Here is a 115343-nt window from a genome sequence, read left to right on the forward strand (position 1 = left end):
AGAATCGTAACGAGAGACGATATCAAGGGCCTGACTGAGCTGCATAAAAAAATCCGGAAACGAAGCGTTTCCGGATTCTTACACAGCCACTGGATCGTTCAACTGATCCTTAACTGATCGGCATTAGCCCTTGTGGCTGCTTTTTTGCTTTCTGAAGGTGCCGTTACGCTTTATCACGCTGCGCCAGCCATTCGTCACGCGTCAGTTCCCAGGTGCCCGCCGGTAACTCGCCCTCAACAAAAGTTTTGCGATAGGTATCCACTAACCGCATGCCAGTGCGTTCCGAGATGCGACGAGAAGCCAGATTATCCATCGCCTTGGGCACACGCAGACGCGTCTGATCGAGATGGATAAACCAGAATTCGGTGACTGCTGCGCAGGCTTCACTCATCAATCCCTGCTTCTGCCATTCAGGCACCAACCAGAATCCCCGGTTATCTTCCGGCCCCAGGCGTAGTGAGATTAAACCAATCAGACTGTTAGGATCAGATCGATGGCGAAGGCTCCAGTGCCACGCCTGCCCTGCTTTCATTGCAGGCAGCGCCATACCCTCAATATATTGACGGGCGCCATCAGCGGGATAAGGCCAGGGCACAGAACCGATCAGATGCCGCACGATTTCCCAGCGCGGGAAAACCTGCTGTACCTGAATCGCATCTTCGCTTCGCAGCGGTTGCAGCAGTAAACGGGGCGTTTCCAGACGCGGTATTTCCATAACAACCTCCTTGGTTAACCCATTAAGTATTATCGTAAAACGGCCTGAGTGGGAAATCTTCTCGGAAATAATCAGTCAGTTACCGAAAGCAATCAAAGCGGAGCGGGATCACATTTTTCGTCAAATATGACAGCATTTCATCTGATTGAAACAAAACTGTCATACAGTTTAATTACTCTTATCCTTCCTGTTTTTCGATGGACACTTATTATGGTCATCAAAGCTAAAAACCTGCAGGACGCGGAAGAACTCCTGCACTCAGGTATCAGTAAAGTTGAACTGGCTTACGATATCGGCAGCGACGATTTTTTCCGCCTGGCTTCGCGGTGGTGTGACCGCGGTGCGCGTATAACCAAAGGCAACGAGCACTTTGTGGTACAGATCAAAGGCATGTCGATTCCGCCTAATCACTAAACGTGGGTGAGCCGCTTTGGCTTGCTCTTTTCACGGCTGACGGGTAAAAATAGCGTTTTAACCGTCAGCCGTGATGCTTCATGTTTGCTTCTGAAATTCCCCTGGCACTGCCCCCCTCTCCGTTTATCACCGCTGCGGCTATGACAAGCTCTCCGCTCCCTATTGCGTGGTGTGAATTTAATCAGCAGGCATGGCACAGCGATCTGCATCAACACTGGCAGCTCCCGCTACCACTGGCGCTACACAGTGCCGTCACCAAGCGTAAAGCTGAGCATTTAGCCAGTCGCTGGCTGGCGCAGCAGATGCTGGCGCGCTACGCGATGCCTGACTTTATCCTGCGTAATGCGCCTGATCGCTCGCCTGTATGGCCGGTGGGGATCCAGGCCTCACTCTCGCATTCGCAGCAAATGGCCGTCATCGCGGCAACACAGGCGCCCCTGTGCATAGGCGTTGATGTCGAGCAAGTGATGGCAGAACAGACCGCAGAGGAAACGGCGGAGATGCTGATGAGCCGTGCAGAGCGTCAACGGTTAACCGCCGCTGCACTGCCGTTTGCAGCGGCGGCCACTTTGCTGTTTTCACTGAAAGAGAGTGTCTATAAAGCGTTGTGGCCACGGTTGCATCAGCCGATGGATTTTCTGCAAGCGGAGTTGCTGGCGTGGGATTTGACGCAAGGCCGCGCCACGCTCACGTTGACGCAGGACTTTTCACGCGAGTTTAACGCCAACACACGGCTGCAGGCGCATTTCTGGCAACGTGGCGACCGCGTTATCACACTGATCGCTCATCCACTGAGCAACCCATAAAAAAACCGGCTCAGAATCAATCTAAGCCGGTGACAACACAAGACGACAGAAGTGTTCCAGGGAGACAGAGACGAGGAATCTCTGTTGAAACTCAGCTTACTCGCCTGGCAACACCTTGCCCAATAAGGCTTTTTGCTAAGCTTTCCCGACAGATGTTAATGGCCGGTGTCGGTGCGCTTCACCGCATCCAGCGTAGCCATCTCACGTTCGTTACCGGTGAGTTCACTGAGCTGGCCTTCGCGCATCTCCAGCAAGCGGTCGGCATGAATGAAGTAGTGATCATCATGGCTAATAGCAAACACGGTTTTGCCCGACGCCTGCAGCCATGGCAGCAGTTCGCGGTAGAAGATGCGGCGGAAATGCGGGTCCTGATCGGCAGCCCACTCGTCCAGCAGCAAGATGTCGCGTTCCTCTGCCGCTGCCAGCAGCAGCGCCAGTCGCTTACTTTGCCCTTTAGAGAGCTGCAGATTCAGCACCTTATTGCCCTGTAGCTTCAGTTTGTCCTGCATCTTCAGGCGTTCCAGCCACTGCTGCACCAGCCCAGGATTGGCTGGCTGACCGCCGTGACCGATCAGGCGATCAAACAAATGCACATCGGTAAACACCGCCGAGAAGTGTTTACGATAAGCATCGAGGTTGTGCCAGTCGACCACTTTGCCATCCAGCAGCAAACTGCCCGATTGTGGCTGATAAAGCCCGGTCAGCAACATCGCCAGCGTTGACTTGCCACTGCCGTTACCCCCAATCAGAAACACTAACTCGCCACGATGCAGCGTAAGATTAATCGGGCCAACCTGGAAACCGTGCTCGCCATAATGGAAGCAGACATCGCGCAGTTCCAGCGTTTGCCAGCTACTCACCTGTGGCAGTGCTTTGAACTGTGCATCATAAGGTGCGAGATCGAAGCTGTTGATTTTACGGAAGGCGACCTGCGCACTGAGCAAGGTCGGCAAGGCTCCCACTGCCGCCAGTAACGGCGTGCGCAGGAACAGCAGCGTCAGTGAATAGGTGGCGGCCACCGCCGTGTTCGCCCAACCCAGACCGTTAGCCATAAAGAACACAATGCCAATTGCGCCCAGCATCATGATATTTGACCAGTTAACCGCGCTGAGATGGAAGGTATCGGCACGAACGATATGATGACGATAGCTTGTGGCGTTTTCCTGATAGACGCTGTCGTAAATCAGTTGAGCGCGCTCGCGGTTGAGCTGTAGCTCTTTGCGTCCTTCAATAATGGTCTGGAAATCACGATAGAGATCGTCTTCGATTTCACGCAGCTTCGCCATGTGTTGATAAACGCGTGACACCAGCAGCCAGCCGCCGACCAGCGTGATTACTAACCACAGCGAGGTGATCAGCAGCATTTTAGGTGACAGCCACGCCAGATAGAGCGCGGAACCCAGGGTAATAATGATGCCCTGAATCAGTTCCGGCAGGCGGACAAAGGCGATGGTGATGGCACGCACATCACTGGTGAGTCCCGCCAGCAGTTGCGCGTTACCTATCTGCTCAATGCGTTCGACGCGTGTATCGAGGATACGTTTGATGAATTCGCCGCGCAGGCGCCAGACAAAGTGATGACCAAGCTGAGTCAACGCCAGTTGCGATCCCAGCGTCACCGCCATCAGCAGAAACAGCTGCCCCAGAAAACTCGGCAGCACAGAAATCGAGGTATTCACCGCGACGATCAGCTCGTTATTGATATAGGCGATTAAGCCGATGCCGAGCGCGGCGCTTAACAGCGTAAGCAGAATGACGCCAATAAAAGGCCAGCGATACTGGCGATAAACCACATGCAGCAATGCCATTAACAGATTCCGGAGGTCAACCAAGCAGCCTGCAGTTTAATGGCGCTCCGGATGATAGCAAGATTAATTCTCATTCACCGCGCCGTTAGTGGGCGCGGCGGAAAGTGAGATTAAAGCGAAAGGCGCCCGCTGCCGGGTGAATACCGGGTTTGAGCGGCAGAATGCCGTGATAACGCAGGCGTGAGGGGCCGCCCCACACTACGATATCACCGTGCTCCAGCAGCACCCGCTGCGTGGCATCACCGCGCTCAAAACCACCAAACTGGAACACCGCTGGCAGGCCTAATGATACCGAAACAATCGGCTGACGCAGATCCTTCTCGTCTTTATCCTGATGCAGCGTGAGTTTGGCACCGGGTTCATAGCGGTTGATTAAGCAGGCATCCGGGTTAAAGCCGGGGAATCCCGCTTCCTGCGCGGTTTGTTGCGCCAGCGTGCGAAACAGCGCAGGCATCGGCGGCCATTTGTGCCCACTGGCATTATCCTGCTCCGTGTATTGGTAGCCGCGCGAGTCCGTCGACCAGCCCAAATCGCCACAGTTGGTCATCGCCACCGACATGCGATGCCCGCCCGGCGTGATGCGGTGAGCAAAGGGATTTTGCCCGGCAATCTCCTGTATCGCCGCCAGCAATGCGTCCGCTTCATCGCGCGCGCGGCGGCGTAAAATCACCGCGCCTTCCGCTAACGGTTCCTGCCATGGAGCTTCTTCACTAAACAGATCCAACATCTGCGCCTCCTGCCGTTATTTGCTTTCCTGATCGATCAGGAAGGATTTGAACTGCGGTGACATCCAGTGTGTAAAGCCGTCACCCTGTTTGCTGATCAAATAAACCGCCAAATGTTCCTTGATTGCCAACGCTTGTGCCCGTTCGCTGCCCAGCACCATCAACCCGGTATCCCAGCCATCGGCTTCCAGCGCGGTAGTCGCAATCACGGTGGCCGACACCAGTTTATGTTCGATGGGGCGTCCGGTCGCGGGATCGATCACGTGCGAAATGCGTTTGCCGTCCAGTTCATAATAGTTGCGATAGCTGCCTGAGGTGCTGATACCGTGCCCCTGTAAGTCAACGCGCGCTTCGACGGCGTTTTCACGATCGGTGGGTTTCTGGATCGCCACACGCCAGGGTTGATTGCTGGCATTCTGCCCACGGGTTAGTACTGCGCCCCCCACCGACACCAGATAGTCGGTAATGCCCTGCTGCTCCATCAATCGTGCCAGATGATCGGTAGCGTACCCTTCCCCCATGGTCGAAAGATCGACATCCAGCGCGGGCAGATCTTTCTGCAACCACTGCCCCTCCACGCTCTGGATCACATGCAAATGTTGTAAGCCGGTTTGCGCTTTCGCTGCATCAATCTGCGCCTGGCTCGGGGTGTGCGCAGGTTGTTTCGTGGGCCCGAACCCCCACAAATTGACCAGCGGGCCGACGGTGATATCCATCGCACCCTCGGTTTTATGACCGATGCGCAGGGCTTCAACCACGATATCCGCCATATCCGCGCTCACCGGCTGCGGCTGATCACCCTGATACTGGTTGAAGCGCGACAAAACTGAATCCTGCTTCCAGGTGGAGAGTTCATGATCATCACGATCAAGCTGCTGCTGAATAGCCTGCTGCAAAGCGGCCTGCCGTTGGGGATCGACGCCCGCCAGGCTGACGCGCCACTGGGTGCCCATGGTTTTCCCTTCCAGCACCAGTGCGCTACGGGAGGCCTGCTGGTCGCAGCCGAACAACGCGCTGGTCATAACACCAATTAGCAGAATATTCTTAATACCCATCACTTCCTCATCTGTAACTCATTAATTCATCCTGTTTCAAAGCATAAACCGCTTGTAAAACAGGCTAAAGCTGCTTGAAGTTCATACCTGACTTGCACAGGATTGAGCGTTCAAGCCCCCCAACCGCACAGGAGCGACAGATGATTTTTATGATTCTCGCTGTATCCGCCGTTCTGTTCATCTTCGGGACTTTCCGCTGCTGGCAACACTATCGCCATCGCCTGATTCAGCATTACCCCTCGCGCAAACGTTAAATTTTTGCACCATGGATTAATGATATGCACCGCTTCAGCGCTGCCGGAGTGTAGCAAATCAGATTGAGGCCGCGTGGCGCTGAGAGCGGTGACCTGGCATGAATTCTGCACCGTTGAGACTGAGTTGAACATCAGCGAGGTGCAAAATGGATAAGACAAAAACCCAACAAACCTGGCAACACTGGTTGCGCTTCTCCGCGTTTACGCTGGCAGGCGTCGCAATGGAAGGCAGCACACCCACGCCCCATACGTCGGGAGTGCCCGCGCCAAAAGCCAAAAAATGGCGCCCTGTATCGTAATCTCATCACTCCGCTCGCCCAGGCCCGGATGGTCATCCGGGCGTCTTCCTGCCTTACAGTGAAACAGAGACTCTTCTGCCGCTATCGGTCAGCCGTTAAAAAAGAAAATCCCTGAGAAGTTGCCAGCATAAAGGCAGTTTAAGGCTGCACAGATAATGTTGCTGGTCGACGGTGCCATTGTGCGAATACAGAGGAGGAAACAGGCAGAGGAGATCGTGGAGATATGACAAAGTGCGTTAATGCAACAGATGCAGTAGCGGCGGCCCGAAGGCCGCTGAGGGCGCACCGTGGCGCGCCCTACCAAGCTGCAACTTAGAACTGGTAAACCAGGCCCAGTGCCACAATGTCGTCGGTGTTGATGCCGGCTGCATTGGTGAAGTTGTTGTCGTCCAGCAGGTTGATCTGGTAATCAACATAGGTCGACATATTTTTGTTGAAGTAGTAAGTCGCACCCACATCAACATATTTTTTCAGGTTCTGATCGCCGTAGTTCTGCACGTTGCCGCGAGAAGAAACGAACGCCAGGGATGGGCGCAGACCGAAGTCGAACTGGTACTGTGCCACCAATTCCCAGTTATCCGCAGTATCCGCGTAACCGTAAGAAGTTGCGCTGCTGGAACCGAAGCGCGTTGCGTTGTACGAACGAGTGTACATCGCGGCCAGATACACGTTGTTGGCGTCATATTTCAGGCCACCGGTGTAAGCAGAAGCTTTATCACCACGACCCAGGATAGCGCCGGTGTTCTGGTTGTTAGTACGGTCAGACTGGAACATCGCTGCACCGATACCGAAACCGGAGCCGATGTCATAAGTGGTGCTCAGGCCGTAACCATCACCGTTCTCACCCAGCACATCACGGCCGCTAGAGGATTCAGTTGGGTTGTCATTTTTGCCCTGATACTGGACTGCAAAGTTCCAGCCATCCACCAGGCCAAAGAAGTTGGTGTTGCGGTAGGTCGCCATGCCGTTACCGCGCTGGAACATGTAGTTGTCCGCGCCGTAGGTATCGCCACCGAACTCTGGCAATACGTCAGTCCAGCCCGAAACATCATAGATCACGCCATAGTTACGACCGTAGTCGAATGAACCGGCATCACCGAATTTCACACCGGCAAAGCCGACACGCGTAAAGCTGTTGGCGGTGCCTTCGTTTTCAGAGGTGTTAAGGGCAGCCTGGTATTCCCACTGGCCGTAACCGGTCAGTTGGTCTGTGACCTGAGTTTCACCTTTGAAACCGAAACGCAGGTAAGACTGATCACCGTCTGAACCTGAGTTGTCGGAGAAATAGTGCAGACCATCGACTTTACCGTAGAGGTCTAATTTGTTGCCATCTTTGTTGTAAATTTCAGCTGCGCTTGCTGAACCTGCAACCAGCAATGCAGGGATCATCAGGGAGAGAACGCGACGTTTCATTTTATTACCCTCTTTAATGTGCCTTTATTTATGCCACTGCAAACTGAACGATTAAAAATTCAGCCGGCAAGCCATTGTTATTTTATACGGGGCAATAATCTATCACGAAAATGATACTAAATTTCCAAAAGTGTTTCATTGTATTTAATAGTTATTTCCAAATGTAAATATCGTGGAACTAATAATCAGCACGGATCAACAAAGAATACAGCACATATTGGTAATCGATTATTTATCCATTTAATAACAACAACTTAAATTGACTCACCCTGCCGCACTGAATGATAAAACTAAAGTCACTTCAGCGCATACAATTACTCCCGCTATCATCATTTATTTCATTATTCCCTTCATTCACCCCGAATGAGTTGTTTTACCCTAATTCCCGCCGGACATGTTTGTCCGGCATTTTTTTGCCAAAATCACTCATCCCCGCGTAATTTTAAGTAAAGTTAGTTGATTGGGTTAAATTAACGCAATCTCTCCGGCGCATTATTAGCTATTTTTCGCACTTTTTGTTCAATCGATAGCCATCATTCTGCAATGTTAATTTCTGTGCGTAATGAAGAATACTGGAATATGCACTGGCCCAGACTCTCTCCTATTAGCCTAAATGAGTCTTCTCTTATTCAATTGGTTAAGGCAAAGTGCAGCGCTGATTTATTACCGATGATGATTTTATATTCATCCTTTTCCATCATGAAATTTCAATTTGCGACCGATTGTTCGCGGCAGGAAGGCCGTGAAAGTGCCAGGAAAGTTCTGGAAAAGCGTCACGCCACGCCAAAACTCGGTAATATGCCTGTTTCTGGCGCTCATCTTTTCTGAACTCATCGGTTCTGAACTGCGGTGAGACGTCAGCTTTAATGCTAAACTTCGTCGCTTTGACGGCTATTGAAAAAGACTTTTATGACAGCACTGGACGCCGCACAGCACAATCATTTGCATCAGCGTGTCAACATGGGTACACGCATCGTCTTTCTGATCGCCGGACTTTGCATGTCGGCATGGGCGCCACTGGTTCCCTTTGCCAGCCAGCGTCTGGCACTGAGCGGCGCATCGTTAGGTGGGCTGCTGCTGTGCCTCGGAATGGGATCGCTAGCAGCGATGCCGATTACCGGTGCGCTGATTGCCCGCGTGGGCGGCCGTCGGGTGATGTTATGTTCCACGTTAGTGGTGCTGGCGATCCTGCCACTACTCACTCTGCTAAATGTGATGTGGTTGATGGCTGCGGCACTGATGATCTTCGGTGCCGGGTTAGGCATGCTGGATGTCGCCATGAATGTGCAGGCCGTTGAAGTGGAGAAAGCGGCACGCAAGCCGATGATGTCGGGTTTCCATGGTTTCTTCAGCCTGGGTGGGATTATTGGTGCCGGTAGCGTCAGTTTGTTGCTGGCCAGTGGTCTCTCGCCCCTGCATGCTGTCGGGGTGGTGATGGTGTTAATCGTGGTGCTGCTGGTGATCAGCCTGCCAACGTTAATGACTGAACGGTTGCATCAGCCCGATCAACCCTGGCTGGTGATCCCACGCGGTTGGGTCGCTTTCCTGGGGTTACTGTGCTTCATTCTGTTTTTGGCAGAAGGCGCGGTGCTTGACTGGAGCGCACTGCTGTTACTGCAAAACACAGAGATGGACGTAGCACATGCGGGATTGGGCTATGCCATCTTCTCGGTGGCGATGACAATCGGCCGTCTCACCGGTGATAAAGTCATTCAACGTTTTGGCCGCTATCCCGTCATGGTCACGGGTGCGTTAGCCGCTGCAGCGGGTATGACGCTGGCGGTGTTACTGCCGTGGCCACAGGTTGCACTGCTGGCTTTCCTGCTGGTGGGATTCGGCTTAGCCAACACCGTGCCAATGCTGTTTAATGCGGCCGGGAATCAACACGATATGCCGTCGAATCTGGCGATTTCTGCCATGACAACATTAGGCTATGCAGGTATTCTTTCAGGTCCGGCTCTAATCGGATTTATTTCCCAGTGGCTCAGTTTGAGTGGCGCATTTTTATTGATCGCCCTGCTGCTGCTGGCCGTTGCCGCCAGTGCTCGCCTGGTGGCGCGCTAATCGCAGGATCCTGAGACACTATGCTGCCTTACAAATTTCCGCTGACCTCGGGTAACGTCACCCGTTTCTTCGTGGTGTTCAACCTGGTGCTGTTTCTGGCCCTGGGAGCTATGGTGCACAACAGTGTTAACGCCTGGCTTACTGAGAAGCGTTACGCGATGACCGATTTAGCGCGTGCCGTACAAAAACGCATCGACGCTTCGCGTTTCGCGACCTGGCAGATTTATGAAAATCTCGCCACCAGTGCGGCCGGATCTGCACCCAACACCAATCTTCTGGAAACCCGCCTGCGCCCGGATGTTTACTACCTGGAAAAGACGCGCCGTAAAACGGAAGCGCTGATCTTTGGCTCCCACGACAGCAGCACGCTGGATATGACGATGCGCATGTCCAACTACCTCGATACGCTGTGGGGTGCAGAGAATCCCACCTGGTCGATGTATTTCCTCAATGGCCAGGACAACAGCCTGATCATGATCTCGACGCTGCCATTAAAAGATATGGCAACGCGTTATAAAGAGAGCGCCATCAATACGCTGGTCGACAGCCGCCGTGCCGAGATGCTGCAACAGGCCAATGCGCTCGACGAACGTGAAAGCTTCTCACCGCTGCGCCATTTCGCCTGGCAGAACGATCACTACTTTACCCTGCGCACCACCTTCAACCAGCCTGGTCACCTCGCCACGGTGGTCGCTTTTGATCTGCCGATCAACGATTTGATCCCGCACAGCATGCCGCTGGAAAATTTCCAGTTGATTCAGGATGCCACGCAATCTTCCAGCACCAGCAGCGACGATGCCACTAGCGAAACGACATCTGTTTCACTGGCGAATCCTAATCTCGTCATTGCGGCGTCACTGCCCAGCACCTCGTTACAGTTAGTATATCGCGTGCCGCTCACCAGCCTCGCTTTGGATACCCTGCATAATCTGATGTGGCCGCTGTTGATCAATCTGGTGCTGTTACTGCTCTCGATTGCCGGCATCACCTTATTGCGTCAGCAGTCATTGCGCCCGAACGAGAACCAAAGCGCCGAGTTAGATTCGCTGCGCATGCTGAATGAAGAGATTGTCGCGAGCCTGCCGGTGGGTTTGCTGGTGTATGACTTCGCTACCAATCGCACGCTGTTGAGCAACAAGATTGCCGAGCATCTGTTACCCCATCTGAACCTGCAGAAAATCATCAATATGTCCGATCAGCATCAAGGCGTGCTGCAGGCCACCATCAACAACGAGGTGTATGAGATCCGCCACGCCCGTAGCGTGCTGTCACCACATACTCAGCTGTTTATGATGCGCGATCAGGACCGTGAATTGCTGGTGAATAAAAAACTGCAGAAGGCACAGCAGGTGTTGGATCGTAATCATCAGATGCGTCAGCAGCTGATGCAAAATCTCGGTCACGCCCTCAACCGTCCGCTGGAGAGTATGGTGGCGCAACTGGTGCAACTCAGCCAGCGTGATGAAGACGAAAGCGTGCTGGATTTGCTTGATGAAAGTCAGGGCCTGTCTCGTTTGGTTGATGACATTGTATTGCTGAACCGCCTGGAAGCACACGACTGGTCGCCGGATGCTAGCGTGTTCAATTTGCAGGAGTTGCTGGATGACATCGCGCTGGAGAGCCTACCGCTGATGCGCCGTAAAGGGTTGGCGCTGGTGGTCAACAACCATCTGGCCAACGACGAGATGCGCTTTGGCGATCGCCGTGCACTGCGCAAAGTCCTGACCACCCTGATGCACTATGCGCTCACCACCACGCAGTGGGGCAAAATTACGCTGGAGATTAAGGCCAGCGAGAATAAGCCCAACTCGGTGCTGCTACAGTTGGTGGATACCGGCTCCGGCCTGAGCGTCGATGAGCTGGCGAATGTTGATTTCCCGTATCTGGGCGAAACCACTCAGGATCGTTACGGTCAGGCCTCTGGCATGGCATTTTTCCTCTGCAAGCAGCTGTGCAAGCAGATGGGTGGCCAGCTGGAGATCATCGCCAAACCCGATATCGGCACACGCTATAATATTCAACTGCCCCTCGCGCTGGAACTACAAGGCGAGCAGGAAGAGAAGCTGCTGGAAGGTGTAACCGCACTGGTCGATATCGCCGTCGAGGATGTGCACAAAATTGTTTGCCGCCAGTTAGAAAACTGGGGAGCGAATTGCCTGACCTCTGACGAACGTTTATCCGGTCAGGATCATGATGTGCTGATCACTGACGATCCCGCCCGCCTCAATGGCTGGGCTCTGCTATTAGCCGGTGACGAAATGGGTCACCACGCATTGAACGATCAGCAATACCGGGTCAATTTCAATCTCAGCAATGCGCTGCTTGACGCGCTGCTGGCACTGATTGAAAAGCAAATGGCTCATGATTTGATGGAGGAAAGTAGTGAAGATGAGGCTGCCACGCCGCTGATGAGCGGAGGCTATTTCCAGCTGTTTACCGAGACAGTACCGCCTGATGTGAAGAGACTGTATACTGAGGCAGCGGAGAAGGATTATCCCTCGCTTGCTCAGACTGCACATCGCCTGAAAGGCGTGTTCGCCATGCTAAATCTGGTTCCAGGTAAACAGCTTTGTGAAGAGTTAGAACATCACATAAAACTATGTGAAGATTTAACCATTATAAATACCACCAGTGAAATTGACGCATACGTCAACCAACTGCTGCAGCAAGGTAACCCATAAGATGAATAACCTGAATGTAATTATTGCCGATGACCATCCGATTGTTCTGTTCGGTATCCGTAAGTCTCTGGAACAGATCGAATGGGTCAACGTTGTAGGTGAGTTTGAAGACTCAACAGCACTGATTAACAGCTTGTCCAAACTGGATGCTAACGTTCTGATTACCGATCTCTCCATGCCTGGCGAGAAATACGGTGATGGCATCACACTGATTAAGTACATCAAACGTCACTATCCGGATCTCTCAATTATCGTTCTGACCATGAACAATAACCCAGCGATCCTGAGCGCCGTATTGGATCTGGATATCGAAGGGATTGTACTGAAGCAAGGTGCACCGACCGATCTGCCAAAAGCGCTGGCAGCCCTGCAGAAAGGCAAAAAATATACGCCTGAAAGCGTGGCGAAACTGCTGGAGAAAATCAGTGCTGGCGGTTACGGTGACAAACGTCTGTCGCCGAAAGAGAGTGAAGTTCTGCGCCTGTTTGCCGAAGGTTTCCTGGTCACGGAAATCGCTAAGAAACTGAACCGCAGTATCAAAACCATCAGTAGCCAGAAGAAATCGGCGATGATGAAGCTCGGGGTGGAAAATGATATCGCCCTGCTGAATTACCTCTCTTCCGTGAGCGCGACTCAGGTTGAAAGAGATTAAGATGTAAAAAAGGCGCACTTCGGTGCGCCTGTTCTTCTGTACTACCCTTTCCTGCTTTTTCTTACCCGCTCGGCATAGATTGCCAACGTGGATTTCAACACATCAAGCGTAACAGGCTTGGATAGGCAATTATCCATCCCGGCATCCATACAGCGCTGCTTCTCTTCTGCCAACGCATTGGCCGTCACCCCAATCACCGGGAAGGCATGGCCCAGCTGACGCAGGCGCTGCGTCAGGCGATAACCATCCATATTCGGCATATTGACGTCACTCAGCACAATATCAATGTGATTACGGCTTAGCACGTTCAGCGCATCGACCCCATCCTGTGCGGTTTTGGTTTGATAGCCCAGTGTGCCGAGTTGCTCGGAGAGCAACATACGGTTAATCGGGTGATCATCAACAATCAGTACCATAATGTCATCGTAACGGTTGGCCTCTTGCGGTGCGGCCAACTGCAACGGCGTGCTGGTTTCGCTATCAATATTGAGGCGATAGATGCGGCCAAGTAATGAAGGCAGATCGTGCAGCATCGCACTGCTCTGCACCCACTGACCCGGCGCGGTTTCCTGCGGCATGTCGATGTGCTGACCGCAGATGTGAATCTGTGCGCGCACGGCCTGTGACACCGTATCCTGATGGTCGCTAATAATCACATCGTCGCTACCGGCATTACCCTGATAATGCGCGATCGCAATACCCTGTTGCTGCAACAGACGCAGCAGGAAGACCGCAAGATAATCATTGCGCATATCCAGCCAGATGGCTTTTTCCTGCAAGCCATCCAGCAGCGGCGGCGCAGGCTGTTGTCCAGCGTAAATGGGGATACGGATGATAAACTGGCTACCCATGCCCGGCTCAGAGTCGACCTCAATATCACCGTCCATCATGTTGATCAGCTTTTCACAGATCGCCAGACCCAGCCCGGTGCCCTGGAAGTTGCGCTGCACGCCAGAGCCCACCTGGAAGAAGGGATCGAACAGACGCGTCACTTCTTTCGCTGGAATACCGACGCCGGTATCGCGCACGCGGAAGGCTAAATACCCATCTTTGACATAAGCATGCAGAATAATGCAGCCGGTATGGGTGAACTTGATCGCGTTATTCAGCAGGTTAGAAATGACCTGCTGCAGACGCATTGGATCGCCATCCATCGTCAGCGGCACATCATTTTCGATCATCACATATAACGTTAGACGTTTACGCACCACCAGCGACAGATAGTTGCTGGCGATGTGATTGACCACCTCACGCGGCGAGAACGGGCGCGGCTCAATCTTCAGCTGCTCCGACTCAATTTTCGAGAAGTCGAGAATATCACTGATGATTTTCAGCAGCAGGCTCGATGAGTTGTTCATCGCCGTCACCAGCGATTCCACACCTTTTGGCAACGACTTAGTTTGCAGCAGGTCGAGATTACCGATGATGCCGTACAGCGGGGTGCGCAGTTCGTGACTGACGGTGGCAAGGAACATGGATTTGGACTGGCTGGCCTGCTCTGCCGCATGCGCCATCTCCTGCAACGACTGCTCCATGCGCACACGAGCTGAGACGTCTACCAGCACGCAAATCGCTACGTTTTCATTGCGATAGCGTGAATGCACAAAGCTGATTTGCAGGTTGGTATTGGTACCGGTGAGCACATCGACAAAGTTGACCTGCTGGCCCCCGATGATCTCATTGAGGCGCTGACGATCTTCCTGCGTCAGCAGCGTCAGATAGTTGTGCGCCAGTTCGTTACTCAGAATATTGGTGCCGTCGCTGGTGCGCAAAATACAGATGCCGACCGGCGCCGAAGCGACAATTTTGCGGTTGAACTGCTCGTGCTCTTCCAGCCGATGTGCGTTATCTTCCGCTGGCAGGAACATACGGCGTTCGAATATCCATGCCAGCGTGAACAGGATCAATGCGCTGAAGATATTCAGCAACAGCGCGTTAATCAGCATCAGCTTGAGCTGATCCACCAGCACGTCAGTAGAGAGTGACCACACCACGTTAAGATTGGACGGCGGCAGCGGTTTCTTCAGGACTAACTGGCGATAGCTATCAAGATAACCAAACCAGGTGCTGTCATCCGGCAGATCGTCAAAAGAGTAGCCGGGGCCACCGCGACGCGAACTCAGCAACGGACGGTAGTTCTCATCAGTAATGGTGGCAACCAGCGGCAAGCCGCCCGGCTGAATAAACTCATCAAGACGGATATTTTGTTCCACGCCCAGCAACGCCTGTAGCTTGTTGGCCACATACACCGGCATCACCATATAGAAATTACCGACACCAGGCTGGCTGCTCGGCGTAATCCAGTACATCGGATTACGCCGCTCTTCTTCGTTGCCGCTGCGATAGTGCAGCACCCGCTCGCGCAGGGCTTTCAGGCTCCGTTCACGATCGACTGAATTGTTGTTACCAATGGCGAAATCGGCCAGACACTGATTTTCACCCCCAATAAAGAACACACGGTTGAGTTCGTAAGCGGAGGTGAAGTTACTTTTCCAGTAGTTGATGAAGTAACCGAGCGAATCGAGCGAGTTACGCCAGGTGTTACTCATTGAAGTGCAATCACCATCAGAAAACAGCGGCGTGAACTGTGGCAAGGTACTTTTACTGGCAGGCAGGCCATTCAGCACGTCCAAACCGTTGCTACTGTTACTTAAGCGGTTTTCGGTGATGTATTTCAGTTCACGCATGACGTCGGCCGAGTGGCGGACATACCATTCCGCCTGGCCATAATTGGTGTCAAATTCCTGGCGAACCGCGTTCTCTTTTTCGTGCAGTACGTTGATGATGAAGAAGGTAGTCAGCAACGCACCCAACGTCCAAAGCAGCAGCGCCAGCGCACGGAACAGATAGCGCGAGATGCGAAGCGTAGTGCGAAAGGAGACGAGATATTTCAAAAGAGACTCACTGGCGGTAAGGGGTTGTCAGGAAGTTGAAAAACCCTCATACACTAGCTTTATCGGCCCGAAAAAGCCAGTTGGTGCGCGACTTTGGGAGTAAAACTCAGATAAAAAAACGGCAGGTCGGTTGCCCTGACCTGCCGCTGTTGTTCACCGCTGCGGATTACTCTTCTTCATCCGCTTCAGGTGCATCGTCGTCGTTGTCGACTTCCGGCGCGATATCTTCTTCGCCTTCTGCAACACTGCCGTCGATGGCGTCGAGTTCTTCCTCTTCCACCGGCTCAGCGACACGTTGCAGACCCACCACGTTTTCGTCTTCCGCGGTACGAATCAGAATCACGCCCTGGGTGTTACGGCCGACCACGCTGACTTCCGATACGCGTGTACGCACCAGCGTACCGGCATCGGTAATCATCATGATCTGATCGCCATCCACCACCTGCACCGCACCGATGACCGGTCCGTTACGTTCGGTGACTTTAATCGAGATCACACCCTGGGTTGCACGCGACTTGGTTGGGTATTCGCTATTCGCTGTACGCTTACCATAACCGTTTTGCGTCACGGTGAGGATGGCGCCCTCTTCACGTGGCACGATCAGGGAGACCACTTTATCGCCTTCGGCCAGCTTGATACCACGCACGCCCGAGGCCGAACGGCCCATGGCACGCACTGCCGTCTCAGCGAAGCGCACCACTTTACCCGCAGCAGAGAACAGCATGGCCTCATCGCTACCGTTGGTCAGCGCAACACCGATCAATTCATCATCTTCTCGCAGGTTGATGGCGATAATACCGGCGCTACGTGGACGGCTGAATTCCTGCAGGGCAGTTTTCTTCACGGTACCGTCAGCGGTCGCCATGAAGATATTGAAGCCTTCGGTGTATTCACGCACCGGCAGAATGGCGGTGATACGTTCGTTGGCTTCCAGCGGCAGCAGGTTAACAATTGGGCGACCACGTGCGCCACGACTCGCTTCTGGCAGCTGGTAAACTTTCATCCAGTAGAGACGGCCACGGCTGGAGAAGCACAGAATGGTATCATGGGTGTTGGCCACCAGCAGACGATCAATAAAGTCTTCTTCTTTAATACGTGCTGCGGATTTGCCTTTGCCACCACGACGCTGCGCTTCATAGTCAGTCAGCGGCTGATATTTGACATAACCCTGATGCGACAGCGTGACCACCACATCTTCCTGATTAATCAAATCTTCAATGTTGATGTCGGCGCTGTTGGCGGTAATTTCAGTACGACGTTCATCACCAAACTGGTCGCGCATTGCCACCAGCTCTTCGCGGATGACTTCCATCAAACGCTCGGCGCTCTGCAGGATGTGGATCAGTTCTGCGATCTGGTCCAGCAGCTCTTTGTATTCGTCGAGCAGCTTTTCGTGCTCAAGGCCGGTCAGTTTCTGCAGACGCAGATCCAGAATTGCCTGAGCTTGCTGTTCAGTCAGGTAGTACTGACCGTCACGAATACCGAACTGCGCTTCCAGCCACTCTGGACGTGCTGCGTCATCGCCCGCACGCTCCAGCATGGTGGCTACGTTGCCCAGATCCCATGGCTGTGCCAACAGGCCCGCTTTCGCTTCAGCTGGCGTTGGTGCGCGACGAATCAGTTCGATAATCGGATCGATGTTGGCCAGCGCAATGGCCAGACCTTCAAGGATATGTGCACGGTCACGCGCTTTGCGCAGTTCGAAAATGGTACGGCGCGTCACCACTTCACGGCGGTGGCGCACGAAGGCTTCAATGATGCCTTTCAGCGTCATGATCTTCGGCTGGCCCTGATGGAGTGCCACCATGTTGATGCCGAAGGAGACTTGCAGTTGCGTCAGGGAATAGAGGTTGTTGAGCACCACTTCACCGACCGCATCGCGTTTGATCTCGATAACGATACGCATACCGTCTTTATCGGATTCATCACGCAGGCCGCTAATGCCTTCCACACGCTTCTCTTTCACCAGCTCGGCAATTTTCTCGATCAGGCGCGCTTTGTTTACCTGATACGGGATTTCATTGACGATGATGGTTTCGCGGCCGGTTTTTGCGTCGGTTTCAATCTCACCGCGTGCGCGGATATAAATCTTACCGCGACCGGTGCGATAGGCTTCTTCGATACCACGACGACCGTTGATAAACGCCGCAGTCGGGAAGTCAGGGCCGGTGATGTGTTCCATCAGGCCTTCAACGGTGATGTCTTCGTCTTCGATAAAGGCGAGGCAGCCGTTGATCACTTCCGTCAGGTTGTGCGGTGGAATGTTGGTCGCCATACCTACGGCGATACCGGACGAACCGTTCACCAGCAGGTTAGGAATTTTGGTCGGCAGCACTTCAGGAATCTGCTCGGTGCCATCGTAGTTCGGCACAAAATCGACGGTCTCTTTTTCGAGATCCGCCAGCAGTTCAGATGAGATCTTCGCCATGCGCACTTCGGTATAACGCATCGCTGCGGCGGAGTCGCCATCAACGGAACCGAAGTTACCCTGACCATCTACCAGCATGTAGCGCAGGGAGAACGGCTGGGCCATACGAACGATACTTTCGTAAACCGCGGAATCACCGTGTGGGTGATATTTACCGATCACGTCACCGACCACACGGGCCGATTTCTTATAAGGTTTGTTCCAGTCGTTACCCAGTTCGCTCATGGCAAAAAGCACACGGCGGTGCACTGGCTTCAAGCCATCACGCACATCGGGTAAAGCTCGGCCAACGATGACCGACATGGCGTAATCGAGGTAGGAGTTTTTTAACTCTTCTTCGATATTGACCGGTGTAATTTCTCTCGCAAGGTCGCTCATGGAGCCGCTATCCCTCTACATAATGCCGGTTTTTAATGGTGCGAAAGTATATCACAGTGGTTGCTTTCGGTGAACGTAAAGCAGGGTTTAATGCCGCTTTTCCTTGCAGGTGAGAGATGCGCTAGCAAGAGTTAAGCGTTTATACTGAGGGAATATTTTGTCAGGAGTCGTGATTCAATGAGTGAACAACCGCAGGAAAGCCGCCAAAACGTCGACCATGCTGAGATTGCCAAGTTTGAAGCGGTCGCATCGCGCTGGTGGGATTTAGAGGGTGAGTTTAAGCCGTTACACCGCATCAATCCCCTGCGTCTTGGCTGGATTGCCCAGCACAGCAATGGTTTGTTTGGTAAGAAGGTGCTGGATGTCGGCTGCGGCGGCGGTATTTTAGCGGAAAGCATGGCGCGTGAAGGAGCCAACGTGACCGGGTTGGATATGGGTGCGGAGCCGCTGGAAGTAGCACGGTTGCATGCGCTGGAGAGCGGTGTGAGCGTGAATTATGTACAGCAGACGGTGGAAGATCATGCGATCAGCCATGCGGGGGCCTATGACGTGGTGACTTGCATGGAGATGCTGGAGCACGTACCGGATCCGCGTTCTGTGGTGCTGGCATGTGCGCAGTTGGTAAAGCCGGGCGGCGAAGTGTTCTTCTCGACCATTAACCGTAATCCCAAGGCGTGGTTGCTGGCGGTGTTTGGTGCCGAATATGTGATGCGCATGGTGCCGCGCGGAACGCATGATGTGAAAAAATTTATCCGTCCGGCGGAGTTGCTGAATTGGGTTGATGAGACGCCATTGCGTGAGAGAGGCATGATTGGCCTGCACTACAATCCGCTGACCAATCAGTTCCGTCTGGGGCGTGGTGTGGATGTGAATTATATGGTGCATACGCATCGTCAGGATTGAGTGTTTGCGTGGTGGCTGCGGGGACGATGCATGGTTGCTGTAGGGACTTGTGCATGGTTGCTGCGGGGACGGTGCGTCGGCCAGTAAAGCCCCGCCCGATCGCAAAGGAAACACGCATCCATGCAGATCGGCCGCCGCATCCCTGCGGCGGACGCTTTGCTCTTCGGGCGGGGCTTTACTGGCCCTGAACGTTGGTCATTGCTTTGAGTCGCGCTGCGTTGTGGATTGAGCTTCATTAAGTTGCCCTCGCAGCCGCTTTCGATATCATAATGCAGCGACTGCTGCGCAAATTATTGAGCTATCCGTCGCTTAAACCCACCTCTACGAACACCTAATCATGCTGGGATTGTGCGAAGAATTCTGCGTCGCCTCCATATTGAACATTATACGGTTGCAGTACATATCATTGCGCTTTCGGTTGTTTCAATACTCCTTTAAAAACCTCGAATGATGGTGCTTCGCCCTTGTACGGAGAATGACTTGGCGTCACTGCGGAAATATCCCCTTAAACGCGGTTTTCTTTCTCGGTTCGCTCATTAACGCTTCCAACGCCTCAACGCACGCCAGGTAGTGTGCCGTTTTCTTGTGCGCCAGCACGGCGGCCTCATCGGTGTAAGCTTCATAAATAAAGAAGCGCGTTGGCACATGGCTGTCCTGCAACACATCAAAGCGCAGGTTGCCAGGCTCCTTTAACGCTCCCAAATGATTCAGCTTAAATACCCGCAAAAATTCGTCGATACAGTCGGGTTTGACGTTGATCTCGACCAGCGTGACTTCCATTGGCTTGTCCTTTTTATCGCGATTGGCAAAGTGGCAATCCTGGTAAAGCTTGTTTAATAAAACTCTCGCAGCGATCACAGTTCAAACTTTCAGCGGTGGGCTAAGCCGTTCATCTGGAGGTGAAAACCCTCGCGCACAGCTATCTTTGCAGTAACACCCGTTGGGCCGTCGGCGTGGAGCACTTTTCCGTTTCAACAGGAGTTTTGCGATGTCACACGCCCCGCATTTGATGGCGCTCGACGCCGGCACCGGTAGTATTCGCGCCGTGATTTTCAATCTTCAGGGTGAGCAGGTCGCTGTGGCGCAGGCTGAATGGCGTCATCTCGCCCTGCCCGATGTGCCGGGATCGATGGAGTTTGATCTGAGCCACAATTGGTCACTCGCCTGTCAGTGTATTCAGCAGGTGCTGCAACAGTCGCAGTTGCCAGCCAGCGCGATTCGCAGCGTGGCCTGCTGCTCGATGCGCGAAGGGATCGTGCTCTATAACAAAGCCGGCGAAGCAATTTGGGCCTGCGCCAACGTGGATGCCCGCGCCAGCCGCGAAGTGAGTGAGCTGAAAGAGATTCATCACGGCGAGTTTGAGCGTGAAATCTATCAGTGCTCAGGACAAACCCTGGCACTTGGGGCAATGCCACGCCTGTTATGGCTGGCGCATCATCGACCCGATATTTATCGTCAGGCGGCAACGCTGTCGATGATCAGCGACTGGCTGGCAAAATGCCTGAGTGGCGAACTGGCAGTGGATCCCTCCAACGCGGGCACTACCGGCCTGCTGGATTTACGCACCCGAAACTGGCGGCCTGATTTGCTGGAGATGGCGGGTTTGCGCGGCGATATATTGTCTCCGGTGGCCGAAACCGGTACGCAACTGGGAACCGTGACAGCCGAAGCCGCTCATCAGTGTGGGCTGGCGCAAGGCACAGTGGTTGGTATGGGCGGCGGTGATGTGCAGCTTGGCACACTAGGGTTAGGCGTGGTGAAGGCGGGCGAAACCGCGGTGCTTGGCGGCACTTTCTGGCAGCAGGTGGTGAGTCTGCCGCAGCCGCAGGTTGATCCTCAAATGAACATTCGCGTTAACCCACATGTGATCCCAGGCATGGTGCAGGCGGAAGCGATCAGTTTCTTTACCGGCCTGACCATGCGCTGGTTCCGCGATGCGTTTTGCGGCGAAGAGAAACTGCTGGCAGAACGCCTGGGTGTGGATTGTTACAGCCTGCTGGAAGAGATGGCGGCACGCGTACCCGCCGGTTCGTGGGGCGTGATGCCGGTGTTCTCAGATGCAATGCACTTCAACAAGTGGTATCACGCTGCGCCCTCCTTTATTAATCTTTCCATCGACCCCGAACGCTGCAATAAACAGACGCTCTTCCGTGCGCTGGAAGAGAATGCCGCGATTGTTTCGGCCTGCAATCTGGATCAGGTGGCCGCCTTTTCCGGTGTCCAAACCTCACAGATAGTGTTTGCCGGAGGCGGTGCGAAGGGCAAATTGTGGAGCCAGATTTTGAGCGATGTCACGGGGCTGACGGTCAAAGTGCCGCAGGTGAAAGAAGCCACCGCCCTGGGCTGCGCGATTGCGGCTGGCGTCGCCGCTGGGGTTTACCGCAGTTTGCAGGAAACCGGGCAAGCATTAGTACGCTGGGAGCGCGAATTTCACCCCAACGCAGAACACCACCAACTCTATCAACAGCAAAAAGCCAACTGGCAGAAAGTCTATGCCGACCAACTCACCCTGGTGGACAGTGGGTTAACCACCTCGATGTGGAAAGCGCCAGGTTTGTAACTCACTGCTATCCAGATCAATTTCCTTTTAGACGCATGCCACGCATTTTTGTAGGCTGGATTGGTCACAAAAAATTCATAAGCAATTTTAGATAAGTTCGCTACTGGCGGCCTTGTCAGGGCTTTTTTGACTTCAGAAATTTCCGTGATGAGAACCTTTGAGCAATAAACACGCGCTCGATCAAAAAGTGAAAAAAAAGTCGCTGGCAGTTGACACCATTGGCAGGCCTTATGGAATGGGGATCCAGGAATTTCGCTACCCCCCTGGACGGATTTTTTCGCGAAAATCAACTCTTGTGATGATCAGAATGCTGACTAGAATACTCACCATATTGTTGTTCAAACTTCCCGCACCCCCTATATATAGTGTTTATCCACAGGCTTACTCACAACGAGCGGCTTGTGCATAGACCTTGTGAATAGATGGGGGATAACTCACTCTTTCATGGACAGGTAAACACGCGACATGAACCAAAGTCTGCTCGTTACTAAACGCGATGGCCGCCAGGAGCGCATTGATCTCGATAAGATTCACCGGGTACTGGATTGGGCCGCTGAAGGCCTGAATAACGTCTCCGTGTCTCAGGTTGAGTTGCGCTCCCACATTCAGTTCTACGATGGAATTCGTACTTCTGATATCCATGAGACCATCATCAAGGCCGCTGCAGACCTGATCTCCCGTGATGCGCCGGATTACCAGTACCTGGCTGCTCGCCTCGCCATCTTCCACCTGCGTAAAAAAGCGTACGGCCAGTTTGAGCCGCCGAAGCTGTACGATCAGGTCGTGAAAATGGTTGAGATGGGCAAATACGACCGTCACCTGCTGGAAGATTACAGCGTAGAAGAGTTCGAGCAGATGGACGGCTTCATCGACCACTGGCGCGACATGAACTTCTCTTACGCTGCGGTGAAGCAGCTGGAAGGTAAATACCTGGCGCAGAACCGTGTGAGCGGTGAAATCTACGAGAGTGCCCAGTTCCTGTATATTCTGGTTGCTGCATGCCTGTTCTCCGGTTATCCGCGTGAGACGCGTATGGATTACGTGCGTCGCTTCTATGATGCCGTGTCCACCTTCAAGATCTCACTGCCGACGCCAATCATGTCTGGCGTGCGTACCCCAACGCGTCAGTTCAGCTCTTGCGTCTTGATCGAATGCGGTGACAGCCTTGATTCCATCAATGCCACCTCCAGCGCTATCGTAAAATACGTGTCGCAGCGTGCGGGTATCGGTATCAACGCTGGTCGCATTCGTGCGCTGGGTAGCCCAATCCGTGGCGGCGAAGCCTTCCATACCGGTTGCATCCCGTTCTATAAACATTTCCAGACGGCAGTGAAGTCGTGCTCACAAGGCGGCGTGCGTGGCGGTGCAGCCACCCTGTTCTACCCAATGTGGCATCTGGAAGTGGAAAGCCTGCTGGTGCTGAAAAACAACCGTGGCGTTGAAGGCAACCGCGTACGTCACATGGACTACGGCGTACAGATCAACAAGCTGATGTATACCCGTCTGTTGAAAGGTGAAGAGATCACCCTGTTCAGCCCGTCTGACGTGCCAGGTCTGTACGATGCGTTCTTCGCCGATCAGGACGAGTTTGAGCGTCTGTACACCAAATACGAGAAAGACGACAGCATCCGCAAACAGCGCGTGAAAGCAGTTGAACTGTTCTCACTGATGATGCAGGAACGTGCTTCTACTGGCCGTATCTACATCCAGAACGTCGATCACTGCAACACCCACAGCCCGTTTGATCCGGCTATCGCGCCCGTCCGCCAGTCTAACCTGTGCCTGGAAATCGCGCTGCCGACCAAACCGCTGAACGATGTGAATGACGAAAGCGGTGAAATCGCGTTGTGTACGCTGTCTGCCTTTAACCTCGGAGCGATTGACAGCCTCGACGATCTGGAAGAGCTGGCGACCCTCGCGGTACGTGCACTGGATGCCCTGCTGGATTACCAGGATTACCCCATCCCGGCGGCAAAACGCGGCGCAATGGGTCGTCGTACTCTGGGTATTGGCGTGATCAACTACGCTTACTATCTGGCGAAAAACGGCGTGCGTTATTCTGATGGCAGCGCCAACAACCTGACGCATAAAACCTTTGAAGCGATCCAGTACTACTTGCTGAAAGCCTCGAACGAGCTGGCAAAAGAGCAAGGTGCCTGTACGTGGTTCAAAGAGACCACCTACTCACAGGGCATTCTGCCGATCGACACCTATAAAAAGGATCTCGACGCCGTTTGCAGCGAGCCGTTGCACCTGGATTGGGAAGGTCTGCGTGAGTCGATCGTTACGCACGGTCTGCGTAACTCCACGCTCTCTGCCCTGATGCCGTCTGAAACCTCTTCGCAGATTTCAAACGCCACCAACGGTATTGAGCCACCGCGCGGTCACATCAGCATCAAAGCATCCAAAGACGGTATTCTGCGTCAGGTGGTGCCAGAGTATGAGCGTCTGAAAGATCAGTACGAACTGCTGTGGGAAATGCCCTCTAACGACGGTTACTTACAGTTGGTTGGTGTGATGCAGAAATTTATCGATCAGGCGATTTCGTCGAACACCAACTATGATCCAAGCCGTTTTGCCAATGGCAAAGTGCCGATGAAACAGCTGCTGAAAGATCTGCTGACCGCGTATAAATTTGGCGTGAAAACCCTGTACTACCAAAACACCCGTGATGGTGCGGAAGATGCGCAGGACGACCTGGCTCCTTCCATTCAGGATGACGGCTGCGAAAGCGGCGCTTGTAAGATTTAATTAGTCAGACGCCCTATCTTGTCAGGGCCGGCAATGGTCGGCCCTCATCACTTTTGGACTTAGCCATGGCTTACACCACATTTTCGCAGAACAAAAACGACCAGCTGTTAGAACCGATGTTCTTCGGCCAGTCAGTGAACGTTGCCCGTTTCGACCAGCAGAAATATGACATCTTTGAAAAGCTGATCGAAAAACAGCTCTCCTTCTTCTGGCGTCCGGAAGAAGTGGACGTCTCACGCGATCGTATCGATTATCAGGCGCTGCCAGATCACGAAAAGCACATCTTTATCAGCAACCTGAAATACCAGACGCTGCTGGATTCCATTCAGGGTCGCAGCCCTAACGTGGCCCTGCTGCCGTTGATTTCGATTCCAGAACTCGAAACCTGGATCGAAACCTGGGCGTTCTCTGAGACCATCCACTCGCGCTCTTACACCCATATCATCCGTAACATCGTCAACGATCCTTCACTGGTGTTTGACGACATCGTCACTAACGAGCAGATTCTGGCGCGTGCACAGGACATCTCGAAGTATTACGACGATCTGATCGAGATGACCAGCTACTGGCATCTGCTGGGAGAAGGCACGCACGAAGTGGCGGGTAAAACCGTGACCGTGAATCTGCGTGCGCTGAAAAAGCAGCTGTATATCTGCCTGATGAGCGTTAACGCACTGGAAGCGATTCGCTTCTACGTCAGCTTCGCCTGTTCATTCGCCTTCGCCGAGCGCGAGCTGATGGAAGGTAACGCCAAAATCATCAAACTGATTGCGCGCGATGAAGCTCTGCACCTGACCGGCACTCAGCACATGCTGAACCTGCTGCGCACCGGTGAAGATGATCCTGAAATGAAAGAGATCGCCGCCGAGTGCCGTGATGAGTGTTTTGACCTGTTCAAGAAAGCCGCCGAGCAAGAGAAAGAGTGGGCAGATTATCTGTTCAGCGGTGGCTCGATGATCGGTCTGAATAAAGACATTCTGTGCCAGTACATTGAGTACATCACCAACATCCGCATGCAAGCGGTTGGCCTCGATCTGCCGTTCCAGACGCGTTCTAACCCGATTCCATGGATCAACTCCTGGTTGGTATCAGATAACGTGCAGGTGGCACCGCAGGAAGTGGAAGTCAGTTCTTACCTGGTGGGTCAGATTGATGCCGAAGTCGGCGAAGACGACTTCAACGACTTCCAGCTGTAAGCATGAGCCGTTCTGTTGTTATTCTGCGCAGTTCCGGCTCCCGGCTGGAGTGCGCAGAAGATCATCCCAATCTGCTGACGGCACTGGAAGCGCACAATGTTTGCGTAGAGTTTCAGTGCCGTGAAGGCTACTGCGGTTCATGCCGCATGCGCTTGCTAAAAGGCGAAGTGGCTTACGCGGAAACCCCATTGGCGTTTATTCAGAAGGGTGAGATTTTGCCCTGCTGCTGTCGCGCCAAAGGGGAGATTGAGATCGAGATTTAAACACCGGGTCGCCATCAATGGCGCCCCGGTGAAATTCATGGCAACGTCTGCCCACGCAGTTACTGTTTCACGGCTTCCAGCACATCAATCCAGCCATGCCCGGTACTGACTTCACTGCCGTGCAGCCAGCGGCGCAGCATGTTCATCGCCATCATCGCCACGACTTTCTGCCGGATTTCAACATTGTGACGCCCATGGGTGAACTTCACGCGCTGGCCCCAGCTGGCTTCCGGCGTATGCAGCGCAATCGCCACTTCGCCCTCTTCCAGATTGCCCACCGACAGCGCCAATACCGTGCCGTGATGTGCGGCCAGATTGCGCGTGCGCTCGACCTGGGATTCCAGCGGTTCATCATGAGGAGGCAGAATCTCTGCTGCGCTGAGCGGTACGTCTGCTGATGCCAGCTGCCAGTTGAGCAATCCCGCCGTATATTGCTCGCTTAGCGCCAGCCGGAAACCACGCTGTTGCAACTCAAGCGCTAACAAAGCAGGCAAACCTTCAGTGCCTTCGAAGATAGTGCATTCCGCCAGCAGCAGCTTAACCTGCTGCCACGCCTGCTCCATCGCCACGCGCTGGCTGGCCGGTCCGGTGAGTTTGATTTCAATGATTGGCATTGATGAGCGATAGCCCATTACCACACCTTCCGGCAACGGTAACGGCTCCAGTTCGGCAGCAATGTCACTCTCGCCACGACCAAAGGTAGTCAGACGCAAACACAGCGGCGGCTCAGGTAAATCAAAACGCGCTTTCAAACGCGGAATGATCTCCTGCTCGACCATCACTTTAAATTCGGACGGCACGCCCGGCGTGAAGAATATCCAGCAGCGATTGAGCTGAAGTGCAAAGCCACACGCGGTACCCACCGGATTATCAATCAGCTCGGCATTCGCCGGAATTTCCGCCTGCTTGCGGTTGCTCGGCGCCATGATGCGTCCACGGCTGGCAAACCAGGCTTCCATCTTCTCCAGCCATTCCTGCTGGATCACCAATTCGGTGCCACACGCGGTGGCAGCGGCCAGCGCACTGAGATCGTCGCTGGTTGGACCAAGGCCACCGTTCACAATCAGCACATCAGCAATCTGGCTGCGACTCTGCAGCGTCTCCACCAGCGAGGACATCGCATCGCCAACGGTACTGCGGCTGGTCATAGGCAAACCGTGCTGGAACAGCACATCCGCCAGCCATGCGGCATTCGTATCGACAATCTGCCCATGCAACACTTCATCGCCCGTTGAGAGCATTTCAACACGTATCACGTTATTTTCTCCTTATCCCTGTCGCTTTACTGTAGAAAGCGCGCACGCGAAACACAATCGCCGTTGATGCGAAACAAGGATTCGAGACAAATGAGAGGGATAACGCGGTAAAAAAGAGGAATCGGGCGTAACCGGCGTTACGCCCCGACAATTTAGCGGCGGGCCAACAGTAAACCGACAAACAGGCCAGCGGCGGCGCCAATGCCGATCCCCTGCCACGGTTTTTCATGCACATAATCGTCGGCACGGTAGGCCGCTTTTTTGGCACGGTAATAATAGCTGTCAGAAGCCTGGCTAACGCGATTCTTCACGTCTTCCAGCGCTTGTTCCGCTTTAAGTTTCAATTCGATGTACTTTTGATCGGCCGGATCACCCGACGATTTCAGTACTTCTTCCAAAGTTTCTGTCAGTAGCGCCAGGTCGTCATCAAGGCGAGTTTCAAATTGATCTGAAGATGACACGTTATACTTCCTCCATGCTCGTCACTTATCGTCGTTTAACTATAGTCATAAATTCGGTATTTGCTGCGCGCAAGGGATTCGGATTACGCTGGTTTTTGCTCGACTCAATGCAAAGTTGCGTAATCCGCGCTGTTGCAGCGTGAAATCTGCTTCGCTTATTTGATTAATCTGATAAATTTTTGTCAGACTGAATTTTTTAATTTCGCGACTGTCGTATCCCCTTGTAGCCAGACGCAATGCGTCTTACGACAGTCACAACACACCAGAGCAGCTAAGGATTAGATTTCCGGCATGAATCGTAGAAAATTTATGAAAGCGTCCATGGCCCTCTCTGCCGCAAGCGGCATGACCGGGCTCTCCTCGCTGTTTGCGCAGTCCGCCTGGGCCGATGATGGCATCGCCGACGGCACCGCAGTGCGCTTCGATTTCGACTCACTGAAAAAGAAAGCTTCCGCGCTGGCGAAACAGCCCTGGGGCGGCGCACCCGGCCCGCTTCCTGACACCCTGGCCAATCTAACACCGCAGGCTTACAACGAAATTCAGTACGATGCCAACCATTCGCTGTGGAACAACATTCCCGATCGCGAGTTAGATGTGCAGTTCTTCCACGTGGGGATGGGCTTTAAACGCCGTATCCGCATGTTCTCCGTGGATGCCGATAGCCGTGAAGCGCGCGAAATCCACTTCCGCCCCGAACTGTTTAACTATCACAACGCTAACGTCGATACCCAGCAGCTGGTCGGCAAAACCGATTTGGGCTTCGCCGGTTTCCGCGCGTTTAAAAAACCAGAACTGGCGCGTCGCGATATCGTCTCGTTCCTCGGCGCGAGCTACTTCCGTGCGGTTGATGAAACTTTCCAGTACGGCTTGTCAGCGCGCGGTGTGGCAGTCAACACCTTTAGCAACGGCCACGAAGAGTTCCCGGACTTTACCGCCTTCTGGTTTGAAACACCGAAAGCCGACGATACCACCTTTGTGGTTTATGCGCTGCTGGACGGCGCCAGCGTCACCGGTGCGTACAAGTTCACTATCCACTGCGAAGAGAAACGCGTGGTGATGGAGGTGGAAAACCACCTGTTTGCTCGTAACGACATTCGTCAGCTCGGCATATCGCCGATGACCAGTATGTTTAGCTGCGGCACCAACGAGCGTCGCATGTGTAATACCTATCATCCACAAATCCATGACTCCGATCGTCTGGCAATGTGGACCGGAAAAGGGGAATGGATTGCACGTCCGCTGAACAACCCGCAACGCTTACAGTTCAATGCTTATGAAGATGAAAACCCGCGTGGTTTTGGTCTGCTGCAGCTCAATCACGACTTCAAAGATTATCAGGATGTCATTGGCTGGTATGACAAACGTCCTAGCCTGTGGGTCGAACCAATTGGCAAATGGGGTAAAGGCGCCATCAATCTGATGGAGATCCCGACCACTGGTGAAACATTGGATAACGTGGTGTGCTTCTGGCAGCCAACCGAGCCGGTCAAAGCGGGCAGCGAATTCAGCTTCCAGTACAAACTCTACTGGAGCCAGTTACCGCCTGTGCGCAGCGGTCTGGCGCGCGTGGATGCCACACGTACCGGTATTGGTGGCTTCCCAGAAGGTTGGGCGCCAGGCGAACACTTCCCTGATCAGTGGTGCCGTCGCTTTGCGATTGATTTCGTCGGTGGCGACCTGAAAGCCGCTGCGCCGAAAGGGATTGAGCCGGTGATCACCGTGAATGCGGGTACCATCAAGCAGGTTGAGATTCTGTATGTGGAGCCGCTTAACGGTTACCGCATTCTGTTTGACTGGTACCCGAACAGTGACTCCACTAAGCCGGTGGATATGCGCCTGTTCCTGCGCACCAAAGATGAGACCTTAAGTGAAACCTGGCTGTATCAGTATTTCCCACCGCCGCCGGATCAGCGTAAATACACCGATGACCGACAGATGACGCCGGGCTGATATCCCCTAAAAAGTTCGAATTTCAGGAAGGCGGCAAACAAGAGAGCCCGATGAGCTGATTCAAGTCAGTGAATCGGGTGAGCCAGGCAGCCAACTCACCGGTAATTTGAAGTATGACGGGTATAAATGGCGAGGAGTATTCCTCGCCATTACGCTTTCTGCATACCGATGTGTGGAATGTTATCTTCCATGTAAACGTCCCCCACCGCTTTGAAGCCAAGACGACCGTAAAACCCTTCCAGATGGGCCTGCGCCGATAAATAAATAGTGCGTTGCGGCCAATGGGTATCGCAACTCTCCAGCGCTTTCTCCATCAGTCGATAGCCCAACTTCAGGCCACGCGCTTCTTCGGACACGATCACGCGACCAATCATCACCGGGGCGCTGTCCAGTGAGGGCGTAAGCACACGAGCGTAGGCCAATAATTTGCCGTCAAGGAAGCCCATGACGTGGCGATTCTCTGCTCGCAAATCCTGACCATCTACGTCTTGATAGGGGCAGTTTTGCTCCACAATGAATACGTGATTGCGCAGTGCCAGCACGGTATATAACTGCTGTGCACTCAGTTCACTGTGGTGGCAATCAAGCCATTGCATTTCCATGATGCTTCCTTGTCTGAGCGAAAAAAGTGATCTCCTGAGAGTATCACAACGCGCGGGGATTGAGCAGCCGTACAGGGTTGCCGCATTGCCTTGCCGTGATCGTATTCTCAGATTACAGGCAAAAAAAATCAGGCCCTGAGGCCTGATTCATGGGGTCAAAGCGCATTTACATCAGCGGCTGTGCCATCTGTACCAGCGAAATCAGTGGCTGAGGATAGACACCCAGCAGCAGAACCAGAATCGCAGAAATCAGCACCACCACACCACCAGCGGTGAAGGCCCAGTTGGCTGGCGTGTCACGATCGCGCGTGTGCATTTCTGGTGGGCTGAGGTAAAGGCTCACCGTCACACGCAGATAGTAGTAAAGACCGATCGCACTGCCGGCAACGACTGCCGCGGTTAACCACCACAGATGCGCGTTCACACCGGAAGCAATGACGTAGAACTTACCAATGAAGCCCAGCGTCATCGGGATACCGGCCAGAGACAGCATCATGACGGTCATGACCGCTGACAAAATTGGACGATGCCAGAACAGACCACGGTAAGAGTAAAGCGTATCCGCATCCGGGCCACGGTATGGGCTGGACATCAGGCTGACCACACCGAACGCGCCGAGGCTGCTGAACAGGTAACCCGCCAGGTACACACCCGCCGTTTCCAGTGACAGCTGATGGGTTTTCACCGCAATCAGCGACACCAGCAAATAGCCCAGGTGCGCGATCGATGAGTAACCGAGCAGACGTTTGATGTTGCTCTGCGAAATCGCCATCAGGTTACCGAACAGAATTGACACAAAGGCGATAACACCGAGCACGGTGCGCACGGCTTCGCTGTCCGTCACTGGCGCGTACAGGAACAAGCGCATCACCACACCAAAGATGGCGATTTTGCTGGCGGTGGCCAGGAAGGTTGAAACCGGCGCAGGCGCACCCTGATAAACGTCCGGTGTCCACAGGTGGAACGGCACCAGTGACAGCTTAAAGCCGAGGCCGATAATCATCATGCCCAAACCGACCAGCAGCAACGGCTGTTGGATCATGCTGTCATTCAGGCTTTTACCCAGTTGCACAAAGCTCAGGCTGCCAGAATCGGCATAAATCAACGCGATACCAAAGATCAGGAACGAGGACGCTGCAGCGGACAGGATCATGTACTTCAGTGCCGCTTCCAGCGAACGTTTCTGACGGAATGCGTAACCGATAAGACCAAACAGCGGCAGTGACAGCAGTTCAATACCAATGAACAGCGCCGCCAGATGGTTGGCACTCGCCAGCACGATGCCACCGAGCGCCGCAATCAGCACCAGCAGATAGAACTCATCTTTGTTGTCCGGGAAACCGGCCAGCCACGGATAAGCAAAGGTGCAGGTTGCGAGGCTGGCCAGCAGCACCAGCGCGGTGTAGAACATTGAGTAACCGTCAACGCGCAGCAGCGGCGTGACATCCATGGCACCGACATGACCGACAAACCACAGTGAAAACAGCGCTACGTTCAGGCCAATGACCGTCAGCGTGGCATTAACAAAGTGGTTGCGTCGCCACGCAATGGACAGCATCACCACCACCACCGTCAATCCGACGATCAACAGCGGCAGTAACGCAATCAGATGTTGAGGAGTTATTGTCATGGCGAATTACGGCCTTGTAGTTGAAATTGAAGCGGTAAACCACTGCTGAATATTGCTCATCGCAGCGTGAGAGGTATCAAGGATCGGCTGTGGATAAACACCCAGCAGAACCAGCAGCACCACCAGCACGCCGATCGTCATGAATTCACGCGGTGACATGCCCGGCAGCGGAGCTTTCGATTTCGCTTCGCCGTAGTAAGCGCGCTGCATCATCACCAGCGAATACACCGAGGCAAACACCAGACCAAAGGTGGCAATCACGATAATCACCGGCACCACCTGGAAACTGCCGGTCAGAATCATAAATTCGCCGACAAAGTTACCGGTGCCTGGCATACCGAGGTTGGCCACCGCGAAGAACAGCGACAGGCCTGGAATCCATTTAATGCGTGACCACAAACCACCCATCTGACGCAGGTCACGGGTATGCAGACGCTCATAAAGCTGCCCACACAAGATGAACAGTGCTGCGGCGGACAGGCCGTGAGCAATCATCTGAATCACCGCGCCCTGGAACGCCAGCTGGCTGCCGGTGTAGATAGCAATCAGCACGAAGCCCATGTGCGAAACGGAGGTGTAAGCAATCAGACGTTTGATATCCGTCTGCGAGAACGCCATCCAGGCACCGTAGAAGATACCCAGTACACCGAGCCACATAGCAATCGGCGCAAACTCTGCGGAAGCATTCGGGAACAGTGGCAGGCTGAAACGCAGCAGACCATACGCCGCCGTTTTCAGCAAGATTCCTGCGAGGTCAACCGAACCGGCTGTCGGTGCCTGACTGTGCGCATCCGGCAACCAGCCGTGCAGAGGCACCACTGGCATTTTCACTGCGAAAGCGATAAAGAAGCCGAGCATCAGCAGATATTCAACGGTGTGCGACATTGGCGTTTTCAGCAGTTCTTCGTAGCTGAAGGTCCAGACGCCCGTGGCGTTGTAGTGCACAAATACCAGCGCCAAAATCGCAATCAACATAACCAAACCCGAAGCTTGGGTATAGATGAAGAATTTGGTTGCGGCACTGATACGCGTTTTACCGTCAGAGGCTTTGTGACCCCAGAGCGCGATGAGGAAGTACATCGGCACCAGCATCATTTCCCAGAAGAAGAAGAACAGGAACATGTCGATGGAGAGGAACACGCCAATCACACCACCGAGGATCCACATCAGGTTGAGGTGGAAAAAGCCCTGATACTTCTCGATTTCATTCCAGGAACAGAGCACCGCCATCAAACCCAGCAGGCCGGTCAGCACCACCATCAGCAGCGACAAACCGTCAATAGCCAGATGGAAGTTAATACCGAAGCGTGGAATCCATGGCACCGAGAAAGTCGACTGCCACTGCGGCATTCCTGCAGCCTGGGTGAGTGAATAGCCTCCCTGCAGCCACAACTGCAGACCGAGTGCCAGCGTCAGCCCCATGGTGATCATGGCGATCCAACGCGGCACTTTTGCGCCGAGGCGCTCTGCTAACCAGCAAAGCAGACCCCCAACAAAAGGTATGATTATTAGCCAAGGTAATAGCACGGCATACTTCCCTTTTTTCAACCTGATTTCGAGCTATCTTGCTTGCCACTTCCATCACCGTCAGCGCTCGCCACCCTCACGTAAAAAATACGCTTGGGTTGCTGCACACTGACGGCAACGAAACGGGCTACATCAATAACGCTTCGTCATTCAGGCAATTTTTCACATTCGCTTCTGGGGTGAAAGAATCCTTGATCCTCTCGCCCCCGCTCATCAATCTTTAAATCACCAGCATCAGCGCCAGTACCACCACGGCACCGACACTCATGGAAGCCACATACCAGCGCACGTAACCGTTCTCGCTCACCACCAGGCCTTTATTACCAATGCGCGACAACAGCGCAGGCAGGTTCATCAGTGAGTTCAGCGGATCGCGCTTCAGCAGCCAGGCAATGCCCAAATAAGGTTTTACAAACACCTTGTCATACAGCCAGTCGAAGCCCCATGCCGCGAACCACCAGGTGCCGAAGAAACGGCCCGGCGCGCTGTTGGCAACACTGGTGACCAGCTGGCGTTTGCCAAGCCATAGGGCAGCAGCAATCAGGATGCCGACAATCGCGACCACGCCTGAGGTGATTTCCAGCGCCACTTTTCCGCCCTCACCGAATTCATTCTGCGGCAGCACGCCCGCCAGCGGTGGCGTGATCATGGCGCCAACGAAGGTGGAGAGCACTAACAGCACAATCAGTGGCAGATGGTGAGTGATGCCTTTGCCCGCGTGCGCATGAATTTTCTCTTCGCCGTGGAACACGATGAAGATCATGCGGAAGGTGTAGATCGAGGTCAGGAATGCACCGACCAGACCCGCCACCATCAGATTGATGTGACCATTCGCCAGCGCACCAAACAGGATTTCATCTTTACTGTAGAAACCTGCGGTAATCAGCGGCAGTGCCGCCAGCGCAGCGCCGCCGACCAGGAAGCAGGTGTACACCAGTGGGATGCTCTTACGCAGGCCGCCCATTTTGAAGATGTTCTGCTCGTGGTGGCAGGCCAGAATGACCGAACCAGAAGAAAGGAATAGCAGTGCTTTGAAGAAGGCGTGCGTCATCAAGTGGAAAATGGCCGCGTCCCATGCCTGCACGCCCAGCGCGAGGAACATGTAGCCGATTTGACTCATGGTAGAGTAAGCCAGCACGCGTTTGATGTCGGTTTGCACCAGCGCGGCAAAGCCTGCCAGCACCAACGTAATCGCCCCCACAATACCCACCAGATGCAGCACTTCCGGCGTCAGCAGGAACAAGCCATGGGTACGCGCAATCAGGTAAACACCCGCGGTTACCATGGTGGCGGCGTGGATCAGAGCAGATACCGGCGTAGGACCGGCCATCGCGTCAGCCAGCCACGTTTGCAGTGGCAACTGTGCAGATTTACCGACCGCACCACCCAACAGCATCAGGGTTGCCCACTGCAGCATGTGGTTGTCAGCGGCGAAGTGCGCCGGCGCCAGTTCCACCAGCTCGCGGAAGTTCAGCGTACCCAGTTCGTTGTAGAGAATGAACAGCGCGAATGCCAGGAACACGTCACCGACACGGGTGATGATAAAGGCTTTCATCGCCGCTTTGCCGTTCTCTGGGTTGCTGTAGTAGAAGCCAATCAGCAGATAAGAGCACAGGCCCACGCCTTCCCAACCGAGATACATCAGCATCAGGTTGTCGGCCAGCACCAACACCACCATGCTCGCGATGAACAGGTTGGTGTAAGCGAAGAAGCGTGAATAGCCCTCTTCACCGCGCATGTACCAGGAAGCAAACATGTGGATGAAGAAGCCGACCCCCGTGACCACTGACAGCATGGTCAGAGACAAGCCGTCCAGTACCAGGTTCACTTTGATATCAAAGTGGCCGACCTGAATCCATGTCCACAACGCCTGAGTAAAAGGCTGTTGGCCGTTACTGAAGAAATCCATACCAACGAAAACGGTGGTCAACGCCGCCAGACCGACCGATCCCATTCCCACCGCTGCCGACAGATTCTCCGACCAGCGACCACGGGAAAACGCCAATAGCAGGAAGCCAATCAGCGGAAATAATACGGTTAAATAGAGAAGATTCATCCGCGCATCTCGCTCACTGTATCAATGTTCAACGTCTGACGACGACGATAGAGCTGGAGCAGCAGGGCCAGGCCGATGCTGGCTTCCGCCGCCGCGAGGCTGATCGCCAGAATGTACATCACCTGGCCGTCAGCTTGTCCCCAGTAGCTACCAGCTACCACCAGCGCCAGTGCAGCAGCGTTGATCATGATCTCCAGACCAATCAGCATGAACAGCAAATTGCGGCGCAGTACCAGCGAGGTCAGGCCGAGAACAAACAGCACAGCAGCCAACATCAGGCCGTGTTGTAACGGGATCATGCGTGATCCTCCTTATTCGCATGTGCATCAGCATGGCGATTGCTCAGCACTTCGCCCTGACGCTCTTCACGTCCGATATGGAAGGCCACCACCAGACCGGCCAGCAGCAGCATTGACGCCAGCTCAACCGCCAGTACGTAAGGACCAAACAGACTGATACCCACCGCTTTGGCATCGATGACGGTGCCATCAATGCCCTGATCGTGCGCGGTACTAATGGCGTAAATCATCACCACCAGCAGCAACAGGGAGACGATGCCAGGCCCAATCCACAGCGAAGGCTTCAGCCACTCGCGCTCCTGGTCCTGCTGGGTTTTGCCCAGGTTCAGCATCATCACCACGAACACGAAAAGCACCATAATGGCACCGGCGTAAACGATGATCTCCAGCGCACCGGCAAAGTAAGCGCCCATTGAGAAGAACACGCCCGCAATCGAAAGCAGCGAAACAATCAGGTACAGCAGCGCATGTACCGGATTGGTGTGAGTGATAACGCGCAATGTCGTTAGCACCGCCACCAGTCCGCAAAGATAAAACGCAAATTCCATACCTGGCTCCTTAAGGTAACAAGCTTTTGACGTCGATTGGCTTGGCTTCGTTTTCCGCTTCGCCCTTCTCTTTCCCGTCGATCGCCATACCCGCCATGCGATAGAAGTTGTACTCCGGATATTTACCCGGACCGGAAATCAGCAGGTCCTGCTTCTCGTACACCAGATCCTGACGCTTGAACTCACCCAGCTCAAAATCGGGGGTCAGCTGAATCGCCGTGGTCGGGCAGGCTTCTTCGCACAGACCGCAGAAGATGCAGCGCGAGAAGTTGATGCGGAAGAACTCCGGATACCAGCGACCATCAACCGTTTCCGCTTTCTGCAGTGAGATACAACCCACTGGACAGGCTACCGCACACAGGTTACAGGCAACACAGCGCTCCTCGCCGTCCGGATCGCGCGTCAGCACGATACGGCCACGGTAGCGCGGCGGCAGGTAAACCGGTTCTTCTGGATACATCTGGGTTTCGCGCTTGGCGAAGGCATGCATGCCTATCATCCAGATACTGCGCACTGTCGTGCCGAAGCCAACGACAATATCTTTTAAAGTCATCTCAAAACCCCTTACTGCGCGCTGTACAGAATCACTGCGGCGGTCGCCAGCAGGTTCAATAACGTCAACGGCAGACACACTTTCCAGCCGAACGACAGCACCTGGTCATAACGTGGACGCGGCAGCGCAGCACGAATCAGGATAAACATCACCATAAAGAACGCCGTTTTCAGGGCGAACCAGATGAATGGCGGCAGGAATGGACCGTGCCAGCCACCGAAGAACAGCGTGACAATCAGCGCTGAAACGGTGGTGATCGCCACGTATTCACCGACGAAGAACAGACCGAACTTCATACCGGCATATTCGATGTGGTAACCATCGGCCAGTTCCTGTTCCGCTTCTGGCTGGTCAAACGGATGACGGTGACAAACCGCGACGCCCGCGATACAGAAGGTCACGAAGCCGAAGAACTGCGGAATGATGTTCCACAAGTGCGTCTGGCTCTCGACGATGGCGTTCATGTTGAATGAACCGGCTTGCGCCACCACACCCATCAGCGACAGGCCCAGGAACACTTCGTAGCTCAGCGTCTGCGCGGAAGCACGCATTGCACCCAGCAGTGAGTATTTGTTATTACTCGACCAACCGGCGAACAGCACGGCGTAAACCGCCAGACCGGCCATCATCAGGAAGAACAGCAGACCGATATTCAGGTCTGTCACCATCCAGGTCGGTGAAACCGGCACGATGGCAAACGCCAGCAGCAGCGATACAAAGGCAATAACCGGTGCCAGAGTAAAGATGAAGCGGTCGGTAAACGGCGGAACCCAGTCCTCTTTGAAGAACATTTTGATCATGTCAGCGGCGAGCTGCAGTGAGCCGCCCCAGCCAACACGGTTCGGTCCATAACGGTTCTGCCATAAGCCGAGCAGACGACGCTCGGCGAAACTCATAAAGGCACCACAACCCACCACCACCAGCAGAATCACAATGGTTTTCAGGATCTGGATGAGGATGTCGATAGCGTCCGGTGTCAGCCAGCTCATTGTGCAGCCTCCTGCAGTTTGTCAACTTGCGCACCTGAGAGGAACGGCGGCACACCTGGCATACCCAGCGGCAGACCCACCTGCCCTGCTTGCAGGGAAGTGGAGAAGCGTACTGGCAGACGCAGCGTTTCACCGGCACAAACCAGTTCAACCGCAGAGCCGTTATTGACGCCCAGTTTCTCCGCATCAGCCGGGTTAATCACCAGCGTAGCTGGCGACATACGCTTCTGGAAGGTCGGTGAACGCTGAGTCATCTCTTCACTACCAAACAGCTGATAGTAAGGTGCAACGCGATATTGGCTGCCTTCAACAAAGCTTTCTGGCACGGCGGTGAACCACGGCAGTGATCCTTCGCTCGCTTCAAACAGACGCACACCCGGATCGCCATGACGCAGTTTGCCACCGACTTCAGCCTGGAACTTGTTCCATGCTTGCGGGGAGTTCCAGCCTGGAGCCCAGGCGAATGGAATCTGCGAACGTGGTGCGCCTGGTTGGTTGTTACCTTCCATTGAGAAGGCAAACATGGTGTCTTTGTCTTGCGGCTGACGCGGTTCGTGCACGCTAATATTGGCACGCATCGCGGTACGGCCACTGTTACGATGCGGTGAACGCGCCAGTTTCTGACCGCGAATACGGAAGCTTGCATCCGGCGCCGCGTCTTTAATACCTTTCAACTGTGGCAATGCTGCAACGGTGGCATCGATCACGTGATCAAGCAGCGTCCAGTCAATCTGACGGCTTTCAACAGTGCTGTGGAGCGAGTGCAGCCAGCGCCAGCTCTCCAGCATCACAATGCTGTTGTCGTAATAAGACGGATCGTAAACCTGGAAGAAACGCTGTGCGCGGCCTTCCTGGTTGATCGAGGTGCCATCACTCTCTGCGAAGCTCGCCGTCGAGAGCACCAGACCGGCTTTTTCCAGCGTCGCAGTGCGTTGATGATCAACAACAATCACGTGTGCGGTGTTGTGCAAAGCCGCATCCACGATGGCTTTCGGTGCATGGCGGTAAAGATCGTTTTCCAACACCACCAGCGCTTCCGCTTCGCCTTTATCCAGCTGTTCCAGCGCGCTATCCAGCGATTGACCGCCCATCAGGCCGAGACCAAAGCTGTTGGCGGCACCGGCAAGGAAGGTAATGCCGACATCGGCACCGCGACCTTTCAGTGCTTTCGCCACGTTGGCGGCCGCTTCAATCATCGCGGTGCTGCCAGAGTGAGTACCAGAAATAATCAGTGGTTTTTTGGCACCGGCTAACGCCTGTACCACCACATCCAGCTTGCCATTCAGTTTGCTGTCAAAGCCACTGACGGCTGGAGCGGCTTCATCGAGCGCATTGGCAATAGCGAAGCCGAGACGAGCCTGATCTTCCACCGGTGCGCGATAGCTCCACGCGGCGATATCATCAAGACGGGTTTCATCAACGTTGGTAACAAACAGCGGATGTTTGGCGTGCTGACCGATGTTCAGGATCGCCGCGATCTGCCAGTCAGCCACTTTCTGGGCTGCTGCCATTTCACGTGCTTTACCTTTCACCGCCTGACGCACAGAAAGTGCGACACGCGCACCGACCTGAGTCAGGTCTTCACCCAGCACCAGCACCGCATCGTAGCTTTCGATTTCGCGCAGTGATGGCGTGTAAATACCGCCTTCCTGCAGCACTTTCAGCATCAACTCAACGCGTGCTTGCTCAGCGGCAGGCATACCGGTGGAGAAGTTTTCCGCACCGACAAGTTCACGCAGCGCAAAGTTGCTTTCAATGCTGGCACGCGGTGATCCAATCCCAATCACACGCTTCGCCTGACGCAGCACGTCAGCCGCCGCATTCACCGCTTGTTCGGCATTCAGGCTGACCCAATCGTTGCCGCGCTTCTGTACAGGATGACGTGGACGATCTTTGCGGTTTACATAGCCATAACCGAAACGACCACGGTCACACAGGAAGTAGTGGTTTACGGTACCGTTGTAACGGTTTTCGATACGACGCAGTTCACCATAACGCTCGCCTGGGCTGGTGTTACAACCCACGCTGCACTGTTGACAGATGCTTGGCGCGAACTGCATATCCCATTTACGGTTATAGCGTTCAGAGTGAGTTTTATCGGTGAATACGCCGGTCGGGCAGATCTCGACCAGGTTACCGGAGAACTCGCTCTCCAGCGTGCCATCTTCCGGACGACCGAAATACACGTTGTCGTGGGCACCGTAAACGCCGAGATCTTTGCCGTCTGCGTAATCTTTGTAATAACGCACGCAGCGATAGCAGGCGATACAGCGGTTCATTTCATGGGAGATGAACGGGCCGAGATCCTGATTCTGGTGCGTACGTTTGGTGAAGCGGTAACGACGGAAGCTGTGGCCCGTCATCACCGTCATATCTTGCAGATGGCAGTTACCGCCCTCTTCGCACACTGGACAGTCGTGCGGATGGTTGGTCATCAGCCATTCCACCACGCTTTCACGAAACTCTTTCGCTTCGCCGTCGTCGATGGAAATAAAGGTGCCGTCCGACGCCGGTGTCATGCATGACATAACAAGACGACCACGGGTATCTTCGGCATTCTGGAATTGCTTCACCGCACACTGGCGGCAGGCTCCCACGCTTCCCAGCGCCGGATGCCAGCAAAAATAAGGAATATCAAGGCCCAGAGAGAGACACGCCTGCAACAGGTTGTCCGCTCCGTTCACATCATATTCTTTACCGTCTACATGGATTGTAGCCATAGTGAACATGCTTCCGTAAGGCTCGCCCTAAGACGAGCGTTAAACATCTAATTCTGTCCCCCGCGCCGTGTCGGCTCAGGGTGAATTCCGTGTACGGCGGCTGATTACCAGCGCGCTTTCAGCAGGTTGGGCTGAATACCACCGATCGATCGGGTATTGCCAAACACCTGCGGCGCAATGCCGGCTTCAAACTCTTCACGGAAATATTTAATCGCGCTCTGCAATGGCTCAACGGCACCCGGTGCGTGGGCACAGAAGGTTTTCCCTGGGCCAAGTTGGCGACAGAGTTGCAGCAGGGTTTCGATGTCACCCGGCTGGCCTTTTTTCTGCTCCAGCGCACGCAGGATCTTCACGCTCCATGGCAAGCCATCACGGCACGGCGTACACCAGCCACAGGACTCGCGCGCAAAGAACTCTTCCAGATTACGCACCAGCGAAACCATGCCGATTTCATGATCGACCGCCATCGCCAATGCCGTGCCTAAACGGCTGCCGGCTTTACCGATGCTGGCAAATTCCATTGGCAGATCAAGGTGTTGATCGGTCAGGAAGTCGGTACCCGCACCGCCTGGCTGCCAGGCTTTGAATTTCAGGCCATCGCGCATGCCACCGGCATAATCTTCCAGAATCTCACGCGCGGTCGTGCCAAACGGCAGTTCCCACACGCCTGGATTTTTCACGCGTCCAGAGAAGCCCATCATCTTGGTGCCGGTGTCTTCGCTGGTTGAGATGTTCTTGTACCAGTCAACGCCATTGAGGAAGATGGCCGGGACGTTGGACAAGGTTTCCACGTTGTTGACGCAGGTTGGCTTGCCCCACACGCCCGCACTCGCCGGGAACGGTGGCTTAGAACGCGGGTTCGCACGACGACCTTCCAGTGAGTTGATCAGCGCGGTCTCTTCACCACAGATGTAACGTCCCGCGCCGGTGTGCACGATCAGTTCAAAATCGAAACCGGTACCGAGGATGTTTTTACCGAGGTATCCCGCTTCGGTGGCTTCGGCAATCGCACGGCGCAGATGCACGGCCGCTTCGATGTACTCGCCACGTAAGAAGATGTAGCCACGATAGGCTTTCAAGGCGAACGCACTGATCAGCATACCTTCCACCAACTGGTGCGGCATTTGCTCCATCAGCAGGCGGTCTTTATAGGTGCCCGGCTCCATTTCATCGGCGTTACACAGCAGGTAACGGATGTTCATGGATTCGTCTTTCGGCATCAGGCTCCACTTCAGGCCGGTATTAAAACCGGCGCCACCGCGACCTTTTAGACCGGAGTCTTTCACTGCCGCAACGATTTCGTCCTGGCTCATGCCTTTCAGTGCTTTATCAGCGCCGACATAACCGTTTTTACTGCGATATTCATCGATCCACACCGGCTGCTTGTCGTCGCGCAGACGCCAGGTGAGTGGATGCGTTTCCGCAGTACGAATGATCTGTTTAATGGTCATTGATACTGCTCCAGCAGATTGGCGATGCCTTCCGGGGTCAGATGAACATGGGTATCTTCATCCACCATCATGGTTGGGCCTTTGTCACAGTTGCCCAGGCAGCAGGTTGGCAGCAGGGTAAAGCGGCCATCGGCTGTGGTCTGGCCCGGCTTGATATTCAGATTCTGCTCAAGCGCAGCCTGAATGCCCTGGAAACCGGTGATGTGGCATACCACGCTGTCGCAGTAACGAATGACGTGACGGCCAACCGGCGTGCGGTAGATCTGGCTGTAAAACGTCGCCACACCTTCTACGTCACTGGCTGGAATGCCCAACACTTCAGCAATGGCATTGATGGCGCCATCTGGCACCCATCCACGCTGCTTCTGCACGATCTTCAACGCTTCAATTGAGGCAGCGCGTGCATCTTCGTAATGGTGTTTTTCGTGCTCAATAGCGTGGTGCTCGGTCTCGCTCAGCACAAAGACCTCATCAGGGTCGATAGTGTGAATGGCAATTTTTTGATCGTGCATAATTAGCGGTCCACGTCTGACATAACAAAATCGATACTACCGAGGTATACGATCAAGTCGGATACCAGGCTGCCGCGGATCACCGATGGGATCTGCTGCAGGTGCGGGAAGCTTGGCGTACGCACACGGGTGCGGTAGCTCATGGTGCTGCCATCGCTGGTCAGGTAGTAGCTGTTGATCCCTTTAGTCGCTTCAATCATCTGGAAGGATTCGTTGGCCGGCATGACCGGGCCCCACGAAACTTGCAGGAAGTGCGTGATCAGGGTTTCGATGTGTTGCAGCGTGCGCTCTTTTGGTGGCGGCGTGGTCAGCGGGTGATCCGCTTTGAACGGGCCTTCCGGCATGTTTTTCAGGCACTGTTCCAGAATGCGCAGTGACTGCCACATCTCTTCCATTTTCAGTTGAACGCGGGTGTAGGCATCACTGATGCCTGCGCCAACAGGGATCTCAAAATCGAAGTTTTCATAGCCTGAATACGGACGCCATTTACGCACGTCAAAGTCGAGACCGGTGGCGCGTAAGCCAGCACCAGTGGTGCCCCACGCCAGCGCTTCGTCCATGTTATAGGCCGCAACGCCCTGCGAACGGCCCATCAACACGGTATTGCGCAGTGCGGCTTTGTCATACTCTTTCAGACGCTTTGGCATCCAGTCGAGGAACTCACGCAGCAGACGCTCCCAGCCTTTCGGCAGATCGTGTGCCACACCGCCGATGCGGAACCACGCCGGGTGCATACGGAAACCGGTAATCGCTTCAACCACGTCATAAATTTTCTGACGGTCGGTGAAGGCGAAGAACACCGGCGTCATGGCACCCACGTCCTGGATAAAGGTGGAGATGTACAGCAAGTGACTGTTGATACGGAACAGCTCTGACAGCATCACGCGGATCACGTTGACGCGATCCGGCACGGTGATGCCGGCTAATTTTTCCACCGCCAGCACGTAAGGCATCTCGTTCACGCAGCCGCCGAGATATTCGATACGGTCGGTGTACGGAATGTAGCTGTGCCAGGATTGGCGCTCGCCCATCTTCTCAGCACCACGATGGTGGTAGCCGACATCCGGCACGCAGTCGACGATCTCTTCGCCATCCAACTGCAGAATGATACGGAAGGCACCGTGCGCGGACGGGTGGTTAGGACCCAGGTTGAGGAACATGAAGTCCTCATTGGTGGTGCTACGCTTCATGCCCCAGTCTTCAGGCTTGAAGGTCAGCGCCTCCATTTCCAGATCTTCTTTCTGTTTGGTCAGTTCGAACGGGTCGAACTCAGTGGCACGCGCCGGGTAATCTTTACGCAGCGGATGGCCTTCCCAGGTCTGCGGCATCATGATGCGCGTCAGGTGCGGGTGACCATTAAAGGTGATACCAAACATCTCCCAGGTTTCGCGCTCATACCAGTTGGCATTGGCGAAGATTTTGGTGATGGTCGGCACATTCAGATCGTTTTCAGACAACGCCACCTTGAGCATGATGTCGCGGTTGCGTTCAATCGAAAGCAGGTGATAGAAAACGGAAAAATCCGCGGCGGGTAAACCGGCGCGGTGGGTACGTAAACGCTCATCGAAACCGTGCAAGTCATACAGCATGACGTACGGCTTTGGCAGCTTACGCAGGAATTCGACAATTTCCAGTAACTGTTCACGTTTCACCCAGACGACCGGAATACCGGTGCGGGTGGCCTGAACGGTAAAGGCATCCGGCCCAAAACGGTTACGCAGCTCGCCGACCACTGGATCATCCAGATGGTCGCGGGTTTGCCATGCAGGCTGAGCGAGATCTTGCGTGGTTAAATCTGTCATACGTTACTCACCATTCCGGCCTGTAATCAGGCGCTAAAAGAAGGCGTCAGGATGGCGGCGCGCATTAAATTGTGATGTTCTGCTGCGGCCGTTGTGCCATCCGTGTACGGGAAGCTTAGACTTCGTCTGGCGTTCTCAGGTTAGTGACGGCAATACGCTCGCCGCGTTTTCTCTCACGCTCTGGCTGCATATTGGCGCGATAAACGCCCTGATCACCCACCACCCACGACAGTGGACGGCGCTCTTTACCAATCGACTCACGCAGCAGCAGCAGCGCTTGCATGTAAGCTTCAGGACGCGGTGGGCAGCCCGGAATGTACACGTCAACCGGCAGGAATTTATCCACGCCTTGCACCACAGAGTAGATGTCGTACATGCCGCCCGAGTTTGCACAAGCACCCATGGAGATCACCCATTTCGGTTCCAGCATCTGGTCATACAAACGCTGAATAACCGGCGCCATTTTGGTAAACGGCGTACCGGCGATCACCATAAAGTCAGCCTGACGTGGGGAGGCGCGCATGACTTCGGCACCAAAACGCGCCACGTCATGCACCGCAGTGAATGACGTGGTCATTTCCACGTAGCAACAGGAAAGACCGAAGTTGTACGGCCAGAGAGAGTTTTTACGACCCCAGTTCACCATGTCATGCAGGGCATGCTCGAGCTTGCCCATATAGACGCTGCGATGAACGTGCTGCTCCAGAGGATCGGTGACAATCTCCTGTTTCTGCAGCGGATAGCGATCGTTATCACCGCCGCCGTTCGGGTCTACGCGTGTCAGCGTGTAGTCCATCTTATTGCCTCGCTTTTACTGCTTATGAGGGTTGGTGTGGTTGTGACTGACCGGAATTGATTTGACCACTACGCGACGACGCGCAGGAGCCCAATCCAGTGCACCGATGCGCACCAGATAAACCAGGCCTGCCAATAGCACCAAAATGAAAATTGCGGCTTCGACAAAGCCGACCCATCCGCTCTCACGGATTGAAGTCGACCAGGCGTATAAATAGAGGGCTTCGACGTCGAAAATAACGAAGAACATCGCAACCAGATAGAATTTAGCGGAGAGGCGAATATGGGTATCACCGACGGATTCGATACCCGATTCAAACGGGGTGTCTTTATGGCGTGCCCGCGCACGACCACCTAACAACCAACCGCCGGTCAACATGAAGGCACACAGGCCAAATGCAATAACAATAAAAACAATAAACGCCCAGTGATGAGCGATCACTTCTGTGGTTGTCGACATACTCTTTGCTTACTCATCAAAAGTGGCGCTGGCATCCTGCACTGTTGCAGCAAACACACCACATGAATTCAAGGGAAGGATAAAAAACCTTGTAAACTATGCTGTCATTATCAAATAAGCAGCAATTTTATGGGGTTTTTTACTCCTTTCTATAACCTTTTGTCAACTTTGACAAAAGCACCCAAACATTAATTAACACCCGTAGCATATTATTAACAAACGAACCCCATCATACCAGCTAAATCGCTTCAGTTTGTGAGGTTAATTTCAGTGTAGCGGGTATTCACATGCATGGATCGTGCATTTAACAATCATATTTTGACAGGTCTTACAGGGATTTCCCCCCCCTTATAGGGGGTATTTTTTTGATCCAGAACACATAATGGTGTTTTTTGCTGTAAAAATCGGCGATCGGTACAGGCAAATGCCCTGGGAAAGATGGCACGGAATGATAAAGAAGTTCCACTTTGAGCAAAAATGGAACAATTTCCATTTTTCAGGAAGAGAGGAAAATTATTGGTGGTGAATCGCGTTAGAAAGCGTGAATTAAAATGCATAAAAAAAGCCTTAGCTGATGTTTATCAGTCTAAGGCTCATTTTAATAAGTTTTAACAATTAACTGGTATTCCAACGTGAAGGAATAACCCGCTATTGTTGACCTTACTCTTCGTCATCCAGCAGCAGGGTGCCATCTGGATTTGCCGTCAGATTGTAAGGATCGTTGGTGGACTGCATCGCGTTGAAGATCGCCAGCGCCAACTCGTTATCACTGTCTGGATTACGGCACAGCAGGTACTGAGTATCGGGCAATACCGGCAGCCCTTCAGCCGCCCCCATTACACGCAGCTCTGGGCTCATCATCTCAACCGGGCGTGCTGTGACACCCAGACCCGCTTTCACTGCCGCACGCACTGCTGCCAGCGTTGATGCAACATACGAAATGCGCCATGGGATGCCCGCTTCATTCAGGTGATCGATCGCCATGTCACGGTACGGACTTGGTTCATCCAGCAGCACCAGTGGAATGGCTTCGCCGCGCTGGAAGATGTAATCCGCAGCACAGTACCAAAGCGTCGGAGAAGTACGCAGGACCTGATGGGTGAAATTACCAGGACTGGACGTGGTGACAACCAGATCAACCTCACCCTGATTCAGCATTTCCATCATGAACGGGTTGCGTTTGACGCGCACATCAATGGCCAGCTTCGGATAGACCGACGTTACGCGGTTAAGCAGGAACGGCAGAATGGTATCGGAAGTGTCATCGGAGGCGCCGATGGTCAGTACGCCCTGGATGTTGCTGTACATTAAAGAGGTGCACGCTTCGTCATTGAAACGAAGGATCTTTCTGGCGTAGCCTAGCAACTGGATGCCATGCTCCGTCAACAGTTTATTACGTCCATGTCTGGCAAACAGCTCTTTACCTACCAATTGCTCCAGACGTTGCATCTGCTGACTTACTGCGGATTGCGTTCTGCACACTGCTGCAGCCGCCGCCGCAAAAGTATTCAAGTCAGCAACAGCAACAAAAGTACGCAGCAGATCGAGGTCGAGATTCAGTATCGGACGATTTGCATTAGTCATGTTTTTTCTTCACTTATAAGATTTTTTAAAACTACTACCCTGGTGTATTACCCTACTTATCAAATAGATAAGAGGTAATGGTGCTTAATGACAGCCCTGTGTGGAGCTGTCATGGAAAAATCGTGTCAGGCGGATGCCGACGGATACGTCACTCTGTATTCAGAGGAGTGCCGTCTAATAAGACAGAACAACTTCGGGTACGAAGACGTATGTCGCACAGATGCTGGAAGCTGCGTAGTTGTCTAGTTTCCCGCGAAAACGGCCTGCGGGTCAAAAAGAGATAACATCATGTTATGCTGATGCGAAGCGATAAAGTGCATCAAATAATAAATTATACTTAATCATTTTTACGCTTTAAAGGGAAATGTTTTCGATCAAATCATCGCATTTTTTGACCAAATCCCTTTTCCGCCACATCCTGCCACAACAGCGCTCATTTTTTAACCCCCCAGGTTCTTAAACTGCTGCAGCCGCGTTAAAGTTACAGTGTAAATGCTATTTAACCTGCTGCTGTTATCAGAATAGGTCAGTTCGCAGCGCTTCATGCTGCCACCTTAAACTGATTAAGAATGCGTGACATTTAATGGCACCAGCGATGGCTGCAACGGCACTGTTTAGTTCTTCGACATCCAACAAGATTTCTTTAACTATTTCATCAGGTCGCTAATGGTTTTTTTTACAGGATGTAAATAAAAAATTTCTTAATGACCTCCATTACCCATGGATTAGCGGCTTTACAGTGCCAGCACAAACCACCAGCATTTTATATTACAAAAAAATCAAACAATAGAGTTATTAACCAGATTAACCTTCGCAAACTGCGTTTTACGCCACCCAAGACAGGAATCATTGGCAAACGCGCCAAAACCTTAAGCCGCCCTTCTTTTGTGACAGTGAGAGGAGTAAATTGGGCAGGTTTGATTTTGGTGGCAGGTTAAAGGACTCTGCCCGTTAAGGCGGTAACGATGAATTTTCAAATTGATAAATCCGGCAAGCTGGAAAATGTCTGTTATGACATCCGTGGCCCGGTACTGAAAGAAGCTAAGCGTCTGGAAGAAGAAGGTAATAAAGTTCTCAAACTCAACATCGGCAACCCTGCCCCGTTTGGTTTTGAAGCCCCTGATGAAATTCTGGTTGATGTGATTCGCAACCTGCCGAGTTCGCAAGGCTATTGTGATTCAAAAGGACTGTATTCGGCGCGTAAAGCGATTATGCAGCACTACCAGGCGCGTGATATGCGCGATGTTACCGTCGAAGATATCTACATTGGTAACGGTGTCTCTGAACTGATTGTACAGGCGATGCAAGCATTGCTGAACAGTGGTGATGAGATGCTGGTACCTGCGCCAGATTATCCGTTATGGACGGCAGCCGTGTCGCTGTCGAGCGGTAAAGCTGTGCATTATCTGTGTGATGAGTCTGCGGGCTGGTTCCCGGATTTGGACGATATCCGCAGTAAGATAACCCCGCGCACGCGTGGCATCGTCATCATTAACCCGAACAACCCAACGGGTGCGGTGTACAGCAAAGAACTGCTGATGGAAGTGGTGGAGATTGCGCGTCAGCACAACCTGATCATTTTCGCTGACGAAATCTACGACAAGATTTTGTATGACGAGTCACAGCACCATTCGATTGCGGCACTGGCGCCGGATCTGCTGACCGTGACCTTTAATGGCCTGTCTAAAACCTACCGTGTTGCGGGATTCCGTCAGGGTTGGATGGTGCTAAACGGTCCGAAGAAACACGCTAAGGGCTATATCGAAGGGCTGGAGATGCTGGCGTCGATGCGTTTGTGCGCCAACGTGCCTGCTCAGCATGCGATTCAAACGGCGTTAGGTGGCTATCAAAGTATCAGCGAGTTTATTGCACCTGGTGGTCGTTTGTATGAACAGCGCCAACGTGCCTGGGAATTGATCAACGACATTCCGGGCGTCAGCTGCGTGAAACCACAAGGCGCTTTGTACATGTTCCCGCGCATCGATCCCAAGAAATTCAACATCTTTGACGATCAAAAAATGGTGCTGGATTTCCTGTTACAAGAGAAAGTGCTACTGGTTCAGGGTACCGCCTTTAACTGGCCATGGCCGGATCACGTGCGCATCGTCACCTTGCCACGTGTTGATGATCTGGAAATGGCGATCAATAAATTTGGTCGTTTCCTGCAAGGCTATCGTCAGTAGTCTGACACACTGACCCGCAATGCATGCAGGCAGCAAGTGAATGAATTCAGGTTGCTTACCTGCGTGAGCGACTTGGGTAAGTGAACGCAGCTAACGTACATGCAACCCGAAGTATGAAGGGTATATACTGTTTTCATCTCGGGGAAGGCACTCCTTCCCCGCCGTGAGAACAGGAACCGTCTATGACCCGTAGCCACTTTTTCGCTCATCTCTCCCGTCTTAAACTGATCAATCGCTGGCCATTGATGCGCAACGTTCGCACCGAAAATGTCTCTGAACACAGTCTTCAGGTGGCGATGGTGGCGCATGCGTTGGCCATCATCAAAAACAAAAAATTTAACGGCAATCTCAATGCAGAGCGTATTGCGATGCTGGCGCTGTATCACGATGCCAGTGAAGTGCTGACCGGTGATTTACCCACGCCGGTGAAGTATTACAACGCGCAAATTGCTCATGAGTACAAAAAGATCGAAAAGATCGCTCAGCAGAAGTTGATCGAGATGTTGCCGCCGGAATTGCAGGATGCCTACCGTCCGTTGATTGACGAGCATTTGCATAGCGAGAGTGAACAAGCGGTGGTGAAGCAGGCTGACGCGCTGTGCGCCTACGTGAAATGTCTGGAAGAGCTGTCAGCAGGAAATAACGAGTTTTTGCTGGCCAAGGCACGTCTGGAGAAAACACTGTCACAGCGTCGTTCCCCTGAAATGGATTACTTTGTAGAGATATTCATTCCAAGCTTTAGCCTGTCGCTGGATGAAATTTCTCAGGATACCCCATTATAAAAAACGGGCCGCTATGGCCCGTTCTGTCAGACGTTGGCAGAAAGTGTAAACATGCCGTTTTCTGTAGGTGAAACCACCAGCGGTTCCAGTGTTTTCACCTGCCAGGTCACTTCATTCAGGCGCGGGGCATCCGTGGGGGCATTAACCGCAACCACTGCACTGCGCGCCTCCAGCCCGGCAATAATGCCGGCGGGCGCATCTTCAACCACAACGCATTCCGCTGCAGGCAGTCCCAGGCGTTCAGCACCCAGCAGATACGGCTCCGGGTTCGGTTTACCCAGTTTAATGTTTTCTGCGGTAATGAACACTTCCGGCATCGGTAAACCCGCCGCTTTGTGACGCGCGTGAGCCACCGGGATCGATCCTGAGGTCACTATCGCCCAGGGAATCTGCAGTTCGTTGAGTGTGGCGAGCAATGCCTTTGCCCCCGGAATCGCTTGCACGCCCTGCGTGTCTTCTGCTTCTAAACGCTCAAGCCACATAAACTCCGCCTGAATCGCCTCTTCAGACTGTCCTGCCATAAAATGGCGCAATGAATTGATAGCTGGCTTACCGTGTATGAAGTTCAGGACTTCTTCCGCCGCAATACCCTGGCGCTCGCCCCACAATGACCATGCGCGGATCACCGCAGGCAATGAATCCACCAACGTACCGTCCAAATCAAACAGAAAACCCCTGTACTTCACGCGTCGCTCCTTATTCAGGCATTGAGAATCTGCGCGATTTCGTTCGCGCTAAGATGATACTGACGCGGACAAGTGTGCCACACCGCCAGCATGCGTTGGTATTTTTCCCACATCGGCGTCTGGGCATTGAAGCCATGCGTACCGGAATCAAACTGGGTATAGCGCCCTTCAACGTTCACCATGAAGCGCACATAGCCGAGATAGCGTGCTTCGGTGGCCGCGTCAAAACCGAGAAATGCCAGACGGCGCTCTTCGATAGTACTGGCTTCTTTCAGATTCGACCAGGAGACATGCAGCGCATGGTGCATTTCCATAATATCGATGAGCTGGCGGCAGGTGGCTTCCGTGAGCTCGCCAAACTCTTTGTCGAGTTCGCGCAGTTGCAGGCCGTAGCCCCGTTCGATGATGGTCTGGTAGCTGCGATAGCGCTCCGCATTTTCCGGCTCAAGCATCGCCATCATTTTGTATTGATTGGAGAGGATCAGTCGTTGTGCATGGGTCATTTCCACGGTTCGCTCCCGGGCCATCACGGCCGCTTAAGATTTAAACAATGGATAAATGATTACACAAGGAAAGCGATGCGTGTTTGCCCGCATCACTTTTCTTTGATTTAAACCCGGTTACTGCACACATTCTCTGGCAGTAAAAAGGGATGATCGATCAAAGATCGTCGAGGAAGGTACGATCGAGTTGTTTAAAGGCGCGCTTCAGCACATCGGCCAGCGCCTGGTAAGTCGGTTTACCATCAACGGGGGCAATCGCTTGTCCCGCTTCTTCCAGTTTTGCGCGTACTTCGTGGAACCAGTGCAGTAAAGTCGGCGGCAGTGGCGTGATGGAGCGTTTACCCAGCCACCACAATCCCTGCATCGGCAGACTGCAGGCAAACAGTGCGGTGGCAATCGCCGGTCCCAACTGCCCGCCCATGGCGATTTGCCACGTCAGGGTAAATATCGCCAGCGGGGGCATAAAGCGGATGGCAAAACGCGTTGCCGTCATCACGCGGTTTTCAGGGAACATCGGTGCCAGTCGTTTGTCGGCTGGCCAGGTCTTCATGTAACGCTGACCGTTCTGGAATAAACCAAACCAGCCGGGATTGCTTGTGTCATTCGCCATGATAGACCTCAACTAATTCTGCAACGATTAAAATAAAATGATAACTACACAACTTTACGTGACATCCTTCAAAAGATTTTGTCTTTGCGGGTGACAGTGGGTATTCTGACGCCGTTTTAGCAACATTACCGGAAGCTTCAGCTCAATAAAAGAGCGGTTTAGAGCCATGTTTCGCTAAGCAGATTTCAAAAATCTGCGTAAAATTACCGAAATTTTTTTGCATGTCGGTCTCTTTTTGACTACCGCATGATGTTAATCATTAATCTACCAGCATTCATGGGCTACGCTGTTAGTCTGATTGCGTTATTTTTAGCCACTCTTTAATCAATAGGTACTTCCATGTCAACGAAGTTAGTACTGGTTCTGAACTGCGGCAGCTCTTCACTTAAGTTTGCCATCCTCAATCCAGCCACCGGTGACGAATATCTGTCAGGTCTGGCGGAGTGTTTCCATTTACCTGAAGCGCGTATCAAATGGAAACTGGAAGGCAGCAAACAAGAAGCGCCTCTCGGCGCAGGTGCAGCGCACAGTGAAGCGCTGAACTTCATTGTTAAAACTATTCTGGCACAAAAACCAGAGCTTTCGGCACAAATCGCTGCAATCGGCCATCGTATCGTACACGGCGGCGAACAGCTGACTAAATCGGTCATCATCGATGAATCAGTGATTCAGGGTATTAAAGATGCTTCCTCTTTTGCCCCGCTGCACAATCCGGCACATCTGATCGGCATCGACGAAGCGTTGAAGAATTTCCCGCACCTGTCAGATAAGAATGTGGCGGTTTTTGATACGGCATTCCATCAGACTATGCCGGAAGAGTCTTATCTTTATGCTCTGCCGTACAAACTGTACAAAGAGCACGGCGTTCGTCGCTATGGCGCACACGGCACCAGCCACTACTATGTGACGCAGGAAGCCGCCAAAATGCTGAACAAGCCAGTCAACGAACTGAACATCATCACCTGCCACCTCGGCAACGGCGGTTCAGTTTCTGCTATCCGCAACGGTCAGTGCGTCGATACTTCCATGGGTCTGACGCCGCTGGAAGGTCTGGTCATGGGCACCCGCAGTGGTGATATCGACCCGGCGATCGTGTTCTTCCTGCATGACACGCTGGGTATGAGCGTGGATGCGATCAACAAGCTGCTGACCAAAGAGTCTGGTCTGCTGGGTCTGACCGAAGTCACCAGTGACTGCCGCTATGTTGAAGACAACTACGCGACTAAAGAAGATGCTAAGCGTGCGATGGACGTGTTCTGCCACCGTCTGGCGAAGTACATCGGCAGCTATACCGCGTTGATGGAAGGTCGTCTGGATGCCGTGGTGTTCACCGGTGGTATCGGTGAGAACGCGGCGATGGTGCGTGAGCTGTCATTGGCAAAACTCGCATTGCTGGGCTTCGAAGTGGATCACGAGCGTAACCTTGCTGCCCGCTTTGGTAAGTCTGGTTTTATCAACAAAGAGGGCACCCGCCCGGCCGTGGTGATCCCAACCAACGAAGAGTTGGTCATCGCCCAGGACGCCGCGCGTCTGACCGCCTAAATACACTTCTCTCCGTCAGCTCAGGCTGACGGAGTTGTTTTGGCTAGTCTGCAACACCTGAGAGGTTTTTATAGTGTCACGTACAATCATGCTCATCCCTACCGGCACCAGCGTCGGCCTGACCAGCGTCAGCCTCGGCGTGATTCGTGCCATGGAGCGCAAAGGCGTTCGCCTGAGCGTGTTCAAGCCGATTGCCCAGCCACGTGCGGGCGGCGATGCGCCAGATCAGACCACCACCATCATTCGTAAGAACTCCGCGATCCCTGCCGCTGAACCGCTGCAGATGTCACGCGTTGAGTCACTGTTGGGTTCGAACCAGCAAGACGTGTTGATGGAAGAGATCATTGCTAACTACCACGCGAATGCGCAAGACGCGGAAGTGGTGTTGGTGGAAGGGCTGGTGCCAACCCGTAAGCATCAGTTTGCCTCTTCACTGAACTATGAAATCGCAAAAACCCTGAATGCGGAAATCGTGTTCGTGACGGCGCTGGGCAATGATTCGCCTGCGCAGTTGAAAGAGCGCATTGAATTAACGCAAAGCAGCTTTGGCGGCAGTAAGAACAAAAACATCACCGGCGTGATCATTAATAAACTGAATGCGCCAGTGGATGAGCAGGGTCGTACGCGCCCTGACCTGTCTGAAATTTTCGATGACTCGACGAAAGCAAATATTGCCAATATCGATCCTAAGCAGCTGTTTGCTAACAGCCCATTGCCGATTCTGGGCTGTGTACCCTGGAGTTTCGATCTGATCGCGACGCGTGCCATCGATATGTGCCGCCATCTGAATGCAGAGATCATTAACGAAGGTGAGATCCAGACACGCCGCGTGAAATCGGTGACGTTCTGCGCACGTAGCATTCCGCATATGCTGGAGCACTTCCGTCCGGGTTCACTGCTGGTGACATCGGCCGATCGTCCAGACGTGCTGGTTGCAGCTTGTCTCGCCGCCATGAACGGTATTGAGATCGGTGCCGTGTTGCTGACCGGTGGTTATCAGATTGAAGCACCGATTGCGCGTCTGTGTGAACGTGCCTTCCAGACGGGCCTGCCGGTGTTTATGGTGAAAACCAATACCTGGCAGACCTCACTGAGCCTGCAGAGCTTTAATCTGGAAGTGCCTGCAGATGATACCCAGCGCATTGAGAAGGTGCAGGAGTATGTGGCCAGCTTTATCGATGCCGATTGGGTGGAATCACTCACTGCGACTTCCGAACGTAGCCGTCGTCTGTCTCCACCAGCCTTCCGTTATCAGTTGACCGAGCTGGCACGTAAAGCGGGCAAGCGTATCGTGCTGCCAGAAGGCGACGAGCCGCGTACCGTGAAAGCGGCGGCGATTTGTGCCGAGCGTGGCATTGCGTCATGCGTGCTGTTGGGTAATCCGGATGAGATCCAGCGTGTCGCTGCCGCTCAGGGTGTGGTGTTGGGTGAAGGTATTGAGATTGTCGATCCAGAAGTGGTGCGCGAAAATTATGTGCCACGTTTGGTTGAGCTGCGTAAGAGCAAGGGCATGACCGAAGTGGTCGCGCAGGAGCAGCTGGAAGATAACGTGATGCTCGGCACCATGATGCTGGAGCGCGGTGAAGTGGACGGTTTGGTGTCAGGTGCTGTTCATACCACCGCCAATACCATTCGTCCGCCGTTGCAGTTGATCAAGACCGCGCCAAACAGTTCACTGGTGTCTTCCGTGTTCTTTATGCTGCTGCCTGAGCAGGTGCTGGTGTACGGTGACTGCGCGATTAACCCGGATCCGAATCCAGAACAGCTGGCAGAGATCGCGATTCAGTCTGCGGATTCCGCCAAAGCCTTTGGTATCGATCCACGCGTGGCGATGATTTCCTACTCAACCGGTAACTCCGGTGCGGGTAGCGACGTTGAGAAGGTACGCGAAGCGACGCGTATCGCGCAGGAGAAACGTCCTGATCTGGTGATCGATGGTCCGTTGCAGTATGACGCTGCGATTATGGAAGATGTGGCGAAGTCGAAAGCACCAAACTCTGCCGTTGCAGGCCGTGCGACCGTGTTTATCTTCCCGGATCTGAACACCGGTAACACCACTTACAAAGCGGTTCAGCGTTCGGCCGACCTGATTTCCATCGGGCCGATGCTGCAGGGTATGCGCAAGCCAGTGAACGATCTGTCACGTGGCGCATTGGTGGATGACATTGTTTATACCATCGCACTGACCGCGATTCAGTCACAGCAGGCGGAAGGTTAATTCCTTTTTCTTTCTGCTGAACGTAAGGAGCATGAGGGTTAAACCTTGTGCTCTTTTTTTTGCTTTAAGATTGGTGGGTGGTGAAGGCTGGGTGTTGCTGTGGGCTGGGTGCAGTTGTCGCTGAATGCTCGGTGCAAACGACAGGGAAGGCCAGTCCGATCGCGAAGGATTAACGCATCCCTGCAGATCGGCCGCGCCATCCATGGCGCGGACGCTTCGCTCTTCGCACTGGCCTTCCCTGTCTTTCAAACTTGATCATCGCTTTTGGGGTGCACACCTCAGCATTCTGACTGTATGTCATGAAAGGCTATGTCGTACGTTTCTGTTAATACTCTTCTTCCCTGCCCTTCAAACTTCATCATCGCTTTTGGGGTGAAAACCTCTACATTCTTACTTTTTGTCGTGAAAGGCTATGCCGTACGTTTGTGTTAATACTCTCCTTCCCTGTCCTTCAAACATGTTCATCGCTTTTGGGGTACACACCTCCGCATTCAGGGCGAATGTAACGTGGCGACTTTCACGCAGTGGTTCACTGGCGAAAAAACACCCCGCCGCTCACACTGATCTCAGGCTCCCGTGAATTGCGAGGTGAATGATGAGCAACAGTGATGTGCACCGTCGTCGATTGAAGGCCACGCCGCGCGGTGTGGGTGTGATGTGTGATTTTTATGCGGTGAAGGCGGAAAATGCCACAGTTTGGGATCAGAATGGGCGTGAATACATTGACTTCGCGGCAGGCATCGCGGTGCTGAATACCGGGCATCGTCATCCGAAAGTGATGGCGGCCGTGCAGCAGCAGCTGGATTGCTTTACCCATACCCCGTTTCAGGTCATCCCTTACGAGAATTATATTCATCTCGCTGAGCGGCTTAACCAGCGCGTGCCCATTAGCGGCGAGGTGAAAACCTCCTTCTTTTCCAGCGGTGCAGAAGCGGTAGAGAATGCGGTGAAGATTGCCCGCGCGGCGACCGGGCGTCCCGGCATTATTGCGTTCACAGGCGCATTCCACGGGCGCACCCATATGACGATGTCACTGACGGGCAAAGTCGTGCCTTACAAAACCGGCTTTGGGCCGTTTGCCGGTTCGGTATTTCACGCCCTGTATCCTAATGCGCTGCACAACGTGAGCGTGCATCAGGCATTAGAGAGTCTGGAAGCGATTTTCCGCAGTGATATCAGCCCACAGCAGGTGGCGGCGATCATTTTCGAACCCGTGCAGGGCGAAGGCGGTTTTTATATTGCGCCACCAGCGTTTGTATCTGCGTTACGTGCCTTATGCGATCGTCACGGCATTTTGTTAATCGCCGATGAGATTCAGAGCGGTTTTGCACGCACCGGCAAGCTGTTCGCCACTGAGTATTACGATGTGCAGCCAGATTTGATCACCATGGCAAAAAGTCTGGCGGGCGGGTTTCCGTTATCGGCCGTATCCGGGCGTGCCGAAGTGATGGATGCCCCTGAGCCGGGTGGTTTAGGTGGCACTTATGCGGGCAGCCCGCCCGCGATAGCCGCCGCGCATGCCGTGCTGGATATTATTGATGAAGAACAGCTGTGCGCACGCGCTAATCAATTGGGCGAACAGCTCAGTGCCACTTTGCGGAGTGCAGGATGCGCATCCCTTGCTGAGGTGCGCGGTTACGGCTCAATGGTTGCGGCAGAGTTTCAGGATGACGCAGGCCGACCATCAGCAGAAATCACCAAAGCGATTCAGTTACAGGCGCTGGCACAAGGGCTGATTTTACTGACCTGTGGCGTACACAGTAATGTGATCCGTTTTCTTTATCCGCTGACGATTCCGCAGCCACAGTTTGATAAGGCCCTGCAACTGCTCAAAGACATTTTACGTGAGCATTAGAAACAACAAAGGCGCCGTTGGGCGCCTTGTTCGAACGTCGCGGGAATCAGGATTCGCTGCTCTGCTTGCGACGCGCGGCATCGCTGTTGCGGCTCAGCCACAGTGATACGGCTTTGAGCGAGTCGTCGGTAAATTCATCGCAGCGTGCAGTGATCTCTTCTGGCGTCATCCAGAACACTTCGTCGACTTCTTCTTCCTGCATGGCGAATGGGCCATGTGACACACAGCTAAACAATCCGCCCCAGACGCGGCAGTGCTCATCTTCGAAGTAGAATTTACCATGCTCGGCAAACGGCACTGCGGCGATCCCTAATTCTTCTTCCGCTTCACGGCGTGCAGATTCCAGCAGGTCCTCACCACTCTGCACCACGCCACCGGCGGTCGCATCGAGCATACCCGGCATGAAGTCTTTGATTTCAGTGCGACGCTGCACCAGAATTTTGCCCATGCCATCATGCACCACGATGTAGGTCGCACGATGACGCAAATTCTGCGCGCGCATCTGCGCACGGCTGGCCTGCGCAATGACTTCGTTCTCTTCACTAACGATATCAACCCACTCGATACCGCTATCTGCCGTTTGATCCACCATCCGTAACCCTTTTCTGTTTTCGGCGTGCCCAGCACGCGCCTGTTTGCGATGCTTTATTAGAATGAGCGGTAAGGTAAAGCGTTCTTTTCGCCTCCGCAAGGCTCTTCGTGCTTAGCGTGATTTGCCCGATTCGGCCAGCCACAATTGCACTGACGCGCGTTGCCACTGAAACTCGGCGTAATGCTGCAATTTCACCGGTAACGTGTCGCCATGCAGTGCCAGGCGGTTAATCATCACCGCCAAATCGGTGTCGGCAATCGACCATTCACCAAACAGGTTTTGTTGTCCATCCGGTAGCAGGCGCTGAACCGCCGCAATCAACTTGCTTGCCGCCTGCTCACCAGCCGGAGTTAATGGCGCAAAGCGCTCGCCGGCAAACAGCACTTCCGTCGGACGCTCAGCACGCAGCGCCATTAAATCACTGCGCAACCACGCCTGCACTTCACGCGCATGCGCACGCTTTTCACGATCGCGTGGATAGAGACGCTCAAATTCAGGGGCCGGAAAACGCTCTTCAAGGTATTCAGCAATCGCTGAAGATTCATTGAGCACCAGATCATCAATTTGCAGCGTAGGCACGCGACAGGTGAGCGACAGCGCGCGATAGTCATCTTCAAGCTGAGCGTTTTGCGCCAGGTCCACGCGCTTTAGGGTGAAAGGAATGCCTTTCTCGGTGAGTGCAACGTAGACAGACATAGCGTAAGGGCTGAAAAAGGATGCATCGGACCACAAGGTGATGGATGGATAGTTCATCGGCTGCCTCAATAAGCATCAGGTGTGCTTTCTATTTACCGATTTTTATTTGTTTAGGCAATGGTGTGCTGGTCGGATCTTTGACCTTAAGACCAACACAAACTTTCCCTTTTTCTTCATTAGCGTAAGCGCTGTCACGCTATCCGTGCGCTTCTCTTCTATGATCAGTCTGAGCAGAAAATAAATTACAAGGAGGCTCAGCATGCACCTGCTTATTACCGGTGGCACAGGTTTGATAGGCCGCCATTTGATACCACGTCTGCTGTTGCTCGGACATCAGGTGAACGTCGTCACCCGAGATGTCGCGGCGGCACGGGACAAACTGGATCCTCGCGTTTCGCTATGGTCCGGTATCAATCAGCAAACCGATCTCGACGGTATTGATGGCGTGATTAATCTGGCGGGCGAGCCGATCGCCGATAAACGCTGGACCGAACAACAGAAACAGCGGCTGTGTGAAAGTCGCTGGCAGATCACCGAGCAAATCGTTTCGCTGATCCACGCCAGCAGCAACCCACCGCATTTTTTAATTTCCGGATCCGCGACCGGCTTTTATGGTGATACCGGCGATCTGGTATTAACGGAAGACGATCCCGGTCACGATGAGTTCACTCATGCCCTGTGTGCACGTTGGGAACAGCTGGCGCTTAATGCACAGAGCGATCGCACCCGCGTTTGCTTATTACGTACTGGCGTAGTGTTGGCAGAGGAAGGCGGCGCGCTGGCAAAAATGAAGCTGCCGTTCAAACTGGGCGTCGGCGGTCCAATTGGCAGTGGTAAGCAGTATCTGCCGTGGATTCACATTGACGATCTGGTTAACGCGATCATCTGGCTTATCGACAATAACAACCTGAGTGGACCTTTCAACATGGTCGCGCCTTATGCGGTACGCAATGAGCAGTTCGCCGCCACCCTTGGCCACGTGATGCATCGACCGGCGTTTATGCGCACGCCTGCCAGTGCGATTAAATTGATGATGGGTGAATCCGCGGTATTGGTGCTCGGTGGACAACACGTGTTACCGAAACGGCTGGAGGAGTCGGGTTTTGGTTTCCGTTGGTATGATTTGCAGGAAGCGCTGCAGGATGTGGTCTGATAAACAGACGGCGGCCCTGAGCCGCCGTTTTTCCATTAGCTACGCTGCTCCGCGACGCGCGATTTCACCGCCCTCTCCTCTCGGGTATGCCCCGGCTGCGGCACGCGAATGATAAAGGTCAGCACGCCCGCAAACACATACAGCACGGTGTAAGCCCATACCACCCCGACAATATCAAAGAACGGCAACATCACTGAAGCGATGGCTGGTGCCACGAAATTGCTCAGGCCCGCCGACAAGTTGTAGATCGAGACGGCGGCACCTTTGTGATGCGGTTCCAGCGTCGGGAACACCGCCGTCATCGGCACAAACGCCGCCACAAAGATCCCCAGCATCACTGCCGGAATCAGCGCCACCCAGAAGTTGTGACCGGCATACAGCGGCAGGTAATAAAACATCAGGCTGGAAATCGCCATTCCTAAACAACCGAACCAGCGTACCTGACGGATCCAGCCTAGCTTCTCACCGGTGATGCCCCAGAAGATGTTGGTGAAGATGGTGACGAAGAAGAACACCGCCCAGATCTGCAGCCATTCAGAGATGGTGAAGCCGAGACGATCGACAAACAGCAGTGGCATGATGATGGCAAAACCAAACAGCGATAGCGTGTTGATGATGCGAATCAGGCAGGCATAAAATACGTGCTGATTGGTGAACAGGATGGTCACGGCCCGCGACATCTCGGTCATTTTGTCACGCATCGGCAAATTCACCCGCGAGCGATCCACCGGCACATTGCGCAGGCTGAAGTACGCCAGAATCCCACCACAGGCCACCCAGACGATCGCCAGCCACAACGTCCCGGTTTCCCCCAGCATCGGGATGATCAGACTTGGCAGGTAGCTGCCGACCACGCCGATGCCGACGGAATACATTGCCCAGAACCAGCCGGTTGCTGCCGCCAGTTTCTCACGTGGTAAGACCTGCACCAGCATCATCATGAACGAGTAGATAAACAGCGGATAAGCCAACCCACGGATGCCGTAGAACAGCACCATCAGCGGATAATTGCGCAGGCCAAGCCCCAGCGACATAAACAGCGCATGCATCACGATCCACAGCAAAAAGCCAATCATCATCGCGCGCTGCGGGGTGATCAGCTCAGCCACCACGCCCGACGCCCAGGCCGCCAGCGCCGCCGCTAAACCATAGAAAGTAAACACCACCGCAGATTGCGCAGGTGTAAATCCCATGTCGGTGATATGGCGAGACAGAAACGCCATTTCAAAGCCATCACCCGCCATGAAAATCGCGATAGCGAGGAAGCCCCAGAACATCTTTTTCGGTAAGCCAAACCAGTATTCGTTCGATTGCATCACCATCACCTTCTGTTTGGTAAGCCGTTATGCAGGCAGCAAGCTGCGTACCTGTTGTTGTTGGATGTAGAGTTCGCGGAACAGACGCAGCCGCTGTTGCAGCACCGCACCGCGCGTCACGTCCGGTTGGTAGCGCGCCTGTATCGCCGGTTTCAGACACACCTCATGCTCAAGACCGCCATCCGCCAGCCACGCTAAACGCGCGGCGCCCAGTGCACCGGATGCGCTGGCCGGGTGGGTGACGATAGGCAGTTGCAGCACATCGGCAATCAGCTGTGCCCACAGCGTGCTACGCGCACCACCGCCGGTCAGGCTGCATTGCTGAATGTGATGCTGAGCGTCACCGAGCACGGCTAACCCATCCGCCAGCCCAAATGCCACACCTTCGATCACCGCATAGCCCAGCAAGGCACGCGGCGTTTCGTGGCGTAGATTGAAGAAAGAACCGGAGGCGTCAGGATCGTTATGCGGTGTGCGCTCGCCTGACAGATAAGGCAGGAAAACCGGTGCGCGGCGCAGTTGTTCATCACTGAGCTGTGCCATCTCCTCCATCAGTTGGCTTTCGCTTACCGACAGCAGATTGCACAGCCAGCGCAGACAACTGGCGGCGCTGAGCATCACACTCATCTGATGCCAGCGGCCCGGTAACGCATGGCAGAAGGCATGCACCCCAGATTGAGGATCGGCCTGTAAGCGATCGTTCACCACGAAGATCACGCCGGACGTGCCCAATGAGATAAAGGCATCACCGGGATTGACCGCACCCACACCGACCGCTGAAGCGGCATTGTCACCACCACCACCGGCCACCGTCACCGAAGTGGATAAGCCCCACTCGCTCGCGAGTGCCGCTTGCAAGTGGCCACTCACCGCGCTGCCTTCTACCAGCTCAGGCATCTGCGCGCGCGTCAGGCCCGTTATTCCCAGCAGTTCATCAGACCAATCACGCTTCGCCACATCCAGCCACAACGTGCCGGCAGCATCGGAAGGTTCACTGACAAAGCGCCCGGTAAGACGCCAGCGCAGGTAATCTTTTGGCAGCAGGACCTTATCGATGCGGCTGAAGATTGCTGGCTCATGCTCTGCCACCCAGCGCAGTTTCGGCGCGGTGAAGCCGGGCATGATCATGTTGCCGCTGATCGCCATCATCTGCGGATAGCATTTACGCAGCACATCACACTGCGGCGCACTGCGCGTGTCGTTCCACAAGATGCATGGACGCAACACCTTGTCGTCCGCATCCAGCAGCACAGCGCCATGCATCTGACCGGATAAGCCGATGGCACGGATCGCGGCCCACGCATCAGGGGATTGATGACGTAATCCCGCCAGCACTTCAGTGCAGGCTTGCCACCAGCGTTCGGGATCCTGTTCTGCCCAGTGGGGATGTGGGCGCTGCACAGCCAGCGTGGCGTGCTGAGACGCCACAATCTCGCCGTGTGTATTAACGATCAGCGCTTTAAGTTCTGAGGTGCCGATATCGATGCCGAGATACATGATTACACCGCCGCCAGTTCTGGCTGTTTCAGCCACTGCTGCAAACTCTCAACACGACGGGTCACCAGCGCGTGAAACGCCTTATCGTTGGCCAGTTCCGCAAACAGCGCGCTGTCACTCAGGAAGGATTTTAATGGGTCGGCGCTGCCGAATTGTTTGCGCAGCGCATCGGCTTGCAGCGCACCATCCTGATAGGTGTAAGGCAGATCGTCATTGGCCCAGCGCTGCATGAACAGGAAGAACAGTGCCGGAATCACCGCTGTTGCACTGGGCTGCGCACCGCGCTGGTAGCACTGTTGCAGGGTTGGCGTCACCATGCCGGGAATTTTGGACAGGCCATCAGCACCCACGCGCTGGTTGGTGTCTTTGATGTATGGGTTGCTAAAGCGGGCCAGCACCACGTCGCGGTAATCGGCTAAATCAAGCGGGCTGGGCGACAGAGAGGGAATAACATCCTGAGTGACGTAGTCGTGCGCCAGTTGATAAATCGCCGGATGACGTGTGCTGTCATCGATATAGTTCAAGCCAATCAGCGTGCCCGCCCAGGCAATCGCGGCATGTGTCGCATTGAGGATGCGGATTTTCGCCTCTTCCCACGGCAGCACCGATTCCACCAGCTCAACGCCGACCTTTTCCAGCGCCGGACGCTCGGCAATAAAGTCATCTTCAATCACCCACTGAATAAAGGACTCTGCCATCACCGCTGCCCCATCCTGTTTGCCGGTTGCGGCTTGCACGCGCTCCGCCACATCCGGCGTAGGGCGCGGTGTGATGCGATCGACCATGGTATTCGGTGAAGTGGTCTGCGTGCGCACCCAATCTGCCAGCGCGGTATCGCCTTTGGCGGCAAGGAAGGCGAGGAACCCCTCACGGAAACGCTCGCCGTTATGGCGCAGGTTGTCACAGTTCAGCAGTGTGACCGGCGTGCCACCTTGTGCAACACGCGCTGTCAGGATGCGGCTGAGTGCGCCATAAATAGTGCGGAAGTCGCCACCCAGATCGGCCTTCACGTCTGCCTGATTGAGATCCAATTTAAATTCAGGTGTCAGGTAGTAGCCCGCTTCAGTCACGGTAAAGCCAATTACACGGGTTTGCGGATTGGCCCCCTGCTCAACCAGCGCGCTAATTTCACTGTCCCACGGCAAGATTTTGCGCAGCGAGGTGATGGTTTCGTAATCACGCTCACCTTCTGGCGTCACGGTTTCCAGCACATATTCGCCATTCTGCGCCGCGAGCTGATTGAGCAACGGCACCGCGTCATTGCGAATATTGCCGAGCGCGATGCTCCAGCTTTCGTCACCCTGCTCGCGCAGTTTATGCAGATACCACGCCTGATGTGCCCGATGGAAAGATCCCGCGCCGATGTGCATCCACACTGATTGATTGGTCATAATCGCCTCAATTAAACATTTGCCACAAGACAGGGCATTTGCCCGATGACAGGTAGCATAGTGTGCGTGGTGAGGATCGTTCTGCGAGCCTTATCACAAATAATACATTTGCTCTTTTTTAGGGCTTTTGCTCAGTTAGTGCTTTTCGTAAAACACGCGCTAAGATGTCGCATCAGTTTTGACGGAACAGCGTGATGAGCAGAGAAGAGAAAAAGCAGGAGCTGGCCGCACGTGCCGCGTGGATGTACTACGTTGCAGGCGTCACGCAGCAAGAGATTGCGCAGGCATTGGGATTATCACGTCAGGTGGCGCAGCGCCTGGTCTCCAGCGCACGCGAGATGGGCATGGTGAGCGTGAAAATCGATCATCCCGTCACGCACTGTTTGCAACTGGCGCGCGAGGTGCAGGAGAAGTTTGGTCTGGATCTGTGCCGCGTGGTGCCGTCGGCCAATCTGAATGATGACGCTATTCAACAAATGCTGGCGGTGGAAGGCGCGGCGGTGATGTCACAGTTCATCAATGAGGAAACGCCGCAGGTGTTTGGCATTGGTTCGGGCAAGACTCTACGCTCAATGATCGATGCATTGCCGTGGGTGGATCGTCCGCAGCATCAGTGCGTTTCGATGATTGGGGCGATTGCACGCGATGATTCCGGTACACGCTACGATGTGCCGTTGAAAATGGCCGAAAAGATGCAGGGCAAATATTTCTTCATTCCTGCGCCGCTGTACGCCGACACACCACAGGATAAAGCGATGTGGGTGCAGCATCAGGTGTATCAGCGCGTCACCGATCGCGCATTGCAGGCGGACGTGGCTTTTGTGGGGATTGGGGAAGTGATGCCGGGTTGTCCGTTAAATGCCGAAGGATTTATCACCGATGCACAGGTTGAGGCACTGAATGCACGCGGCGTGGTGGGCGAAATGCTCGGTCACTTTTTCAATCAGCAAGGTGAGCGCGTGTGGGGCGAAACCGATGAGCTACTGACCAGCGTATTGCTGGAGAGCCAGACAACGCGCAAGATTATTGGTTTTTCCGGCAGCGAGCGTAAGTACCCGGCGATTCGGGCTGCCTTGCAGGGCGGCTGGGTATCGGGACTGGTAACCGATGAAGATACGGCGCTGAGGTTACTGCGAGAGTGAGTTTTCAGCGCCTGCTCAGGAAGCGGGGGCAGATCGTAAAGACGGCATAAACCATCCCTGGGCCTCAGCCCGCGCCATCCCTGGCGCGGGATGCTTTGCTCCTCTGCCCCCGCTTCCATCGCCTTAACCATCGTGCAAAATTTACTTCAGCGATCCCGACAGGAACTGCTGCAAACGTGGGCTTTTCGGGTTGCCGAAAAGCTCATCTGGCGAGCCCTGCTCTTCAATCTTGCCCTGATGCAGGAAAATCACGTGATTGGAAACATGACGAGCAAACTCCATCTCATGCGTCACCACCACCATGGTTTTACCCTCTTCAGCCAGTTTCTGCATGATGCGCAGCACTTCGCCGACTAACTCGGGATCCAGCGCAGAAGTCGGTTCATCAAATAACAGCACTTCCGGCTCCATCGCCAGGGCGCGGGCAATGGACACACGCTGCTGCTGACCGCCCGAAAGATGCACCGGATATTTAGCACGCGCACGCTCATCAATGCCGACTTTATCCAGATATTTAATCGCACGCTCACGCGCTTCGGCTTTGCTCAGCCCCAGCACCTGGATTGGCGCTTCGGTGACGTTATCCAGCACCGTCATATGGCTCCACAAATTAAAGTGCTGGAACACCATGGTCAGACGAGTGCGCAGTGAACGCAGCTGCTCTTTGTTGGACACTTTCAGCTGTCCATCGGTATCGCGCACCAGATTGATTTGCTCGTTGTTAACCGAAATGGTGCCTTCGCTCGGCTTTTCGAGGAAGTTAATGCAGCGTAAGAAGGTACTTTTCCCGGAACCGGACGAGCCAATGATGCTGATCACATCGCCGGCGTTCGCCTGCAGTGATACGCCTTTCAAAACTTCATGTTCACCGTAACGCTTGTGCAGTTCGGTAACGCTTAATTTGTTGTCAGCCATAGTGATACTCAATGCGATGAAGAAGGTTTCACGTGCGCCAGGAAGCGGCGTTCCGCCTTGCGGAACAGGCTAATCAGCACGTAAGAGATAATCAGATACAGCACCGCAGCGATGCCAAACGCGGTAAACGGCTGGTAGGTCGCCGAGTTGATATCACGCGCAATTTTCAGCAGATCCGGCACCGTGGCGGTAAATGCCAGCGCGGTGGAGTGCAGCATTAGGATCACTTCATTACTGTAGGCTGGCAGCGCGGTACGCAGCGCCGACGGTAGTATGATGCAGCGATACATTTTAAACGGGGAGAAACCGTAAGCGCGTGCCGCTTCAATTTCGCCATGGGGAACCGCGCGAATGGCCCCGGCAAAAATTTCGGTGGTGTAAGCGCAGGTGTTCAGCGTAAAGGCCAGCAGCGTACAGTTCAGGCCGCTGCGGAAGAAGGCATTCAGCAGCTCCGATCCTTTCACCACTTCCAGCGTATACATGCCGGAATAGAATACCAGCAGCTGGACATACAGCGGCGTACCACGGAAGACATAGGTGAACAGCCAGACGGGCGTTGAGATATAACGATTTGGCGATACACGCGCAATTGCCAGCAACACCGCCATACAACCACCGATCACCACGGAAAGAATCAACAACCACAACGTAATGGCGACGCCGGTAAAACGGTAACCATCGGTCCAGAGCAGCTGTTTCCAATACTCCTGAATAATATCGATCATAGCTCTGCCCTTTTCACACCCACCGTGTAGCGGCGTTCAAGCCACCACAGCACGCCGTTCGACAGCGTGGTAAACACCAGATAAATCACCCCCGCGACGATCGCGAAGTAGAACGGCTGCCAGGTACTTTTACCCGCCAGCTGCGTGGCTTTCACCACGTCTTCCAGCCCCAGCAGCGACACCAGCGCTGTGGCTTTGAGAATCACCTGCCAGTTATTGCCAATACCTGGTAACGCAAAACGCATCATCGCCGGGAACAAAATACGACGGAAAGTTTGCGAACCGGTGAAACCGAAAGCGGTAGCCGCTTCAATCTGCCCTTTTGGCACAGCGAGAAAAGCACCCCGGAAGGTTTCGGTGAAATAGGCACCATAGATGAAGCCAAGTGTGATGATACCGGCCACCATCGGATCGATATCAAACTGCGCCATGCCCAGCGCATCAGTGACCGTATTGAGAGCGATTTGCAGACCGTAGAAGATCAGCAACATCAAAACCAGATCAGGTACACCGCGGATTAAGGTGGTGTAGCCTTCAGCAATCATCACCAGCAGGCGACTGCGAGAGAGTTTGGCGCCAGCGCCCATTAAACCAAGCACTAAGGCAAGCACCACGGAGCTGAGTGCCAGCTCAAGGGTCACCAGGGTGCCTTTTAGGATTACTTCAGAATAGCCATACAGCATGGGTTCGATCCTGTCGTGAGGGAAAATAACAAACGCTGCCCAACTAACGGACAGTCCTGACCAGGATTTGAATCACAGGGTAGATGGCGGCAAGCGTATGAACCCCGGGAGTTTACATAAGTAAGCGCCCGGAGTGAATAGTTATGACCAACCCTGCTGCAAATCAATCATCAAGGTCAGAAAACAGGACAATTAATCGCCGTATACGTTGAAATCAAAGTACTTCTTCGCAATTTTGTCGTAAGTGCCATCTTTACGCATGGCATCGAACGCTTTGTCGATGGCTGCTTTCAGATCGGCATCGTCTTTGCGCAAGCCCATACCGGTACCGACACCAAAGATTTTGTCATCTTTAACCGCTGGACCGGCAAACGCATAGTTTTTGCCCACTGGCTGTTTCAGGAAGCCCTCGCTCGCCTGCACTTCATCCTGGAAAGCCGCATCGATACGACCTGCATCCAGATCCTGATACACCAGATCCTGGTTGGCGTATGGCGTCACGGTGACACCTTTTGGACGCCAGTTTTCGTTCGCGTAGGTTTCCTGAGTGGTACCCTGCAGCAAACCAATGTTTTTACCTTTCAGCGATTCGATGGTCGGTTGCAGGCTGGAACCTTTCTTCGCCACTAAACGCGCATTGGCGGCGTAAAGTTTTTCAGAGAAGGCGATCTCTTCCTGACGTTTCTCGGTGATGGAGAGAGAAGAGATGATAGCGTCGATCTTCTTCGCTTTCAGCGACGGGATCAGTGCATCAAAATCACTTTCCACATAAGTACATTTGGTCTCGATACGCTTACAGATTTCGTTCGCCAGATCGATGTCAAAGCCGACTAACTGGCCTTGTGCATTCTTGGATTCAAACGGCGGGTAGGTCGGGTCTGTCCCGATGCGCAGCGTTTTTGGTACCGCAGCGAACACGCTCGCAGCGCTGGACATGGCCAGCATCAGGGAAAGAGCCAGAACTCGCTTTTTCATAGGTAACCCTCAAGTGAAGTGCTTATTGTTATATGGTCGTGATGTGTGTTTGCGCTGAATGATTTGCAGGTTTCATGCCAGTTATGCAAAACGGCGAAAGCGTGCTCAGGCGCACTAAATACCGCGCCCTTCAGGGGCGCAAGCACTTAGTTTGTGAGGGAAATATAACAGCGGCGTGAGGAAGAAAAAGCGACATTGTTAACTTTTGGTGCACAAGATGCACGAAGAGTGATCGGGCACGCGAAATTGCACACAGTTAGTGCAAAATTGCACCATTATGCGCCATGCCAACGGGTAAACAGGTCTTGCGGCAGCTCAATATCGAATTGATCAATGACGCGATTGACGGTTTGATCGACCAGATCTTCAATTTTTTGTGGGCGGTGATAAAAAGCGGGCACCGGCGGCATGATCAGGGCGCCCAATTCCGCGGCCGTGGTCATCATGCGTAAATGCCCAAGATGCAGCGGCGTTTCGCGCACGCACAGGACCAGTTTACGCTGCTCCTTCAGCACCACATCGGCGGCGCGCGTCAGCAAACTATCACTGTAGCTGTGCACGATGCCGGAAAGGGTTTTCATTGAACAGGGTAAAATCACCATGCCAAGTGTCTTGAAGGAACCTGATGAGATGCTGGCAGCGATATCACGTACGTCATGCACCACATCAGCCAGTGCTTGCACATCACGCAGGCTGTAATCCGTTTCCAGCGATAACGTCTGACGCGCAGCCGGACTGATCACCAAATGGGTTTCCACATCGGCCAAAGGTTGCAGCACTTGCAACAATCGCACGCCGTATATCGCGCCACTGGCGCCGGAAATACCAATGATCAGTCGTTTCATTATTCAGCCCTGCCCGTTCAGATTGCGGCAATGATAGCCGCTCACTGAGCAAAAATACAAAAACAAACAGGGCGGAGTCTCCCCCGCCCTGTTAAAGATGAGCACCACGAGGCGGTTAGCCTTCGTTATGCAGCTCCAGACCTTCCACTTCGTTCTGACGCTGAATTGCTTTCGCATCGTCATTACGCAGTGACTGCAAATACTCGAGGTACTGCTGGTCGACATCTTTGGTGACGTAAACGCCGTTGAATACCGAGCACTCAAACTGTGCGATATCCGGGTTCTCTTCACGTACTGCTTCGATCAGATCATCGAGGTCCTGGAAGATCAGCGCATCGGCTTTGATCAGCTGGCGAATTTCTTCCACTTCACGACCATGCGCGATCAGTTCGGTAGCGCTCGGCATATCGATACCGTAGACGTTCGGGAAACGAATTTCCGGTGCGGCAGACGCCAGGTAAACACGTTTTGCACCGGCTTCGCGCGCCATTTCAATGATCTGCTCAGACGTGGTGCCACGCACGATGGAATCGTCAACCAGCAGCACGTTCTTATCACGGAACTCAGCACGGTTGGCGTTCAGTTTGCGGCGAATCGCGCTACGACGCATATGCTGGCCTGGCATGATAAAGGTGCGGCCCACATAGCGGTTTTTCACGAAGCCCTGACGATATGGCTTGTCGAGAATACGGGCGATTTCCAGCGCGGCATCAGTGGAGGTTTCCGGGATAGGAATCACCACATCGATATCCAGGTCTTCCCATTCGCGGGCAATTTTCTGACCGAGTTTGGTGCCCATACGCACACGTGCGCTGTAGACCGACACCTTATCAAGGAAGGAGTCTGGACGCGCAAAGTAGACGTATTCGAACAGGCAAGGGTTGGTTTTGGGATTCTCAGCACACTGGCGCGTGGAGAGTTGTCCCTGCTCGGTGATGTACACCGCTTCACCAGGCGCCACATCGCGGATGAACTCGAAGCCTAAAGTATCCAGTGCTACGCTTTCAGACGCTACCATATATTCGGTGCGACCATCAGCAATCACGCGTTTACCCAGCACTAATGGGCGAATCCCGTTTGGATCGCGGAACGCAACTAAACCATGGCCAATAATCATCGAAACCACTGCGTAAGCGCCGCGCACCTGTTGGTGCACTGCCGCTACCGCAGCAAAAATGTTGTCAGCTTCCAACGGGTCATGCTGGAAACGGTCGAGCTCCTGCGCAAAGATGTTCAGCAGGATTTCAGAATCAGAGGTGGTGTTAACGTGACGGCGACCCACTTCGAACAGATGCTTACGCAGTTCGTGCGCGTTGGTCAGGTTGCCGTTGTGCGCCAGCGTGATGCCATACGGGGAGTTTACGTAGAAAGGCTGCGCTTCAGAAGCGCTGGAACTGCCCGCGGTTGGATAGCGAACATGGCCAATCCCGATATTACCCTGCAAACGCTGCATGTGGCGTGCTTCGAAGACATCGCTCACCAGGCCATTCGCTTTACGCAGACGGAAGCAGTTAAGCGCATCGATGGTACAAATGCCGGCGGCATCTTGCCCGCGGTGCTGCAGCACCGTTAACGCGTCATAGATCGACTGGTTTACTGGCATAAAACCGGTGATACCAACAATACCGCACATGTTGTCATTTCCTCATTGGCCGCACTCCCGGTGGCGTTACCGGGGTATAAAACTGGACGTGCTTTTCAGGTAATCGAAAAACCACCTGATGATGTAACTGAACTGGGGAATGAGTTGCGACTGTTGCCAGTCCGGGCTTTTGGAAAAGCCGGTGAATGTATCGAGGAAGAAGAGCATAGCGGAAACAATCAGCACGCCACGCAACGCCCCGAAACAGACCCCCAACACCCTGTCGGTTCCCGACAAGCCGGTTTTTTCAACCAGCGAGCCGATCACATAGTTCACGATGGCACCCACAATCAGAGTGGCAACGAATAACACCGCTATCGCGATGCCGTTGCGAACCAGTTCGTCGTCAAAACCTGTAAACCAGACTGCAAGGTAGGTGTAGTAATGACTGGCGACAAAAAACGCACATCCCCAGGTAACGAGAGATAAGGCTTCCCGGACAAACCCACGAATCAGGCTGACCAGAGCCGAAAAACCAACTACCGCAATAATGACGTAATCAATCCAGATCATGAACGCTTCCAACCCAGTGCTTATGCACCCCTGCATCCAGTTCGGGGCGCATTCTAACAGAAAAAGAAAACGTTTGCGTAGGGTTTTCCGGTTCTGTATCCATAAAAAGGGCGATGAAAAAAACTTTCCTCGCCCTGAGTAAAATCAGCAATTTAACTCACTGATATAAAACAGCTTTACCACAACATTTTCGCTTAACCGCTTGTGCTATACCGCGCCTTTTACTGCTATCGGCGCGGCTTATCACAGCATTAACGCGTGCCGTACGGTTTCACCACGCCACCGAGCCCGGAGATGCTTTGTAGCTCACTCAGCGAACTCTGCAGCTTCGCTTTTGAGGCATCCGGCCCCACATAAATGCGCGTGATTTGTCCCTGCACCGGCGTGGATGGCACGGTAAAGGCACGATATCCTGACAGACGCAGTTGCGCCACAATCTCACTGACCTTGGCCGCGTTCTTTAGCGCACCCAGCTGAACCACAAACGCCTGCCCCGCAGGAGCCGCTTCCGGTTCACTCTGTTTCGGTGTTTCGACCGCTTTTGGCTGCTCAACCGGTTTCGGTTGTTCTACCACTTTGGGCTTCGGTTGTTCGACCGGTTTTGGCTTCGGCTGTTCAACCGGCTTAGGTTTGGGCTGCTCGACCACTTTTGGCTTCGGCTGCTCAACCGGCTTCATCTGCTGATGCACCGGCGGCGGTGTCACCAGCGTAGGCTCGCTGTTCTGCACCGGTTGCGCATTGCCATTGCTGGCCGAGCTGCTGGCATTACCGTTATCCGGGGTTTGCGCCGTGCTCGCCCCTTCCGGCGGCTGCGCCGGGAGCGGTTGCGTCACCGGCGGCACCATTTCGCTATCCTGCTGATCGTCCGGCTTTGGCACCAGCGGAATCGCCGCGAACTCTTCTTTGTAATGCTTTTTCTTGCCGTCGAGCAGCCCCGGCAGCACGATGACGCCAATCGCCACCAAAATGACGGTACCGACTAAGCGATTTTGAAACTTACTTGCCACTGCCATTCTCCGCTGACATCGATTCCATAACCTGTGCAACGGTGTGGAAAGAACCACACACCAGAATCACATCCTCAGGCGCGGCTTGCTGACGCGCGGCCTGCCATGCTGCATCGACGTTATCATACGCATTGCCACCTTCAAGGTGGGCGATCAGCTCATCGGCGGTGGCGCCACGCGGACCGTCAAGCGGTGCACAGAACCAGCGATCCACCTGCGGTGCCAGCGCGGCCAGCGTCCCCGCGATGTCCTTGTCATGCAACATGCCGACCACTGCATGCACTTTACCGCTTTTCGGCAACTCCGCCAGACGTGAAGCCAGATAATGCGCCGCATGCGGATTATGCGCCACATCGAGAATCACGCGCGGGCTTTCACTCACCGTCTGGAAGCGCCCAGGCAGAATCGCTAAGGGCAAATGTTCGCGGATCACCGCTTCGCTGACATTGAGTCCTGATGCGCGCAGCGCGGTGATCGCGGTCGCCGCATTGGGCAACGGCACCTGCGGCAACGGCAGGTCGCGCAGTTCACCGTGTCTATCCTGCAACGTCCAGCTATTTTCCTGCTTCTGCCACTGCCAGTCACGGTTGATTTGCAGCAGCTGCGCGCCCTTCTCCGCCGCGACTTCGGCGATGGTGTGCGGCATATCGGCTTCACCGACGACTGCAGGTTTGCCACCACGGAACACGCCGGCTTTTTCGCGACCAATGCTTTCGCGATCCGGCCCCAGCCAATCGGTGTGATCGAGCGCGATGCTGGTGATCACCGCAACATCCGCATCGATGATATTGGTGGCATCAAGACGTCCGCCAAGACCCACTTCGAGGATCACCACATCAAGATTGGCCTCACGGAACAGATTCAGTGCAGAGAGGGTGCCGAATTCAAAGTAGGTGAGTGAAATGTCACCGCGTCCAGCTTCAATACTGGCGAAACTGGCGCTGTGCAGCGCTTCATCCAGCTCGGAGCCCTGCACGCGCACGCGTTCGGTGTAGCGCACCAGATGCGGCGAGCTATACACGCCCACGCGATAGCCTGCGGCCATCAAAAGCGTTTCCAGCGTGCGGCAGGTGGTGCCTTTGCCATTGGTACCGGCAACGGTGAAGATAAACGGAGCGGGTTTTAGCAGATCAAGGCGTGCGGCGACGCGTTGAATACGATCCAGGCCCAATTCGATGGCCTGTGAATGCAGGTGTTCAAGATAATGAAGCCACGTGGCCAAAGGCGACGTGGCTTGAGGAAGCTGCAGAGTGTCCATGTGTCCCGTTTACTCATCTTACACATCGTCATTCAAGCCGCAGCGGCGTGGGCTGCACTCAATCACCCCCGATCCCTTACTGGGTAAGCTGCCGGGGCTTCATTCGTTTGCCGCCTTGCTGCAACTCGAATGACTGGGTGTTTACGGTTCATTGGTGAAAAGCGTTTAACCACCGCTTTTCGTTGCCTGTCAGGCCTCGTTGCTCTCTGGCACAGCCGTAGAAGGCTGATCACCATCCTGCAGCGGCGCTGGCAGGTTCATCATTTTCGCCAGCAGGCTGGCCAGCTTAAAGCGCATTTCCGGACGACGGATGATCATGTCGATCGCGCCTTTTTCGATCAGGAACTCACTGCGCTGGAAGCCCGGTGGCAGTTTCTCACGCACGGTCTGTTCGATAACGCGTGGACCGGCAAAGCCAATCAGCGCTTTCGGTTCAGCAACGTTCAAATCGCCCAGCATCGCGAAGCTGGCAGACACACCGCCCATGGTTGGGTCGGTCAGCACGGAGATGTACGGCAAGCCGCGCTCCTGCATTTTCGCCAGCGCTGCGCTGGTTTTTGCCATCTGCATCAGCGACTGTAACGCTTCCTGCATACGGGCACCGCCACTGGCAGAGAAGCAGATCAGCGGGCAGTTATCTTCCAGTGCCTGCTCAACGCCACGCACAAAGCGCGCGCCAACCACAGAGCCCATTGAGCCGCCCATAAAGGAGAACTCAAAAGCCACCGCCACCACGGGCATACCGTGCAGGGTGCCTTTCATGGCGATCAGAGCATCTTTCTCACCGGTGTCTTTCTGTGCGGCAACCAGACGATCTTTGTACTTCTTAGAATCGCGGAACTTGAGCAGATCCTTCGGTTCCAGCTCGCTGCCTAATTCAACCAGAGAACCTTCATCCAGCATGGTGTGCAGACGCTCACGGGCGTGCATGCGCATGTGGTGGTCGCACTTCGGGCAGACCTCGAGGTTACGCTCCAGTTCGGCGCGGTACAGCACCTGACCACAGCTATCGCATTTGGTCCAGACCCCTTCCGGGATACTGGCTTTGCGCGTTGGCGTGGTGGTACTTTTATTCAGTATGCGTTCAATCCAGCTCATTGATGACCTTTCTGTTTAATGCTGACCTGGTCCAGTCTTCTTGTGACTGCTGAAATCACCTTCAGCAGGCCGTAAATGTCGCTCATTAAACCACAACCCGTTCACGCTGTGGATAAAAATCTGGTGACAGCCTTACTGTGGCTTCTGCTGACGTGCCTGACGGCGATGGCGCCATACTTCAATCACGCCTGGCAAAACTGAGACCACAATGATGCCAACAATCAGCAGTTTTAGGTTCTCCTGTACCACCGGCAAATCACCAAACAGGTAACCGGCATAGGAGAACAACAGCACCCACAGCAGTGCGCCCGTCACGTTGAAGAGCGCAAAGTGGCGATAAGACATGTGTCCCATCCCCGCCACAAAGGGGGCAAAGGTTCGCACGATTGGTACAAAGCGCGCAAGTATAATGGTTTTGCCACCGTGGCGATCGTAGAAGGCGTGGGTCTTATCCAGATAGCTGCGACGAAAAATTTTCGAGTTCGGATTGCTGAACAACTTCTCACCGAACAACCGACCAATAGTGTAGTTCACCGCATCGCCGAGGATGGCAGCAATCACCAGCAGCGTGACCATTAAATGCACGTTGAGATCGTTACCCGGCAGTGCCGCCAGCGCGCCAGCAACAAACAGTAACGAATCCCCTGGCAGGAAAGGCGTGACTACCAGGCCGGTTTCGCAGAACAGGATCAGGAACAGAATGGCGTAAATCCAGACGCCGTACTGCGCCACCAGTTCGGCTAAATGCACATCAATATGGAGAATAAAGTCGATCAAAAAGTGGATGAATTCCATAATGTTCCGGCTCCCAAACATCCTTACTCATTTAATTTAATCTGCGAGGAACAACGGTCCCAACGCAGGCTGAGGTAACGCAAAGTGAGATGGGTAATCCACCGCCACCAAATACAACCCCTCGGCTTTAGCGGTCGCTGCCGCCAGAGTACGATCTTTTGCCGCCAGCAACTCAGCCATCCAGCTTTCCGGCTGGTTGCCGCAGCCAATTTCCATCAGGCTGCCGACAATATTGCGCACCATGTGGTGCACGAACGCGTTGGCTTTGATATCGACAATCACATAAGGTCCGTAACGTGTGACGTTAAGGTGCATCACGTTGCGCCACGGCGTGCGCGACTGGCACTGCACCGCACGGAACGAGGTGAAGTCGTTCTCGCCAATTAAACACTGACCGGCACGCTGCATTTTCTCGACATCCAGCGGATGATAAAAATGGGTGATGCCGTTGCCAAGAATCGCCGGTCGCAGCCGCTGATTGAAAATCACATAGCGGTAACGACGCGCGGTGGCGCTGAAGCGGGCATGAAATTCATCCGGCACCGCTTTCACCCAACGCACCGCGATGTCATCCGGCAGGTTGGCATTGACGCCCAGTGTCCAGGCGCTGTCGGCGCGCTGCGAGGTAGTTTCGAAATGCACCACTTGCCCGGTACCGTGCACACCGGCATCCGTGCGTCCGGCGCAGAACACCACCACCGGGTGATTCGCCACTTTCGACAGCGCTTTTTCCAGCTTTTCCTGCACGCTGCGCACTTCGTTCTGTCGCTGCCAGCCGTAGTAACGGCTGCCGTCGTACTCAATGCCTAACGCCAGCTTAAATGTCGTTTCTTCAGACAACATTAATAGAAGTACTCCTGCACCAATTTCTCAGCGGTTTTTACCGCCATCAGTGCGCCGCCGAAACGAACGTTGTCAGCCACGGACCAGAATTGCAGCAGCTCAGGGAGACCGTAATCATTACGCACATTGCCAATGCTCAGCGCATCATTGCCTGATGCATCGCTGACGGGCGTCGGATATTCACCGTCCTCACTGAGGTTGATGTCATCAGCACGCGCCAGTTCATCTCGCGCTTCTTCTGCTGACAGCGGACGTAAATTTTCGACATGCACAATCTGCGTGTTGCCGTAAAACACTGGTGCCTGCACGCTGCTGACGGCAATTGGCAAGCCTTCGTCCTGCAGCACTTTGCGCACCTGATCCACCAGACGACGTTCACTCTCCACGCTGCCATGGCTATCCGCTAACTGCGGCAACAGGTTGAACGCCAACTGACGACCAAAATAGTGCTCATCTGCCGGTACACCATTCAGCAAACGTGCGCTTTCGCCCGCCAGGCCATCCACTGCCGCTTTACCGTGGCTGGAAACCGACATCAGATTGGTCACCTGCAAACGGCTTAACCCCGCCGTATCCACCAGCGGTTTGATAGCGCTTAACAGCTGGCTTACCAGCGCATCGGCCACCGTCACGATATTGCGATTGCGATAATCGGCCAGCACCTGCGGGTTCACATCAGGCACCACCAGCGGGACATCCGGCTCCAGCGCGAACAGATCGCTGCTGTCGATCACCAGGCAACCCTGGCTCGCGGCTTCATCCGCGTAACGCGCGGAAGCTTCACGTCCGGCAGCGAAAAACGCCAGCTGCGCCTGCGTCCAGTCAAATTCAGCCGCATCCTGCACGCGCAGGGTGCGACCATCAAAACGCACACTTTCACCGGCGCTGTTTTCGCTCGCCAGCAGATACAATTCACCAACCGGGAACTGGCGTTCTGCCAGCAATTCCAGTACAGCGTTCCCTACTGCGCCTGTTGCGCCCAATAGCGCAATATTCCAGCCGTCAGACATGTTGGTTTACTCCAGACAATGACATAAAAACAGAAGGCGGTGATGACACCGCCTGACATTTAAGACTTTTCCCGCGCGAAAACGCAGGGGATTGATTTAACTTTACAAACTGGCGCGGAAACCGAGCTTTTCCAGCATCGCGGCACTATCGGCATCATCACATTTCACCTGCAGTGACGACCATTCACGACGCTCTTCATACTGCTTGCGCAGGCGATCAAACTCGCCCGGTTTGGCAGCCACTTTTCGCAGTGGCGCATCGTCGCGGCGCACATCATACACCAGGTGCACCAGTCGTTTCAGCGTTGGCTGATCGAGCTTGCCGTGCAGCGTAATGGTGCCAAATTCCGGTGCAGGCAACAGAGTCTCCAGCGCGACCTGTTGCGGCTGACCGATAAACGCGCACCAGGCTTCGAATACCTGAGTGGTGCCACGCGCCTTGCCTTCCAGCGTATAGCCCGCGATATGCGCTGTAGCGATATCCACTTTATCCAACAGATCGAGGTTCAGATCCGGCTCCGGTTCCCACACATCCAGCACCACGCTGAGATCGTCGCGCATTCTCAGCACTTCCAGTAGCTCAGTGTTATCGACGACCGGACCACGGCAGGCATTGATCAGGATGGTGTTCGGTTTGAGCGCCATCAGCAGAGCCATGTCGGCCAGATGCCAGCTTTTATAGGGGCCGTCTTTAAATAGCGGTGTGTGGAAGGTCAGAATATCGGCCTGTGCCGCCAGCTCATCCAGCGAGTGAAACGTTTCCTTATCGCCACGATCTGCACGCGGCGGATCACACAGCAGGGTTTTCACGCCCCAGGCTTCAAGGCGTTTTTGCAGACGACCGCCGACATTACCGACGCCGACAATACCCACGGTACGATCGCGCAGTTCAAAACCATCGCGCTCGGCCAGCAGCAGCAATGAGGAGAACACATACTCCACCACCGCAATTGCGTTACAGCCGGGTGCCGCCGAGAAGGCAATGCCGGCGGCCGCCAGCGATGCATCATCGACATGGTCAGTGCCTGCTGTCGCGGTACCGACAAATTTCACTGGCGTACCGGACAGCAGCGCCGCATTCACTTTAGTCACCGAGCGCACCATCAGTCCGCTGGCATCCTGTAACTCTGCTTCGGGTAACGGACGTCCCGGCACGGCCAATACTTCACCCGTGCGACTGAAGAGTTCACGAGCGTAAGGCATGTTTTCATCGACGAGAATTTTCACTGCGGCGGTCCTGTCTGCTGAGGCGTTTGAGGCGCGTATTCTTACATAAAGCTGGGGATTAACCTAACCGGCTGCGATAGCGATCCGGCGTGGTGCCGGCCTGCTGCTGGAACATCACAATCAGCGCCGACGACGAGCTATAACCCAGTTCGTGTGCAATGCCCTGCACGCTGCAACCCTGCTCCAGCAGCGCAATGGCACGCAAAAACCGTAAACGCTGCCGCCATTCGCTGAAAGACATCTTCAACTGCTGCTGACAACGTCGCGCCAGCGTACGCTCGGTGGTGAACACATGCTTCGCCCATTGTGCCAGCGTGGTGTTATCGCCGGGATTTTCTTCCAGCGCGCGCAAAATGGGCGCGAGAAATTTGTCGTCCGACAAGGGCAAATAGCTGGTGTGCACCGGTGCCTGACGCAGACGATCAATCAAGACTTCACACAGTCGCCAGTCCGCTTCCGTTTGAGGCTGCTCCAACTCACGCTGTGCAAAATCATTCATGATGGCGTGCACAATCGCATCAACGTGCAGTAAACAGGCATTGTCGGGCATCCCCGCACAGAGATCGGCGGCGAGATTGAAGGTGCGGAACTGGGCATGGCAATGGTTATAGCTGCTGTGGCGCTGTTCTGGCGGGATCCAGATCGGCATATCAGCGGGCGTTAATAACCGTTCCCCCTCCACTTCCATCTCTAGCACGTGGCTGGTGACAAAAATCACCTGACCCCAACTGTGCAGATGCGGGAGATATTCAGTTTTCGCGTTAGCCTGCTCGTAGCGCATAAAATAGCGCAGTAGCGGCGCATCAATCGGCGGCTGATACTCGATCTGTAAATTCATTCTGTCCGGTCACTAACGAATATTGTCCGATTTTAACTATCTGAACAAAACCGGTCAAATGTAAACTATTCGCGATTAAACTCAGGAGTCGTACGATGAATTTACTGTTTCCGCTGATTGCGGTGATGATCTGGTCGATCAACACCATCGTCAGCAAACTCTCTGCCGGGAGCATCGATCCTGCCGCCATCTCCTTCTATCGCTGGCTGCTGGCACTCATCGTGCTGGCCCCCTTCAGCCTGCCCGGCGTGTGGCGTCATCGCCATGCCGTTAAGGCCAATCTGTGGCGATTATTGATCCTCGGCCTGCTGGGCATGGCGCTATACCAAAGTCTCGCCTACTATGCCGCCCACAGCGTGTCGGCGGTGATGATGGGTATATTGGGTGCCACGATTCCGTTACTGACCATCCTGCTCAGCCTGTTCGTTTTACGCCTTGCGCCGACGCGCGGCATTTTGATCGGCGGCCTGTTGTCCTTTGCCGGTTTGGTATGGCTGGTGAGTGAAGGGAATCCAGCTCAGTTGCTGAATCAGCGTCTGGGCAACGGCGAGTTGATGATGCTGGCGGCTTCCACCTCGTATGCGCTTTACGGTGTGCTGACCAAACGCTGGGCGATCCCTCTGCCGACCTGGCAGAGCCTGTACGTGCAGATTTTCTTTGGTGTGTTGCTGTTACTGCCTGGATTCTTGCGCGCACCGGACGTCACGCTGAACTTGCATAACATTCCGCTGGTGCTGTTTGCCGGGCTTTTCGCGTCCATTATCGCGCCGTTCTTGTGGATCCTTGGTGTGCAACGTCTCGGTGCCAGTACCACCACCATTTTTATGAATTTTGTGCCCGCGTTTACCGCCATCATTGCCGTGCTGTTCCTGCATGAGCAACTGCACGCCTATCACTGGATTGGCGGCGGGATGACGTTGGTGGGGGTGATTCTGGCGCAACGGTTGAAAACACCGCTGCGCAAGCCACGTGAACGCACCGTTCAGCTCAGCGAAAGCTGATGATGATGCGCAGCCCGCCCAGTTGCGGGCTGCGATCCAGCAGCAACTGCGCACCGTGCCAGGCACAAATATCTTTGACCAGCGCCAGCCCGATGCCCGCACCGGGCTGGCTGGCATTATCCAGGCGACCAAACGGCTGCAATGCCTGATGCTGTTGTGCCGCACTAATGCCCGGCCCGCTGTCCTCAATTTCCAGCTGTTTCTCCCGCAATCGCGCCGTGACGATCCCACCTTCTGGTGTGTATTTAATCGCATTGTCCAGCAGGTTGGCACAGAGTTCGGCCAGTAATAAGCCATCGCCTTGCACCACACAGGGAATGTCGCCTTCAAATCCCAGATCGATGTGTTTGTGGCGCGCGCCGGCATAGCTGCTGAAACATGCCTGTTCCACAATTTCATTCAAACTGACCCGAGAAAAAGGCTTGTCCTCACCGTGCCGGGCTTTAATTTGTGCCAATTGTAATAACCGATCGGTGAGTTGCACCGTATCGTTGAGCGTATGGCGCATGCCAAGCAAACTTTCCCGCCACTGCGCAGGATCATCACTGTTGAGCGCAACGCCAACCTGTGTTTTTAAAATAGTGAGCGGTGTACGTAATTGGTGTGAAACGTCGGCACTAAAACGTTCCTGTCGTGCCAGCAAACCGCGCAGTCGTTCCAGATGTCGATTAAAGGCAATAATTAACGGCTGCAATTCCGACCAGGGCAATAGCGACGGCAAAGGCGTCAACTCACCTGGCGCACGTCGTAGCATGATGCGCGATAATCGGCGCAGCGGCCGCAACACTTTGCGTAATAACAGGCTGGCTAACAGCAAGGTAATCAACACCAGAAAGCTTTGACTGATCAACGCGGTGCGCAATAATCCTTCCGCAAACCCATGGCGAGAGTTCAGGGTTTCCGCCACCAGAACCAGCGCCATCCCCTCTACGCCCTGCTCGTTTACCGGTTGCCATAACGCCGCAATCCGAATCGGCTGCTTACGGTAGCTGCCATCGTAAAAGTGGACTAATGCGGGATAGGCTTCAGAAAGCGGCGCGTTGCGCGGTAAAGGGGGCAGATCGGGGTAACCTGAAAGGGTTTTGCCTTGCGGCGAGATCACCTGATAGAACAGCTGATCGTTCATGTTGCGCTCAAAACTGTCGAGCACCACCCAAGGCACGTCCACTTCAAGATGGTTTTGCCGTACCACCAGCCTTTCCGCCACCGTGCGGGCCGAGGCGAGAAGTGAGCGATCGTAGGCTTGATTCGCCGCCTGCAGCGCACTTTGGTAATGGGTATAAACCGACAACCCCCACAGCAGCATCAACGGAGCGCCCAGCCACAGCAACAGTTCACCACGCAGCGAATGGCTCAGGCGCACGGCTGGCACTCCAGACTGTATCCCAGCCCACGTAGCGTCACGATCGCGACATCGCTGCCCTGCAGCTTTTTCCGCACCCGATGCACATACAGCTCAATGCTTTCCAGGCTGGCTTCATCGGTTAGGGTAAAGGTCTGTTCATAAAGATGCTGGCGTGACACCGGACGTCCAGGGCGTTGCATCAAAGTCGAGAGCACGCTGGCTTCACGCGGGGTGAGCATCAACGGTTTATGATTCAGCAGAAAATAGCCTTCGCCGTCGCGCTCCAGCTGGCCCACGGTCTGCGATTGCGCAGTCTGCCCCTGGCTGCGACGCAACAGCGCCCGCAGGCGCGCTTCCAGCTCATCCAGTTCAAAGGGTTTAGTGAGATAGTCGTCCGCGCCCGCATTGAGGCCCTGCACGCGCTGTTCCAGCGCACTTTTAGCCGTGAGCAACAATACCGGCGTGGTTTGCCCACGCTTACGCAAACGCGCCAGCACCGCCAGACCATCCAGCCGTGGCAGTGATACATCCAGCACCACCACCGCATAGTCTTCGCTCTGCAACACATGGTCTGCCGCCAGGCCATCCGCGACCCAATCCACGGCAAAACCTTTCTGTGTCAGCGCTTTTTGCAGCCAGCTGGCCAGGTCAACCGTATCTTCCACCAGTAAGAGACGCATATCACATCCTGATACTTTTCCCGAGCACTGAAAGGTAAATGAAAGGTTACACCATTAACAATTCAGCAACGCCGAATGTTCGGCAGTTGTCACACTCTGGAAGCATGAATGGAGCGAATAATGAAAAAAATCTTACCCCTCGCCCTCGCCTCAACCCTCGTGGCTTTGTCGATCTCTTCTGCGCTGGCGGAAGCGCCAGACCGGACAGAATGTATCGCCCCCGCCAAACCCGGCGGTGGCTTTGATCTGACCTGTAAGTTGATTCAGGTTTCCATGCAGGAAACCGGCGAAATCAGTAAACCGATGCGCGTGACCTATATGCCCGGCGGTGTGGGAGCGGTGGCTTACAACGCCATCATTGCTCAGCGCCCCGCCGAAGCAGGCACGCTGGTGGCCTTCTCCGGCGGTTCGTTGCTCAATCTCTCTCAGGGCAAGTTTGGCCGCTATTCAGAAAGCGACGTGAAGTGGCTGGCTGCCGTCGGCACCGATTATGGCATCGTCGCGGTACGCAATGACGCCCCATGGAAAAACCTCGGTGAACTGATGGAAGCCATGAAGAGCGATCCCACCAAAGTGGTGGTCGGCGCAGGTGCTTCGATCGGGAGTCAGGACTGGATGAAAACCGCCCTGCTGGCTCGCGAAGCGGGCATCGACCCACGCAAGATGCGCTATGTCGCGTTTGAGGGCGGTGGCGAGCCGGTAACGGCTCTGCTTGGCAACCATATTCAGGTGGTCTCCGGGGATATGAGCGAGATGGTGCCACATTTGCAAGCCGGCAAGTTGCGCGTGCTGGCAGTGATGTCTGATAAACGCTTACCGGGTGAACTGGCGAGTGTGCCAACTGCCAAAGAGCAAGGCTATAACGTCGAATGGCCGATTATTCGCGGCTATTACCTCGGTCCGAAAGTGACTGACGCGGAATATCAGTGGTGGGAAGACGCGTTCAAAAAATTGGTGACCACCAAAGAATTCCAGCAACAGCGAGATATGCGCGGACTGTTTGAATTCAACATGTTCGGCAGCGAGCTGGATGCCTACGTGAAAAAACAGGTGGCTGATTATCGCGAAAAAGCCAAATCCTTTGGCCTGGCCAAATAACGGAGTCGATGATGAGCGATCGTATCTTCGCCGGTATCTGGCTGCTGCTGTGCATTGCCGGGCTGTTTATTGCCTGGCAAATCCAGAGTGAATACAGCTATGAACCGGTCGGCCCACGCCCTTTCCCGATGCTGCTGCTGGGATTAATGGCGATTTGCGCCGTGATGATGTTACTGCGCAAACCCGATCTGGTGCAGTGGCCTTCCGCCGCCACACTGAAAAAGTTAGTGCTGATGTGCGTCATGCTGATGGTATATGGCTGGCTGTTTGAGCGTCTGGGTTTTGCTGCATGCACCACGCTGCTGACCTTTGGCATTGGGCTGTTGTTTGGCGCGCGCTGGTGGGCGGCTGCGGTGTCCGGTGTGGTGATGGGCATAGCACTGTTTTATGCCTTTGACCGCCTGCTCGATGTCACCTTGCCCGTCGGCAGCTGGTTCAATTAACGGGAGTCTCACATGGATACCTGGTCTTTTCTGATGCAAGGGTTTGCCGTCGCGATGACGCCGGAAAACCTGATGATCGCACTCATCGGCTGCTTTATTGGCACCATTGTTGGCCTACTGCCCGGACTCGGGCCGATTAACGGTGTCGCGATCCTGATGCCGCTGGCGTTTGCTCTGCACTTACCTGCCGAGTCCGCGCTGATCCTGCTTGCTACGGTCTACATCGGTTGCGAGTACGGGGGTCGTATCTCCTCTATTTTGCTTAACGTGCCAGGCGATGCCGGGGCAATCATGACCGCGCTGGATGGCTACCCGATGGCGCAACAGGGCAAAGCTGGCGTGGCCCTGTCGATCTCAGCAGTGAGTTCATTTATTGGATCCACTATCGCGATTCTCGGCATTATTCTCTTTGCCCCTATATTGGCCAACTGGTCACTGGCCTTTGGTCCGGCGGAGTATTTCGCGCTGATGGTGTTTGCGATTGCCTGTCTGGGCAGCATGATGAGCCACAATCCGTTGAAATCGTTTTTAGCCGCGCTGATCGGTTTGGGTATGGCCACCGTTGGCGTCGATGCCAATACCGGCGTCTATCGTTTCACCTTCGACAGCGTGCATCTCTCCGACGGGATCCAATTTGTGGTGGTGGTCATTGGATTGTTCTCTGTCAGTGAAATACTGCTGATGCTGGAATCAACCAGCAGCGGCCAGAAAGTGGTTCGCGCCAGTGGCCGTATGATGTTCAACATGAAAGAAGCGGCGCAGGCAACCGGTGCTACCTTACGTTCCTCCTTTATTGGCTTCTTTGTTGGCGTACTGCCCGGCGCCGGTGCCACCATCGCCAGTGCCATCGCTTATATGAGCGAGAAGAAAATCAGCGGCAGTGACCAGTTTGGTAAAGGGGATATTCGCGGCGTGGCAGCGCCTGAAGCGGCCAACAACGCCTCGGCTTGTGGCTCCTTTATTCCGATGCTGACGCTGGGTATTCCGGGCTCCGGCACCACGGCGGTGATGGTCGGTGCGCTGACGCTGTACAACATCACACCCGGCCCGGCGATGTTTACCGAACAGCCGGATATCGTCTGGGGTCTGATTGCAGCATTGCTGATTGGCAACGTCATGCTGCTGATCATGAACATCCCGATGATCAACATCTTCGCCCGCATGCTGACCATCCCGCTGTGGTTCCTGGTACCCGCCATCGCCGCGATCTCTGCAGTGGGCGTTTACGCCGTACACAGTACCACTTTTGATCTGTTGCTGATGGTCGGACTGGGTATCTTTGGCTATATCTTGCGTAAAATGGATTTCCCGATGTCGCCGCTGATTCTGGGCTTCGTACTGGGAGAGATGCTGGAGCAAAACCTGCGCCGTGCGCTCTCCATCAGTAACGGCAACCTGCCGATTCTATGGGAAAGCCTGATCTGCAAAGTGTTGCTGGTGTTGGCGATCGCTGTCCTGATCGTGCCGCCACTGTGGAAACGCTGGCGTCGTAAGCGTCTCAAACTGGCTGAAGCTGAATAAATCCAGAACTGACGCGATTTCACCTCACTGCCCCCGTGGATTTCCCGGGGGCTTTTGCTATCATATGGCCTCTTTTTTCCGGCGCACCCGGATCTGACCTCGTTTTTCAAGGATTCCGCCATGCAACCTCTCAGCGGTCCCGGTGTGCCCGCGGGCGATCGTACAACGCTCACTAACGCGACTGGCCCCACTCGTCCTGGCGGACCGGCGGGCGAACAGCCACTCTCCCCTGCCCAGCGCACCACGCTGGAACGTCTGATTGTGCGCATCATGTCCCTCAGCACATTAAAAGCCCCGGAATTGTGGGCTGGCGTACGCCATGAAGTGGGCGTAAAGAATGATGCTGAGCTGCAATCGCGTCATTTTCCTGCTGCCGAGCAGCATTTGAATGGGCGTTTAACCCAGGTACAGAACAGCCTTGCCACGCGTCAGCTGTTGCAGCAGCTATTGGAGAAGCTGCCGCAGGGCAATAATCGCCAGGCGGTGAGTGACTTTATCCGTCAGCAATTTAACCAAACGGTGTTAAGTGCGCTGTCGCAAGACCAGTTACATCAGGTGCTGACCATGCTGCAAAATGGGCAGATGGCGATCCCGCAGCCGCAGCAAACGCGCGCGTCCGATCGCACGCTGCTGCCGGCTGAACAGCAATCGCTGAATCAACAGGTTACGCGTCTCGCGGCCACGACCGGCGAATCACCGGTCAAGCTGCTGTCTGAAGCGCTGAAACTGGTCAATCTGAAGAGTGGCGATCCAATTCCCTCTCGCCACTTCCCGCTGCTGACACAATATTTGCAGGTACGTCAGACATTGGGTCAACACAGCGCACCGACCTTACAAATGCTGGAAACTTCGCTGAAGCAGCCGCTGACGCATGACGAGCAACGCCTGCTGGAGGATTACAGCCAGCAACGTTTCCAGGCCACGCCACAAACGGTACTGACGCCCGCGCAAACGCAAGATCTTCTCAACTTGCTGTTTAGCCGCCGCGTCGAGAAAACGCTGGAGCAGCCGCACGCCGCCAGTGATTTACGTCCGCAGCCGATCTGGTCGCCGTGGATCGAGATATTACCGCGTCCACTGGCTCAGCGCCCGGCACTGACATTGATTCTGGGCCTGGCACTGTTCTTCTTTTTACTCTGGCTGTTCCTGTAATTTAGCAGCCACAGTGCGCGCCGGGTGCGACCTGTGGCCACTCGCCAGGCGACGTTCCCCACGTCAATGGATGCCCATCACGTTTCCAGAAATCCAGTCCACCTATCAACTCTTTGACCTGAAAACCCAGCGAAGCCAGTTTCCATGCCGCTTTCGTTGAGCCGTTGCAGCCGATGCCATCGCAGTATGTGATATACACCTTACTGCGATCCAACTGTGCGGTGGAGTCGGCATTCATAGTGCGATGCGGAAACGAAATCGCCCCGGTGATGTGCCCCGCCTGATAGACATCAGTGGATCGCGCATCAACCACCACTATCGCATTGACGCCTTGCGCCAGATCCTTTGCCAAATCCCAGGCATCGGTGTAATAACTCAGTTTGTGCTGCAGATACGCCACGCTTTCCTGAGGATCCGCGGGCGGGAAGAGTAAGACTGATGACATCGCATTCTCCTTGTGTAATTTTCCCTGAGTTTACGGCAAAGTGGTCTGCAATTTGATACCACTTTTCACACAGTGATAAGACCAGCATGCGCCACTCTTTTTTAGCCCTGTTTAAGCACACGTCATCCGGCGGCTTACGTGAACGTTTATGCCATACGCTACGTGAGGCCATAACCCGAGGCCATTTGCACCATCAACAACGCTTACCCTCCAGCCGTCAGTTAGCCGAGGATTTGTCGCTGTCGCGGGTGACGGTGGAAGCCGCTTATGCGCAGCTGGAGAGTGAAGGCTATCTGGAGAGGCGGGCGGGTCGGGGTACTTTTGTATCGATTGCAATGCCTGCACGGGCGGCGACCACACCCGCACATAACTCACCTCGTTTCTCACGGCGTGGTGAGCAAATATTAGCAACCGGTGGCTGCCAGGATCCGCCGTTCCCCCATGCGTTTGCCGCCGGTTCGCCTGAATTACGCGCTTTCCCGCATACCCAATGGCGTCGGATCAGTAACAGCGTGCAGCGCTCGCTGGGCAGCCAGGTGATGGGTTATGGCGATCCACTAGGCTTTATGCCGCTTCGTGAGGCGGTGGCGGATTATCTGGCGTTATCACGCGAGGTGCGCTGTGCTGCCGGGCAAGTCGTTATCCTAACCAGTTCACAGCAGGCCCTGCAGTTACTGGCGCTGATGTTGCTGGATGCCAATGATGAAGTGTGGCTTGAAGAGCCAGGCTATCCCGGCGCGCGTAACGCTTTCCTCGCTGCGGGTGCACACTGCCGTGCGATGCCGTTGGATAGCGAAGGAGCGATGCCGCTTGAAGGAGACGCGAGGCTGGTTTATCTGACGCCGGGACATCACTATCCCACCGGTACCGCGATGAGCCTTGCCCGCCGCCTGCAGTGGCTCGACTGGGCGCACCAGCAGCAAAGCTGGTTAATTGAGGATGATTACGACAGTGAGTTTCACTATGACGATCGCCCGCTTCCCGCCTTACAGGGATTGGAGGATAACAGCCGGGTTATCTGCCTTGGCACCTTTTCCAAAACGCTCTTCCCTTCCCTGCGGCTGGCGTGGATGGTCGTCCCGCCAGCACTGGTAGATGCCATGGGTCGCGCGCGCAGCATTCTGGATGGTCACAGCGCGCTGTTACCGCAAGCGATCACCGCTGAATTTCTGCAACAAGGCCACTTTGCCAGCCACCTGCGGCTGATGCGCCAGCTTTACCACAGCCGTCGCGATCGTTTGCTGGAGCAGATCAACACGCGCCTGCAGCCGTGGTTGACGCCGCTGCAGGCGTCTGGCGGGCTGCAGCTGACGGTAGCATTGCATCAGGGGGAGGAAGCACAGCTCACGCAACAGGCGAGGGAAATCGGTCTGCTGTTGCCACGTCTGTCGCCGTTGTACAGCAACAGTCAGCCGCAATCGGGCTGGCTGCTGGGCTTTGCCGCGCTGACGCCGGGTGAGATTGTCAGCGCCTGCGATAAGCTGGTTACGCTGTTGTCGCGCTACGCGCAAACGACCAGGTGACGAGAATGCCCAGGGCTGCGCAGCAGGCACCCGCAAGGTAGACCGAGCCATAACCCAACGCCGTGGCGAGCAGGCCGGTCAGTGGGCCGCTGGCACCGTAAGCAATATCCTGGAAAGCAGAGAAACCGCCCAGCGCCGTGCCACGAATTTGCGGCGAGACACGTTTGATCACCTCGACGCCGAGCGCCGGGAAAATCAGTGAACAGCCGCAACCGGTGAGCGCGGCACCAATCAGCGCCATCCAGCCAGAGGTTGCACACGCCAGCACCAGCAAACCGGCAGTTTCCACCAGCAGCGAGATCATTGCGACGCGGACGCCACCGTGACGATCCGGCAGGCCGCCAAAGAAAACACGTACCAATACAAAAGCACAGCCAAATGCGGTCAGGGCAAAACCGGCATTGCCCCAGTTTTCTGCGGCAAAATAGAGCGAGGTAAACGTCCCGATCACCGCAAATCCCGTTCCCTGCAACGCCAGCGCCATGCCGGGTTGGAAGATAGTTTTCACCACGCTGAACAATGAGGGACGTTCACCACCCACCACCGGCACTTTAGTGACCCAGCTATTGATCGCCAGCGAGAGCAGTGGCAACAGCAGCGCGACAGTACCGAGTGCTGCGAATCCGCCATGTTGATTGATCAACAAACCCAGCGGTGCGCCCGCCGCCAGCGATCCATAAATCGCCATACCGTTCCACGACATCACCAGGCCGGATCGTTTGCTTCCTACCAACCCCATGCCCCAGGTCAGATTGCCGGTGAGCAGCAAGCTTTCACCAAATCCGAGTAACAAACGCCCCACTGCCAGCAAACCAAATTTTGCCCACGGCGCAACAGGCAGCATCGCCGCCGCCAGATACGCCACGCCCACCAGCGCGATGGCGATCATACCGTGTTGGGTGGTGAGCTTCGCGCCGTGCTGATCGGCTCGGCGTCCGGCGAAGCTGCGCGTCAGCAGCGTGGCGAAGAACTGAATCCCTACCGCCACACCCACCATCAGGTTGCTCATGCCCAATTCCTGGTGCACGTACAGTGGGATGACCGGGAGCGCCAGCCCTGCGGTTAAGTAAGTGAGAAACACCGCAAAGGATATGCAACCCAAAGGCAGCACAGATTGCGTCTGCGTATCAGCAGCCGTGGTCATGATGGTATGAACTCCTTGTTCAGAGCGTGCACGACAGGCAAAACCAACATACGTTCGCACCCTATATTCAGGCGAAAACGGGTTGTTTGGTTCATACTGTGCGCAAACGATTATTTTGTTTCAGGCAAGATGTGAAGAGTGTAGGCAAGCGGCGGGGGAATTGTCAAAAACAACAGGGGCCGGATAAACCGGCCCCTGGAAAACGGTGATCACGCTATTAAGCTGGCAGCTTACGCATGGTCAAGGTGGCGTTGGTGCCGCCGAAACCGAAGCTGTTGGACATCACGGTGGTCAGCGCTTTTTCAGTCGGCTGCGTCACGATGTTCAGGCCTTTACCGGCTTCATCAATCTCTTCGATGTTAATGCTTGGTGCGATGAAGCTATGCTCCAGCATCAGCAAGGTGTAGATCGCTTCCTGCACGCCCGCTGCACCCAGTGAGTGACCGGTCATGGCTTTGGTAGCAGAAATGTACGGTGAGTTGTCACCAAACACTTCGCGAATCGCACCCAGCTCTTTCACATCACCGACAGGTGTAGAAGTACCGTGGGTGTTGAGGTAATCGATTGGGGTATCAACGCCCTGCATCGCCATCTTCATGCAACGCACTGCGCCTTCGCCTGATGGTGCCACCATATCAGCACCGTCAGAGGTCGCGCCGTAGCCAACGATTTCTGCGTAAATGTGTGCGCCACGTGCCAGAGCATGTTCCAGCTCTTCAACCACCACCATGCCGCCGCCGCCAGCGATCACGAAACCATCACGGTTCGCATCGTAAGTACGAGAGGCTTTTTCTGGCGTTTCGTTGTATTTGGTGGATAGTGCGCCCATCGCATCGAACTCACAGGCCATTTCCCAGCTCAGCTCTTCGCCGCCGCCAGCAAACACGATGTCCTGTTTGCCCAACTGAATCTGCTCAACCGCGTTACCGATGCAGTGTGCGGAAGTGGCACAAGCAGAGCTGATTGAGTAGTTCACACCGTGGATTTTGAATGGGGTAGCCAGACAAGCTGATACACCTGAACCCATGGCTTTGGTCACCACATAAGGGCCAACGGCTTTCAGGCCACGCGGGCCACGCATCGCATCGGCACCGAAGACCTGGTAACGCGGAGAACCACCGCCTGAACCGGCAATCAGACCCACGCGTGGGTTGTTCTGATACTGCTCGTCAGTCAGGCCGGAATCCTGAATCGCTTCCGCCATAGACAGGTAAGCGTAGATTGAAGCATCACTCATGAAACGCACGATTTTGCGATCGATGAGCCCGTTGGTATCCAGTTTGACGTTGCCCCATACGTGACTGCGCATACCGATATCTCTCATCTCTTCAGAGAAGGTGATACCCGAACGGCCTTCACGCAGAGAAGCCAGCACTTCTTGCTGGTTATTACCAATGCTGGAAACGATACCCAGGCCAGTAATCACTGCACGTTTCATTCAATAGTCCTCATTCCACTTCTTTTGGATTGACGTGCACTCTAGCTTACAGTTGTAAGCCGAACAAGTCCGATCAGCCATTTCCTTTTGTAAATTTGCGTCATGTGACGGCAGTCGTTAAAATCGCGCCACTGCCTGAAAAACGAGCCTTTCCCGTGAAATTAGCCCCGCTTGAACACGCGCAATTAAACTGGAATGATCAGGGTACACCTGTTTCCCGAGCATTCGATGACGTCTATTTCTCCAACGACAACGGGTTGGAGGAGACGCGCTATGTTTTCCTCAACGGCAACCAAATTCCTCTCCGTTTCGCTCAACATTCACGCGATATTTTTATTGTCGCGGAAAGCGGTTTTGGGACGGGTCTGAACTTTCTTACCTTGTGGCAAGCGTTCGATCGCTTCTGTAGCGAACATCCCGACGCGACACTTAAGCGTCTGCACTTCATTAGCTGCGAAAAATTCCCACTGACGCAAACCGATCTGGTCGCAGCGCACGCACACTGGCCTGAGCTGGCGCACTGGGCAGAACAGTTACAGCAACAGTGGCCACAGGCGCTGCCGGGTTGCCAGCGTTTACTGTTCAACAACGGTAAAGTCACGCTCGATCTCTGGCTCGGTGATATTAACGCGCTAATTAATACCTTTGATGACAGTCTTAATGCTCAGGTGGATGCATGGTTTTTAGATGGTTTTGCTCCGTCTAAAAATCCGGAGATGTGGACGCCGGAATTGTTCGCCGCCATGGCCCGTCTGGCCCGGCCGGGTGGGACGCTGGCGACCTTCACCTCAGCAGGTTTTGTCCGTCGGGGATTACAGGAAGCGGGTTTTACCGTGGCTAAGCGCAAAGGCTTTGGTCACAAACGCGAAATGCTAACGGGCGTTATGGAGCAGGTTGCTGCCCTGCCCCATAGCCAACCATGGTACGCCCGCCCTGCGGCTCGCACTCAGGAAGTGGCGCTGATTGGTGGTGGCGTGGCGAGTGCCGTACTGGCGCTGGCGCTGTTGCGCCGCGGCTGGAAGGTCACACTTTATTGCGCCGATGCTGCGCCCGCGCTGGGTGCTTCCGGCAATCGTCAGGGCGCACTTTACCCGCTGCTTAATCAGCACGATCCCGCTCTCGCCACGTTCTTCCCTGCAGCGTTCACCTTTGCCCGCCGTTTGTACGACCAGCTATCGGTAATGTTCGAGCATGACTGGAGCGGTGTGTTGCAACTCGGCTGGGACAGTAAAAGTGCCGATAAAATTGCCCAAATGCTGGAGATGGGATTGCCGCATGATGTGGCGTACGGCGTAAGCAAGGAAGACGCGCAGCAGTTAGCGGGCGTCGAGACCGGATGCGGTGGCATTTTCTATCCTCAGGGCGGCTGGCTCTCTCCGTCGCAACTGACCAGCAACCTATTGGAGCATGCGCAAACGCTGGGTTTACGCCTGCACTGGCTGCATCGCGTCACCACGCTGGAAACGACGACTGAGGGGTGGACCCTGAACTTCAGCGAGCAACCCTCGGTAAATCATCAGCAGGTGGTGCTCGCCAATGGCCATGCGCTGCTGGAAATTGAGCAAAGCAAAGACTTGCCCGTTTACGCGGTGGCGGGTCAGGTCAGTCATGTGCCGACCAATCCTGAGCTGGGCGCGTTAAATACCGTACTCTGCTATGACGGCTATCTCACGCCAGTCAGCCCGAATTTCAGCACCCACTGCATCGGGGCCAGCTACCATCGCGGCGATACCACAACCGATTTCCGTGCTGACGATCAGCAGGAAAACCGCCAGCGCCTGGTGAACTGTCTGCCGGATGCAGAGTGGCCACAGCAGGTGGATATCAGTGATAACGAGGCGCGTGTTGGCGTGCGCTGCGCCACGCGCGATCACTTACCGATGAGTGGCAGCGCGCCTGATTACGCCGCAACGCTGGTGCAATATGCTGATTTGCCGGGGCAACGAGCACGGGGTGAAACCCTTGCCGATGCACCGGTTCATGCCGGTTTATTTGTGCTGGGTGCGCTGGGTTCACGCGGCTTGTGCAGCGCGCCGCTGGCGGCGGAAGTACTGGCGGCACAGATGAGTGGTGAGCCGCAACCGCTGGATATCACCACGCTGGCGGCATTGAATCCAAATCGTTACTGGGTAAGAAAATTGCTGAAAGGTAAGAAAGCGGGACGCTAGGATGGCGGGGCGAGCGGCCGCCCCGACTTATCAGGCGGTCTGACGCGCCTGCTGGAACAAATTATCCCACATGCCAATCACCAGCGCCTGATCGCGCGGTGACAGTTCACCTGCGGCAATCGCATTTTGCAGGCTGTTGGTCACATGGATTTGCAGCGCTTCTGGCGTGTGCTCACCGCTGATTTCAATCTCAGCCACCGCCAGGGTCAGATGACCACGCAGATAGCCACCGGCAAACAGCTCGTCGTCACTGGCGTGATCTACCATATCGTCAATCAATGCCAGGATGCGGGATTCGAATTCTACGATCATCGTCTTGTTCCTTATTGCCCTTGATACGCCGCGCCGCTACTGCGCTGGCTTCACGCTCTTGCCCCGTTACACGCTGGTTCGCGTTCCCGGGGGTCGTTCATTCGCCGTTAAGCTGCAACGCGGGTGACTTTGGGTCATTAATAATATGTTTGCGAATCACAGATCTTCCGGCCACGGGAAGTGTGCCGCCGTCAGCGCTGGCGTACCGTAATAGCTGGCTAACGCATCGATAAAACGTGCCGGACGTGCCGGGATACCCTGCTCAAAATAAGTCATCACCTGAGCATGGACCTTGCGCTGGAACGCGATGCGATCGGGTTCACAATCGCCTTCGAGGTTGTCACAGCTGACATTGAAGGGAAAGCCCGCCGCGACACAGAACAGCCACTCCAGCGCCTGTGGCTTGACTTCCACTGACTCGAACTGACTTTGCGTTTGCGCATCCCGCCCATCCGGGCAGTACCAATAACCAAAATCCACCAGCTTGCGGCGCGCTTCACCGGCAATACACCAGTGAGAAATTTCGTGCAGCGCGCTGGCGTAGAAACCGTGAGCAAACACCACCCGGTTCCACGGCGATTCCTCATCCGCTGGAAGATAAATAGGTTCGTCATCGCCTTTAATTAGACGGGTCTGAAAGTCTTCAACAAAGCAGCCATCAAAAATATCCACCAGCTGCTGGTAATGATGTTCTGTACTCATAATATTTTAATCTTTAAAAAAATTAGCGCCATTGTCGCATTGGCAGCCGTTCTTGACGAGTACTGCTTTACAGCGTGGCTATCCACGCCAGCAACGCGCTGCCATGGCTATCCCACAATAATTTGGCGCTCATCACAGCGGATACAATCACCACCATCGGGCGGATCAGCTTCTGACCCCGGCTCAGCACCAGTCTGGCGCCGATACGCGCGCCCACGAATGCGCCAATCAACATGATCACGCCCGTGCCCCACACTACCTTTCCGCCGAACATAAAGAACAGCAGACTGCCGAAATTGGAGGTGAAATTTAGGACTTTGGCGTGGGCAGTGGCCTTGGCGAGATTGAAGCCACACAGCGTCACAAACGCCAATGCATAGAATGAACCGGCACCCGGACCAAAAAAGCCGTCATAAAAACCGACGCAGCCGCCGCCGACCAGCGCAAAAGCGATGCCCTGCAGGCGATGCTCACGGTCCGACTCGCCCAGGCGCGGCATTAACAGGAACCATAAACCGATGCTGATCAGCAGGAGCGGCAAAATCTGTCGTAGTACATCCGCCTGGATATGCTGAATCAGCACCGTGCCACACACTGCACCGATAAAGGTCATGGCAATGTTCAGCCGCTGTTCGCGCAGATTCACCGCGCCGCGACGCACAAAGTAGAGGCTTGCAGAGAAAGATCCGCCCACCGACTGTAACTTATTGGTGGCTAAAGCCTGAGCAGGAGAGAGTCCCGCAGCGAGTAATGAAGGAACGGTGAGTAAGCCACCGCCGCCGGCGATGGAGTCGATAAACGCTGCCAGCACCGCAACAAGAAACAACACGCCCAGCAATAGTGGGCTAACAACAAAGAGGTCCATTTTTTTCTCGTAAAGTTAACCCGACCATTCTTATTGCAGGCAGGGCATCCGTGCTCTCTCCAGGTCTCACAAACATCCGTGCCTGGGAGAGAGAACGTTGCCAATGCTGCTGCAACAGGAAGCATCAAGGTTAGAGTAAATGACGATCTAATAGTGCCTGACAGGATGGCGGCAACGGCGGCGGTGTTTTCTTCACAGGCGGCGTGCTGCCCGGTTTTTTCGGCAGGAACCAACTGTCTAACTCTGCACCACAACCATCACCCGGCGGCGGTGCCGCCTGATCTTCACACTCCAGACTGCCTGCCGGACAGCGCAGACGCACGTGCATGTGGGCACGATGGGCAAACCACGGGCGCACTTTGTTCAACCACGCGCGGTCGCTTCCGGCATCCGCACAAAGCTGCTTTTTAATCGCCGGATTGACGAAGATACGTGTCACTTCATTATCTTTCGCCGCCAGCTTGATCAGGCTGTCGATCTGCGGCTGCCAATGACGCGCAATCACTTGCTTATCATCCGGTGCCACCAAATCCAGTGGCTGTGGCTTCAGCAGTTGCTGCGCCGTCCAGCGGTTTTGCGGCAGCTGCAACCAGATATCGACATCCAACCCGGTTTGATGGCTGGCATGCCCACTGCTGAAGCGCCCGCCGGCCGCCATGCCCATATCACCAATTAACACCTGCCCCAGCTGCAGTTGATGCACCTGGGTACTGAGACGCTGAATAAAGGCAATCAGATCGGGATGGCCGAAATAACGCCGCTGATCCTGACGCATGACCTGATAATTGGGTGAATTGAGTGGCAGTTGCTGTGCACCGACAATACAGCCGTTGGCGAACCCGCCAATCGACTGTGGGCTGCCAGCAATCGGCTGATGGATTTGCTGCCAGGGCGTGGCAGCAAACACGGCCGCACTGCACAACAGCGCGGCAACGGTGGTGAGCAGGCGGCGCATCCGTGGCTTACCAGCGCGGAACGCTGCTGTTGACGTCACCGTTCTGCGCACGCTGACGCAGCAGGTGATCCATCAACACAATCGCCATCATTGCTTCGGCAATCGGTACCGCGCGAATGCCCACGCAAGGATCGTGGCGACCTTTAGTGATCATCTCCACTTCTTCGCCTTCACGGGTGATGGTTTTACCCGGAACGGTGATGCTCGAAGTGGGTTTCATCGCCAGATTCGCACTGATGGTCTGGCCGCTGCTGATGCCGCCCAAAATGCCACCGGCGTGATTGCTCTGGAAACCGTCAGCACGAATCTCATCACGATGTTGGCTACCGCGCTGGTTAATCACCGCGAAACCGTCACCGATTTCCACGCCTTTCACTGCGTTAATGCTCATCAGCGCGTGCGCCAAATCGGCATCCAGACGATCAAACACCGGCTCGCCCAGTCCCGGTGGCACGTTCTCTGCCATCACCGTGACTTTAGCGCCGATCGAGTCGCCTTCTTTCTTCAGGCCGCGCATCAGTTCATCCAGCGCTTCCAGCTTCGAGGCATCCGGGCAGAAAAACGGGTTCTCTTCAACGATGCTCCAGTCTTTCAGCTCGCAGGCTACATCACCAATCTGTGCCAGATAACCACGTACCTGAATGCCGTGCTTCATTTGCAGATACTTTTTGGCAATCGCCCCCGCCGCCACGCGCATCGCGGTTTCACGCGCAGAGGAACGGCCACCGCCGCGATAGTCGCGCAGGCCATATTTTTGCTCATAGGTGTAATCCGCATGGCCGGGGCGGAACAGATCTTTGATTGCGCCGTAATCCTGTGAACGCTGATCAGTATTTTCAATCAGCAGGCCGATAGAGGTGCCGGTGGTGACGCCCTCAAACACGCCGGACAAAATTTTCACCTGATCCGGTTCGCGGCGCTGGGTGGTGTAGCGCGATGTGCCCGGACGGCGGCGATCGAGATCGTGCTGAATATCCGCTTCCGTAAGAGGAATGCCTGGCGGCACGCCATCAACGATGCAGCCCAGCGCAATACCATGCGACTCGCCAAAGGTGGTTACGCGAAAAACTTGTCCAATGCTGTTACCGGCCATTGTGGTTCCTTGTTGCGATGTTGCGGGCGATGTCTCGCCCCATTTTTAGTCTTTGTAGAAGGAGAAGTGATGCTGTGCCGCGACGATCTGCTCGCGCGTCAGCATAAACACGCCGTCACCGCCGTTATCGAACTCCAGCCAGGTAAACGGCACATCCGGATACTGATCGATCATATGCACCATGCTGTTGCCCACTTCGCAAATCAGCACGCCCTGCTCACTCAGATAATCCGGCGCACAGGCAAGAATACGGCGCACCAGTTTCAGACCATCACTGCCTGCTGCCAGACCCAGTTCTGGTTCGTGGCGATATTCATTCGGCAGATCGTCCATATCTTCCGCATCCACGTACGGTGGATTGGTGACGATCAGATCATATTTGACCTGCGGCAGGCCACGGAACAGATCGGAGCGAATGGGCGTGACGTGGTGGATCAAACCATGTTCTTCAATATTTTGCTCAGCCACCGCCAGCGCGTCAGTGGATATATCCACCGCATCGACTTCCGCTTCCGGGAAGGCATAAGCACAGGCAATCGCGATGCAGCCACTGCCGGTACACATATCGAGAATGTGGTGCGGTTGTTCACCAACCATACCGGCAAAACGGTTTTCAATCAGCTCACCAATCGGCGAACGCGGCACTAACACACGCTCATCGACATAGAATTCATGGCCGCAGAACCAGGCTTTGTTGGTGAGATAAGCCACCGGAATGCGCTCGTTAACGCGGCGAATCACACGTTCAACAATGCGGTGACGCTCGCTGGCCGTCAGGCGCGCATTGCGCATATCTTCAGGGATATCCAGCGGCAGCCAGAGCGTGGGCAGAACCAGTTGGACTGCTTCGTCCCAGGGATTATCCGTGCCGTGGCCGTACCAAATGCCTGCCGCCGAAAAACGGCTGACAGCCCAGCGCAGCATATCCTGAATGGTGTGCAGTTCACTCACTGCCTCATCGACGAAAATCTTGTCCACGTAGCCCTCCGCAGGCCTTAAAATCAATCGGCCGATAGTGTGCCACGAAGCCGGGCAGAATTCAGCGCAGCGAGGCGAAAAAGCTGACATTTGTTAACGCTAAGCGTTAAGGTATGCCACCGGCTATTAACCAGCCCTTTAACCCTAATTTGAGCCATGAGTAAGAAGACGCCCCTAAACCAGGACGATCAGGCGCTGTTTCGTGAGTTAATGAGCGGAACGCGTAAGCTGAAACAAGACACTATCGTGCATAAACCGGTAGTGAAAACCCGCGAAGTCCCGTTGAAAAGACTGCTTTCCGAGCAAGCCGATAACAGTCACTACTTCTCAGATGAGTTTCAGCCTTTGCTCTCCAGCGAGGGGCCGATGCGTTATGTGCGCGCGGATGTCAGTCATTACGAGCTGAAGAAATTGCGACGCGGCGATTACACGCCGGAAATTTTTCTCGATCTTCATGGTTTAAGACAGCAGCAGGCCAAACAGGAGCTGGGGGCGCTCATTGCCGCCTGCCGCCGTGAACACCTGTTCTGTGCCAGCGTAATGACCGGACACGGCAAGCATATCCTCAAGCAGCAAACACCGCTGTGGTTGGCGCAACATCCTCATGTGATGGCATTTCACCAGGCACCGAAGTTATTTGGCGGCGATGCCGCGCTGCTGGTGCTGATTGAAGTCGAAGAGTGGCAACCGCCAGAACTGCCTTGACGCTAAAAAAGGAAAGGGCCGCAGAAGGCGGCCCATAGAGATATGACTTTTGGCGACATCACATCGCTTTGGCCAGTTTTGACGGGCTGACCTGCCACTCCAGTTTGCCTTCACAGGCGTCTGCATCAAAGTTCACATAAGCAATTGCCGACGTAGCAAACATCGGTGGCGCTTCCTGCGGGCAAAGCTCTGACACCAGATAGCCCACCAGCGGCAGATGCGAAATCACCAGAGCTGATTTAACACCCTGCTGAGCCAGCGCCTGCAGATAACAGGCCACCATGCCCGGATCGCCTCCCGGCGTCAGTTCCGGCAGCACGTCCTGCCCTTCTGGCAGCTTCAGTGCCTCACGAACCGTGGCGAGCGTCTGCTCTGCACGGAGATAAGGGCTCACTAACACCCTTTCGATATCCAGCGCCTGGCCGTTTAGCCAGCTCGCCATCTGGCGCGATTCGTCACAGCCACAGATTGTGAGTGGGCGTACTGAATCACTCGCTGCTTCCAGAGCTGCATCGCCATGACGCATGATAAAAACTTGCATAAAGCACCGCTGTTGTTTGTCGATATCGTCGGGTACCACAGCACCAGACGCTTCATTCTGCGAATGAACGCTGTGTTTTACCCCAATGGCTTCAGTATAGTCAACCGGTTGTTTATTAAATAAGCACATCTCAGAATGGTGCCGCATCACCTTCTTCATGGCACCATAACTAACCCGCTGAATCTGTGCGCCTATTCATATTTGTGCAGAAGTGTAAAAATTCGTTTGCGCTTCTGACATTGCCATTAAAGCGTCACAGGGCGCGAAACGATCGCCATGTTGCTGCATTAATGCACGTAATGTATTGACGATTTGGCTGACGCCGCGTTGATCCATATAGCGGAACGGCCCGCCGAGAAATGGCGGGAAACCGATGCCAAATACCGCCGCAATATCACCATCCCGAGCATTGCGCACCACGGACTCGTCCAGACAGCGTGCGGCCTCATTCAGCATCATCATCACGCAGCGTTGCGCAATCTGTTCTTCGCTCTGCTTTGCCTGCGGTTTGACGCTAATCAGGTCATAGATTGAGGCATCCACTTTGCGTTTTCCCGGCCAGCGAGCCGCGTTGTAAAGGTAAAATCCTTTCAGGTTTTTACGCCCTTTGCGGCCATCGGCCAGGATGGCATTGACCGCCTCGGGTGCGCTGAAACGCTCGCCATAAGCCTGCAGCAAAATCGGACTGATTTTGCTGCCGACATCAATGCCCACTTCATCCAGCAACTGTAACGGCCCGACAGGAAAACCGAACTTCACTAACGCGCGATCGATATGGTCCACCGGCTCCCCTTCCAGCAAGCAGCGCATGGCTTCATTTATATAGGGCGCGAGAATGCGGTTGACGTAAAAACCGGGTTTATCGGCCACCACCACCGCTGTTTTGCCTTGCTGACGCGCCAACTGCACCGTGGTCGCCAGCGTTTCAGCCGAGGTGCCCGCATGCGGAATCACCTCCACCAGCGGCATTTTGTCCACCGGACTGAAGTAGTGCAGACCAATCACATTCTCGGGGCGCTGCGCGTTGGCGGCAATATCGCCAATCGGCAACGAAGAGGTGTTGGAAGCAAAGATGGTGTGTGGCTGACAATGACTTTCGATATCCGCTACCATCTGCTGCTTCAACGTCAAATCCTCAAATACCGCTTCAATCACCAGATCGCGCTGGCTGAACCCCTGATAATCGATACTGCCGCTGATACGCGCCATCTGCTGTTGACGCTCAGCGGGTTTCAGCTGGCGCCGCTTCACTTTTTGACTCAGCAGGTCCCAGCTGTATTGCAATGCATGGTTCACACCATTGAGATTGACGTCTTTAATTCGCACCGGTAAACCAGCTTTCAGCGCCGTTACGCTGGCAATGCCCCCGCCCATCAATCCGCCACCGAGCACGCCGATGTGTTTTAATGCGCGCGGTTCAGCCTCGGCCACCGCTTCTTTCTTGATCGCAGTCGAGGCAAAAAACAGACTGCGCAGTGCCGCAGATTCAGGGGTCATCGCTAGCTGGCCAAAGGCGCGCGCCTCCGCCGCATGTCCGGCGTGGCTGCCCTGCTCCAACCCCGTGCGCACCACTTGCAGAATGCGATCCGCCGCCGGGTAATTCCCCTGCGTTTTGCGGTCGGTTTGCCGTTTTGCCATCGCGAATAACAGCGAGCGCGCCAGTGGCGCCTGCATTAGACGATCGCGACGTGACAACTCACGGCGAACAACCTTTCCTTTATGCACACGCGCAATCGCCGTTTCCAGCAAGATGGATTGAGGCACTGCATCGTCAACGATACCCAGTTTCAACGCCTGTTTAGCGCGCAGCTGCTTACCACTCAGAATCAGCGGTAGCGCTTGCGGCACCCCAATCAGTTTTGGCAGGCGCTGCGTCCCGCCTGAGCCAGGTAACAGGCCCAACTGCACTTCCGGCAGGCCCAGACGGGTTTTATCATCCAGCGTGCAGATACGTGCGCTGCAGGCCAGCACCAACTCCAGGCCGCCGCCGAGACAGGCACCGTGGATCGCCGCGACCACCGGGAAAGGCAGCGCCGCAATCTCCGCCATTACCTCTTGCCCCTGGCGGGCTAAAGCTTCCGCTTCTTCTGCCGTCTGGCAATCGGCGATCATGCTGATGTCCGCACCGGCGACAAAGTTATCGCTTTTACCCGAAATCAGCACTAATCCCGCCAGCTTCGGATTGCTGCGCGCTTCAGCCAGCACCGCTTTTATTTGTGGGACAAACTCCGCTTTCAGCGTGTTCATCTTTTCGCCCGGCACGTCGATGGTAATGATGCCGACATGATCGAGGCGCATGTGTAAATGGAATGCAGATGCGCTCATTATTCGGCCTCCAGAACCATTGCGCTGCCTAATCCGCCCGCTGCACAGGCGGTCACCAGTCCTAATCCGCCGCCGCGCCGCCGCAGTTCATGCAACGTTTGGGTGATCATACGCGCGCCAGTGGCAGCAAACGGATGGCCGTATGCAATGGAGCCGCCCAACACATTGAAACGTTCTTCATTCACTTCACCCAAGGCATGCGGGCGATTCAGTACCTCTCGCGCAAAACGCTCATCACGGAACATTTTCAGATTGGCCAGCGTCTGTGCCGCAAAGGCTTCGTGCATATCGATCAGCGTCAGGTCGTTGAGGGTAATGCCAGCGCGATCCAGCGCCAGCGGTGAGGCATAAGCGGGACCCAGCAACATATCCTGCCAGACATCAATCGCAGTAAACGCGTAGCTGCGCAGATAGCCAAGCGGCGTAATTCCCAGTTCTCGTGCACGGCCTTCACGCATCAAAATCACCGCGGCCGCGCCATCGGTCAGCGGTGTGCTGTTGGCTGCCGTGACGGAACCGTGGCGACGATCAAAGGCCGGTCGCAATTTTGCGTAGTCGCTAGCGCTGGCGTTAAAGCGAATGTTGTTGTCCTGCTCAATCGGTGCTTTCCAGGGCGGCACAAAGGCCGCCATCACTTCCTGCGCCAGCACGCCTGACTGCCAGGCACGTGCTGCGTGCTGATGTGAGCGCAGCGCCAGAGCATCTTGTTGTTCACGTGTGATGCCGTGGGTTTTCGCCATTTGTTCGGCGGTATCACCCATGCGTAAGCCGGTGGAATACTCTGCAACCGCAGGCGGCACCGGCAACAGATCGCGTGGGCGCAGACGGCGTAAGATTTGCAACTTTTTGCTGAAGGTTCGTGCTTTGTTGAGATCGACCAACGCGCGCGCCAGCGTCTTGCTGACGCCAATAGGCAGTACCGATGAGGAGTCTGCACCACCGGCAATACCCGCATCAATGGTACCCGCCATCAGGCTTTCCGCCACATTCGCCACCGCCTGAAAACTGGTGGCACAGGCACGACTGACGCTGTATGCATCAGTGTGCACGCTCAATCCGCTGCTCAGCACGATTTCGCGCGCAATATTGGGCGCTTCCGGCATTTGCACCACCTGGCCAAATACCAGTTGATCGATAATGTCGACCGGCAATTCGCTGCGCGCCATCAACTCTGACACCACCATGCGCCCCAACTCCAGCGCGGGAATGCCATGAAAATCACTCGCCTGACGGGCGAAAGGCGTGCGTAATCCATGGGTTATGGCGATTCGTTCGCCCTGACGCGTCAGCAGCGGCTGCGCTTTGCTCATTGCACTCACCTGTAATTTACGACCGTAGCATCATTGCCAAACAGGTCTGACCTGATCATCAGTGTTAACCAGGTGTTGCTAAGTCGCCAATAACAGAAGAAAAAAAGTGCGAGGGAAGACACGAAAAAGAGAAAACGCTGCCGGAAGGGCTTCCGGCAGCGACAGGATTAGCGTAAGCCGAGTTGAAAAATCAAGGTTTCGGCCTGGCAGGCAAAAGTGAAATCAACATTCAGGCGTAGCCCTGGCGCTTCTTCAACGAATTCTGCGTGAATCTCGCAAGGCTCGGATTCAACCTGACGCGCTTTGTCCGTCAGGTGCTTCAGCATCGCTTCAGCCGCATGACGATCGGCAAAAGCGCCAGACCAGCTCGCCGTGCAATCGGTATTGTCCATTACGGTGCCTACATCTACGCAGCAGCACGCCGCCGTTTCCGTGGCACTGCATTTTTTAATGGCATCAGTCATTGTTCTCTCCTGACGATAAATCGACACAATCGGATCATTTTCTGACACAAAGTGTACGCCCCGCGCGGCCTGGCTTCTATCTCTCAGCGGCTAAGTGACGAATATCATACTAAAAATTGATCCAGAACAAATTTGACCGCTATGCTAGATGAGCATCGACAAGATTTTGTTAAGCAGATCTGATTTTATCGATCAAATCGGAAATATTTAAAAAACATTATTGCAACAAATACACAGGTCAGACCTATACTCGTCGCACTGGTCTGATATGTGCCTTTGTCATCAGTCCCTACAATCCGCCGTCCTTTGTTACGCGACGTAACAACGTTTAATAATAAATCTAGATGAGGTTGTGGTCATGAACCATAAGAACCTGTTTGCAAAGTCAGCTGTGGCAGCTGCAGTGGCGCTTATCTCTTCCCAGGTTTACGCCGCAGGCTTTCAACTTAATGAATTCTCAGCAATTGGTTTAGGTCGTGCTTATTCGGGTGAAGGTGCGATGGGCGATACCGCCGCCTCTGCCAGTCGTAACCCGGCGACCATGGCATTGATGGATCGCCCTTCTTTCTCCATCGGTACCGTTTATATTGATCCAGAGGTGGATATCAGCGGCCAGAGCCCAACCGGCAACAGCCTGAATGCGAAAAACATCGCACCGAATCAGTGGATCCCTAACCTCCATTACGTTCATCCGATTAACGATCAGTGGTGGGTAGGCGCATCCGTCACCTCTAACTATGGTCTGGCGACGGAATTTAATGATGGTTACACCGCGGGCGGTTACGGTGGTAAAACCGACCTGATGACCGGTAACTTTAACCTTAGCACCGCTTATCGTTTGAACGAGCACTTCAGCTTTGGTGTTGGCTTTGATGCGGTTTACGCTAAAGCAAAAATCGAACGTTATGCGGGTGAAGCCGGCGCTCGCGTCGGCATGCCAGCGGATACTCAGGTTGCCCACCTGAAAGGTGATGAATGGGGTTACGGCTGGAACGCTGGCATCCTGTATGAAGTGGATAAGAACAACCGCTTCGGCTTCACCTATCGTTCAGAAGTCAAAATTGACTTTGACGGCGATTACAAGAGCAGCATTCCCACCGCTTACAACGGTACACCGCAGGCGATTGCTTTAGGTCTGCCTTACGGCACCGGCGGCCAGACCATTCCGGGTTCACTCACGCTGAACTTGCCAGAGATGTGGGAAGTGTCGGGCTGGCATAAAGTGGCACCGCAGTGGGCCGTACACTATAGCCTGACCTACACCAGTTGGAGCCAGTTCCAGGAGCTGAAGGCCACTGGCAGCAACGGTCAGACACTGTTCTATAAAGATGAAGGCTTCAAGGATGCGTATCGCATCGCGCTGGGTACCACTTACTTCTACGACGATAACTGGACCTTCCGTACCGGTATCGCGTTTGATGACAGCCCGGTTCCCGCCGACAAACGTTCTATCTCGATTCCGGATCAGGACCGTCTGTGGTTGAGCGCCGGTGCTTCTTACGCCTTCAATGAAAATGCGTCAGTTGACCTCGGTATCTCTTACATGCACGGCCAGAAAGTCACGGTGAAAGAAGGGCCTTACACCTTTAACTCCGAAGGTAAAGCCTGGCTGTACGGCGCGAACTTTAACTACAAGTTCTGATGCTGAAACCATAAAAAATGGCGACTGTTAAGGTCGCCATTTTTGTTACTGTGAATCGATGTCCTTCAAATCATCCTGAATCGCACTGGCATTCGGATTCTCTTCCGGTTTTAACTTCCCGCCGTTGGCGAGGAAATCATTACGCTGGAAGTAGGCGTTGCGGATAAACGCATACGGATCCTGCTGCTGTTTCAGGATGGCATCGGAATCCAGCAACTGTGCACGTGTTTCCACACCTTCCAGTGTCCATTTACCAATCGACATCGGCCAGGTCAGCCAACTCAGTACCGGATAAAGCGTATCGACATAGTCGCCGCCATCCTGACGCACCGTGAAGCTGCCATAACCCGGCAGAACCACATAAGGACCGTAGCCCACACCGTAACGACCCAGAGTACTCCCGAAGTGGTGCGGAACTTCTCGCGCCAGTTCAGGATTCGCTTTGCCCGCCACATCGATAAATCCGCCCAAGCCCAATACGGTATTGAGGAAGAAACGCGTGAAGTGGATTCCTGCCTGGCGCGGTTCACCCACCAGAATCGAGTTCAGCATGCTGGCCGGTTCGTCCAGGTTGCCGAGGAAATTACTCATACCACTGCGCGCAGGCACCGGCACGTAATCGCGCCAGGCAACCGCAACCGGGCGCACCACATAAGGATCCAGCACGTTCATGTTGAAGTTAAACATGGTGCGGTTAAAGCCTTCGAGCGGATCGCTACGCTGGGCAGGCTGCGTTGGATCGGCCGGTTTGGAACTGGCACATCCCACCAGCAGCAAGCTGGCCAGCGCCAGACCGGTCAGGCGGTTATTCATTCTTATCTCCCTGTGCGGTTGAATAATGTATCGCTTCAGGGCTGCTGTTGATTAATCTCCACAGCCAGTTGCTGATGACCATCCCAGGGGGTGATCGCGCTTAAGCCAAACCAGTCTCCCGACTGAGGATTGGCGCTACCATCGCGCGAAATACGCACCCTGACCTGCACCTGATGCTGCACCGAAAGCAGGCGATCGGGCATCATGGCGTTGCTGTCATCCAGCGTGAGCGATAACGGGAAATGGCTCAGCGGTAAACGCTTCACAGCCACAGGCACCGGTGAAACACCGTCAGACACAGAAATATACAACACTCCGCCTTGCGGTAACATTTTTTCTGCCTGCGGAGTTAAACTCACCGTCAATGCCAGGTGACTATTTTGCTGTCCCGCATCAGTTTTCGCTTGTTCAATGCTGCGCTCTATCATGGTAATGCGCTTGTCACCCGAAGGCAGAAGCTTCAGCATCACCTGCCAGGCGCCAATCGCTTGATCATATTGCTGCTGCTCAAAAGCATTAAATGCCAACAAGCTCAGGGTGCGCACGTTGCTATGGTCGCGTTTTAGCAGATCTTTCAGCATCACATTGGCCTGGCGGTTGTCCTGCGGATCGCTGGAGCGCGTCAGGACTTCGGCATAATCCTGCTGCAGTTCCAGATTATCAGGTGCCAGTTGCAATGCACGCTGGAAGGCCTGGCTGGCATTCGTCGCGTTATTCAGCACCATGCCAAGGCGGCCCAGCATCGTCCAGTCATTGAGGTTTTGCGGATCGTCTTGCAGAGCGGTGCGCAACCCTAATTGTAGGCGAGCCAACTCTTCCATGGTTAAGGGCGCCGCTTTGGGATCCATCACACGGGCGCGCAACTGGGGGTATTCCTGCTGCACGCTAACCCAACCGGCCAGTTGCGCCAGTCCACCTGTCTTCAGGTAAAAGCCAACCGACACCAGCAACAATATAATCAGTCCCGGCAACAGCACCCAACGGCTACTGCTATGGATGCGCGCGGCGTGCTCGTTCGGCACATCGGTGAGCAGCGTTTGTTGCAGTTCACGCACCATCTCCGGGCGCTCGGCAACCACGCCTTCTTCTTCATCACGCGCTAATTCGCGCAGGCGCTGCTGGTAAAAGTCGGTATTCAGACGATCGCGATCGCCGCTAGTGGCTTGACGTTGACGCCAGCCTGCACTGAGAAACAGCGCTGAGGCTGCCACCAGCAAAATAATCAGGGTAATCCAGAATCCAGTCATTACGGCTTCCCGTCACGCTTAAGAATCGCCGCAAGGCGTTGTTGTTCATCGTCATCGAGATCGCTACGGGTTTTCCCCCGGCGATTGCGCAGAATAATAATCAAGCCGCCCAGCACCACAAACAGCGCCGGCCCCACCCACAAAATCAACGTTGAAGGGGTAACCGGTGGTTCATAAGTGACGAAGTTGCCGTAGCGCGCCACCATATAATCGATGATCTGCTGGCGACTTTGGCCCTGCTTCATCAGCTCATACACTTTCAGACGCATGTCCGCGGCAATCATCGCATTGGAGTCGGCAATGCTGTTGTTCTGACACTTAGGGCAACGCAGTGAACCGGTGAGATCGCGGTACTGCTCTTCCTGCTGTACCGAATCGAACTGGTAAGTATCAATGGCAGCCCACAGGCTGGTGCTGAGCAGAATGCCCGCGATTAACAAAAGCAGCCGTTTCACGCACCGGCCCCCTTGCTGTATTTATCCCACAGCGGTTTCACTTCTTCGTTCCACACGCGATCATTCATATCCCCCGCATGGCGATAACGAATAATACCGTGGCCGTCGATCAGGAAGGTTTCCGGCGCACCGTAGACGCCGAGATCCAGACCTAACATGCCGTCACCGTCATACAGGCTCAGCGCGTAAGGGTTGCCCAGCGTGTTCAGCCAGGTGACCGCTTTGGTGCGATCATCTTTGTAGTTCAGCCCGACGACGCGAATGCCCTTCTCGGCCAGCGTGTTGAGATACTGATGCTCAGCACGGCATGTCGGGCACCAGGTGGCCCAGACATTGAGCAGGATCGGTTTGCCGTCTGTCAGAACTTGCTGATCGTAGATTTTGCCCGGCTTATCGAGCGCTTCCAGTTTAAAAACCGGTACCGGCTTACCAATCAGCGCCGATTCCAGACGCGTGGGATCGTCACCATTGGCGTTGCGTGACAGCTGCGATAACAGCGCCGCCGCCAGTAGCAAGAACAGCACTAACGGGATGAACAGGATCTTCTTACTCATGCCAGCTCCTCCTGCTGCGCTTTTTTACACGAACGGTAACGTGGATCCAGTAAACACAACAGGCCGCCGAACGCCATAAACACGCCGCCGAACCAGATCCAGCGCACAAACGGTTTGTAATAGATGCGTACCGCCCATGAACCGTCATCCAGCTCTTCGCCGAGTGCTGCATACAAATCGCGAGTAAACCCTCCGCTGATCGCCGCTTCGGTCATCATGGTGCGTGCCGCAGTATAGAAGCGTTTCTCCGCATGCAGCACGGCTTCAAACTTCCCGTCGCGCGTGACGTCAATAATCGCCACGCCGCCGCTATAGTTCGGTCCCTGCAAATTGTGTACGTCGCGGAAAATGAAGTGATAGTTGTGGATATCCACGGTATCGCCTGACTTCATGCGCACATCGCGTTCGACGCTGTACTGCGTGCTGAAGGCGATGCCTACCACGGTCACGGCAACGCCTAAATGGCCCAGCACCATGCCCCAATGGCTGCGCGTTAAATGGCGCAGACCTTTGAAGAAGCTGTGGCGATGGGTAGCGCGCTCGTGCAACTCCATTAACGTCAGCAAGATGACCCAGATCGCCATCAGCAGGCCGATCACCGTCATCGCTTCAATGCGGTCCTGCAGCAGCCACGGTAGCGCGATCGATAAGATCAGTGTGACCAGCAAGCCGACGCCCAGGCGTTTCCACAGCTTCTGCGGCTCATCGCGGCGCCAGCGTACCAGTGGCCCAATGCCGAGCATCAGCGCGAACGGTGCCATCAACCAGGTAAACATGGTGTTGAAGAAGGGTTCGCCGACAGAAATACTGCCCAGTCCAAGCTGCTTATGGACTAACGGCAACAACGTGCCCAGCAGCACCACCAGCATGGCCGCAATTAACAGAACGTTATTACCCAACAGGAAGGATTCGCGTGACCAGGCTTCGCTCTGCACGCGGCTGCGCACCTTGCCACCTTTGATGGCATAAAGTAGCAGCGAGCTACCAATCACGATCACCAGGAAGGCGAGAATGAACATGCCGCGCGCCGGATCGGAAGCAAATGAGTGCACTGACACCAGCACGCCTGAACGGACCAGGAAAGTGCCCAGCAGGCTTAATGAGAATGCCGTGATCGCCAGCAGCACCGTCAAGGATTTGAAGCTACCACGTTTTTCTGTCACCGCTAGCGAGTGCATCAACGCCGTACCGGCCAGCCATGGCATGAACGAAGCATTCTCGACCGGATCCCAGAACCACCAGCCGCCCCAGCCCAGTTCGTAATAGGCCCACGCAGAACCGAGCACGATACCAATGGTCAGGAAAACCCAGGCTGCGGTGGTCCACGGGCGTGACCAGCGCGCCCATGCGGTATCGAGACGCCCTGCCATCAATGACGCAATAGCAAACGCAAATGCCACCGAGAAACCGACATAACCCATGTAAAGCAGAGGCGGATGGAAAATCAGCCCGATATCCTGCAGCATCGGATTGAGGTCGCTGCCATCAACCGGGAAGTTCGGCAGGGTACGAGTAAACGGATTCGAGGTGAGCGTAATAAACAGCAGGAAGCCGAGATTGATCATCCCCATGACTGACAACACGCGCGCCAGTGCATCCTGCGGCATGCCGCGACTGAAAATCGCGACGGCTACCGTCCAGGTGCTGAGCAACAGCACCCACAGCAGCAGTGAACCTTCATGCGCGCCCCAGGTGGCCGCGATGCGGTAGTAAACCGGCAGTAGGGTGTTGGAGTTGGTGGCGACATAGGCAACGCTGAAATCGTTAACGATAAACGCATGTACCAGCACCACGAAGGCGGCAACGATACAGGCGAACATGCCCCACGCCAGCGGACGTGCCATCGCCATCAAACGTGCATCCTGACGGGTTGCGCCCCACAACGGATAAATACTTAATAGCAGCGCGAGTCCCAGCGCCAGGCAAAGCAGAAAGCTGCCAATTTCCGGCATCATGATTGAGCACCTGCCTGCTGATAAGTCGCTGCAGGTCCTGTGTGGTTTTTCTTCATCGCATCTTCAATTTCTGGCGGGGTGTATTTTTCGTCATGTTTTGCCAGCACTTCTTTGGCATTGACCAGGTTGCCGCTTTCCAGCACGCCCTGCGCCACCACGCCCTGCCCTTCACGGAACAGATCCGGCAAGATGCCTTCGTAACTTACGCTGATCACGCCGTTGGCGTCATACAGCTTGAAAGAGACAGCCAGCGTTTTCGGATCGCGCTTCACGCTGCCAGGCATCACCATGCCGCCGACGCGCAGACGTTGCCCGGTTTCCGGCATCTGATGCGCTTCACCTTTGCCGTACAGAATTTCACTCGGGGTGTAAAACAGGTCAATGTTGGAACGCAGCGCATACATCACCAGCGATGTGGCCAGGCCTAAGCCGACCAAAATCGCGACCACCACATACAGGCGGTTACGACGACGGATATTCACACGGTTTCTCCTGCTGCTTCACTGGCAGCTTTTTTCGACTTGGCCGCGCGAATGCGGCGCTCCCTGGATTGACGCTGGCGAATTTCTGCCAGCAAACGGCGGCGGAACAACAGGGTATGCAGCACCAGACCGAATAAAGGGATTAACGTGAGGATGACGGCGAGCCAGACATAGAAGGCATAGCCGCCCATGGCGAAGAAGTCGCTCCATGATGAGAAAGCCGGTGTCATGCTTTGCGCCCTCCCTGAGCCACATCGATCACCCATGGACGATGGCGCTCGCTGAACAGGATCAGGTTACGCAGGCGCATTAGCGTCAGCGCGCCAAACACCAGCAGATAACCGAGAATGGCCCAACGCAGCGGCGTCCGCATACTCGGCGCAATCGCCTGCTGCAAAATGCCTGACGATCCCTGATGCAGGGTGTTCCACCACTGTACCGAGAAGTGGATGATGGGCAAGTTAACCACGCCCACCAGAATCAGGATGCCTGCGGCACGACCGGCGGTGCGACGATCCTCAAACGAGTGATAGAGCGCAATCACCCCCATATAGATGAACAGCAGCACCAGCTCCGAGGTTAGGCGGGCATCCCAAATCCACCAAGTGCCCCACATCGGTTTGCCCCAGGCAGAACCCGTCACTAACGCGATAAAAGTAAACACCGCACCAATAGGCGCCATCGCTGCCGAAACCAGATCCGCCATCTTCATCTGCCACACCAGGCCGATAAACGCGGCAATCGCCATTGAGGCGTAAACCCCCATGGACCACATCGCCGCAGGCACGTGAATGTACATAATTCGGAAGCTGTTGCCCTGCTGATAATCGGCCGGTGCAAAGCCAAAGCCCCATACCCAACCAAGTAGCAGCGTGGCGACGCCCAGCACTGCGAACCAGGGAATTAAGCGACCGCATAGCTGGTAAAGCCGCTCAGGCTTCGCCCACTGGTGTAACCATTTCCACATTTGCATAGCTCACAATAAAAAGAATTCGGATACCGGCGGCTCTGGGGCAGCACGGATTAATGCAGACTAATGCGCAAAGCCGCAGCAGTAGCAAACGGCGAAAGTGTTGCGCTCACTGCCAGCATCGCGCCAAGAATTGCCAGATAGCCTCCGATCGGCAATCCCTGACCGGCGGCATCGATGGCCGCGCTGGCAAAGATCAGAACAGGTATCGACAACGGCAATACCAGTAAACTTAGAAGTACGCCGCCACGCCGCAGCCCAACGGTCAAACCGGTGCCAATCGCACCAAGAAAACTCAAAGTTGGCGTGCCGAGTAAAAGCGTCAGCGCCATCGCACGCCAGCCGGCAAAATCCAGTGACAGGAGTAGTGCCGCCAGCGGCGACAGTAAAATCAGTGGCAAGCCCGTAATCAGCCAGTGAGCAATCACTTTTCCCAGCACCGTGACGGGCAACGGTGTCGGTAGCAAAAGTAGTTGCTCCAGCGAACCATCCAGAAAATCATCACGGAACAGTCGTTCAAGCGCCAGCAGTGAGGCTAACAATGCCGCAACCCACGCCACGCCTGGCGCAATGCGCGCCAGTTGCTGAGGATCCGGCCCGATACCTAACGGAAACAGCGTGATAACAATCAGGAAAAACCACAGCGGGTTAATCACCTCGGCACCGCTGCGAAATGCAATTTTCAACTCACGCTGAATCACGCGACCTAACATCAAGCCCACTCCGAGATGAGGCGGATTTTGCGCACGCGTTCACTCTCATCAGGCAAATCCTGATGGGTAGTCAAAATCACTGCGCCTCCGTTATCGGCATGTTCAGCGAAACGCGCCATTAATTTTTCCACGCCGCCTTTATCGATGGCCGTGAGCGGTTCATCCAGGATCCAGATCTTTGCCGGGCTGAGCCACAGGCGAGCCAGGGCTACACGCCGTTGCTGCCCTGCGGACAACTGCGCAACCGGCACCTCTTCATATCCCAGCAAGTTCACCTGCTCCAGCGCGTCGAAAATCACTTCTTCATCACGATCGCCGTGCCAGAAATGCAGGTTTTCCAGAGGTGAGAGTACCGACTTCACACCAGGATGATGGCCAAGATAGAGCAAGTTTTGATGCCATATTTCGCGCTGCTGACGAATCGGCTGCGATTGCCACATCACCTCGCCCTCTTCTGCCCGGCTTAATCCAGCCAGCAGACGCAGCAGTGAGGTTTTTCCTGCCCCGTTAGGGCCTTCAATTTGCACAATGTCACCCGGTTGCACATGGAAGCTCAGACCATGAAACAGGGTTCGCTCATCACGAACGCATGAGAGATTAATGACTTCGAGCATGAAAGAGGGAATCGCAGCTGTGAAATAAGGCGGGGATAATACCACAATGAATCTGTGGGCCGAAGTCTGTGAGGTAGCTCTCACTTCCCCCAAAGGGGGTATTCGTGCGCATCAGATCAAGGAATTGCGCAAAAAATCGCCTCGGTTAAAATCTTGTTACTCTTAAATTGAATCTTCGTAACATTTCGCCCTTGATAAAACCGTCTACGCTTATTACGCGTTGGCATTATCACCAGGGGAAAACATGAAGCAATCACCATCCATTTCAGAACATGACAATGATGTCGAGAGCGACGAAAAGGACCAGGGGAAAGAGATAGAAGTGGATGAAGATGCCCTGCCCTCACGGGCTGCTGCCATTCATGAAGAGATCCGCCAGGATGGCGAGAAAGAGCTAGAGCGCGACGGCATGGCCTTATTATGGTCTGCCGTGGCTGCGGGGCTCTCCATGAGCGCTTCGCTGATGGCCAAAGGGATTTTCCATGTGCATTTGGCAGAGGTGCCTGGCGGTTTCCTGCTGGAGAATCTGGGTTATACCTTCGGCTTTGTCATCGTCATTATGGCGCGCCAGCAACTGTTCACTGAGAACACAGTTACTGCGGTATTACCGGTTATGCACAAACCCACTGGCGGTAATTTCATGCTGTTATTGCGTCTGTGGGTCATAGTGCTGGCAGGGAATTTGATCGGCACGGCGTTAGGTGCGTTAGCCTTTAATCACATGCCGATTTTTGACGAGGCAACTCGCCAGGCCTTCACCGTGATTAGCGAAAAGGTGATGGACAACTCCCCCAGCGAAATGTTTGCCAATGCCGTGATTTCAGGTTGGATTATCGCCACCATGGTCTGGATGTTCCCTTACGCGGGCGCGGCCAAAATCGTGGTGATTGTGATGATGACCTGGCTGGTTGCCCTCGGCGATCTGGCGCATATCGTGGTGGGTTCAGTGGAAGTGCTGTATCTGGTGTTCGCCGGCACGCTGCCCTGGCAGGAGTTTCTCTGGCCGTTTGCTCTCCCTACGCTGCTGGGGAATATTACCGGCGGTACGTTGATTTTTGCGCTAATAAGCCACGCACAAATTCGCAACGATATGAGTGAGGCGGCGAAGGCCAAAGCGAAGGCGGAACAGAAGCGCAAAGAGAAAGCGCAGAAGAAACAACAGTGATCTGTGGCACGACATTGTTGATAGATTGAGCAAACAGGATTTACACGGTTAAATTCTGCTGGTCGGTACGCTATACTGCGCGCCGCGTCTCCTTAGTTAAATGGATATAACGAGCCCCTCCTAAGGGCTAGTTGCAGGTTCGATTCCTGCAGGGGACACCATATAGCCGTTCGCTGCCCTCCTCAGTAGTTCGCCAAAACCCCTTACCATCAGGCATTCGCCAATTCATCCGTTCGCATAAGTTCGCCATAGTTCGTTGACAGCCAGTTAATCGCCTGGGTAAATTCTGGGTAAATCAATTTTACCCACCCGGATTTTACCCAATGCTGACAATCAAGCAGATTGACGCTGCAAAGCCCAAAGAAAAGCCTTACCGCGTGGCGGATGGCAATGGCCTGTTTCTCTACGTGCCGGCATCAGGGAAAAAGGTGTGGCAGGTGCGCTATCAGTTCGAGGGTAAAGAGAAGGTTCACACGATCGGGAAGTATCCGGAGATTGGCCCGGCAGATGCCAGGAGCATGGCGTTTGAGC

At 54.6% G+C, this 115343-nt stretch carries 105 protein-coding genes and 1 tRNA gene (1 of these 106 running past the window's edge); 33 read left to right on the plus strand and 73 right to left on the minus strand.

Annotated features, from left to right (window positions below; translation table 11 throughout):
* Nucleotides 1-163 precede the first annotated feature (163 nt).
* Nucleotides 164-715 carry a GNAT family N-acetyltransferase gene (locus tag F3J37_RS17235; RefSeq protein ID WP_166934715.1) on the minus strand — a complete coding sequence of 184 codons (552 nt, stop codon included), beginning with the start codon at nucleotides 713-715 and terminating at the stop codon, nucleotides 164-166.
* Nucleotides 716-925: 210 nt separating this feature from the next.
* Here F3J37_RS17235 and F3J37_RS17240 point away from each other — a divergent pair, with 210 nt between their 5' ends.
* A complete protein-coding gene (locus F3J37_RS17240; RefSeq protein ID WP_034824993.1) occupies nucleotides 926-1129 on the plus strand; it encodes a hypothetical protein in 204 nt (67 codons plus the stop codon).
* 80 nt (nucleotides 1130-1209) lie between these two features.
* Nucleotides 1210-1935 carry a 4'-phosphopantetheinyl transferase family protein gene (locus tag F3J37_RS17245; protein WP_166934717.1) on the plus strand — a complete coding sequence of 242 codons (726 nt, stop codon included), beginning with the start codon at nucleotides 1210-1212 and terminating at the stop codon, nucleotides 1933-1935.
* A gap of 155 nt (nucleotides 1936-2090) precedes the next feature.
* Here F3J37_RS17245 and F3J37_RS17250 read toward each other — a convergent pair whose 3' ends face one another.
* From F3J37_RS17250 to apbE, 3 genes are all read right to left on the minus strand, one after another.
* Nucleotides 2091-3743: a multidrug ABC transporter permease/ATP-binding protein gene (locus tag F3J37_RS17250; RefSeq protein WP_166934719.1), complete on the minus strand. Its 1653-nt coding sequence runs from the start codon at nucleotides 3741-3743 to the stop codon at nucleotides 2091-2093.
* 85 nt (nucleotides 3744-3828) lie between these two features.
* On the minus strand, nucleotides 3829-4470 hold the full coding sequence (gene alkB, locus F3J37_RS17255; RefSeq protein ID WP_166934720.1) for a DNA oxidative demethylase AlkB: 642 nt from the start codon (nucleotides 4468-4470) through the stop codon (nucleotides 3829-3831).
* A gap of 15 nt (nucleotides 4471-4485) precedes the next feature.
* Entirely contained in the window at nucleotides 4486-5523 is a 1038-nt protein-coding gene (gene apbE / locus F3J37_RS17260) for an FAD:protein FMN transferase ApbE (protein WP_166934722.1), read from the minus strand.
* A gap of 400 nt (nucleotides 5524-5923) precedes the next feature.
* On the opposite strand from apbE, the gene F3J37_RS17265 reads away from it, so the two are divergent.
* Entirely contained in the window at nucleotides 5924-6076 is a 153-nt protein-coding gene (locus tag F3J37_RS17265; RefSeq protein WP_166934724.1) for a hypothetical protein, read from the plus strand.
* A 312-nt stretch (nucleotides 6077-6388) separates the two neighbouring features.
* On the opposite strand, the gene ompC is transcribed toward F3J37_RS17265, so the two are convergent.
* On the minus strand, nucleotides 6389-7489 hold the full coding sequence (gene ompC / locus F3J37_RS17270; RefSeq protein WP_166934726.1) for a porin OmpC: 1101 nt from the start codon (nucleotides 7487-7489) through the stop codon (nucleotides 6389-6391).
* Nucleotides 7490-8044: 555 nt separating this feature from the next.
* On the opposite strand from ompC, the gene F3J37_RS17275 reads away from it, so the two are divergent.
* The 4 genes from F3J37_RS17275 (at nucleotide 8045) to rcsB (ending at nucleotide 12886) form a co-directional block, all read left to right on the plus strand.
* A complete protein-coding gene (locus tag F3J37_RS17275; RefSeq protein ID WP_160869506.1) occupies nucleotides 8045-8317 on the plus strand; it encodes a hypothetical protein in 273 nt (90 codons plus the stop codon).
* An 81-nt stretch (nucleotides 8318-8398) separates the two neighbouring features.
* Complete coding sequence (locus F3J37_RS17280; RefSeq protein WP_166934728.1) at nucleotides 8399-9553, plus strand: MFS transporter; 1155 nt, start codon at nucleotides 8399-8401, stop codon at nucleotides 9551-9553.
* A 23-nt stretch (nucleotides 9554-9576) separates the two neighbouring features.
* On the plus strand, nucleotides 9577-12234 hold the full coding sequence (rcsD, locus tag F3J37_RS17285) for a phosphotransferase RcsD (protein WP_166934935.1): 2658 nt from the start codon (nucleotides 9577-9579) through the stop codon (nucleotides 12232-12234).
* 1 nt (nucleotide 12235) lies between these two features.
* Complete coding sequence (gene rcsB / locus F3J37_RS17290; RefSeq protein ID WP_034825012.1) at nucleotides 12236-12886, plus strand: response regulator transcription factor RcsB; 651 nt, start codon at nucleotides 12236-12238, stop codon at nucleotides 12884-12886.
* Between the two features lie 41 nt (nucleotides 12887-12927).
* On the opposite strand, the gene rcsC is transcribed toward rcsB, so the two are convergent.
* Nucleotides 12928-15780 carry a two-component system sensor histidine kinase RcsC gene (gene rcsC / locus F3J37_RS17295; RefSeq protein WP_166934730.1) on the minus strand — a complete coding sequence of 951 codons (2853 nt, stop codon included), beginning with the start codon at nucleotides 15778-15780 and terminating at the stop codon, nucleotides 12928-12930.
* A gap of 166 nt (nucleotides 15781-15946) precedes the next feature.
* A complete protein-coding gene (gene gyrA / locus F3J37_RS17300; protein ID WP_166934732.1) occupies nucleotides 15947-18586 on the minus strand; it encodes a DNA topoisomerase (ATP-hydrolyzing) subunit A in 2640 nt (879 codons plus the stop codon).
* 177 nt (nucleotides 18587-18763) lie between these two features.
* Here gyrA and ubiG point away from each other — a divergent pair, with 177 nt between their 5' ends.
* Entirely contained in the window at nucleotides 18764-19489 is a 726-nt protein-coding gene (gene ubiG, locus F3J37_RS17305) for a bifunctional 2-polyprenyl-6-hydroxyphenol methylase/3-demethylubiquinol 3-O-methyltransferase UbiG (protein ID WP_166934734.1), read from the plus strand.
* A gap of 486 nt (nucleotides 19490-19975) precedes the next feature.
* Here the strand turns inward: ubiG and lsrG are convergent, their stop codons facing one another.
* Entirely contained in the window at nucleotides 19976-20269 is a 294-nt protein-coding gene (gene lsrG / locus F3J37_RS17310; protein ID WP_166934736.1) for a (4S)-4-hydroxy-5-phosphonooxypentane-2,3-dione isomerase, read from the minus strand.
* 208 nt (nucleotides 20270-20477) lie between these two features.
* On the opposite strand from lsrG, the gene lsrK reads away from it, so the two are divergent.
* The 4 genes from lsrK (at nucleotide 20478) to yfaE (ending at nucleotide 26259) form a co-directional block, all read left to right on the plus strand.
* Nucleotides 20478-22049: an autoinducer-2 kinase gene (lsrK, locus tag F3J37_RS17315; protein WP_166934738.1), complete on the plus strand. Its 1572-nt coding sequence runs from the start codon at nucleotides 20478-20480 to the stop codon at nucleotides 22047-22049.
* A gap of 465 nt (nucleotides 22050-22514) precedes the next feature.
* The gene (gene nrdA, locus F3J37_RS17320; RefSeq protein ID WP_097116584.1) at nucleotides 22515-24800 is read left to right on the plus strand and encodes a class 1a ribonucleoside-diphosphate reductase subunit alpha; all 2286 of its coding nucleotides are present in this window, start codon (nucleotides 22515-22517) and stop codon (nucleotides 24798-24800) included.
* A 65-nt stretch (nucleotides 24801-24865) separates the two neighbouring features.
* On the plus strand, nucleotides 24866-25996 hold the full coding sequence (gene nrdB, locus F3J37_RS17325) for a class Ia ribonucleoside-diphosphate reductase subunit beta (protein WP_034825039.1): 1131 nt from the start codon (nucleotides 24866-24868) through the stop codon (nucleotides 25994-25996).
* 2 nt (nucleotides 25997-25998) lie between these two features.
* Nucleotides 25999-26259 (plus strand): class I ribonucleotide reductase maintenance protein YfaE, encoded by a 261-nt coding sequence (gene yfaE, locus F3J37_RS17330; RefSeq protein WP_058961303.1) that lies wholly within the window; start codon nucleotides 25999-26001, stop codon nucleotides 26257-26259.
* Between the two features lie 59 nt (nucleotides 26260-26318).
* On the opposite strand, the gene F3J37_RS17335 is transcribed toward yfaE, so the two are convergent.
* Both F3J37_RS17335 and elaB read right to left on the minus strand, forming a co-directional pair.
* Complete coding sequence (locus F3J37_RS17335) at nucleotides 26319-27515, minus strand: nicotinamide mononucleotide deamidase-related protein YfaY (protein WP_166934740.1); 1197 nt, start codon at nucleotides 27513-27515, stop codon at nucleotides 26319-26321.
* A 152-nt stretch (nucleotides 27516-27667) separates the two neighbouring features.
* On the minus strand, nucleotides 27668-27976 hold the full coding sequence (gene elaB, locus F3J37_RS17340; protein ID WP_034825045.1) for a stress response protein ElaB: 309 nt from the start codon (nucleotides 27974-27976) through the stop codon (nucleotides 27668-27670).
* Nucleotides 27977-28267: 291 nt separating this feature from the next.
* Between elaB and F3J37_RS17345 the strand changes: the two genes are divergently transcribed.
* Nucleotides 28268-29926 carry a glucan biosynthesis protein D gene (locus F3J37_RS17345; RefSeq protein WP_166934742.1) on the plus strand — a complete coding sequence of 553 codons (1659 nt, stop codon included), beginning with the start codon at nucleotides 28268-28270 and terminating at the stop codon, nucleotides 29924-29926.
* Nucleotides 29927-30075: 149 nt separating this feature from the next.
* On the opposite strand, the gene F3J37_RS17350 is transcribed toward F3J37_RS17345, so the two are convergent.
* The 15 genes from F3J37_RS17350 to lrhA all read right to left on the minus strand — a co-directional run bounded on the left by F3J37_RS17350 (nucleotide 30076) and on the right by lrhA (nucleotide 47454).
* On the minus strand, nucleotides 30076-30528 hold the full coding sequence (locus F3J37_RS17350) for a GNAT family N-acetyltransferase (RefSeq protein WP_166934744.1): 453 nt from the start codon (nucleotides 30526-30528) through the stop codon (nucleotides 30076-30078).
* A 166-nt stretch (nucleotides 30529-30694) separates the two neighbouring features.
* On the minus strand, nucleotides 30695-32158 hold the full coding sequence (gene nuoN, locus F3J37_RS17355) for an NADH-quinone oxidoreductase subunit NuoN (RefSeq protein ID WP_034825051.1): 1464 nt from the start codon (nucleotides 32156-32158) through the stop codon (nucleotides 30695-30697).
* Nucleotides 32159-32164: 6 nt separating this feature from the next.
* Nucleotides 32165-33685: an NADH-quinone oxidoreductase subunit M gene (gene nuoM, locus F3J37_RS17360; RefSeq protein ID WP_058961300.1), complete on the minus strand. Its 1521-nt coding sequence runs from the start codon at nucleotides 33683-33685 to the stop codon at nucleotides 32165-32167.
* A 220-nt stretch (nucleotides 33686-33905) separates the two neighbouring features.
* The gene (nuoL, locus tag F3J37_RS17365; protein ID WP_058961299.1) at nucleotides 33906-35741 is read right to left on the minus strand and encodes an NADH-quinone oxidoreductase subunit L; all 1836 of its coding nucleotides are present in this window, start codon (nucleotides 35739-35741) and stop codon (nucleotides 33906-33908) included.
* Entirely contained in the window at nucleotides 35738-36040 is a 303-nt protein-coding gene (gene nuoK / locus F3J37_RS17370) for an NADH-quinone oxidoreductase subunit NuoK (RefSeq protein WP_034825057.1), read from the minus strand. Before nuoK ends, nuoL begins: the two co-directional genes overlap by 4 nt.
* Nucleotides 36037-36588 (minus strand): NADH-quinone oxidoreductase subunit J, encoded by a 552-nt coding sequence (nuoJ, locus tag F3J37_RS17375; protein ID WP_034825059.1) that lies wholly within the window; start codon nucleotides 36586-36588, stop codon nucleotides 36037-36039. Before nuoJ ends, nuoK begins: the two co-directional genes overlap by 4 nt.
* A 10-nt stretch (nucleotides 36589-36598) precedes the next feature.
* Nucleotides 36599-37141: an NADH-quinone oxidoreductase subunit NuoI gene (gene nuoI, locus F3J37_RS17380; protein WP_034825061.1), complete on the minus strand. Its 543-nt coding sequence runs from the start codon at nucleotides 37139-37141 to the stop codon at nucleotides 36599-36601.
* 11 nt (nucleotides 37142-37152) lie between these two features.
* Nucleotides 37153-38130, minus strand: coding sequence for an NADH-quinone oxidoreductase subunit NuoH (gene nuoH / locus F3J37_RS17385; protein ID WP_045813644.1), 978 nt, complete (start codon nucleotides 38128-38130; stop codon nucleotides 37153-37155).
* The gene (nuoG, locus tag F3J37_RS17390) at nucleotides 38127-40850 is read right to left on the minus strand and encodes an NADH-quinone oxidoreductase subunit NuoG (protein WP_166934746.1); all 2724 of its coding nucleotides are present in this window, start codon (nucleotides 40848-40850) and stop codon (nucleotides 38127-38129) included. The genes nuoH and nuoG overlap by 4 nt, the downstream gene beginning before the upstream one ends.
* A 104-nt stretch (nucleotides 40851-40954) precedes the next feature.
* Complete coding sequence (gene nuoF, locus F3J37_RS17395) at nucleotides 40955-42295, minus strand: NADH-quinone oxidoreductase subunit NuoF (RefSeq protein ID WP_176505727.1); 1341 nt, start codon at nucleotides 42293-42295, stop codon at nucleotides 40955-40957.
* Between the two features lie 2 nt (nucleotides 42296-42297).
* Nucleotides 42298-42813: an NADH-quinone oxidoreductase subunit NuoE gene (nuoE, locus tag F3J37_RS17400; RefSeq protein ID WP_058961298.1), complete on the minus strand. Its 516-nt coding sequence runs from the start codon at nucleotides 42811-42813 to the stop codon at nucleotides 42298-42300.
* Nucleotides 42814-42815: 2 nt separating this feature from the next.
* Complete coding sequence (nuoC, locus tag F3J37_RS17405) at nucleotides 42816-44615, minus strand: NADH-quinone oxidoreductase subunit C/D (protein ID WP_097116580.1); 1800 nt, start codon at nucleotides 44613-44615, stop codon at nucleotides 42816-42818.
* 115 nt (nucleotides 44616-44730) lie between these two features.
* A complete protein-coding gene (locus F3J37_RS17410; RefSeq protein WP_007889318.1) occupies nucleotides 44731-45411 on the minus strand; it encodes a NuoB/complex I 20 kDa subunit family protein in 681 nt (226 codons plus the stop codon).
* A 15-nt stretch (nucleotides 45412-45426) separates the two neighbouring features.
* Nucleotides 45427-45870: an NADH-quinone oxidoreductase subunit A gene (locus F3J37_RS17415; RefSeq protein WP_034825074.1), complete on the minus strand. Its 444-nt coding sequence runs from the start codon at nucleotides 45868-45870 to the stop codon at nucleotides 45427-45429.
* A gap of 660 nt (nucleotides 45871-46530) precedes the next feature.
* A complete protein-coding gene (gene lrhA, locus F3J37_RS17420) occupies nucleotides 46531-47454 on the minus strand; it encodes a transcriptional regulator LrhA (protein WP_034825076.1) in 924 nt (307 codons plus the stop codon).
* A 704-nt stretch (nucleotides 47455-48158) separates the two neighbouring features.
* On the opposite strand from lrhA, the gene F3J37_RS17425 reads away from it, so the two are divergent.
* The 3 genes from F3J37_RS17425 (at nucleotide 48159) to yfbR (ending at nucleotide 50419) form a co-directional block, all read left to right on the plus strand.
* Entirely contained in the window at nucleotides 48159-48392 is a 234-nt protein-coding gene (locus F3J37_RS17425; RefSeq protein ID WP_166934748.1) for a hypothetical protein, read from the plus strand.
* A 27-nt stretch (nucleotides 48393-48419) separates the two neighbouring features.
* Nucleotides 48420-49637, plus strand: coding sequence for a pyridoxal phosphate-dependent aminotransferase (locus F3J37_RS17430; protein WP_034825078.1), 1218 nt, complete (start codon nucleotides 48420-48422; stop codon nucleotides 49635-49637).
* Between the two features lie 182 nt (nucleotides 49638-49819).
* Nucleotides 49820-50419 carry a 5'-deoxynucleotidase gene (gene yfbR, locus F3J37_RS17435; RefSeq protein WP_034825080.1) on the plus strand — a complete coding sequence of 200 codons (600 nt, stop codon included), beginning with the start codon at nucleotides 49820-49822 and terminating at the stop codon, nucleotides 50417-50419.
* 26 nt (nucleotides 50420-50445) lie between these two features.
* Here yfbR and F3J37_RS17440 read toward each other — a convergent pair whose 3' ends face one another.
* From F3J37_RS17440 to yfbV, 3 genes are all read right to left on the minus strand, one after another.
* Nucleotides 50446-51105 carry a sugar phosphatase gene (locus F3J37_RS17440; RefSeq protein ID WP_166934750.1) on the minus strand — a complete coding sequence of 220 codons (660 nt, stop codon included), beginning with the start codon at nucleotides 51103-51105 and terminating at the stop codon, nucleotides 50446-50448.
* 14 nt (nucleotides 51106-51119) lie between these two features.
* A complete protein-coding gene (locus F3J37_RS17445; protein ID WP_166934751.1) occupies nucleotides 51120-51614 on the minus strand; it encodes a YfbU family protein in 495 nt (164 codons plus the stop codon).
* Between the two features lie 151 nt (nucleotides 51615-51765).
* Nucleotides 51766-52218 (minus strand): terminus macrodomain insulation protein YfbV, encoded by a 453-nt coding sequence (gene yfbV, locus F3J37_RS17450; protein WP_166934753.1) that lies wholly within the window; start codon nucleotides 52216-52218, stop codon nucleotides 51766-51768.
* A 339-nt stretch (nucleotides 52219-52557) separates the two neighbouring features.
* Here yfbV and ackA point away from each other — a divergent pair, with 339 nt between their 5' ends.
* The 3 genes from ackA to F3J37_RS17465 all read left to right on the plus strand — a co-directional run bounded on the left by ackA (nucleotide 52558) and on the right by F3J37_RS17465 (nucleotide 57833).
* Nucleotides 52558-53760 (plus strand): acetate kinase, encoded by a 1203-nt coding sequence (gene ackA, locus F3J37_RS17455; protein WP_045813654.1) that lies wholly within the window; start codon nucleotides 52558-52560, stop codon nucleotides 53758-53760.
* Nucleotides 53761-53833: 73 nt separating this feature from the next.
* Nucleotides 53834-55978: a phosphate acetyltransferase gene (gene pta / locus F3J37_RS17460; protein ID WP_337023305.1), complete on the plus strand. Its 2145-nt coding sequence runs from the start codon at nucleotides 53834-53836 to the stop codon at nucleotides 55976-55978.
* A gap of 595 nt (nucleotides 55979-56573) precedes the next feature.
* Nucleotides 56574-57833: a 4-aminobutyrate--2-oxoglutarate transaminase gene (locus F3J37_RS17465; RefSeq protein WP_166934755.1), complete on the plus strand. Its 1260-nt coding sequence runs from the start codon at nucleotides 56574-56576 to the stop codon at nucleotides 57831-57833.
* A 46-nt stretch (nucleotides 57834-57879) separates the two neighbouring features.
* Here F3J37_RS17465 and yfcD read toward each other — a convergent pair whose 3' ends face one another.
* Complete coding sequence (gene yfcD, locus F3J37_RS17470) at nucleotides 57880-58425, minus strand: NUDIX hydrolase YfcD (protein ID WP_038645719.1); 546 nt, start codon at nucleotides 58423-58425, stop codon at nucleotides 57880-57882.
* Nucleotides 58426-58536: 111 nt separating this feature from the next.
* Entirely contained in the window at nucleotides 58537-59178 is a 642-nt protein-coding gene (gene yfcF, locus F3J37_RS17475; RefSeq protein ID WP_166934757.1) for a glutathione transferase, read from the minus strand.
* A gap of 202 nt (nucleotides 59179-59380) precedes the next feature.
* Here yfcF and F3J37_RS17480 point away from each other — a divergent pair, with 202 nt between their 5' ends.
* A complete protein-coding gene (locus tag F3J37_RS17480) occupies nucleotides 59381-60274 on the plus strand; it encodes a TIGR01777 family oxidoreductase (protein ID WP_166934759.1) in 894 nt (297 codons plus the stop codon).
* A 35-nt stretch (nucleotides 60275-60309) separates the two neighbouring features.
* On the opposite strand, the gene F3J37_RS17485 is transcribed toward F3J37_RS17480, so the two are convergent.
* Genes F3J37_RS17485 through dalD form a run of 3 tightly spaced genes read right to left on the minus strand, consistent with a single transcriptional unit; the run spans nucleotide 60310 to nucleotide 64478 of the window.
* Complete coding sequence (locus tag F3J37_RS17485) at nucleotides 60310-61590, minus strand: MFS transporter (protein ID WP_166934761.1); 1281 nt, start codon at nucleotides 61588-61590, stop codon at nucleotides 60310-60312.
* Between the two features lie 27 nt (nucleotides 61591-61617).
* Entirely contained in the window at nucleotides 61618-63087 is a 1470-nt protein-coding gene (gene xylB / locus F3J37_RS17490; protein ID WP_166934763.1) for a xylulokinase, read from the minus strand.
* Nucleotides 63088-63089: 2 nt separating this feature from the next.
* Nucleotides 63090-64478, minus strand: a complete 1389-nt coding sequence (gene dalD, locus F3J37_RS17495) for a D-arabinitol 4-dehydrogenase (protein ID WP_166934765.1) — start codon at nucleotides 64476-64478, stop codon at nucleotides 63090-63092.
* A gap of 194 nt (nucleotides 64479-64672) precedes the next feature.
* Here dalD and F3J37_RS17500 point away from each other — a divergent pair, with 194 nt between their 5' ends.
* Complete coding sequence (locus tag F3J37_RS17500) at nucleotides 64673-65620, plus strand: sugar-binding transcriptional regulator (RefSeq protein ID WP_166934767.1); 948 nt, start codon at nucleotides 64673-64675, stop codon at nucleotides 65618-65620.
* Between the two features lie 141 nt (nucleotides 65621-65761).
* Here the strand turns inward: F3J37_RS17500 and hisP are convergent, their stop codons facing one another.
* The 15 genes from hisP to F3J37_RS17575 form a co-directional block, all read right to left on the minus strand.
* Nucleotides 65762-66535 (minus strand): histidine ABC transporter ATP-binding protein HisP, encoded by a 774-nt coding sequence (gene hisP / locus F3J37_RS17505; protein ID WP_038645703.1) that lies wholly within the window; start codon nucleotides 66533-66535, stop codon nucleotides 65762-65764.
* 8 nt (nucleotides 66536-66543) lie between these two features.
* Entirely contained in the window at nucleotides 66544-67260 is a 717-nt protein-coding gene (locus F3J37_RS17510) for an ABC transporter permease (RefSeq protein WP_034825106.1), read from the minus strand.
* Nucleotides 67257-67943, minus strand: a complete 687-nt coding sequence (locus tag F3J37_RS17515) for a histidine ABC transporter permease HisQ (RefSeq protein WP_038645701.1) — start codon at nucleotides 67941-67943, stop codon at nucleotides 67257-67259. The genes F3J37_RS17510 and F3J37_RS17515 overlap by 4 nt, the downstream gene beginning before the upstream one ends.
* A 192-nt stretch (nucleotides 67944-68135) precedes the next feature.
* Entirely contained in the window at nucleotides 68136-68918 is a 783-nt protein-coding gene (gene argT / locus F3J37_RS17520; RefSeq protein WP_034825110.1) for a lysine/arginine/ornithine ABC transporter substrate-binding protein ArgT, read from the minus strand.
* Between the two features lie 275 nt (nucleotides 68919-69193).
* On the minus strand, nucleotides 69194-69763 hold the full coding sequence (locus F3J37_RS17525; protein ID WP_038645698.1) for a UbiX family flavin prenyltransferase: 570 nt from the start codon (nucleotides 69761-69763) through the stop codon (nucleotides 69194-69196).
* Between the two features lie 115 nt (nucleotides 69764-69878).
* Nucleotides 69879-71396, minus strand: a complete 1518-nt coding sequence (gene purF / locus F3J37_RS17530; protein WP_034825114.1) for an amidophosphoribosyltransferase — start codon at nucleotides 71394-71396, stop codon at nucleotides 69879-69881.
* 36 nt (nucleotides 71397-71432) lie between these two features.
* Nucleotides 71433-71918 carry a colicin V production protein gene (gene cvpA, locus F3J37_RS17535; protein ID WP_034825265.1) on the minus strand — a complete coding sequence of 162 codons (486 nt, stop codon included), beginning with the start codon at nucleotides 71916-71918 and terminating at the stop codon, nucleotides 71433-71435.
* Nucleotides 71919-72169: 251 nt separating this feature from the next.
* The gene (gene dedD / locus F3J37_RS17540) at nucleotides 72170-72925 is read right to left on the minus strand and encodes a cell division protein DedD (RefSeq protein ID WP_166934769.1); all 756 of its coding nucleotides are present in this window, start codon (nucleotides 72923-72925) and stop codon (nucleotides 72170-72172) included.
* On the minus strand, nucleotides 72915-74183 hold the full coding sequence (gene folC, locus F3J37_RS17545) for a bifunctional tetrahydrofolate synthase/dihydrofolate synthase (RefSeq protein ID WP_166934771.1): 1269 nt from the start codon (nucleotides 74181-74183) through the stop codon (nucleotides 72915-72917). Before folC ends, dedD begins: the two co-directional genes overlap by 11 nt.
* A 189-nt stretch (nucleotides 74184-74372) precedes the next feature.
* The gene (accD, locus tag F3J37_RS17550; protein WP_034825118.1) at nucleotides 74373-75281 is read right to left on the minus strand and encodes an acetyl-CoA carboxylase, carboxyltransferase subunit beta; all 909 of its coding nucleotides are present in this window, start codon (nucleotides 75279-75281) and stop codon (nucleotides 74373-74375) included.
* 132 nt (nucleotides 75282-75413) lie between these two features.
* Complete coding sequence (locus F3J37_RS17555) at nucleotides 75414-76076, minus strand: DedA family protein (RefSeq protein ID WP_166934773.1); 663 nt, start codon at nucleotides 76074-76076, stop codon at nucleotides 75414-75416.
* A gap of 36 nt (nucleotides 76077-76112) precedes the next feature.
* Nucleotides 76113-76919 (minus strand): tRNA pseudouridine(38-40) synthase TruA, encoded by an 807-nt coding sequence (truA, locus tag F3J37_RS17560; protein WP_160869153.1) that lies wholly within the window; start codon nucleotides 76917-76919, stop codon nucleotides 76113-76115.
* Nucleotides 76919-77929, minus strand: a complete 1011-nt coding sequence (locus F3J37_RS17565) for an aspartate-semialdehyde dehydrogenase (RefSeq protein WP_058962341.1) — start codon at nucleotides 77927-77929, stop codon at nucleotides 76919-76921. The genes truA and F3J37_RS17565 overlap by 1 nt, the downstream gene beginning before the upstream one ends.
* Before the next feature lie 102 nt (nucleotides 77930-78031).
* Nucleotides 78032-79156 carry a 4-phosphoerythronate dehydrogenase PdxB gene (gene pdxB, locus F3J37_RS17570; RefSeq protein WP_166934775.1) on the minus strand — a complete coding sequence of 375 codons (1125 nt, stop codon included), beginning with the start codon at nucleotides 79154-79156 and terminating at the stop codon, nucleotides 78032-78034.
* Between the two features lie 58 nt (nucleotides 79157-79214).
* Nucleotides 79215-79994 (minus strand): AraC family transcriptional regulator, encoded by a 780-nt coding sequence (locus F3J37_RS17575; RefSeq protein WP_166934777.1) that lies wholly within the window; start codon nucleotides 79992-79994, stop codon nucleotides 79215-79217.
* Nucleotides 79995-80089: 95 nt separating this feature from the next.
* Between F3J37_RS17575 and F3J37_RS17580 the strand changes: the two genes are divergently transcribed.
* Nucleotides 80090-80995 carry a DMT family transporter gene (locus F3J37_RS17580; protein ID WP_166934779.1) on the plus strand — a complete coding sequence of 302 codons (906 nt, stop codon included), beginning with the start codon at nucleotides 80090-80092 and terminating at the stop codon, nucleotides 80993-80995.
* Here the strand turns inward: F3J37_RS17580 and F3J37_RS17585 are convergent.
* Nucleotides 80982-82358 carry a sensor histidine kinase N-terminal domain-containing protein gene (locus F3J37_RS17585; RefSeq protein WP_160869159.1) on the minus strand — a complete coding sequence of 459 codons (1377 nt, stop codon included), beginning with the start codon at nucleotides 82356-82358 and terminating at the stop codon, nucleotides 80982-80984. The genes F3J37_RS17580 and F3J37_RS17585 overlap by 14 nt on opposite strands.
* Nucleotides 82349-83020: a transcriptional regulator TctD gene (tctD, locus tag F3J37_RS17590; protein WP_097116562.1), complete on the minus strand. Its 672-nt coding sequence runs from the start codon at nucleotides 83018-83020 to the stop codon at nucleotides 82349-82351. Before tctD ends, F3J37_RS17585 begins: the two co-directional genes overlap by 10 nt.
* A gap of 120 nt (nucleotides 83021-83140) precedes the next feature.
* On the opposite strand from tctD, the gene F3J37_RS17595 reads away from it, so the two are divergent.
* The 4 genes from F3J37_RS17595 (at nucleotide 83141) to flk (ending at nucleotide 87234) form a co-directional block, all read left to right on the plus strand.
* Nucleotides 83141-84118 (plus strand): Bug family tripartite tricarboxylate transporter substrate binding protein, encoded by a 978-nt coding sequence (locus F3J37_RS17595; protein ID WP_034825134.1) that lies wholly within the window; start codon nucleotides 83141-83143, stop codon nucleotides 84116-84118.
* Between the two features lie 11 nt (nucleotides 84119-84129).
* On the plus strand, nucleotides 84130-84561 hold the full coding sequence (locus F3J37_RS17600; RefSeq protein WP_034825136.1) for a tripartite tricarboxylate transporter TctB family protein: 432 nt from the start codon (nucleotides 84130-84132) through the stop codon (nucleotides 84559-84561).
* Between the two features lie 12 nt (nucleotides 84562-84573).
* On the plus strand, nucleotides 84574-86082 hold the full coding sequence (locus F3J37_RS17605; RefSeq protein WP_034825138.1) for a tripartite tricarboxylate transporter permease: 1509 nt from the start codon (nucleotides 84574-84576) through the stop codon (nucleotides 86080-86082).
* A gap of 120 nt (nucleotides 86083-86202) precedes the next feature.
* Nucleotides 86203-87234 carry a flagella biosynthesis regulator Flk gene (gene flk / locus F3J37_RS17610; protein ID WP_058959022.1) on the plus strand — a complete coding sequence of 344 codons (1032 nt, stop codon included), beginning with the start codon at nucleotides 86203-86205 and terminating at the stop codon, nucleotides 87232-87234.
* Nucleotide 87235: 1 nt separating this feature from the next.
* Here the strand turns inward: flk and F3J37_RS17615 are convergent, their stop codons facing one another.
* A complete protein-coding gene (locus F3J37_RS17615; RefSeq protein WP_166934781.1) occupies nucleotides 87236-87679 on the minus strand; it encodes a rhodanese-like domain-containing protein in 444 nt (147 codons plus the stop codon).
* 86 nt (nucleotides 87680-87765) lie between these two features.
* On the opposite strand from F3J37_RS17615, the gene pdxR reads away from it, so the two are divergent.
* Entirely contained in the window at nucleotides 87766-89202 is a 1437-nt protein-coding gene (gene pdxR / locus F3J37_RS17620; RefSeq protein WP_166934785.1) for a MocR-like pyridoxine biosynthesis transcription factor PdxR, read from the plus strand.
* Here pdxR and F3J37_RS17625 read toward each other — a convergent pair.
* Nucleotides 89165-90346: an MFS transporter gene (locus tag F3J37_RS17625; RefSeq protein WP_166934787.1), complete on the minus strand. Its 1182-nt coding sequence runs from the start codon at nucleotides 90344-90346 to the stop codon at nucleotides 89165-89167. The two genes, pdxR and F3J37_RS17625, sit on opposite strands and share 38 nt — an antisense overlap.
* Nucleotides 90347-90563: 217 nt before the next feature.
* Nucleotides 90564-91784 (minus strand): beta-ketoacyl-ACP synthase I, encoded by a 1221-nt coding sequence (gene fabB, locus F3J37_RS17630; protein ID WP_034825147.1) that lies wholly within the window; start codon nucleotides 91782-91784, stop codon nucleotides 90564-90566.
* Nucleotides 91785-91939: 155 nt separating this feature from the next.
* On the opposite strand from fabB, the gene mnmC reads away from it, so the two are divergent.
* Nucleotides 91940-93952, plus strand: coding sequence for a bifunctional tRNA (5-methylaminomethyl-2-thiouridine)(34)-methyltransferase MnmC2/FAD-dependent 5-carboxymethylaminomethyl-2-thiouridine(34) oxidoreductase MnmC1 (gene mnmC / locus F3J37_RS17635; protein ID WP_166934789.1), 2013 nt, complete (start codon nucleotides 91940-91942; stop codon nucleotides 93950-93952).
* A 30-nt stretch (nucleotides 93953-93982) separates the two neighbouring features.
* Here mnmC and F3J37_RS17640 read toward each other — a convergent pair whose 3' ends face one another.
* From F3J37_RS17640 to prmB, 6 genes are all read right to left on the minus strand, one after another.
* Complete coding sequence (locus F3J37_RS17640; RefSeq protein ID WP_034825151.1) at nucleotides 93983-94264, minus strand: YfcL family protein; 282 nt, start codon at nucleotides 94262-94264, stop codon at nucleotides 93983-93985.
* Nucleotides 94265-94420: 156 nt separating this feature from the next.
* Nucleotides 94421-94966: an elongation factor P hydroxylase gene (locus F3J37_RS17645; RefSeq protein WP_034825153.1), complete on the minus strand. Its 546-nt coding sequence runs from the start codon at nucleotides 94964-94966 to the stop codon at nucleotides 94421-94423.
* Nucleotides 94967-95033: 67 nt separating this feature from the next.
* Nucleotides 95034-95831, minus strand: coding sequence for a sulfite exporter TauE/SafE family protein (locus tag F3J37_RS17650; RefSeq protein ID WP_166934791.1), 798 nt, complete (start codon nucleotides 95829-95831; stop codon nucleotides 95034-95036).
* Between the two features lie 130 nt (nucleotides 95832-95961).
* Nucleotides 95962-96786, minus strand: coding sequence for a penicillin-insensitive murein endopeptidase (mepA, locus tag F3J37_RS17655; protein ID WP_034825159.1), 825 nt, complete (start codon nucleotides 96784-96786; stop codon nucleotides 95962-95964).
* 7 nt (nucleotides 96787-96793) lie between these two features.
* Nucleotides 96794-97879, minus strand: coding sequence for a chorismate synthase (aroC, locus tag F3J37_RS17660; protein WP_058959027.1), 1086 nt, complete (start codon nucleotides 97877-97879; stop codon nucleotides 96794-96796).
* Between the two features lie 45 nt (nucleotides 97880-97924).
* A complete protein-coding gene (gene prmB / locus F3J37_RS17665; protein ID WP_166934793.1) occupies nucleotides 97925-98857 on the minus strand; it encodes a 50S ribosomal protein L3 N(5)-glutamine methyltransferase in 933 nt (310 codons plus the stop codon).
* A gap of 156 nt (nucleotides 98858-99013) precedes the next feature.
* Here prmB and smrB point away from each other — a divergent pair, with 156 nt between their 5' ends.
* A complete protein-coding gene (smrB, locus tag F3J37_RS17670; protein ID WP_034825165.1) occupies nucleotides 99014-99562 on the plus strand; it encodes an endonuclease SmrB in 549 nt (182 codons plus the stop codon).
* 58 nt (nucleotides 99563-99620) lie between these two features.
* Here smrB and sixA read toward each other — a convergent pair whose 3' ends face one another.
* From sixA to F3J37_RS17690, 4 genes are all read right to left on the minus strand, one after another.
* Nucleotides 99621-100103 (minus strand): phosphohistidine phosphatase SixA, encoded by a 483-nt coding sequence (gene sixA, locus F3J37_RS17675; RefSeq protein WP_034825272.1) that lies wholly within the window; start codon nucleotides 100101-100103, stop codon nucleotides 99621-99623.
* A gap of 195 nt (nucleotides 100104-100298) precedes the next feature.
* Nucleotides 100299-102428 carry a fatty acid oxidation complex subunit alpha FadJ gene (gene fadJ, locus F3J37_RS17680; RefSeq protein WP_166934795.1) on the minus strand — a complete coding sequence of 710 codons (2130 nt, stop codon included), beginning with the start codon at nucleotides 102426-102428 and terminating at the stop codon, nucleotides 100299-100301.
* Nucleotides 102428-103738: an acetyl-CoA C-acyltransferase FadI gene (gene fadI / locus F3J37_RS17685; protein ID WP_166934797.1), complete on the minus strand. Its 1311-nt coding sequence runs from the start codon at nucleotides 103736-103738 to the stop codon at nucleotides 102428-102430. Before fadI ends, fadJ begins: the two co-directional genes overlap by 1 nt.
* Before the next feature lie 167 nt (nucleotides 103739-103905).
* Nucleotides 103906-104202 (minus strand): YfcZ/YiiS family protein, encoded by a 297-nt coding sequence (locus tag F3J37_RS17690; protein WP_072226461.1) that lies wholly within the window; start codon nucleotides 104200-104202, stop codon nucleotides 103906-103908.
* Nucleotides 104203-104560: 358 nt separating this feature from the next.
* Here F3J37_RS17690 and fadL point away from each other — a divergent pair, with 358 nt between their 5' ends.
* Nucleotides 104561-105844, plus strand: a complete 1284-nt coding sequence (gene fadL, locus F3J37_RS17695) for a long-chain fatty acid transporter FadL (RefSeq protein ID WP_166934799.1) — start codon at nucleotides 104561-104563, stop codon at nucleotides 105842-105844.
* A 45-nt stretch (nucleotides 105845-105889) separates the two neighbouring features.
* Here fadL and mlaA read toward each other — a convergent pair whose 3' ends face one another.
* Genes mlaA through ccmA form a run of 10 tightly spaced genes read right to left on the minus strand, consistent with a single transcriptional unit; the run spans nucleotide 105890 to nucleotide 113647 of the window.
* Nucleotides 105890-106657, minus strand: coding sequence for a phospholipid-binding lipoprotein MlaA (gene mlaA / locus F3J37_RS17700; protein WP_045813678.1), 768 nt, complete (start codon nucleotides 106655-106657; stop codon nucleotides 105890-105892).
* A gap of 35 nt (nucleotides 106658-106692) precedes the next feature.
* Nucleotides 106693-107904 (minus strand): c-type cytochrome biogenesis protein CcmI, encoded by a 1212-nt coding sequence (ccmI, locus tag F3J37_RS17705; RefSeq protein ID WP_166934801.1) that lies wholly within the window; start codon nucleotides 107902-107904, stop codon nucleotides 106693-106695.
* A complete protein-coding gene (locus F3J37_RS17710; RefSeq protein ID WP_034825179.1) occupies nucleotides 107904-108359 on the minus strand; it encodes a cytochrome c-type biogenesis protein in 456 nt (151 codons plus the stop codon). Before F3J37_RS17710 ends, ccmI begins: the two co-directional genes overlap by 1 nt.
* Nucleotides 108356-108913 (minus strand): DsbE family thiol:disulfide interchange protein, encoded by a 558-nt coding sequence (locus F3J37_RS17715; RefSeq protein WP_034825181.1) that lies wholly within the window; start codon nucleotides 108911-108913, stop codon nucleotides 108356-108358. The genes F3J37_RS17710 and F3J37_RS17715 overlap by 4 nt, the downstream gene beginning before the upstream one ends.
* Complete coding sequence (locus F3J37_RS17720; RefSeq protein WP_166934803.1) at nucleotides 108910-110868, minus strand: heme lyase CcmF/NrfE family subunit; 1959 nt, start codon at nucleotides 110866-110868, stop codon at nucleotides 108910-108912. Before F3J37_RS17720 ends, F3J37_RS17715 begins: the two co-directional genes overlap by 4 nt.
* The gene (gene ccmE / locus F3J37_RS17725) at nucleotides 110865-111350 is read right to left on the minus strand and encodes a cytochrome c maturation protein CcmE (RefSeq protein WP_034825185.1); all 486 of its coding nucleotides are present in this window, start codon (nucleotides 111348-111350) and stop codon (nucleotides 110865-110867) included. Before ccmE ends, F3J37_RS17720 begins: the two co-directional genes overlap by 4 nt.
* The gene (ccmD, locus tag F3J37_RS17730) at nucleotides 111347-111580 is read right to left on the minus strand and encodes a heme exporter protein CcmD (RefSeq protein WP_034825187.1); all 234 of its coding nucleotides are present in this window, start codon (nucleotides 111578-111580) and stop codon (nucleotides 111347-111349) included. The genes ccmE and ccmD overlap by 4 nt, the downstream gene beginning before the upstream one ends.
* Complete coding sequence (locus F3J37_RS17735; RefSeq protein ID WP_166934805.1) at nucleotides 111577-112317, minus strand: heme ABC transporter permease; 741 nt, start codon at nucleotides 112315-112317, stop codon at nucleotides 111577-111579. The genes ccmD and F3J37_RS17735 overlap by 4 nt, the downstream gene beginning before the upstream one ends.
* A gap of 56 nt (nucleotides 112318-112373) precedes the next feature.
* Nucleotides 112374-113033: a heme exporter protein CcmB gene (gene ccmB, locus F3J37_RS17740; RefSeq protein ID WP_038649973.1), complete on the minus strand. Its 660-nt coding sequence runs from the start codon at nucleotides 113031-113033 to the stop codon at nucleotides 112374-112376.
* Entirely contained in the window at nucleotides 113033-113647 is a 615-nt protein-coding gene (gene ccmA / locus F3J37_RS17745; RefSeq protein ID WP_034825191.1) for a cytochrome c biogenesis heme-transporting ATPase CcmA, read from the minus strand. Before ccmA ends, ccmB begins: the two co-directional genes overlap by 1 nt.
* Before the next feature lie 244 nt (nucleotides 113648-113891).
* Here ccmA and F3J37_RS17750 point away from each other — a divergent pair, with 244 nt between their 5' ends.
* The 3 genes from F3J37_RS17750 to F3J37_RS17760 form a co-directional block, all read left to right on the plus strand.
* Nucleotides 113892-114812, plus strand: a complete 921-nt coding sequence (locus F3J37_RS17750; protein ID WP_166934806.1) for a formate/nitrite transporter family protein — start codon at nucleotides 113892-113894, stop codon at nucleotides 114810-114812.
* Nucleotides 114813-114898: 86 nt separating this feature from the next.
* Nucleotides 114899-114973, plus strand: a tRNA-Arg gene (locus tag F3J37_RS17755).
* Nucleotides 114974-115135: 162 nt separating this feature from the next.
* On the plus strand, nucleotides 115136-115343 hold the beginning of the coding sequence (locus F3J37_RS17760; protein WP_166934808.1) for a tyrosine-type recombinase/integrase. The gene runs 944 nt beyond the window's last position; 208 of the gene's 1152 nt are visible here — the first part of the coding sequence; its start codon is at nucleotides 115136-115138; the stop codon falls past the right edge of the window.

This window comes from Candidatus Pantoea communis (assembly GCF_011752685.1).
Taxonomy (GTDB): Bacteria; Pseudomonadota; Gammaproteobacteria; order Enterobacterales; family Enterobacteriaceae; genus Pantoea; species Pantoea communis.

Coding starts and splice junctions, on each gene's coding strand:
- F3J37_RS17245 (WP_166934717.1), top strand. CDS start 1,210: ATGTTTGCTTCTGAAATTCCCCTGGCACTGCCCCCCTCTCCGTTTATC.
- mepA (WP_034825159.1), bottom strand. CDS start 96,786: ATGCGCCGCCTGCTCACCACCGTTGCCGCGCTGTTGTGCAGTGCGGCC.
- F3J37_RS17525 (WP_038645698.1), bottom strand. CDS start 69,763: ATGAAACGACTGATCATTGGTATTTCCGGCGCCAGTGGCGCGATATAC.
- fadI (WP_166934797.1), bottom strand. CDS start 103,738: ATGAGCAAAGCGCAGCCGCTGCTGACGCGTCAGGGCGAACGAATCGCC.
- F3J37_RS17410 (WP_007889318.1), bottom strand. CDS start 45,411: ATGGACTACACGCTGACACGCGTAGACCCGAACGGCGGCGGTGATAAC.
- nrdA (WP_097116584.1), top strand. CDS start 22,515: ATGAACCAAAGTCTGCTCGTTACTAAACGCGATGGCCGCCAGGAGCGC.
- smrB (WP_034825165.1), top strand. CDS start 99,014: ATGAGTAAGAAGACGCCCCTAAACCAGGACGATCAGGCGCTGTTTCGT.
- F3J37_RS17465 (WP_166934755.1), top strand. CDS start 56,574: ATGAGCAACAGTGATGTGCACCGTCGTCGATTGAAGGCCACGCCGCGC.
- F3J37_RS17650 (WP_166934791.1), bottom strand. CDS start 95,831: ATGGACCTCTTTGTTGTTAGCCCACTATTGCTGGGCGTGTTGTTTCTT.
- F3J37_RS17415 (WP_034825074.1), bottom strand. CDS start 45,870: ATGTCGACAACCACAGAAGTGATCGCTCATCACTGGGCGTTTATTGTT.
- F3J37_RS17690 (WP_072226461.1), bottom strand. CDS start 104,202: ATGACTGATGCCATTAAAAAATGCAGTGCCACGGAAACGGCGGCGTGC.
- gyrA (WP_166934732.1), bottom strand. CDS start 18,586: ATGAGCGACCTTGCGAGAGAAATTACACCGGTCAATATCGAAGAAGAG.
- purF (WP_034825114.1), bottom strand. CDS start 71,396: ATGTGCGGTATTGTTGGTATCACCGGTTTTATGCCAGTAAACCAGTCG.
- yfcF (WP_166934757.1), bottom strand. CDS start 59,178: ATGAACTATCCATCCATCACCTTGTGGTCCGATGCATCCTTTTTCAGC.
- accD (WP_034825118.1), bottom strand. CDS start 75,281: ATGAGCTGGATTGAACGCATACTGAATAAAAGTACCACCACGCCAACG.
- fabB (WP_034825147.1), bottom strand. CDS start 91,784: ATGAAACGTGCAGTGATTACTGGCCTGGGTATCGTTTCCAGCATTGGT.
- F3J37_RS17750 (WP_166934806.1), top strand. CDS start 113,892: ATGAAGCAATCACCATCCATTTCAGAACATGACAATGATGTCGAGAGC.
- F3J37_RS17280 (WP_166934728.1), top strand. CDS start 8,399: ATGACAGCACTGGACGCCGCACAGCACAATCATTTGCATCAGCGTGTC.
- F3J37_RS17580 (WP_166934779.1), top strand. CDS start 80,090: ATGAATTTACTGTTTCCGCTGATTGCGGTGATGATCTGGTCGATCAAC.
- yfaE (WP_058961303.1), top strand. CDS start 25,999: ATGAGCCGTTCTGTTGTTATTCTGCGCAGTTCCGGCTCCCGGCTGGAG.
- nuoN (WP_034825051.1), bottom strand. CDS start 32,158: ATGACAATAACTCCTCAACATCTGATTGCGTTACTGCCGCTGTTGATC.
- ccmD (WP_034825187.1), bottom strand. CDS start 111,580: ATGACACCGGCTTTCTCATCATGGAGCGACTTCTTCGCCATGGGCGGC.
- lrhA (WP_034825076.1), bottom strand. CDS start 47,454: ATGACTAATGCAAATCGTCCGATACTGAATCTCGACCTCGATCTGCTG.
- apbE (WP_166934722.1), bottom strand. CDS start 5,523: ATGGGTATTAAGAATATTCTGCTAATTGGTGTTATGACCAGCGCGTTG.
- aroC (WP_058959027.1), bottom strand. CDS start 97,879: ATGGCCGGTAACAGCATTGGACAAGTTTTTCGCGTAACCACCTTTGGC.
- lsrG (WP_166934736.1), bottom strand. CDS start 20,269: ATGGAAGTCACGCTGGTCGAGATCAACGTCAAACCCGACTGTATCGAC.
- cvpA (WP_034825265.1), bottom strand. CDS start 71,918: ATGATCTGGATTGATTACGTCATTATTGCGGTAGTTGGTTTTTCGGCT.
- dalD (WP_166934765.1), bottom strand. CDS start 64,478: ATGACCAATCAATCAGTGTGGATGCACATCGGCGCGGGATCTTTCCAT.
- nuoK (WP_034825057.1), bottom strand. CDS start 36,040: ATGATCCCGTTACAACACGGCCTGATGTTGGCTGCTGTGCTGTTTGTT.
- F3J37_RS17430 (WP_034825078.1), top strand. CDS start 48,420: ATGAATTTTCAAATTGATAAATCCGGCAAGCTGGAAAATGTCTGTTAT.
- truA (WP_160869153.1), bottom strand. CDS start 76,919: ATGTTGTCTGAAGAAACGACATTTAAGCTGGCGTTAGGCATTGAGTAC.
- yfbR (WP_034825080.1), top strand. CDS start 49,820: ATGACCCGTAGCCACTTTTTCGCTCATCTCTCCCGTCTTAAACTGATC.
- nuoC (WP_097116580.1), bottom strand. CDS start 44,615: ATGACAGATTTAACCACGCAAGATCTCGCTCAGCCTGCATGGCAAACC.
- F3J37_RS17640 (WP_034825151.1), bottom strand. CDS start 94,264: ATGATCGTAGAATTCGAATCCCGCATCCTGGCATTGATTGACGATATG.
- F3J37_RS17510 (WP_034825106.1), bottom strand. CDS start 67,260: ATGATCGATATTATTCAGGAGTATTGGAAACAGCTGCTCTGGACCGAT.
- nuoL (WP_058961299.1), bottom strand. CDS start 35,741: ATGAATCTTCTCTATTTAACCGTATTATTTCCGCTGATTGGCTTCCTG.
- F3J37_RS17345 (WP_166934742.1), top strand. CDS start 28,268: ATGAATCGTAGAAAATTTATGAAAGCGTCCATGGCCCTCTCTGCCGCA.
- F3J37_RS17240 (WP_034824993.1), top strand. CDS start 926: ATGGTCATCAAAGCTAAAAACCTGCAGGACGCGGAAGAACTCCTGCAC.
- yfbV (WP_166934753.1), bottom strand. CDS start 52,218: ATGGCGAATGACACAAGCAATCCCGGCTGGTTTGGTTTATTCCAGAAC.
- F3J37_RS17645 (WP_034825153.1), bottom strand. CDS start 94,966: ATGAGTACAGAACATCATTACCAGCAGCTGGTGGATATTTTTGATGGC.
- F3J37_RS17605 (WP_034825138.1), top strand. CDS start 84,574: ATGGATACCTGGTCTTTTCTGATGCAAGGGTTTGCCGTCGCGATGACG.
- lsrK (WP_166934738.1), top strand. CDS start 20,478: ATGTCACACGCCCCGCATTTGATGGCGCTCGACGCCGGCACCGGTAGT.
- pdxR (WP_166934785.1), top strand. CDS start 87,766: ATGCGCCACTCTTTTTTAGCCCTGTTTAAGCACACGTCATCCGGCGGC.
- fadJ (WP_166934795.1), bottom strand. CDS start 102,428: ATGAGCGCATCTGCATTCCATTTACACATGCGCCTCGATCATGTCGGC.
- F3J37_RS17735 (WP_166934805.1), bottom strand. CDS start 112,317: ATGTGGAAATGGTTACACCAGTGGGCGAAGCCTGAGCGGCTTTACCAG.
- nuoI (WP_034825061.1), bottom strand. CDS start 37,141: ATGACTTTAAAAGATATTGTCGTTGGCTTCGGCACGACAGTGCGCAGT.
- F3J37_RS17555 (WP_166934773.1), bottom strand. CDS start 76,076: ATGGAATTCATCCACTTTTTGATCGACTTTATTCTCCATATTGATGTG.
- F3J37_RS17425 (WP_166934748.1), top strand. CDS start 48,159: ATGACCTCCATTACCCATGGATTAGCGGCTTTACAGTGCCAGCACAAA.
- hisP (WP_038645703.1), bottom strand. CDS start 66,535: ATGGCTGACAACAAATTAAGCGTTACCGAACTGCACAAGCGTTACGGT.
- ompC (WP_166934726.1), bottom strand. CDS start 7,489: ATGAAACGTCGCGTTCTCTCCCTGATGATCCCTGCATTGCTGGTTGCA.
- F3J37_RS17720 (WP_166934803.1), bottom strand. CDS start 110,868: ATGATGCCGGAAATTGGCAGCTTTCTGCTTTGCCTGGCGCTGGGACTC.
- nuoG (WP_166934746.1), bottom strand. CDS start 40,850: ATGGCTACAATCCATGTAGACGGTAAAGAATATGATGTGAACGGAGCG.
- alkB (WP_166934720.1), bottom strand. CDS start 4,470: ATGTTGGATCTGTTTAGTGAAGAAGCTCCATGGCAGGAACCGTTAGCG.
- mlaA (WP_045813678.1), bottom strand. CDS start 106,657: ATGAATAACCGCCTGACCGGTCTGGCGCTGGCCAGCTTGCTGCTGGTG.
- fadL (WP_166934799.1), top strand. CDS start 104,561: ATGAACCATAAGAACCTGTTTGCAAAGTCAGCTGTGGCAGCTGCAGTG.
- xylB (WP_166934763.1), bottom strand. CDS start 63,087: ATGTATCTCGGCATCGATATCGGCACCTCAGAACTTAAAGCGCTGATC.
- F3J37_RS17715 (WP_034825181.1), bottom strand. CDS start 108,913: ATGAGTAAGAAGATCCTGTTCATCCCGTTAGTGCTGTTCTTGCTACTG.
- F3J37_RS17625 (WP_166934787.1), bottom strand. CDS start 90,346: ATGACCACGGCTGCTGATACGCAGACGCAATCTGTGCTGCCTTTGGGT.
- nrdB (WP_034825039.1), top strand. CDS start 24,866: ATGGCTTACACCACATTTTCGCAGAACAAAAACGACCAGCTGTTAGAA.
- F3J37_RS17575 (WP_166934777.1), bottom strand. CDS start 79,994: ATGAATTTACAGATCGAGTATCAGCCGCCGATTGATGCGCCGCTACTG.
- F3J37_RS17235 (WP_166934715.1), bottom strand. CDS start 715: ATGGAAATACCGCGTCTGGAAACGCCCCGTTTACTGCTGCAACCGCTG.
- sixA (WP_034825272.1), bottom strand. CDS start 100,103: ATGCAAGTTTTTATCATGCGTCATGGCGATGCAGCTCTGGAAGCAGCG.
- flk (WP_058959022.1), top strand. CDS start 86,203: ATGCAACCTCTCAGCGGTCCCGGTGTGCCCGCGGGCGATCGTACAACG.
- yfcD (WP_038645719.1), bottom strand. CDS start 58,425: ATGGTGGATCAAACGGCAGATAGCGGTATCGAGTGGGTTGATATCGTT.
- tctD (WP_097116562.1), bottom strand. CDS start 83,020: ATGCGTCTCTTACTGGTGGAAGATACGGTTGACCTGGCCAGCTGGCTG.
- F3J37_RS17565 (WP_058962341.1), bottom strand. CDS start 77,929: ATGTCTGACGGCTGGAATATTGCGCTATTGGGCGCAACAGGCGCAGTA.
- F3J37_RS17500 (WP_166934767.1), top strand. CDS start 64,673: ATGAGCAGAGAAGAGAAAAAGCAGGAGCTGGCCGCACGTGCCGCGTGG.
- F3J37_RS17350 (WP_166934744.1), bottom strand. CDS start 30,528: ATGGAAATGCAATGGCTTGATTGCCACCACAGTGAACTGAGTGCACAG.
- F3J37_RS17615 (WP_166934781.1), bottom strand. CDS start 87,679: ATGTCATCAGTCTTACTCTTCCCGCCCGCGGATCCTCAGGAAAGCGTG.
- rcsB (WP_034825012.1), top strand. CDS start 12,236: ATGAATAACCTGAATGTAATTATTGCCGATGACCATCCGATTGTTCTG.
- folC (WP_166934771.1), bottom strand. CDS start 74,183: ATGGACACTCTGCAGCTTCCTCAAGCCACGTCGCCTTTGGCCACGTGG.
- ackA (WP_045813654.1), top strand. CDS start 52,558: ATGTCAACGAAGTTAGTACTGGTTCTGAACTGCGGCAGCTCTTCACTT.
- F3J37_RS17600 (WP_034825136.1), top strand. CDS start 84,130: ATGAGCGATCGTATCTTCGCCGGTATCTGGCTGCTGCTGTGCATTGCC.
- ccmI (WP_166934801.1), bottom strand. CDS start 107,904: ATGACTGGATTCTGGATTACCCTGATTATTTTGCTGGTGGCAGCCTCA.
- F3J37_RS17515 (WP_038645701.1), bottom strand. CDS start 67,943: ATGCTGTATGGCTATTCTGAAGTAATCCTAAAAGGCACCCTGGTGACC.
- nuoJ (WP_034825059.1), bottom strand. CDS start 36,588: ATGGAATTTGCGTTTTATCTTTGCGGACTGGTGGCGGTGCTAACGACA.
- nuoH (WP_045813644.1), bottom strand. CDS start 38,130: ATGAGCTGGCTGACACCGGACGCTATCGACATCCTCATCCAGATCCTG.
- ccmA (WP_034825191.1), bottom strand. CDS start 113,647: ATGCTCGAAGTCATTAATCTCTCATGCGTTCGTGATGAGCGAACCCTG.
- ubiG (WP_166934734.1), top strand. CDS start 18,764: ATGAGTGAACAACCGCAGGAAAGCCGCCAAAACGTCGACCATGCTGAG.
- F3J37_RS17485 (WP_166934761.1), bottom strand. CDS start 61,590: ATGCAATCGAACGAATACTGGTTTGGCTTACCGAAAAAGATGTTCTGG.
- F3J37_RS17595 (WP_034825134.1), top strand. CDS start 83,141: ATGAAAAAAATCTTACCCCTCGCCCTCGCCTCAACCCTCGTGGCTTTG.
- ccmB (WP_038649973.1), bottom strand. CDS start 113,033: ATGTTAGGTCGCGTGATTCAGCGTGAGTTGAAAATTGCATTTCGCAGC.
- nuoE (WP_058961298.1), bottom strand. CDS start 42,813: ATGCACGATCAAAAAATTGCCATTCACACTATCGACCCTGATGAGGTC.
- F3J37_RS17480 (WP_166934759.1), top strand. CDS start 59,381: ATGCACCTGCTTATTACCGGTGGCACAGGTTTGATAGGCCGCCATTTG.
- F3J37_RS17265 (WP_166934724.1), top strand. CDS start 5,924: ATGGATAAGACAAAAACCCAACAAACCTGGCAACACTGGTTGCGCTTC.
- F3J37_RS17250 (WP_166934719.1), bottom strand. CDS start 3,743: ATGGCATTGCTGCATGTGGTTTATCGCCAGTATCGCTGGCCTTTTATT.
- argT (WP_034825110.1), bottom strand. CDS start 68,918: ATGAAAAAGCGAGTTCTGGCTCTTTCCCTGATGCTGGCCATGTCCAGC.